Source organism: Streptomyces sp. SID13031 (genome assembly GCF_010548305.1).
GTDB lineage: Bacteria > Actinomycetota > Actinomycetes > Propionibacteriales > Kribbellaceae > Kribbella.
Map to the genome: position 1 here is coordinate 342,519 of NZ_JAAGLV010000001.1, position 115,343 is coordinate 457,861.

Below are 115,343 nucleotides of genomic sequence, written 5' to 3' on the forward strand. Positions count from 1 at the left end.
AAGATCCGGGCGACGACCGGGCAGCTCGCGGTACTGCTGGAGAAAGCTGGTTCGGAGGCGGAGGTACGGCTGGTGGACGAACGTTTCACCACGGTGACCGCCGAGCGGATGCTGCGGGAACGGGGTAAGAAGGGCTCCAAGCGGCGGGCCGTGGTCGACCAGGCCGCGGCGGTCGTGATTCTGCAACACGCGCTCGACTTCGAGCGTGAGACCGGCAACCCACCCGGGAGGCCCCTGTGAACGGAACATCGGTGAACGAAGACCTCGACAATCAAAGCGACGAGCAAACCGACGACTTCAGGGACGACCTCGGCCTGCGCACGGAGAGCCGGGTGGAACGCCGGGCGCACCGGCGCAAGACCCGCGTCCGGCGCGGCTTCGGCTGCTTCGCCGGCCTGATCTCGCTGCTCGTCGTCGGCGCGCTGGTCGGCGGGCTGATGGTCGGTTTCGGCAAGGGCCGCGACGCGGTGGAGAAGATCTTCGCCGCGCCCGACTACGAGGGATCCGGCAGCAGCAAGACCGTCACGGTCGAGATCACCTCCGGCCAGAGCTCGCAGTCGATCGCGGACACGCTGGAGAAGAAGGGCGTGGTGAAGAGCGCCAAGGCGTTCGAGCGGGTCGCCCGCGACGATCCACGGTCGAAGAAGATCCAGGCGAACACCTTCACGCTGAAGACCGAGATGTCGGCCAAGGCCGCGCTGGAGCTGATGCTCGACACGGCGAAGTCGGTGCTCGTCACTCGGTTCACGATCCCGCCGGCCCGGACGAAGGCCGAGATCGTCAACCTGCTGCAGAAGAGCAAGGCGGCCAAGCTGCCGGCCGGCGCCGCGCTGGCCGCGATGAACCGGCCGCAGACGCTCAAGCTGCCGTACTACGCGAAGAACAACCCGGAGGGCTTCCTGTTCCCCGGCAGCTACGACATCCCGAAGGAAGCGACCGCGAACACCGTCCTGCGGATGGCGACCGCCGGATTCATCAAGGCGTCGGCCGAGCTGAAGCTGACGGAGACCGCGAAGCGCAAGAAGATCGACCCGTACCAGGCGGTGATCGTGGCGAGCATCATCGGCGCCGAGACGAACCGGCCGGAGGACTACGCCAAGGTCGCCCGGGTCATCTACAACCGGCTGCAGCAGGGCCGCAAGCTGCAGATGGACTCCACCATCCACTACATCGTCGGGCGCGACGGCAAGATCTTTACCTCCGACGAGCAGCGCAACACGGAGTCGCCGTACAACACCTATCTCAACAAGGGGTTGCCGCCGACGCCGATCAACTCGCCGACCAAGGAGACCCTGCGGGCCGCGCTGAACGCGGCTCCGGGTAGCTGGCTGTACTTCACCCTGGTCAACCTCGACACCGGCGAGACCGCTTTCGCGAGCACCGGGGAGGAGCACCAGAAGAACGTGCAGAAGCTGCAGGCCTGGTGCGCGGCCCACACTGGCAGATGCTGATCTGGCAGGTGCTGAGCCGATGACCCGCTGTGCGGTGCTCGGGCAGCCGATCGCGCACTCACTGTCGCCGGCCATGCACCGGGCGGCGTACGCCGAGCTCGGGCTCGACTGGCGGTACGACGCGTTCGAGGTGGCCGAGGACGAGTTGCGTTCGTTCCTGAGCACGCTGGGTGACGACGTCCGCGGGCTGTCCCTGACGATGCCGTTGAAGCGCGTCGCGCTGGAGCTCGTCGACGTCGTCGATCCGGTCGCGGAGCTGATCGGCGCGGCGAACACGATGCTGTTCGAGTCCGACGGCTCACGCTCGGCGCACAACACCGACGTACCGGGGTTGGTGGCGGCCTTTGCGGAGCGGGGGATCACGGGCGCGGACACTGCCGTAGTACTGGGTGGGGGAGCGACTGCGGCTTCGACTCTTGCTGCGCTGCGGGGGTTGAAGGTCAGCGAGGTGACGCTGGTCGTGCGCGACCTGGCGAAGGCCGAGCGGTTGCTGGATCTCGCGGCCGAGCTGGGCTTCAGGACCTCGGTGACCGACTTCGGTCAGGTCGAGCAGATCGGCGGCTTCGACCTGTGCGTCTCGACCCTGCCCGGCGGCGCCGTCGACCAGTGGGCGGAGCACTTCGCCCAGGTGGCGCCGGTGGTCTTCGACGTGGCCTACCACCCGTGGCCGACGCAGCTGGCGATCGTGGCCCACCGGATCGGTACAGAGCTGTTGAACGGCCTTGATCTCCTCGTGCATCAGGCGACCCTTCAGGTCGAGATGATGACAGGAAGGCCGCACGCCCCCCTGGCGGCCATGAGAGCCGCTGCACGTGAGGAGTTGGATGAGCGTGACCCGAGTTGACCGCCGAACCGTACTGAAGGCAGGCGGAGCGCTGGCCGCGGCCGCGCTGACCAGCTCCCAGGTGCCGGCCGCCTTCGCCTCATCGAGGCTGGCCGCTGCGCCCAACTGGGCCGCGTTCCAGAAGAGCATCAAGGGCACCTTGTACCTCGCCGGGAAACCCGGATATCCGACCGTGCGCCAGCTCTTCAACCCGCGCTGGGACGCCACCAAGCCGGCCGCCGTGGTGCGTACCGCCAACGCGACCGACGTACAGACGGCGATCAACTTCGCCCGCAAGAACAAGGTCGTCTCGGTGCCGAAGAGCGGCGGGCACTCGTATGTCGGCGGTTCGACGGTCGGCAACGGCCTCGTCATCGACACCAGCGCGATGCGCTCGATGAGCTACTCGGGCAACGTGCTCACCGTCGGCGCCGGCGCCAAGCTGTACGACGTCCACGCGTTCCTCGACAAGTACGGCAAGTCCTTGCCGACCGGGACGTGTCCGACGGTCGGGATCGCGGGTCTCACCCTCGGCGGCGGCATGGGGGTGCACACGCGCGCCTTCGGCCTGACCTGCGACCGGATCCAGTCGTTGGGCGTGATCACCGCCGACGGCACGGCCCGCAACGTCAGCGCGACGGTCGATCCCGACCTGTTCTGGGCGCTGCGCGGCGGTGGTGGCGGCAACCTCGGCATCGTCACGTCGTTCAAGCTGATCACCATCCCGGCGACCAAGCTCGGCTTCTTCCGGCTCACCTGGCCGGAGTCGAAGGCCGCGGACGTCGTCCGTGGCTGGCAGAAGTTCGCCGTGGCGGCGCCGATCACCGCCTGGGGCAACCTGCACATCGATGCCAAGAGCAACGGAACGCTGCAGGTCCACGTACTCGGCTGCTCGACCACCGGCAACGGCGCGGCAGCTGCCGCGGAGCTGGAGTCGTACGTCGGGTCCAAGGCAACCACCCGCACCTTCGCGGTTCGCACGCACATGGAGTCGGTGAAGTACCTCGGAGGCGGCACGACGAGCCCGCGCCAGGGCTTCCTGGCGGGCTCCGACGTACTGAAGCCGATGACCGCCCCGACCATCACCGCCCTCCTGGGTGCGGTGAAGGCGGCAGCCCGCGTGAAGCTCCCCGCAGCAGCGATCCTCGATCCGCTGGGCGGCCAGGCGGCGAAGATCCCGTCAGGCGGATCGTCGTGGGGCTGGCGCTCCGCTGTCGGAGTTGTTCAGTGGTACACAGGGATGGCCGCGCACCCGACCTCGGCGCAGCTCAAGGCCGCCCAGACCTTCATCACCAACGGGCACCGCGCGGTCCGGCCGTCGACGCTCGGCGGGTATGTGAACTACGTGGAGACCGGGCGGTCGGTGAGCTCGTACTACGGCGCCAACTACGCCCGCCTGCAGACGGTCAAGAAGAAGTACGACCCGGCAAACTTCTTCCATACCGCGTACACGATCGCCTGATTCGCACCCGTGGCCGACTAGCCTTCGGCGATGAAGCTGTCGCGGTTGGTCGCGGGTGTGCTGGTGTTCGCCTTCCTGGGGGCCGGTATGGCGCCTGCCTGGGCTTGTGCCTGTGGTGGGTACCTGCCGGACGCGGAGTCACGCGCGCGGGTGTTCGGTGAGACCGCGCTGGTCCGCTACGACAGCGGCCAGGAGGAGATCGTGCTGTCGATGTCCGTCCAGGGCCAGTCGCGGAAGGCTGCCTGGATCATGCCCGTCCCGGCCGCCGCGACGGTCGAACTGGGGGACAGCGACCTGTTCTGGCGTTTGCGGTCGATCACCAGCCCGAAGACCGTGACCCGCAAGACGTACTGGCCGTTCCGCGATCTGGGGATCAGGGGCGGCCGCGGCGACAGTGCTGGTGCGCCCACGGCCGGCGGTGGTGTGGATGTGCGCCAGGAGATGCGACTCGGTCCGTTCCAGGTAGCGCGCCTCGGCGGTTCGAGTGGTGCCGCGGTGACCGACTGGCTGCGCGCCAACGGGTACGTCGCACCGGCGAGTCTGGCCGGCAACCTGACGCCGTACCTGACCGAGAAGTGGGAGATCGTCGCGGTCAAGCTCGCGCCGAAGGACGACGGCACCCCGATGACGGGCTCGACCCCGCCGCTGCGGTTGCGGTTCGCCTCACCGCGGATCGTCTATCCGATGCGGCTGAGCAAAGGGGCGACGACGGCTCAGACGGTCACCGTGTACGTCGCGGCGCCGTACCGGGTGGATGTGTCGAAGCTGCCCGACCCCGAGGTGAAGCCGGAGTTGCTGTACGCCGGACGGGTGGCCGGCGAGAGTGCGCCGCAACTGGCCGGGCCGACGACGTTCCTGACGGCGTACTCGGTGACGTACCGCGAACCGGGCCGGATCACCGACGACTTCGGCTTCACCCGGGCGGCCAACGACGACGCGTTCCAGCGGGTTCACTACGTCACCGAGAACGACGGTCTCTGGAGCACCGTCGCGGTGGTGCTCGGTGGCCTGCTGCTGATCGGCTGTGCCGCTGCTCTGGTCGTGCGCAGGGCGGTGAAGCGCTCGTGAGATCCCGGTGAGATGCGGCCCGGTCATGGTTGGTCCGAAGGATCCCGTGTTGGGGCAACAGGACCGAAATTCTCTTGGGGGAAGACCAGAATGAAGACCAGGGCAACTCTCGCTGTGCTGATTCTCGGCGGACTGACGCTGCTGAGCGGTTGCGGCGACAAGGACACCTCGAACGCACCGGCACCGGCGCCGACCACCAAGGCGACCAGCCAGCCGGAGACCACCACCGACCCGGAGTCCGAGGACACGTCGACGCCGACGCCGGAGCCGGAGTCGGAGGAGACCACCAAGGCGACCGGCTCGGACCAGGAGTTCTGCGCGACGCTGCTGGACAAGGCGCAGGCCCTGAACCCCGGCAAGGACATCAACGAGCTCACGGACGACCAGAAGGAGACGATGGTCTCCACGCTCAAGGATCTGGCCGACAGTGCTCCCGCCGGGGTCAAGGCGCCGCTGACGACGATGGCGTCGATCTACGCGGGCGTGGCCGACGGCAAGACCAAGATCACCGACGAGGCCGAGATGAAGAAGGTCGCCGAGGCGACGATGAAGTACACCGAGTGGACCGTCACGCACTGCGCGCCGCCGGGCTCGTAACCAGGTTGGTATCCACAGGCAGGCTCGACCGGGAGACCTGGACATCGAGAGATCGTCTAGGCTCCTGGATCGTGCCGGCTGACAACGCGTTGCTCGCCGCAGGGGCCGGGGTGGTGCTCTGCGGCACCGCCGCGTTCACGCTCGGCCCGCTGGTGATGCGACGGATCCCGGAGCCCGTGCTCGAAGAGGGCGACAGCAAGATCCGGTACGCCGAGATCGCCGGGCAAGGCGTCGGCACCAGGGCGGCGTACTGGTGTGGCGCGACGGGGGCGGTCGCGGGCGGGCTGCTCGGGTGGGCGCTGGGGACGTCGGCCGGGCTGGCCGCGTGGCTGATCCTGGCGGTCGTGGGATCGGTGCTGGGGTACATCGACGCCCGGACGAAGTACCTGCCGTCAGCGATCATCTGGCCGTCGTACCTGCTCGTCGGGCTGGCGTTGGTGGCCGGTGCCTTGCAGACGGCGGAATGGGGGTCGCTGCTGCGGGCCGCGATCGCGGGCGTGGTCGGGTTCGGGGTGTTCGACCTGCTCTATCGGGTGTTCCCGCGAGGCGTCGGCTACGGTGACGTCCGGCTGTCCGGGTTGCTGAGCATCGCCTTGGGATGGCTCGGCTGGGGTGAGCTCGTGGTCGGGCTGTACGGCGGGTTCTTCCTCGGCGCGGTGATCGGGATCGTGCTGACGGCGGTGAAGGTGTTCAAACGCAAGCAGCTGTTCCCGTTCGGGCCGTTCATGCTCGTCGGCGCGCTGATCGGCGCACTGGCGGGTCAGCCGTTGGAGCGCCTCTACCTAGGCTGATCGGTGGACCAGCCTGACCGGCTGCCAATGACCCGGCCGGGACGCCGGGCCTGACCCTCGGGGGACGGGCCGGACGTCCCGGCCGTACGGCCCGGATCAGCCCTTCGACGGTGAACAACGTCATCTGGGTGTCGTCGGTGACGTCCCGGCCGGCCACCCGGGGCCGCCGGCAACGAACTCCCGAACCCGTTCGGGGTGCGCGGCAACGATCGACGGACCATCGGTGAACTCCACCGGCCCACCCAGCGCATCCCCGAGCATAACCGTGGTGGCGCTAGCACTACCCATAGACGGGTCCCAAGGCCAGTTCGTTCCGCCTCGCCGGCTCATAGCGTCGTACCTACCGAATACGGACCTACGAGGAGGACGACATGACCACCAAGCTGCGCCGCACCATCGCCAGGGCGGCCGCCGCGGGCCTGGCCACCGTCGTACTGGCTGGTGCCGCCGCCGCGGGTGCCGCCGCGGCAGTACCGCAAGACGAGAACGCCTGCCACGCAAACCCGGTGGCAAAGGCCCTGGACGTCGCCCTCTCCGTCCGCAGCGCTCTCGACCCCGACCGCGCCACTACCTGCCAGTCGTAGAGCCCGGCCGGCCAGGAGTTGTTGGAGGGCTGGGCGGTCGCCACCTGGCAGGAGGCGGTCACCGACGGATGGCGAGACTGCTTCCGGGCCGGCAGTGGCGGCATGGGAGGATTGCGGCATGCTGCGCTGGCTCACCGCCGGCGAGTCGCACGGACAAGCGCTCGTCGCCGTACTCGAAGGTCTCCCCGCAGGCGTCCAGGTCACCACGGATGACGTGGCCGACGCCTTGGCTCGTCGTCGTCTCGGTTACGGCCGTGGCGCCCGGATGAAGTTCGAGCGGGACGAGGTGACGTTCCTCGGTGGCTTCCGGCACGGGCTCTCGCTCGGCAGCCCGGTCGCGATCCAGGTCGGCAACACCGAGTGGCCGAAGTGGGAGCAGGTGATGGCCGCCGATCCCGTCGACCCCGAGATCCTGGCCGACCTCGCCCGGAACGCGCCACTGACCCGCCCGAGGCCCGGCCACGCCGACCTCGCCGGCATGCAGAAGTACGGCTTCGACGAGGCCCGTCCGGTGCTGGAGCGGGCGAGTGCGCGCGAGACCGCTGCCCGGGTCGCGCTCGGCGAGGTCGCGGCCAGGTTCCTGAAGCAGGCGTACGGCGTGACGATCGTCAGCCACGTCGTCGAGCTGGGCACCGTCAAGGCGCCGTACGGCGTGGTCCCGTCGGCCGACGACGTCGCCCGGCTGGACGCAGACCCGGTCCGCTGTCTGGACCCGGACGCGAGCAAGCAGATGGTCGCCGAGATCGACCAGGCGCAGAAGGCCGGTGACACCCTCGGCGGCGTCGTCGAGGTGATCGTCAACGGACTCCCGCCGGGCCTCGGCAGCTACGTGCACTGGGACCGCCGGCTCGACTCCAAGCTGGCCGGCGCGCTGATGGGCATCCAGGCGATCAAGGGCGTCGAGCTCGGCGACGGCTTCGAGCTGGCTCGCACGCCGGGGTCGAAGGCGCACGACGAGATCGTCGCGGAGAACGGCGAGGTACGTCGTACCAGCGGCCGCTCGGGTGGGACAGAGGGCGGCATGAGCACCGGCGAGACGCTGCGCGTGCGGGCGGCGATGAAGCCGATCGCGACCGTGCCGCGCGCGTTGCGGACGATCGACACCGCCACCGGTGAGGCGGCGGCCGCACACCACCAGCGCTCCGACGTCTGCGCCGTACCGGCCGCGGGGATCGTCGCCGAGGCGATGGTCGCGCTCGTGCTGGCCGACGTGTCGGTGGAGAAGTTCGGTGGCGACTCGGTGGGCGAGACCTCGCGCAACCACAAGAGCTACCTGGCGAGCCTGCCGAGCACGATCGCCCCGCGCGAGTGGGGTGACGAGTGAGCGACCCCACGCCTGACACCAGCCCAGTACCTGGCACCGACCCGGCCGGTACGGACGCAGCCGGCATCGGTTCGCGAGGACCGTTCGTCGTGCTGATCGGGCCGCCGGGTTCGGGCAAGTCGACGGTCGCCGAGCTGCTCGCCGCGAAGCTCGGCAAGCCCCATCGCGACACCGACACGGACGTCGAGAACGCAGCGGGCAAGCCGATCTCGGACATCTTCGTCGACTCCGGCGAGCCCGCGTTCCGGGCGCTGGAGCGGGCCGCGATCGTGGCCGCGCTGCGCGCCGACGACGTTGTGCTGTCGCTGGGCGGCGGCGCCATCGTCGACGCCGACACGCGCGCCGACCTGGCCGGTCACAACGTCGTCTTCCTCGACGTGTCGGTCGGTGAAGCGGCCAAGCGCGTCGGTCTCGGCGTCGCCCGGCCGCTGCTCCTCGGCAACGTCCGGACCCAGCTGAAGAACCTGATGGACGCGCGCCGGCCGCTGTACGCCGAGGCCGCCAAGCACACGGTGATCACCGACGGCCGGGCGCCGCAGGAGATCGCCGACGAGATCCTGGAGCAGCTCGGATGACTGCCCGGCCCGAGCAAGGCCAGCCCGAGCAGACCTTGGCCGAGCAGACCCAGCCCGAGCAGACCCTGGCTGGGCAGGCGCGCCGGATCCAGGTCGCCGCGGCGGCGCCGTACGACGTTGTCATCGGCAACAATCTGCTCGGCGAACTGCCCGGCCTGCTGGGAGCCGACGTCCGCCGGGTCGCCGTGATCCACCCGCGCGCGTTGCGTACCAGCGGCGACGCGATCCGTGACGACCTGGTCGCGGGCGGCTTCACCGCGCACGCGATCGAGATCCCGGACGCCGAAGAGGCCAAGTCCGCCGAGGTGCTCGCGTACTGCTGGTCGGTGCTCGGCCAAGCGGGCTTCACCCGGTCCGACGCGATCGTGTCGATCGGTGGCGGGACGACGACCGACCTGGCCGGCTTCGTCGCCGCGACCTGGTTGCGCGGCGTCAAGGTGGTGCACATCCCGACGACGCTGCTCGGCATGGTCGACGCCGCCGTCGGTGGCAAGACCGGGATCAACACGGCCGAGGGCAAGAACCTCGTCGGTGCGTTCTGGGAGCCGGCCGGTGTCCTGTGCGATCTGGCCGCGCTGGAAACCCTGCCCCGCAACGATTACGTGAGCGGCTTGGCCGAGGTCGTGAAGTGCGGATTCATCGCCGACCCGACGATCCTCGAGCTGGTGGAGGCGGATCCGGAGGGCTCCGCGTCACCGGCGTACAAGCACACCGAGGAGCTGATCGCCCGCTCCATCCAGGTCAAGGCCGATACGGTCGGCGCGGATCTGCGGGAGAAGACGACGGTCGCCGGTGGGCAGATCGGGCGCGAGGCGCTCAACTACGGGCACACGCTCGGGCACGCGATCGAGCGGGTCGAGCGCTACAAGTGGCGTCACGGCGCCGCTATCAGCATCGGGATGGTGTTCGTCGCTGAGCTCGCCCGGGCAGCGGGCAAGCTCGACGACGCGACGGCCGACCGGCACCGCGCAGTACTGGAATCACTGGGGCTGCCAGTGAAGTACCGCGCGGACGCCTGGCCGCATCTGCAGGACGCGATGAAACTGGACAAGAAGACCCGCGCCGACCGGCTCCGCTTCGTGATCCTCGACGCCCTCGCCAAGCCCACGATCCTCGAAGCCCCCGACCCGGGCCTCCTCGTCGCGGCCTACGCCGAGGTCAGCTGACGAAGCAGTCGCTCGGTTGGTCAGTTGACTGCACTAACAACCGTTCCAGGTTGGTTGGTCGACTGTGCGTTCGTGTTGATCTGCGGCGTGGTCGCTGGAGAGTTTCGTTCGTACGGTGAGCTGCTGGAGGGTCGGGTCGCGCTGCCGCGGGTCGGTGCTGTGGTCGCGAGTGGTCTGGCGTCGCTGCCGTGGGTGGTGGTCGACGCGGCCGGACGGGAGGTTGATCCGGCGAGCCGATATCTGCGGGATCTCGCGTTGGGGGATGCGAGCCCGTCGACGGGGCGAAGCTACGCGCACGACCTGCTGCGTTGGTTCCGGCTGTTGTGGCTGGTCGACGTCGGTTGGGAGCAGGCGACCGAGGCGGAGGCGGCCGCGATGGTGGGCTGGCTGCGGGCGGCACCAAACCCACAGCGCAAGCGTGCCGACTCGGGCGTGGTGAACGCCCTCACAGGGAAGCCGACGCTGGCGGCGGGATATGCGCCGTCGACGATCGCGCACGCGCTGACGGTGGTGCACGGGTTCTATGAGTACCACCGTCACTACGGGCGGGGTCCGTTGGTGATTCCGGTGCCGCAGAGCCCAGATCGCCGTACGCGGCTAGCGCACCGGTCTCCGCTTGAGGAGCCGCTCCCGGTTCGTCGGAGCCGGCTGCGCCCGAAGCTGCGGAGCCGGACGCCTCGGGCTGCGCCTGGAGGACGTCGACTGGGCAGCGGGCAAGATCTGGGTGATCAGCAAGGGCACCCGAGCGCACGAGCCGGTGCCGGTGTCACCGGAGGCGCTGGCCTATCTGGCGGCGTATCTGGGCGAAGCGGGTCTGCCGGTGCCTGGGCAGCCGTTGTGGCGCACGCGCCGCGGACCGTCGCGGCCGTTGACGTACTGGGCGCTGCGGCAGGTGATGGCCCGGGCGAACGAGGTGCTGGGGACGAACTGGACGCTGCACGACCTGCGGCATACCGCCGCGACCCGGATGGCGAGGGATCCGCAGCTGACCTTGGTGGAGGTGCAGACGATCCTGCGGCATGCACATGTGACGACGACAGCGCAGTACACGGTGGTGGCCTTGGAGGACCTGATGGATCGGCTTGCCGAGCACTACGCGCGGCCGCGGGTGGAGCCGCGCTGGGACCTGCTGAGCGAGCTGGAGAAGGCGCCGGGCGAGACCTGGCAGCAGCGGTGGGAAGCGCTCGGCTTCAACGACGGCATGCTGGTGCCGGCCGACCTAGTCGACGGGAAGAAGGAACGGGGCCGGTTGACGTCGGGCACCCGGATGTTGTTCTGTCTGCGGGTCGTCCAGCCTTCTCTCAAGGCACTTCGTGCGGCGAAGTATCCGTACCTTGCCGAGCACCTGCGCCGAGCGGCCAACGATCCGCTGCTGGACAGGTTCTTCGTCTACGTCCGTGAGTCCGGCGCCCGCGACTTCATGCAGCGGGCCGCGCTGATCGACGTCTCCCAATGCCTGATCGCGTTCGGCCTGAGCCTGGGCGATCTGACGCCCGGGATCTTGCTGCACTACGCGCTGGCCCACCGGGAGGCCAACGGCTACCGGCACACCCCGGTCGCGGGCGCGACCTGGCAACTGCTGCGGGCGATGGGCGTCTTCCCGCCCTCGGCGCCGCACTCGCTGAAGGCCGCGCTGCGGCAAGGGCAGCTCACCATCGAGCAGCTGGTCGACCGGGACCGTCCTACGACGCCCGGCGTCCGCGAGGTGTTCATCGAATACCTGCGCCGGCGCGCTGTCGGCCTGGATTACAACACTCTCAGCCAGCTGGCCCACCTGCTCACGCAGTTGTTCTGGAGCAACGTCGAGAAGGTCAATCCGGGGCAGGTCGGGCTGCATCTGAGCGAGGAGACCTACCAGCAGTGGAAACAGTCGATCAGCCTGCTGCCCAGCGGCGGGCGGCGGCTGAACATGCTCAACGTCTTACTGCGGATCCGCTCGTTCTACCTCGACCTGCAGTCCTGGGCCTACGACGACCCGGCGTTATGGGGCCAGTGGGTCGCGCCGTGTCCCGTCCGAGAGGCAGAGGTCCGGCGGACGCACGTCGCCCGGCGCCGGATCAACGAGCGGATGGCCGACCGCACCCGGATCCGGCAACCACTACTGCCACTTCTGGTCGACCACGTCGCCAACCAGTGGTTGCACTACCGCGACCTTCTCGCCGCGACCCAAGCCGTCGGCTTGGGGGAGCACTTCACCTACGCCGGCGCCCAGTGGCAGCGCACCGCCAGCGAGAACGACCGCCGCTACGTTCAGCGCGGTGAGGCCTACAGGCTCCGGGCGGTGAACCGCCACACCGGCGAACTCGTCAACGTCTCACTAGAGGAGGAGGGCGCGTTCTTCGACTGGGCGATGGTCGAGATCATGCGCCACGCCGGCCTGCGGATCGAAGAGCTGCTGGAGCTGACCCACCTCAGCGTCCGCAACTACCAGCGCACCAACGGCGAGGTGATCGCGCTCCTGGTCATCGCCCCGTCGAAAGCCGACCGCGAGCGCGTCATTCCGATGTCGGCCGAGCTATTCCACGCGATCGCCCAGGTCATCAAGCGGCACCGCACTCAGCACGGCACCGTCCCCCTGGCCCACAGCTACGACCCCTACGAACTAGTCTGGAAGGCCTCGCTGCCCTACCTGTTCCAGCGGATCAACGGCCTGCACCGCTCGGCAATGACGCCCACGACGATCCGGCGTCGCCTGCAGTGGTGTTGCGCCGAGCTCGCGAAGACCCACCCAGAGTTCGAGGGGGTGAGCTTCGCGCCGCACGACTTCCGTCGGCTGTTCGCGACCGAGCTGGTCAACTCCGGCCTCCCGATCCACATCGGCGCCGCGCTGCTCGGTCACCTCAGCATCGAAACCACCCGCGGCTACGTCGCGGTCTTCGACGACACCGTCGTTCTGCACTACCAGCAGTTCCTCGAACGGCGCCGCGAGCTCGAAGGCATCGACCTCACGCTCACCTTCCTACGCAGCAAACGCACCCAGACCCGCCGAGCCGTCAGCCTCGGCATGCCCACGCTGCCGGACAAGGTGCGCTGACCGGCCTAAGGTTGTCCGATACGTCAAACAATCAGGCAGGAAGGCCATCCAGTGACTGTGCTACGGACAGGCCGCGGTCAGCCCCTATGTCCCCGGGGAGGGGTCGCGGTTCGTCGGCGTCATCGGCAATGGTCGCCGCAATGCGATGTCCAGGGCACTCGGCTGTCGTTCTACTACGAGGAGTCGGGTTACTTCGACCGTCTCCCACCGCTGAGTCGCCAGGTCCGACGGCCCCGCACAGAGCACGATGACTAGATGGCTGGACGCAATGACACCGCCAGCCGGCGATCCTCGAACGCGACCGCATTGGAAAGGCCGGGACCTTCGAGCTCGCTGAGGACAGCCACGCAGAGTACGAACAGCCTCAGGGGCCCTCAGCGTCGGCCAGTAGCAAGCGGCCGGAGTTGGGCGTTCAGAGCGGCGCGGGTAAACGAACGCAGCAGCACCGTCTGATCCGAGTATTCGAGGAATCTCGGGCAGGTGTCCTGGCCAACAGACGTGCCTGGGAGGGTGAAGGTGGCGACTTTCTGGCCGGTGAGAGCGGTGCGGACCACCACCTGGTAGGTCGTTTCGCGAACCGGGAAGACCAGCGGGTCGGAGTGATCGCTGCAGTTCACTCGCCCGACGGTTGCGCCTGGGACAGCCGTGAGGCACGCAACCAGCTGGACGCGCTTCTTGTCGACCTGATCGTTTGGTGCAGCGTCCCACTCCTGCGGCACGAAAGGTTCGACCGTTGCTATGTTCGGCGGAAACGACCGGAAGAGCGCGATCGGATGGGGCGCGTGACCGCGGTACTGCGGGGCCGCCGGGCTGACCACATAGCGTTGGGGTTTCTCGCACGCCAGCTGGAGAGACGGCGCTTCGAGACCGCTCCTTGGAGCGGCGAGAGGTATGGCCGCTGCGCCTGGCCGCGCGGTGCAGGGTGACGTGAAGGTCAAATCGACCTGGTCCCCGAAGCGCCGGGTCAGTACGGCCGTGAACCCGTCCGCGGTCCGACCCTGGACAGTTCGTACATCGTCAGCGGTCTGTTCAGTGACGCTGAAGCCATTGCCGCTCAGCCAGTTCCGGATCGGCTCGAACTGCGGAAGAGCAGTCTCGGTGTTGGTTGTGAGCGATGCTTGCCAAGTCCGGCCGCCGCCCGGGCAAGTTGTTGCCTCCCAAGGTCCGACCGTCCGCGCCGCCGGGGCCACCTCGTCGGTCACTCGCTCGAGATCGGCCTTCAGTCGTGCGACGGCGTCCTGCTGCCGAAATTGGGGAGCGGTATCGCTGCCGTCCTTGTCCGGTGCGCAGGAAGGCACCAGCACCACGGCCGTGAGGAGCGCAGCAGCCGCTCGAAGACCCGTCACTCAACCATCCTCGCACCCCAGGGCAGCAGGTCCTCGGAACGGCCTGAACCGGCCAGGTTTGCAGTGTTACCCCAGTCGGCACCCCGCTGACGCGCTCCGTAGCCCGCGGTCAATCGGGGTCATTGCTCACTCGTGCCGCCGAGCTAGTGCAGAGAAGGTCAGTTAACTGCACTAACGAGTGTGCTGGGTTGGTTGGACGGGGCGCCGTTCGTGATGATCTGCGGCGTGATTGCTGGGGAGCTTCGTCCGTACGGTGAACTGTTGGAGGGGCGTGTAGTTCTGCCTCGGATCGGTGCTGTGGTCGCTGGTGCACACGAACTCCAAGCCGAACGTGCCGTCAGGACACCATCCCTGGCTTATATAAGTGGAAGCCGGTATGATTCCGGTTCATGCACGCGTTCGACATCCTCGGCGACCCTCGACGCCGGCGCATTCTGGAGCTGCTCGCCGACGGTGAACAGACCTCTGGCGCGATCACGGACGTGATCCGGGCCGAGTTCGCAATCTCCCAGCCGGCTGTCTCACAGCATCTGCGCGTGCTGCGTGACAGTGGGTTCGCATCGGTGCGGGCTGAGGGCGCTCGCCGGCTCTACTCCGTCGAGCCCGCGCCGCTGAGCGAGGTCGACGCATGGCTGGACCGGTTTGGCCGGTTTTGGGAACAACGCCTCGACGCCCTGGAAACCGAGCTGGCCCGGGGCGGGCGCGCAGCTCGGACCCCGGCCGGTGGGGAGCCCACCCCACCAGCCGAGTCCGGCATCGATGCGGACAAGGCCGATCCATCAGCGAAGGGAACATGACATGAAAGACGTATTGGACGAACTGGCCGCCGCACGCCGGGCAATGGGCAAGGGCAGCGTGCCCGCCGGCGACGCGTACACCATCGAGGTGCGGCGGCGATACGTTGCGCAGATCGACGACGTCTGGGATGCCCTTACCAGCCCCGAGCGGCTGCAACGCTGGTTGAAACCGGTCACCGGGGATCTGCGGCTAGGCGGGAAGTTCGAGTTGGACGGTGGCGAGCACGGCGAGATCCTCCGGTGCGAGCCGCCGCGTCTGCTCAAGGTGTCCTGGCTCTACGGGCCGGACGCCGACGCTTGGCCCGGCACGAGCGAGGTGGAAGTGCGCCTGGCCCCGGGCCCGACCGGCGACACCGAATTCGAGCTGATTCACGCAGCGGTCGTCGGGGAGCCCCTCTTCCCGACCTACGGCCCCGGTGCCGGCGGCGTTGGCTGGGATCTGGCTCTCCTCGCCCTGGCCCGGCTGTTGTCCGATGGCGAGACCGCCAACCACGAGGGGGTCCAGAAGTCGCCCGAAGGACGCGAGTTCATCCGGCGCAGCGCCGCGGCCTGGGGAAAGGCTCACCTGGCCGCCGGTGGTGAACCGGAGCACGTCGCGGCCGCAGTCGAGGCCACCACCAAGTTCTACGCACCCGACCCGACCTGACGAGCGGCGCAACCGCATGTTGTCCCACTCCTAGAAGGAATCCGCGCCATGAAGTACACCAACTCGATCGAGATCGCCCTGCCGCGGGAGAGGGTGGCCCAGCTGCTCGCCGACCCGGCACACCTACCGAAGTGGCTGCGGGGCCTGGTACTGCACGAGCCGCTGAGTGGGATACACGGGCAGCTCGGTACCAAGTCGCGGGTCGTGATGCAGTCTGGGCAGCGGAAGATCGAACTCACCGAAACGATCACCCGCCGGGAGCCGGCAGACCTGCACGGGATCCCCAAGGGATCGTCGTTCACTTCGACCGCGAGATCGTCGGCGCAGGCATCTGGAGCGTCGCCCGCGATCGGCTGACCGAAGCCAATCCGGACACGACGCTTTGGGAGACCGAGAGCGAGTACCGGTTCAGCGGTCTGCTGATGCGACTTGTGGGGCTACTCATGCCCAGCACCTTCCACAAGCAGTCGCAACAGCACATGCAGGATTTCAAGGCGTTCGCCGAACAGGGGAAGGACGTCCGCGAAGGGAAAAACTGATCTGCAATCAGCAACGAAATCTCCGACGGACGCGATCGCGGGCTCCCCTTCCGGGCGCCTTCACGACACAGGTCGGAGCTGATCCTCGGGTCTCTACGTCCGCCCCAGCCTCTACGTCCGCAGCTCCACCACGATGGTTGCCAACTGCCATCCAGTGCTGCTCACGAAGTGTAACTAGGACGCAGAAGGTGTCCTCAGAGGTCCACGCATACCCTACTGGATCGCCTTGAGAGTAAGAGAGTTCGGACTACTGCGCGATTTGCAACCCGTGCCAACTCAGCGTAATGTCGAACACATGTTCGAGTCGCTTGATGTCAGTGAGTACACGGCCCGGGAGACGCTGTCCTCGGTCGGCGAACTGCACGTCCAGCGCAACTGGATCGATGTCGAGATCCTGCGCCATGCCCTGCACTTCGCCGACCTCCACCCGGGCACGGCCACTGTCTCCGATCACGAACTGGTTCCCGGCGGCGAACAGAGCCGGGTCTACGGCGGCTCCGGCTGCCCGAGCGTCGCCGAATTCGCCGTCGCCGAGTTCGGTGTGATGATCGGCCGCTCCACCGCCTCGGCCGCCAAATACATGGGCCAGGCCCTCGCGTTGCGCCACCGGCTCCCGAGGATCTGGGCCCAGGTCGATTCAGGCCACGCCACTGCGTGGAAGGCGTGCAATATCGCGACGGCCTGCATGGACCTGTCCGAAGAAGCCGCCGGTCTGGTCGACCGCCGCGTCGCGGACATCGTCGACACGCTGAGCCCGCTGCGCCTGCACAACATCGTCAAGGCCGCCCTGTGGGAAGCAGACCCGGTCACCGCCCGCGCCCAGGCGGAGGAGAAGGCCCGCGAACGCGGAGTCTGGGTCGGCCGCACCGACAACCACGGCACCACCACGCTATTCATCAAAGCTCCCACCGGCACTGTCGTCCGCATTGAAGCCACCATCAACCAGATCGCCAACGCCCTCGCCGCGCTCGGCGACACCTCCCCGATCCACGAACGCCGAGTCCGAGCCCTCGACATCCTCGCCGATCCCGCCCTAGCCACCGAACTCCTCCACCTCACCCACCACCTCACCACTCACGAACCCACCACCCCTTCCACCGCCAACGAGCCGACCGCTCCCGCGACGCCCGTCTCGCCGGTTGTTGTCGAGCCGACCGCTCCCGCGATCTCCACCCCGCCCGCTGGGCCTGCCTCACCCACCGCACCTGCTACTGCCTCGCCCGACGCCAACGCCGACGCGGATGTCGATGCGTCCGGCCCACCTGCTACGCCTGGCCCGCCCGACGCGCCCGACGCGCCCGACGCGCCCGACGCGCCCGCGCCGAATGCGCTCGCGCCTCCCGCGGCCTCGCCCGGTGAACCAGTCGACGTGCCGTCTGCGACGCCTTCAGCAGCTACAGCGACGCAGGAGCTGCAGCCAGACTCGCAAGCGGATTCGCCGGTGGAGCGCTGGCCGTGGGACGCGGCGACTGATACCAGCGAGCCTCACGCATCCAGCGAGTCCGACCTGTCCGGCGAGCCCGGCGAGCCCAGCGAGCCCGGCGAGTCTGGGGCGTCCGGTCTGGACAGTGCGGCGCGGCGGGAGTTGATCGGGAAGCTGGCCGGCCTCAAGTCGGCAGGGCGGCGGCAGGGCAACGGCACGATGCTCTATCTGCACCTCACCGACGAGACGCTGTTCTCCGGTGAGGGTGTCGCCCGTATCGAGGGATTCGGTCCGGTGCTGGTGACCCGGCTGGAAGAACTGATCGGCCACGGCCAGGTGATCGTGAAGCCGGTCATCGACCTCAAGGAACGGCTGGCCGTTGACGCCTATGAGATCCCGCAGCGGATCCGGGAACGCATCAAGCTCCGGTACCCCGCCGAACAGTTCGTCTACGGCACCGGTGACAGCAGCCGCGCCGTCGATCTCGACCACATCGAACCGTTCAGACCGGACGGTCCACGAGAACAATCGAATACCGACAACCTCATTCCGCTGCGGCGATTCAGCCACCGGATGAAGACGCACGGCGGCTGGCGGGTACGCCGCCTGAACGACGACGCCCTCGAATGGACCACCCGCTACGGCTTCAAGTTCATCGTCGACCACCGCGGAACCCGCCCAGCCGACCGGCCGTGAACGGACAGCCGGGGAGCCGGACAGCCGGGGAGCTTCTTCCCCTCCACCGAGACCAGCGAGCGAGCAGTGTTCAGTGCTGTTTGGTCGAGTGGACGGGGACGCGAAGAAGGCCCGTCAGCTGATCCTGGTCGACTGGCGGCAACTGTGCCGATGAAAGTTCTCGGTCAGAGCGGACTTCTCGGCGGACCGCAGTCGCTCCCGCAAGTCCCGGTCCGAGCTGCCCCGCTGCCCCGCTGCCCCGCTGCCCCGCTGACCCGCGCAGTCTCGGGACCTCAGGTGCCGGTTCTGTCCAGTTCGGGCGGCAGGTCGCGGGAGTGCAGGACTTCCAGCCGGGACACCGCCCGGGTCAGCACGACATAGAGCCGGTTGAGGCCACGGGACTCGGCCTCGACGATCGCGGCGGGCTCGATCACGATCACGTGGTCGTACTCCAGACCCTTCGCGATCGTCGCCGGCACGACCGCGACCCGGCCGTCGCCATCCGCCTCGATCGTGTCGATGCCGTCCAGGTGCAGCGCGCGGCGGAGATCGTCGGTCGCGTCGTCGGCAGCGATGACGCCGATCGAGCCTTCCTCCTTCAAAGCAGCCCGTACCGCGTCCGTGCACGCTCTGGCGAGATCGGCCGTCCGCTGGACCGTCAACCGGCCGTCGGAGCGGAACGATCTGGTCGGGGGGACGTCGACGCCGAGCCCGTCGAGGAGGCGGTTGGCCAGCTCGACGACGGCGGCGGGGACCCGGTAGCCGGTGGTCAGGGCGATCACCTGGCTGTCGGGCTTGCCGAGATGGCCGAGTTGCTCCGGCCAGTCGCGCGCGGCCCAGGGCGTCGTACCTTGTGCGAGGTCGCCGAGCACGGTGATCGAGCCGTGTTCGCTGCGGCGGGCGATCGCTCGGCATTGCATGGGGGAGAGGTCCTGGGCTTCGTCGATGATCACGTGGCCGTAGGTCTGACCGCGCTCGAGGAGAGCGCTCGCTTCGTCCAGCAGGACTGCGTCGGCGGCTGTCCAGAGAGCGCTCTTCGCCCGCGGTTTGTGATGGGGCCTGGCCCGTTTCCAGCTGATGGCTGCTTGTTCGTCCTCGGTGAGGAGTTGGTCGGCGGCTGCGGCGAGCGCGGTGCGGTCGCTCAGGAGTTCGGCGAGCAGTTCGTCGACTTTGACGGCCGGCCAGACCGCGTCGACTGCTGGGCTCACCGCGCGGCCCATCTTGCGGAGCCAGTTGCCGTTGCAGTTCTGCCCGCGGGCCTCGGCTTGTCGCTGCAGGGCGGCGACCAGGCGGGAGATCACGCGCTCCCGGCCGAGCAGATACGCCGTCGCCTCCTGCTGTGCGTCGTCGACCATCTGCTCGAACCCGCACTGGTTCACCCGCCACCGATACGACGAGTCCGGTACGACGACCGCGTCGGCGGGCGGGCGAATCCGGTCGTAGAGCGCTCTCCGGAGCACCTCGGCCATCCGCGCATCGTGCTTCACCCGCGCCGCCGCAGGCTCGTCCGTACTGCGAATCGGGTGCTGCTCGCCGGTCAGCAGCTCTTCGATCGTCGTCTGCTCGACGTCCACCTCGCCGAGCGTGGGAAGTACTGCGGAGATGTAGTGCAGGAAGGCCCGGTTGGGCCCGAGCACCAGGACCCCGTTGCGCTGCAGCCGCGCACGATGCACATACAACAGATGCGCCGCCCGATGCAGCCCGACCGCGGTCTTCCCGGTCCCCGGAGCCCCTTGCACACAAAGCGATTCGTCCAGCTCGGCCCTGACCAGCAGGTCCTGCTCCGGCTGAATCGTCGCCACGATATCCCGCATCGGCCCCACCCGAGGCCGCTCGATCTCCGCCCGCAAAATCCCCACGAGCCCCCCACCCACCCCACCTTCCGTACCCACACGGTGGTCCGCGCCCGGCGTTCCCACTCCACCGTTCGAGCCCACTCCACCGTCCGCGCTAGGCGCGCCCACCCCGCCTTCCGTGGCCGCAGGGTGTGGGGGGTGGGTGAGGTGTTCGTCTTCGTAGCCGGTGAGGGTTTCTGTGGACCAGCCGAAGCGGCGGCGGGTGGTGATACCGCGGGGGTCTGTCGGGCTCGCGCGGTAGAAGGAGGTCGAGACCGGGGCTCGCCAGTCGATGACCAGGGGTGGGCGGCCGATGGCATCTGAGATGTGTCGTCGGCCCAGGTAGTAGGTCTGGTTGCTGTGCTCGCCGGCGGTTTCGTCCGTGCCGTAGCCGATCAGACCGAAGAACGGCGGTCCGGTGCCTTCGTCGCCGAGCTCCTGGGCGAGGCTCTTCAGGTAGTAGCCGAGGCGCTCGGCCGTGTACCGGTCGCCCCAGGTCAGCTCACCGACGACCACGTTCTCACGGGCGCCCGTGATCATCGCCTGCAGCGCGACGCGGCAGCGCTCGGCGTACTCGCGTTCCTCGTCCAGTCCTCGCATCCACCCCACCGATTCAGAAAAGTTAACTCGGTTAATTGTTTGACCAGGTTAACACTTTGCTATCGTCGGTGCATGGCCGGACTGCGGGACCGTAAGAAGCGGCAGACCCACGACGCGCTCTCCCAGGCGGCGATCGAGTTGTTCCTGGAGCGTGGGTTCGACGAGGTGTCGGTGGCGGACATCGCGGCGGCCGCGGACGTCTCCAAGCCGACGCTGTTCAAGTACTTCGCCACCAAGCAGGACCTCGCGGTGCACCGCTTCGCCGACCACGCCGGCGAAGCCGCCCGCGTCGCCTCCGCGGCCCGCGCCGCGGCGGCCGGCCCAGCCAGCCTGGCCGGCCCGGTTGACGTGGCTGGTGCGGTGGCGGCGTTGCGGGAGCACTTTGTCGATGGGCTTAGGCGCCGGGACCCGGTTACCGGGCTCAACGACACCCCAGGTGTGCTCGCCTACCACCGCCTCGTCTTCACCACTCCGGCTCTGGCGACCCGGGTGCACCAATTCATCGCGGCCGACCAGGCAGCCCTGGCGGATGTATTGGGCAACGGCCTCGCCGGGGAGCTGGCCGCCGCCGACCTGATCTCGACCCAGCAGGTGCTGTCCCGCCGCAACTGGGCCGCTCTGAGCGCTGGGATCACCGCCGACACGCAGTACCGGACGGCGGTCGCCGAGGCCAAGCAGGCCTACGGCCGCCTGATCCGTCCTTGACCCACACGAGGACCCACGCGAGCAGCACCCGGCTCGCGGTCGGCCTGTCCGGGTCGTTGCCGAGCTGGGCCGGCACTAGTCTGAGGGTGTGAACGATGGTGTCGGCGGGCGACGAGTACTGGTGTTGAACGGCCCCAATCTCGGGCGGCTCGGGTCGCGGGAGCCTGACGTGTACGGCGCCACGACGTTCGCGGATCTGATCGCCGAGTGCGAGAAGACCGGCGCCGAGCTCGGGCTCGAGGTCGAGGTGCGGCAGACCGACGACGAGGCCGAGCTGGTCGGCTGGCTGCACGAGGCCGCCGACCGGAAGATCCCGGTGGTCCTCAACCCGGCGGCCTTCACCCATTACTCGTACGCCCTGCGTGATGCCTGTGCGCAGCGCACCGCCCCGCTGATCGAGATCCACATCAGCAACCCGGCCGCCCGCGAGGAGTTCCGCCACACCAGCGTCGTCGCCGCCGTGTCCACGGGCACCATCGCCGGCTTCGGCATGGACTCCTACCGCCTGGCCCTCCGCGCGATCACCACCCTGCCCTGAGCCGCGGCGTCAGGACCTAACACAGCCCCGAGGAACCCTCGGGGTTGCTCATTTCGGTGTCACGGCGGTCAGCCCGGGCAGTCTGGCGAGGCAGCCGACGAGGGCAGCAGGCTGGGGCAGCAGGCGGGGGTCGAAGGCGACGTTTCACGGTGCCGGAGGGACAAGAGATCGGCATGAGACGCCGGTGAAATGCCGTCGGGTCACCCTTGGATTGAGTCGAGATACCGGCTATGGCCGAAATTGAAGGCTGGCTGAAGATCGGGCATCACGATCGGGATTGACGATTTTGGGGGTTCGACGTGACTGCGGATTCGATCCGTTCCGTTCCACACCGCTCTGGGGGAGTGACGTACATGACGCAACAACGCATACCTGTCTGGGTGAAAGCTCTCGACCCGCTGTCGCAGGTCGGGCTGGTGCACGCACTCAGGCAGCGTCCGGAGATCCTGCTCATCGGTGACGCCGAACTGGCCGAGTCGCAGCAGGCACAGTCGCAGCAGGTCAAGGCCGACCAGCGCACCACCCCGCCAGTGGTGGCTCTGATCGCGGTCGACTCGCTGGACGCGGGCGCAGTGCAGGTACTGCGCTCGGCAACGCAACGCGGCTGTCGCCGGACCGTGCTGATCGGCAGCACGATCGACGACGAGGCGCTGATGACCGCGGTCGAGCTGGGGGTGTCGGGTGTGCTTCGGCGTACCGACGCGACTGCCGACCGGATCGTGCATCTGCTCCAGGCCGCCGCTGCCGGCGACGGTAGTTTGCCGCCCGATCTGCTGGGCCGGTTGCTCGGGCAGGTGTCGCGCATGCAGCGGCACGTGCTGGCACCGCGGGGTCTGTCCCACACCGGGCTGTCCGACCGGGAGACGCAGGTACTGCGCCTCGTGGCCGACGGCAAGGACACCCAGGAGATCGCTCGTGAGCTGTCCTACTCGGAGCGGACGGTGAAGAACGTCTTGCACGATGTGACGAGCCGCCTGCAACTCAAGAACCGTTCGCACGCCGTCGCCTACGCACTGCGCGAGGGCCTGATCTAACAGCTCCATCCACCACCACCGCCGGACCGGGCTCAACCCGGTCCGGCGCTTTGCTGTTGTGGAGGTCGGGCTCTTCACGAGCGGGTCCTGCGACGTCGGCCGGAACAAGATCGACCCGACCCGCGTCCCGGCCCGCCGGGCCACGAAGGAGACGGGATAGTGACCGGGCGGTTGCCGCGGACCAGTACTCCGAACGCGACATCGCCCGCCTCGATCACGGCCTCGCGGGGCACCGTGATGGTGATCGTCGCCGTGCCCTCCGCGTCCGGGTAGAGGGAGAGCGTGGCGGGTTCGATCACGGCGTAGCCGGCCAGATCCGCGACGGGCGTCAGGGTGTAGGCCTCCACGATCGAACCGCGGTTGGCCACCTGGACCTGACACTGCGCCGGGGAACCGGGCACGATGACGAGTTCTTCGACATCCAGTCGCGCTGAAGTGGACACAGCATCAAGAATCGGGTGCGGGCGGTGATCGCACATCGAGCCCGAGTACAGCCGATCGGGCAACCCCGCTGCCCATCAGGTCAGTCAGTACCCGACGGTGAACCGCGTCCTGTGGTGCTTCGGCCGCTCGGCCTCGTCGAGCAGCGCGACGGCGAAGTCCTCCATCGAAATGTACGACTCCCCGTCGTCTCCGACGAGCAACTCGTCCCGCCCCACCCGATACTCCCCGGTCCGGGTCCCTGGCTCAAGCACCGCAGGCGGACTCACATAAGCCCAATCCACCCCACTACTCCCTCGTACCACCTGGAGCTGCTCATTACAGGCAAGAGCAATCGGCCGCAGCTCAGCTGGAAACCCCGGCGCATCAACAACCATCGTCCCCGCATCCCCCGGCACCGTAAGGCTGGCGGCCCCTCCAACGATCACCAGCCGGGTATCGCTCCCAGCCAAGCCGGACACCAACCCCTTGGCAGCAATCGCCAACTCATCTTCCTGCCCGGCCACGGGTCGAGTGGCACTGATCAAAACATCCTGCCCCCGACTCAGCCGGGCGACATCACCCGAATCGGAGGCATCCCCTCGCTCAAGCCACAGCCCACCCGACCCGGCGGGTGCTTCTGTAGCCAGGCTGAGTGCGAGGGACTGTAGGCGTTCCTTGGTTCTGCCTACTGCGGTGACCTGGTGGCCCCGGGTGAGGGCTTCCTTTACTGCTCGGGTGCCGACGGCGCCGGTGGCTCCGAAGATGGTGATTCGCATGGTCAGACCTTTTCCGGGACGGGGACGGGGATGGGGGCGGTGGGGGTGAGTTCGGGGGCGGGCTTCCGCTTCAGTTGGGCGGTGATCAAGGCGGCTAGGACGATGAGGCCGCCGAGTAGCTGCAGTGGGGTCAGGCGTTGGTCGGCTACCAGCCAGCCGAGGGTGGTGGCGACGACTGGGCTGAGTAGGCCCAGGAAAGTGACGTTGGTGGGGGAGAGGGCCCGGAGGCCGCGGAACCAGAGGGCATAGGCGACGGCCGAGCCGAAGATCGTCAGGTAGGTGTAGCCGGCGAGGTTCGCGAAGGTGAAGGAAGCGGGGAGGGCGCCCTCGACGATCCAGGCGACTGGCAGAAGCAACAGTCCACCGGCGACCAACTGCCAGCCGGTGGTGGCTAGCAGGGGAGCAGGGGAAGTCCAGCGCTTGCTGAGTACTACGCCTGTGGCCATCACGACGGCACCACCCAGCGCCGCGACGACACCCCACGCGTCCAGCCGCGCATCTGCGCGTAGTACGAGCAGACTCACGCCCGCCACCCCGGCGATCGCCGTCAGCATCGTCTTGAGCTTCAGTCGCTCGCCGAGCAGACCTGTCGACAGCAGAGCGACCAGCAACGGCTGCAGCGCACCCACGGTCGCCGCGACTCCGCCCGGCAGCCGGTAGGCGCCGATGAAGAGCAATGCGTTGAAGGCTCCGATGTTCAGCGCACCGAGTACTAGTGCGCGCCACCACCAGATCCCCTGCGGCAGCCGCCGGGTGAGCGCGACGAGCAGCAGACCGGCCGGAAGCGCCCGGATGAAGGCGGCAAGGAGCGGACGCTGCGGTGGCAGCAGTTCCGTCGTGACCAGATAGGTGGTTCCCCACAGCGCCGGCGCGATCGCTGTGGTGAGGATCAGGGAGGCTCGATTGCTTAGCACTAAGACAATATACCTCAGCGCTAAGCAACTTTCCACTCTTTTATCTCACCACTAAGAGATCTAGTACGCTGGCCGGATGGCGGATCATGTCGACCTGGTGCTCGGTCAGTGGCGCGAGCGGCGCCCGGATCTGGACGCGTCCCCGATGGCCGTGATGGGCCGGGTGAAGCGGCTGTCCCAGCTCATCGACGGCGAACTGCGCCGCAATTTCGCCGCCCACGACCTCGACCGCGCCTCCTTCGACGTACTCGCCACGCTCCGCCGCAGCAACGCGGAGCACAGCCTGACCCCGGCCGGGCTGATGCGCTCGTCGATGGTCACCTCCGGTGCGATCACCCAGCGGCTCGACAAGCTGGAGGAGCGCGGCCTGGTCAAGCGCAGCCCCAGCGAGACGGACGGCCGCGGTGTCCTGGTGGAGCTCACCCCCGCCGGCCTGGAGCTGATCGACAAGGTCCTGCCGACCCACATCGACACCGAGAACCGTCTGCTGGCCGGTCTGTCGGCGACCGAACGCGAGTCTCTCGCCGACACCCTGCGCAAGCTGCTCGAATCGCTCGGCGACCGGACAGACTGACCTAATGGATGCCGAGAGCAACGATTCCCCGTACGCCGGAACGTTGCGCGCGGCACTGACCGACCTGCTCGTCTCCCAGGACGCGATCCACGACGAGCGGATCGCGGCCGCCTTCCGGGTGGTCCCGCGGCACCTCTTCGTCCCCTTGGTGCCACTGGAGCTCGCGTACACCGACGATGTCGTCCTGATGAAACGCAACGAGTCCGGGATCGCCATCAGCTCGGTCTCCCAGCCGACCGTGGTCGCGCTGATGCTCGAGCAGGCCGACATCCAGGCCGGTCATCGCGTGCTCGAGATCGGCTCGGGCGGCTACAACGCTGCTCTGTTGCGCGAACTCGTCGGCCCGACCGGTGAGGTCACCACGATCGACATCGACCCCGACGTGACGACGCGCGCACGCCAAGGCCTGGATGCGGCCGGCTATCCGGACGTCCGTGTACTACGAACCGACGGCGAGTTCGGCGTACCGGAGAGCGCTCCCTACGATCGCGTCCTCGTCACGGTCACCGCCTGGGACATCCCCACCGCCTGGCTGAACCAGCTCGCGCCGGGTGGGCGGATCGTCGTACCGCTGAGATTCCGGTCGCAGACGCGATCGATCGCGTTCGACCTGCTGGACGCCGGAAGCCCGGAGGTCAGGCTGGAAAGCCGGTCGATGACCGTCTGCGGATTCGTCGACATGCAAGGCGCCGGCGCGAACGAAGAACGCTACGTCTCGCTGCACCGCGGCCTGGTCAGCCTGAGCTTCGACGAGGATCAGCAATCGGAGCCGATCCCGCCCGAGCGAGTGCTGGACCAGCCGAAAGCCACCGTATGGTCCGGCGTCCTGATGAACCGCGAGGAACCGCTCTCCGACCTCGACCTCTGGCTCGCCACAACCCTTCCCGGGTACTGCGTCCTCAGCGCCGAGCCGCGCGCGTTGAAGAAGGGCATCGTCGCACCGGTCCCGCGCTGGGGAGCCTCCGCGATGGCCTCCGCTGACTCGCTCGGCTACCTGACCGCCCGCCCCGCCCCGGACCCGGACTTCGTCGAGCTCGGCGCCAACGCCCACGGCCCGGCGGCGCAAGACTTCGCCCGGCTGCTCGCCGATCAGGTGAGCAGCTGGAACGCGAACCTCCGTGGCGGTCCCGGTCCGAGCGTGCAGATCCATCCGGGGGACTACCCGACCGAACAGCTACCGCCCGGCCTCCACCTCCGAAAGCGGCACAACCAACTGACCCTCAGCTGGCCGGCTGGCTGAGTTGGCCGGGCCGACGGGCGGTTAGCCGGCGGGGTTGGCCGGCCGGCCGCTGTTGCGGACGGTCTGCCAGAGCTCGTCCATGTCGGTGCGGTCCTCGGGCTCGGGCTTCTCGACCCAGCCGCTGGCCCAGACGGTCTCGTCGCGATCGAGATCGAAGAGCGACTCGGCGAACGCCGCCGAACCGACGTACCGGTTCTCCTCCTCGGCCTGCCCAGTCTCGACCTGGTCCGAACGATCGCCGGTCTTGGTGGCCGGGGCGATCAGGCTGCGCGCGTACTTCTGTGCCTCGATGATCCCGAGATCCTGCTCGTCGCAGAGCAGCCGGATCGCCGGCACCTCGTGGCCCGACTTCATCAGCTCGCGGACGCGGATCTCCAGCGGGCTGTTCGGCGCAGGCAGGGTGTGGTGCGGGGCGTGCTGCTGGTACTGCGGCTGCCAATGCGGCTGGAACTGTCCGGGCGGCGCGTACTGGCTCGGCGCAGGCTGGTACTGCCCAGGGCTCGCGTACTGACCAGGTGCGGGCTGGAACTGAACAGGCGGCTGCGCGTACTGCTGAGCAGGCGGCGCGCCCTGTGGCTGGCCGCCCTGCTGGCCGGCCTGGAGTAGCGCCGTCAGCATGCCGGCGAGCTGGGCGCTGCTCTGGGCGCGGCCGGTCTGCTGGACCTGGGTGCCCGGCAGCGGCTGGCCCGACGTCGGCTGGGTGTACTGCCCCTGGAGCTGCGGGGGCTGGTTGCGAGCCTGCTGGGCCTGGATCCTCTCGAGCAGCTTCTGCGCCCGCGCGTTCGGGTTGCTCCCCTTGTTCTTGGCCGCTGCACGGCTGCCCCAGAAGATGATCATGATGACGACGAAGACGATGAGACCCGTCATGGGATTGCCTTCCGGGCGCGGTGAGGGAACTACCTGAAGGCCAGCGTAGAGCCCGCCGGGACCACGAGTCGGGAGAACCCGGGACCGACCGCTACAATCTTGCGTACCGCTGATCACTTCACTGTGACTTTTCACTGAACGCTTTCTTAAGGGGATTTCCCGCGTGGCATCGACGAACGACCTCAAGAACGGCATGGTGCTCAACCTGGATGGGCAGCTGTGGTCCGTCGTCTGGTTCCAGCACCACAAGCCCGGTAAGGGCGGGGCCGTCATGCGGACCAAGCTGAAGAACGTGCTGAGTGGCAAGGTCGTCGACAAGACCTTCAACGCCGACGTCAAGGTCGAGGTGGCCAACGTCGACAAGCGCGACATGACCTACCTCTACAACGACGGCGGCTCCTACGTCTTCATGGACAGCGCCACCTACGAGCAGGTGAGCATCACCCCCGAGGTCGTCGGCGACGCCTCGCACTTCCTGCTCGAGAACCAGGACGCCATCGTCGCGGTGCACGAAGAGCTGCCGCTGTACGTCGAGCTCCCGGCCTCGGTCGAGCTGACCGTCGAGTACACCGAGCCCGGCCTGCAGGGTGACCGCTCCACCGGCGGCACCAAGCCGGCCAAGCTGGAGACCGGCTACACGATCAACGTCCCGCTGTTCCTGACCACCGGTGAAAAGGTCAAGGTGGATACCCGGACCGGGGACTACCTCGGCCGCGTCACCTCCTGACACCCGAGAGTCTGGACAACAGAACATGTCTGCCCGTAGCAAGGCCCGCAAGCGCGCTCTGGACGTGCTCTACGAGTCGGAGCTCCGGGGGCTGCCCGTCGGCGGCACCCTGGCCGACCGGGTGGCTGACAACGACCCGCCGGTGAACGAGTTCACCGTGGCGCTGGTCGAGGGTGTTTCGGAACACATCGAGGCGATCGACGAGCTGCTCAGCGCTCACTCGGTCGGCTGGACGCTCGACCGGATGCCGGCCGTCGACCGCAACATCCTCCGGATCGGCGCCTACGAGCTGCTCTTCGACGAGCAGGTGCCGGACGTGGTGGCGGTCAGCGAGGCCGTCTCGATGGCGCGCGACCTGTCCACCGACGAGTCGCCGGCCTTCGTCAACGGGCTGCTCGCCCGGCTGTTGCAGCTCAAACCCACGCTGGGCGTCTGACAGACCCCCTCTGGCAGGCCTGCAGAGCACATCAGGCCCGGTACCGCCACGGTGCGGTGCCGGGCCTTCTCAGCGTCCCCGTTCGTCGGCGCGGGGGGAACGGCCCCGGCCAGATACTGCGACTACTCGTACTGAAAAAGCCTGCACTTCCTACTGCTGGTGGCCCGTCTCCGTGTGGGGAGGCGGGCAGGCGGCCGTGGGCAAGCTGCTACGAGCCCCGACCGTCTTGTCACGCCGTCGCGAGTCTGACGCCGCTCAGGCGCCGGCTGCCTCGGACTCCTCGACGTCACCCTTCGCCTCCGGGTTCAGCACACCCCAGGAGATGAAACGCTCGGTCAGAGTCGTCGGCGACTCGTCGTAGATCACGGCCAGAGTGCGCATGTCGTCCTGACGGATCGACAGCACCTTGCCGTTGTAGTCCCCGCGCTGAGCCTGGATCGTGGCCGCGTACCGCGTGAGCGGACCGGCCTCGCTCGCGTCGAGGTGCTGCAGGGCCTCCAGATCGAGGATCAACCTGGGCGGAGCAGCAGCCGCTGCAGCCGCACTGGCGGATCCAGGAAGCAACTCACGGATCGGCACGCCATAGAAATCGGCGAGCTCCGCGAGCTTCTGGACGGTGACGGCCCGATCGCCACGCTCGTAAGAGCCGACGACGACCGCCTTCCAGCGACCCTTGGACTTCTCTTCCACGCCATGCAGCGACAAACCTTGCTGCTGGCGGATGGCGCGCAACTTGCCGCCTAGTGTCTTCGCGTATTCGCTAGGCACGCTGGTTCTTCCCTCCGACTTTTGGTCGTTACTTCGGGTGGCCCGGTAGTGGGCCGTTTGGTAAACCCCCCACGGTTACACAGAGTAACAATATTCTGCTCGCGAGGCCAGCGTCAAGACGGCGTGTCACATCCGATACCATGTCAAGCGGTCCGAACGTCCTTTAAAGACCCGTCCAGAGAGGCGGGAAAGGAGGAACGGTAGCGATGAGCCCTGCCTCGGTACCGCAGTCCCAGGCCGATGGTGCAGAAGTTTCTGCCCCCGCGGTCAAGGCTGTACCCCGCACAGTGCTGGATGCTTCCGACATTTCCCGGGCACTGACCCGGATCGCGCACGAGATCCTCGAGCGCAACCGGGGTGCCGACCCCGTCGTCCTGCTCGGCATTCCTACCAGAGGCGTGGGTCTGGCGACCCGCATCTCGGAGCGGATCGCCGCCGTCGAAGGACGGAGCGTGCCAACGGGATCACTCGACGTGACGATGTACCGCGACGACATCGGCCTCAAGCCGGCCCGTGCCCTCGAGCACACCGACATTCCGCCGGGCGGGATCGACGGCAAGGTCGTCGTCCTGATCGACGACGTGCTCTTCTCCGGCCGGACGATCCGCGCCGCGCTGGACGCGATCGGCGACATCGGCCGGCCCAAGGCGGTCCAGCTCGCCGTCCTGGTCGACCGCGGCCACCGCGAGCTGCCGATCCGCGCGGACTACGTCGGCAAGAACCTGCCCACCTCACTGGTCGAGCGGGTCACCGTCCACCTGACCGAGTACGACGGCACCGACGCGGTCTTGATCGCCGACAAGACGGGAGCCTCCGCGTGATGCGGCATCTGCTCAGCGCGGGCGACCTCAGCCGCGACGACGCCAACCTGATCCTGGACACCGCCGAGGAGATGCGCGCGCTCGCGGACCGGCCGATCAAGAAACTGCCCGCGCTGCGCGGCCGTACGGTGGTCAACCTCTTCTTCGAGGACTCCACCCGGACCAGGATCTCGTTCGAGGCGGCCGCCAAGCGGTTGTCGGCCGACGTCATCAACTTCTCCGCCAAGGGCTCCAGCGTGAGCAAGGGGGAGAGCCTCAAGGACACCGCGCTCACCCTGCAGGCGATGGGCGCCGACGGCGTCGTCTGCCGGCACGGCTCGTCGGGCGCACCGCACCTGCTGGCGACCTCGGGCTGGCTGAACGGCTCGGTGGTCAACGCCGGCGACGGCACCCACGAGCACCCCACCCAGGCACTGCTGGACGCCTTCACCATGCGCCGGCACCTCGGCTCGCTCGACGGCCGCCGGATCACCATCGTCGGCGACGTCCTGCACAGCCGGGTGGCCCGGTCGAACGTGCTGCTGCTCTCGACGCTCGGCGCCGAGGTCACCGTGGTGGCACCGCCGACGCTGCTCCCGGTCGACATGACCAACTGGCCGTGCGCCACGTCGTACGACCTGGACGGGGCCCTCGGCAAGAGCGACGCGGTGATGATGCTGCGCGTGCAGCGCGAGCGGATGGGCGACGCGTTCTTCCCCAGCGCCCGCGAGTACACCCGCCGCTACGGCCTCGACGTGCACCGGATGGCGCAGCTGCCCGACGAGGCGATCGTGCTGCACCCCGGCCCGATGAACCGCGGTATGGAGATCAGCGCCGAGGTCGCCGACTCGACCCGCTCGGTGATCGTCGAACAGGTCACGAACGGCGTGGCGATCCGGATGGCGGTGCTTTACCTGCTGCTCTCGGGCAGTAACGACGCGAGTACCGACAGCACTACCGACACCAACCCCGCAGAGGAGCCCACGGCATGACCGCGTACCTGATCACTGGAGCCAGCATCATCGGTGGCGAGGTGGCGGACCTGCTGATCGACGGCGGCGAGATCGTGGCCGTCGGCAACGGCCTGGCCAGGCCGGACGGCGCCGAGGTGATCGACGCGACCGGTCAGATCGCGCTCCCCGGGCTGGTCGACCTGCACACCCACCTGCGCGAGCCCGGCCGCGAGGACGCCGAGACGGTACTGACCGGCACCCGGTCCGCGGCGATGGGCGGGTTCACCGCCGTGTTCGCGATGGCCAACACCGACCCGGTCGCCGATACAGCCGGCGTCGTCGAGCAGGTCTGGCGTCTCGGCCGCGAAGCCGGATACGCCGATGTCTACCCGATCGGCGCCGTCACGGTCGGGCGGCAGGGCACACAGCTCGCAGAGCTCGGCGCGATGGCCGACTCGGCAGCCCGGGTGCGGGTGTTCTCCGACGACGGCGACTGCGTCTGGGATGCCGCCCTGATGCGGCGCGCCCTCGAGTACGTGAAGGCCTTCGGCGGCACGATCGCCCAGCACGCGCAGGAGCCGCGGCTGACCAAGGGCGCGCAGATGAACGAGGGAGCGCTCTCTGGGGTGCTCGGGCTGACCGGGTGGCCGAGCGTCGCCGAGGAGTCGATCATCGCGCGGGACATCATGCTCAACGCGCTCGTCGGCTCGAAGCTGCACATCTGCCACCTGTCCACCAAGGGTTCGGTCGAGATCGTCCGGGCGGCCAAGAAGCGCGGCCTCGAGGTCACCGCCGAGGTGACGCCGCACCACCTGCTGCTCACCGAGGACCTGGCGGCGTCGTACAACCCGGTCTACAAGGTGAACCCGCCGCTGCGCACCCAGGCCGACGTCGAGGCGGTCCGCGAGGGCCTGGCCGACGGCACGATCGACATCGTCGCCACCGACCACGCGCCGCACCCGCTGGAGGACAAGGACTGCGAGTGGAGCGCGGCCGCATTCGGGATGACCGGGCTGGAGACCGCTCTCTCGGTCGTCCAGCACGCGATGATCGACACCAAGCTGCTGACCTGGGCCGAGGTCGCCGACCGGATGAGCTACCGCCCGGCCGCGATCGGCCAGATCACCGAGCACGGCCAGCCGCTGGCCGTCGGTGCGCCCGCCAACCTGGTCCTGGTCGACCCGGCCGCCGAGCGCACCGTAGTACCGGCTGAGACTGCTTCGCTGTCACGGAACACGCCGTTCGTCGGGATGACGCTCCCGGGCCGCGTGACGACGACGTTCCTTCGAGGCAACCCGACCGTCCTGGACGGGAAGCTCACGAAGTGAAAACTGTGCTAGGCATTCTCGGCACGCTGCTGATCATCGGCGCGGCCTGGTTCGGTATGTACCGCGGCTGGCGCAACCGCCAGGCGCGGCAGGCCGAGCTGGCCCCGCTGCCGGCCGTGCCCGAGGGCAAGGTGTCGGGCGTCGAGGGCGTGTACGTCGCCACGACGACCGCCGGCGACTGGATGGACCGGATCGCCGTGCACGAACTCGGAGTCCGCAGCAACGCGGACCTGGCCGTCGGCGCGGCCGGCCTGATCTTCCATCGGCAAGGAGCGGCGGACGTCTTCATCCCGGTCGGCCACCTGACCGGCGTCCGGACCGACCGCGGTATCGCCGGCAAGGTCACCGCCGAGGCGTCCGGGCTGGTCGTGGTCACCTGGACGCACGACGGCCACGAGCTCGACACCGGCTTCCGGCCCCGCCGCAAGGCCGACACCGCCCCGCTGACCGAATCCATCTCGACCCTGATCGGAGCCGAGCAATGAGCCAGGCTGCCCTCCAACCGACGCTGAACCACGCGCCGCAACCCGCGCTGCTGGTCCTCGAGGACGGCCGCGCGTTCGCCGGTACGTCGTACGGGGCCACCGGCGAGACCTTCGGCGAGGCGGTGTTCACCACCGGCATGACCGGCTACCAGGAGACGCTGACCGACCCTTCGTACCACCGCCAGATCGTCACCCAGACCGCGCCGCACATCGGCAACACCGGCGTCAACGACGAGGACGACGAGTCGTCCCGGATCTGGGTCGCCGGTTACGTCGTCCGCGACCCCGCCCGGGTGCCGTCGAACTGGCGCGCCACCCGCACCCTCGACGACCAGCTCAAGGGCCAGGGCATCGTCGGCATCTCCGGGATCGACACCCGCGCGCTGACCCGGCACCTGCGCGAGCGCGGCGCGATGCGGGCCGGGATCTCCACCGAGATCCTCGACCCCGAGGCGCTGCTGCGGAAGGTGCTCGAGCAGAAGCCGATGGCCGGCTCCGACCTGGCCGCCGACGTCACCACGGCCGAGGCGTACGTCGTACCGGCTGAAGGCGAGAAGCGTTTCACCGTCGTCGCGCTCGACCTCGGGATCAAGTCGATGACGCCGAAGCGGATGGCCGAGCGCGGTATCGAGGTGCACGTGCTGCCCGCCACCGCCTCTCTGGAGGAGGTGCTGGCGGTCGACCCCGACGGCATCTTCATGAGCAACGGCCCGGGCGACCCGGAGACCACCGAGCACCCGACCGAGCTGCTCAAGGAGTTGCTGCAGCGGGGCAAGCCGTACTTCGGCATCTGCTTCGGCAACCAGGTCTTCGGCCGCGCGCTCGGGCTGGGCACTTTCAAGCTCAAGTACGGGCACCGCGGCATGAACCAGCCGGTGCTCGACCGGGCCACCGGCAAGGTCGAGATCACCGCGCAGAACCACGGCTTCGCAGTGGACGCGCCGCTCGAGGGCAGCTTCGAAACGCCGTTCGGGCCGGCCGAAGTGAGTCACGTGTCGCTCAACGACAACGTCGTCGAGGGGCTCAAGCTGACCGGCAAGGACGGCAAACCGCTGGCTTTCTCGGTCCAGTACCACCCCGAGGCAGCAGCCGGACCGCACGACTCGGCGTACTTGTTCGATCGCTTTGTAGAACTGATGGAAGGTCGTAACTGATGCCACGCCGTACAGATATCGAGTCGGTGCTGGTGATCGGCTCCGGCCCGATCGTGATCGGTCAGGCCTGCGAGTTCGACTACTCCGGTACCCAGGCCTGCCGGGTGCTGAAGGAAGAGGGTTTCCGGGTCATCCTGGTGAACTCCAACCCGGCCACGATCATGACGGACCCGGAGTTCGCCGACGCGACCTACGTCGAGCCGATCACGCCGGAGTTCGTCGAGAAGGTGATCGAGAAGGAGCGCCCGAACGTCCTGCTCGCCACCCTGGGCGGCCAGACCGCGCTGAACGCGGCGATCGCGCTGCACGAGAACGGCGTCCTGGCCAAGTACGGCGTCGAGCTGATCGGCGCCTCCGTGGACGCGATCCAGCGCGGCGAGAACCGGGAGTCGTTCAAGCAGATCGTCGAGAAGCTCGGCGCCTCGACGGCGACTTCGCGAATCTGCCACTCCATCGACGACGTGCTCGGTGCCGCCGGTGAGCTGGGCTACCCGCTGGTCGTCCGGCCGTCCTTCACGATGGGCGGCGTCGGCTCCGGGATGGCCTACGACGAGCAAGACCTGCGCCGGATCGCCGGCGCGGGCCTGACCGCCAGCCCGACCACCGAGGTGCTGATCGAGGAGTCGATCGTCGGCTGGAAGGAGTACGAGCTGGAGGTGATGCGCGACAAGGCGGACAACGTCGTGATCATCTGCTCGATCGAGAATGTCGACCCGATGGGCGTGCACACCGGCGACTCGGTCACCGTCGCGCCGGCGATGACGCTGACCGACCGCGAGTACCAGACCATGCGCGACCTGTCGATCGGCATCATCCGCGAGGTCGGCGTCGACACCGGCGGCTGCAACATCCAGTTCGCGGTGAACCCGGCCGACGGCCGGCTGATCGTGATCGAGATGAACCCGCGGGTATCGCGCTCGTCCGCGCTGGCCTCCAAGGCGACCGGCTTCCCGATCGCCAAGATCGCCGCCAAGGTTGCGATCGGCTACACCCTGGACGAGATCCCGAACGACATCACCCAGCAGACCCCGGCCAGCTTCGAGCCGGTGCTGGACTACGTCGTGGTCAAGGTGCCGCGGTTCGCGTTCGAGAAGTTCCCGGCCGCCGACGCGACGCTGACCACGCACATGAAGAGCGTCGGCGAGGCGATGGCGATCGGCCGCAACTACACCGAGGCGCTGCAGAAGGCGCTGCGGTCGCTGGAGAAGCCGGAGGCCCGGTTCTCCTGGCTCGGCGCTCCGTCGACCGACCTGGAGTCGTTGCTGGAGGCAATCAAGACGCCGCACGACGGCCGGCTGCGCACCGTGATGGACGCGATCCGGGCCGGCGCCACGCCCGAGCAGATCTTCGACGCCACCAAGATCGACCCGTGGTTCGTGGACCAGATGTACCTGATCCACGAGACCGCTCTCCAGGTCGCGGCCGCGCCGCGGCTGACGCCCGAGATCATCAAGCTCGCGAAGCGGCACGGGTTCTCCGACCTGCAGCTGGGCGAGATCCGCGATCTGCCCGAGGACGTCGTCCGCGGCGTCCGGCAGGCGCTCGGGATCCGCCCGGTCTACAAGACGGTCGACACCTGCGCGGCCGAGTTCGCGGCCACGACGCCGTATCACTACTCCTCGTACGACGAGGAGACCGAGGTCGCGCCGCGATCCGAGCCCGCGGTGCTGATCCTGGGCTCAGGACCGAACCGGATCGGCCAGGGCATCGAGTTCGACTACTCCTGTGTGCACGCGTCGATGGCGCTGCGCGACGCCGGCTACTGCACGATCATGGTCAACTGCAACCCCGAGACCGTCTCGACCGACTACGACACCTCCGACCGGCTGTACTTCGAGCCGCTCACAGCCGAGGACGTACTGGAGATCGTGTACGCCGAGATGCAGGCCGGCCCGATCGCCGGGGTGATCGTCCAGCTCGGTGGCCAGACGCCGCTCGGCCTGGCGCAGCGGCTCGCCGACGCCGGCGTACCGATCGTCGGTACGTCGCCCGAGGCGATCCACCTGGCCGAGGAGCGGGGAGCCTTCGGCAAGGTGCTCTCCGACGCGAACCTGCCGGCCCCCAAGCACGGCACCGCGATGTCGTTCGAGCAAGCCCAGGAGATCGCCGCCGAGATCGGCTTCCCGGTGCTCGTCCGCCCGTCGTACGTCCTCGGCGGCCGCGGGATGGAGATCGTGTACTCCGCGGCCGAGCTGACCGCCGCGCTCGAACGGCTGAGCGGTGGCGCGCTGGCGGCGAACTGGGAGCACCCGGTACTGATCGACCGGTTCCTGGACGACGCGGTGGAGATCGACGTCGACGGGCTGTTCGACGGCAACGAGCTGTTCCTCGGTGGCGTGATGGAACACATCGAGGAGGCCGGGGTGCACTCGGGCGACTCGTCCTGCGCGCTGCCGCCGATCACGCTGGGCAGTGCGGACATCCAGAAGATCCGCGAGTCGACCGAGGCGATCGCCCGCGGCATCGGCGTACGGGGCCTGCTGAACATCCAGTACGCGCTGGCCGGTGACGTGCTCTACGTGCTGGAGGCGAACCCGCGCGCGTCGCGGACCGTCCCGTTCGTGTCGAAGGCGACCGCGACGCCGCTGGCCAAGGCGGCCGCCCGGGTGATGCTCGGGGCAACCATCGCCGAGCTGCGCGCCGAGGGCATGCTGCCGGCCGAGGGTGACGGCGGCACGCTGCCGGCCTCGACGCCGATCGCGGTGAAGGAAGCCGTGATGCCGTTCAACCGGTTCCGGACCATCGACGGCGCCTCGGTCGACACCGTGCTCGGGCCGGAGATGCGCTCGACCGGCGAGGTGATGGGCATCGACACGACCTTCGGTACGGCGTTCGCCAAATCGCAGGCCGGGGCGTCCCAGCCGTTGCCCGCGACCGGCAAGGTGTTCGTCTCGGTCGCGAACCGGGACAAGCGGCACATGATCTTCCCGGTCAAGCGGCTGGCCGATCTGGGCTTCCAGATCTACGCGACCGAAGGCACCGCCGACGTCCTGCGCCGCAACGGCGTCGAGGCCGTCACGGTCCGCAAGAGCAGCCAGGGCCCGGGCCCGAACGGTGAGCCGACGATCGTCCAGATGGTCCAGGACGGCGAGCTCAACCTGATCGTCAACACCCCGATCGGGATCACCAAGGACGGTTCACCCCGGCTCGACGGCTACGAGATCCGCAGCGCGGCGGTCGCCCGCAACATCCCCTGCATCACCACCGTGCAGGGCCTGGGTGCGGCCGTCCAGGGCATCGAAGCTCAACAGGCAGGCGATATCGGCGTCCGGAGCCTCCAGGACTGGGCGAGCCGCATTCGCGGCGAGGTCGCCGCCCCGGCTTCCCCCGCCACACCGCCGCAGGCGGAGAGCTGATGTATCGGCGGCTCATCCGGCCTGTCCTCTATCGCCTCGGTCGAGGCGACGCCGAGGTGGCGCACGAGCAGACGCTCCACGGGTTGCGGCGGCTGAGCCGCATCCCGGGGGCGGTGCCCGCGCTCAACCGCTTGTACGGCTCCTTGCCTGCCGGGTTGGAGCGCACTGTGTTCGGTGTGCGCTTTCCCAGCCCGGTCGGGCTGGCCGCCGGGATGGACAAGAACGGGCTGGCGCTGCCGGCCTGGCGGGCCCTCGGCTTCGGCTTCGTCGAGGTCGGCACGGTCACCGCGCACCCGCAGCCGGGCAATGAGAAGCCCCGGTTGTTCCGGCTGGTCGAGAGCGAAGCCGTGATCAACCGGATGGGGTTCAACAACGAAGGCTCCGAGGCGCTCGCGCGGCGCCTGGAGGCATACGGGGACTTCGGCTACCCGCTCGGCATCAGCATCGGCAAGTCGAAGGTGACGCCGCTGGAGGACGCGGTGGGGGACTACGTGACCTCGCTGCAGCGGCTCTACCGCTTCGGTGACTACTTCGCCGTCAACGTCAGCTCGCCGAACACACCGGGCCTGCGCTCCCTGCAGGACTCGGGGCACCTGCGCGAGTTGCTGACCGCGTTGCACACCGAGGCGAAGACCTTGACCCCCGGCGGGCGCGCTCCGAAGCCGATCCTGGTGAAGATCGCGCCGGACCTGACCGAGCCCGCGATCGACGAGCTGCTCGGTGTCTGCACCGACGTCGGCGTGGCAGGCATCATCGCCACCAACACGACGATCGGCCGGTCCGGTCTCGCTCCTGCCGACGAGTGGCAGGCGGAGGAGACCGGCGGCCTGTCCGGCCGGCCACTCACCGAGATCTCCGCCAAGACAGTTGCCCAGATCAACGCAAGTACCAACGGAGCGCTCCCGATCATCGGTGTCGGGGGCATCCTCGACCCCGACGACGCGCTCCGGCTGTTCGACGCCGGCGCCAGCCTCGTCCAGCTCTACTCCGGCTTGATCTACCGCGGCCCAGGCCTCGTACGTCGTACCAACCGCGCCCTAACCCGAATGGGAACCAGATGAGAGAGCGAGAACGCCCCATGAGCAGCCAGCCCTTCGGAACCAGGTTGCGCGCGGCCATGAACGACCGTGGCCCGCTTTGTGTCGGCATCGACCCGCACTCGCACCTGCTGGAGCAGTGGGGGCTGCCCGACACCGCCGAGGGCCTGGCCTCCTTCACCTACGGCGTCGTCGACGCACTGGCCGACCAGGTGGCGGTCTTCAAGCCGCAGTCGGCCTTCTTCGAGCGATTCGGCTCGGCCGGGATCGCCGTCCTGGAGCAGGCGACGATCAGGCTTCGCGAAGCCGGTGCCCTGGTGATCATCGATGCCAAGCGCGGTGACATCGGCTCGACCATGGCTGGTTACGCCTCGGCGTACCTGGCGGAGAAGGGTCCGCTGGCCTGTGACGCGTTGACTGTCAGCCCGTACCTGGGCTTCGGCTCGCTGCAACCGGCCATCGACGAGGCTCGGGAGGCCGGCGCCGGGCTGTTCGTGCTGGCCCTCACCTCGAACCCGGAGGGTCCGCAGTTCCAGTCCGCGCGGACCGCCGACGGGCCGACCGTCGCGGGTGCTGTGCTCGACGGCTTGCGTGAACTCAACGCCGGGGCCGACGACCTGGGCTCGTTCGGCGCGGTGGTCGGCGCGACGATCAAGTCGACGGGGGAGGACCTGGACATCCGCGGTCCGCTGCTCGCGCCGGGGCTCGGTGCCCAGGGCGGTACGGCCGAAGGGCTCGCGAAGGTCTTCGGGTCGGCGGTGCGCAACGTCGTACCGTCGAGCTCTCGTGAGATCCTCGGGGCCGGCCCGGATGCCGCTTCGCTGCGGGACGCCGCCGCTCGCGCCAACGACGCGTTCCGGGCAGTACTGGGTTACTGACACACGTTGACGAAAGCTAGGTCTGGAATGCGTAAGGGTGCTGCCCTGGTGGCGGTAATGACATTGAGCGCCGGGACTTTGACGGCGTGCTCGGGCGGCAGCTACTGCAGCGAGTTGCAGAACTACGGCGAAGCGGTCAAGAACTTCAAGGACCTGACGGATCCCGAGACCGTCGACAAGATCGGGACCGAGGTCAAGAAACTGTCGAAGTCGTCGCCGGACGACCTGAAGGATGACTGGTCGGTCATGAGCGACTATCTGGCCGGACTCGAGGATGCCAAGGGCGACCCGGCCAAGGTCGCGCAGCTGGCGAAGGACTCCGGGCCGAAGGTGGCGACCGCCGGCGAGGCGATCGCCCAACAGGGCAAAGACACCTGCAATGTCATGATCGCGAGTTGAGGATGAGGAAACAGATGCGCCGTACCGCTGGGCTGACCGCGACGATCGTGATCGCGACCGCCGGACTGACCGCTTGCACGGAAGAGCAGGCCTACTGTGTCGATCTGGCCGGGTACGCCGCGGCGGCGGCAGGAGTCGATCCGCAGAAGCCGGCCGACTACGCGAAGATCCTGGACGACGCGAAGAAGCTGCAGGACAGTGCGCCGGACGAGGTCAAGGACGACTGGAAGGTAGTTGCCGGGTTCGCCGAAAAAGCCCGGAAGGCTGGGACGAACGAGGTCGAGCTCGCGCGGCTGGGCAGGCAACTCGGTGCGGTCACGACGGCGTACAAGGCGATCGCGACCCAGGCCAAGGACTCCTGCAAGGTCGACATCCCCAAGCTCAACTGAGCTAGACCGCACACCCTGCGGAGTCACCCGCAAGCGGATCGTCCTGTCGTATCCGAAATGGTTCCCAAGTGCTAGCCTCGACCGCGGGGGGACGGTTGGGGCCAATACCTGGCTGTCCTGGGTTGGATTCATTGCGGATACCAGGGGGGCCTCGGTGTCGTTTTCAGGTGTGCTCAAATCACGGGTCGTGCGGATAGGTGCGGCACTCGCCGTCGCCATCTCACTAGGCCAGTTAACGTTCGTCACTCAGGCTCAGGCCGTGGGGGAGACAGCCGTCTCGCTGACGTTCAACGACGGACTCAGATCGCAGTACCAATATGCAGGGCCGGTACTGAAGTCCCACAACGTCAACGGCACGTTCTACGTGTCCAGTCGGATCATCGACGCGAACGCGCCGGGCTACTTCGCGACCTGGGACGCCGACTCCCTCTACCGGGACGGGAACGAGATCGGTGGTCTGAGCAAGGACCACATCGATCTCACCGATCCGAGCACGACGCAGGCCTACAAGCAGGACCAGGTTTGTAGCGACAAGCAACGACTGACGAATCTCGGGTACGACCCGGTGAGCTTCAGTTATCCGTTCGCGGCGGTCGACGCGAATGCCGGCAGCATCGTCCAGGGCTGCGGCTATCTGTCCGGCCGGACCGTGGGCGGGCTGGCGCCGACGAGCGCCCCGTTCGCCGAGAGCCGTCCGCCGGTCAACCCGTTCTGGGTCAGTACCGCGAACTTCGGTAGCGGTCCGCTGCAACTGGCCGATCTGCAGAACGCCGTCAACGTTGCCTCAAGCAACGGTGGTGGCTGGGTGCCGCTCGCCTTCAACTACGTCTGCCAGCCCGGCTCGCCGGAGTACGCGGACTGCATGGGCACCTACCAGGCCCTGGACACGACCGTGCTCGGCCAGTTCATCGACTGGCTGCAGAGCACCGGCGCGCCGGCCGGTACCACGATCGAGAAGGTTCGTGACGTGATGGGGGCCGGGCCGCAGCCCGTGCTGCCGCCGCGGCCGACGCAGATCTCGCTGACCTTCGACGACGGTCTGCTCAGCCACTACGGGCTGCGGTCGATGCTGGCCTCGCACGGCGTGCACGGCACCTTCTACATCAACTCCGGGAATGTCGAGAACCCCGACGAAGACAGCATCATGACGTGGGCCGAGATCACCAACCTGAAGAACGACGGCAACGACATCGGTGGTCACACCAAGGACCACATGATCATCACTGATCCGGCCACGACGTTCGACTACAAGTGGCACCAGGTCTGCGACGACCGGGCGAAGCTGCAGCAGCAGGGCTTCTCGCCGACCAGCTTCGCGTACCCGGAGGCCGCCTTCAACCCGGAGGCGATCAGCATCGTCAAGGGCTGCGGATACCAGACCGGGCGTAGTGGCGGCACCATCCTGGTGGGCGGGCCGGTCTACACCGAGACGGTGCCGCCGCGCGATCCGTTCGCGCTGTACGCGCTCGGCACGACGTTCGACGGTCCGGTCTCGCTGCAGTCGCTGATCGACGCCACGAACGGTGCGGCTGACCACGCCGGTGGCTGGGTGCCGATGCTCTTCCACGAGATCTGCTACCAGGGCACCACCAACTACGCCGCCTGTATGGCCGACTACCGGCCGGTCGACTCCGTCGTCATCAGCCAGTTCCTCGACTGGGCAGCCACCCAGACGAGTCGCGGCATCTCGATCAAGAGTGTCGCCGAGGTGATGAACGGCACCCAGGCGGTCCCGAACCCGATCATCAGCACGCCGACGGCCAACCAGACCGTCAACGTGGCGCCGACCGTGACCGGCACCGGATCGGCCACCGGCGGCGACGTCACCGTCTCGGTGTATTCGGGCTCGTACAGCACCGGTAACCCGATCCAGACCGCGAACGCGACGAACACCGCGGGCACCTGGTCCGTCGCACTGACGGGCCCGCTCGCGAACGGCATCTACACCCTGCAGGCCCAGCAGACGGGGGCCGGTCTGACCGGGTACAGCTCCCCACGGACCTTCGTGGTGAACGACGCCGCCGACGTGACCGCGCCGGTCATCCAGATCACCGCGCCGGTGAACGGCTCCAGCCGGAACACGACGCAACCGGTGATCAGCGGTACGGGTGGCAAGCTGGCCGGTGACGCCGCGACGACGGCGGTCAGCATCTTCAACGGCGCGACGGCCACCGGTACGCCGAGGTCGACGACGAGTGTCGCGATCTCCGCCACCGGGACCTGGACGCTCACCCCGGCAGCGCTGCCGCAGGGGACGTACACGGCGCAGGCGACCCAGTCCGACACGGCCGGCAACGTCGGGACCAGTACGTCGACGTTCACGGTCGACACCGTCAAGCCGATCGTCCGGATCACCAGTCCGGTCAACAACGCGGCGGTGACCACGACGTCGTTCACCGTCGCGGGCACGACCGGGGTTCTGGCGGGCGACAGCCCGACGGTCACCTTGAAGGTCTACGCGGGCAGCAACACCTCGGGCGCGGTGGTCAGCACCTTGACCAGCACGGCGACCGCTGGTGCCTGGAACGCCACTGTGGCGGGCCTGGCGACGGGCACGTACACGTTGAGCGCGTCAACCACTGATGCGGCCGGCAACATCGGTCTCAGCCCGAATGTGATCATTCAGCTGCGCAGTGCCATGACGGTGACCTCGCTGTCTCCGAACGCGTTCTCCCAAGGCCTGACGGGCCGGGCGGTGGCGATCAACGGAACCGGGTTCACCGCGGCCTCGGTACCGTCGTTCCCCGGCGCCGGGGTGACCATGACGTCGTACACCTTCGTCAGCGCCACCCGGATCAACGTGGTGCTGAACACCGCCGCGAACGCCACGGTGGCCCGGAGCAACGTCGTGGTCAGCAGGGCCGGCACGGTCGACGCGGTCTGTGCCAACTGCCTGATCCTGAACGCTGCGCCGAAGGTGACCGGCGCCTCGCCGTCCACCGTCGCCAGAGGACTGTTCAAGGCGTTCGCGATCAACGGCAGTGGCTTCACCGCGGCCAGCCAGGTGACCTTCTCCGGGGGGTCGGGGATCAACATCTTGGTGATCAGCCGGTCGGCGAACCTGATCAACATCACGACGTCGTCGATCTCCGGATCGCCGGGTGTCCGCAATATCACGGTGACCAACCCCGACGGTGGCGTCAGCACCTGTGTCGGGTGCCTCACCATCACGTAACCATCGCGCTCTATCCATCACGCAAGGCCACGGCCTCGGCCGAATCGGCGACGGCGGTGCCCGGTAGCGAAACCGGACGCCGTCGTCGCCGCTTGGTGTGTTGTTTGCTGTCGGAGGGCGTGTTTGGCTAGGTTCACCTGCGAAGACATACAACGGGACAGGTGAGACGGTGCCACTTCCATCTTTGACTCCGGAGCAACGCGCGGCTGCTCTGGACAAGGCTGCGGCCGCACGGCGTGAGCGTGCGGAGATCAAGAACCGGATCAGGCACTCGGGGGCGTCTCCTACGGAGGTGCTGCACGAGGGGCAGACCAACGACGTGATCGGCAAGATGCGGGTCACCGCGCTGCTGCAGTGCGTCCCGGGGGTCGGCAAGGTGCGCGCGCAACAGATCATGGAGCGGGCCGGTATCTCCGAGACCCGCCGGGTGCGCGGTCTGGGGACCAACCAGATCGCCGCGCTGATGCGAGAGTTCGCGGAGTGACGCCGATGACGCAGACTGAGCTGATGCCGACTGAGCTGGAGACAGGCGTGGACACGGGGAAAGGTTCCACCGACGGTGGTCAGGCCGGGGCCGGTGGAGCCCGGCTGACCGTGCTGGCGGGCCCGACGGCCGTTGGCAAGGGCACGGTCGCGGCCGATATCCGGGAGCGCTTCCCGGAGATCTGGATCTCGGTCTCGGCGACCACCCGCAAGGCCCGTCCGGGCGAGGTGCACGGCGTGCACTACCTGTTCGTCTCCGACGAGGAGTTCGACCGGATGATCGCCGCCGACGAGCTGCTCGAGTGGGCCGTGGTGCACAAGGCGGCCCGCTACGGGACGCCCCGGCAGCAGGTGCTGGACAAGCTGGCCGAGGGCCGGCCCGCGCTGCTGGAGATCGATCTGCAGGGTGCCCGGCAGGTCCGCGAGACGATGCCGGAGGCGCATTTCGTCTTCCTGGCCCCGCCGAGCTGGGACGAATTGGTCCGCCGGCTGGTCGGCCGGGGCACCGAGACGCCCGAGGAGCGGGAGCGCCGGCTGGAGACCGCGACCCTCGAACTGGCCTCCGAGAAGGAGTTCGACGTGACGATCGTGAACGCGTCGGTTCGGGAAGCGGCCGATCAGTTGGTAAAGTTGATTCGATCACCCAACATCTCTGGAAAGAGCTGACATTTTGTCTGGCAACCAGCCCGTCGCCATCGGCATCACCTCACCGCCGATCGACGACCTGCTCACCCACACCGATTCGAAGTACAAGCTGGTGCTGTACTCGGCCAAGCGGGCGCGGCAGATCAACGCCTACTACTCCCAGCTCGGCGAAGGCCTGCTGGAGTACGTCGGACCGCTGGTCGAGACCCACGTCCAGGAGAAGCCGCTCTCGATCGCCATGCGCGAGATCAACGACGGCGTGCTGACCTGCACGGATATCGACCCCGAGGCCGAGGCGGAAGCCGCTGCTGCCGCCGCGGAGAAGTCCTAGTACCTTCGCTTGATGACGAAAACCGGGCAGCGGCCGTCGGTAGTACTCGGCGTCGGCGGCGGGATCGCGGCGTACAAGGTCTGTGATCTGCTCCGTCGGCTGACCGAGTCCGGGCACAGTGTCCGGGTGGTGCCGACCGCGGCCGCTCTGGAGTTCGTCGGCGCCGCCACCTGGGCGGCGCTGTCGGGTCAGCCGGTGACGGCCGACCCGTTCGACGACGTCCACGAGGTTCCGCACGTCCGGATCGGCAAGGGCGCGGACCTCGTCGTCGTCGCGCCCGCGACCGCGAATCTGATCGCGAAGGCCGCCCACGGGCTGGCCGACGACCTGCTCACCAACACCTTGCTGACGGCGCGCTGCCCGATCCTGTTCGCGGCCGCGATGCATACCGAGATGTGGGAGCACCCGGCCACCCAGGCCAACGTCGCCACCCTGCGCTCACGCGGTATCACCGTGCTCGACCCCGCTGTCGGCCGGCTGACCGGCGCCGATACCGGGCGCGGCCGGCTGCCCGAGCCGTCCGAGATCTTCGCGATCAGCCAGTTGATGCTCGCCGACGAGGCCGCGCGCGCCGCCGGCCAGTCGGTGGCCGATCTGACCGGCAAGAACGTCTTGATCAGCGCCGGCGGCACTCGCGAGCACCTCGACCCAGTGCGGTACCTGGGCAACTCCTCGTCCGGCAAGCAGGGCTACGCGCTCGCCCGGATCGCGGCCGCCCGCGGTGCCAAGGTCACCCTGGTCGCCGCCAACTCCGAGCTCGCTGACCCGGCCGGCGTCCAGGTCGTCCAGGTCACCAGCACCCGCGACCTGTACAACGAGATCACCGGGCGCGCCGGGGACGCCGACGCCATCGTGATGGCCGCCGCGCCTGCTGACTTCCGCCCGGCCGACGTCTCCGAGCACAAGATCAAGAAGACCGGCGACGGCTCGGTGCCCGCCGTGAGCCTGATCGAGAACCCGGACATCCTGGCCACCATCTCGCACGAGCGCCGCCGCACCGACCAGGTGATCGTCGGCTTCGCCGCCGAGACGGGCGACGCCGATCACGGCGTACTGGAGCTCGGCCGGGCCAAGCTCGAACGCAAGGGCTGCGACCTGCTGGTCGTGAACGACGTCTCCGGTGGCAAGGTCTTCGGCAGCGACCTCAACGAGGCAGTCATCCTCGACCGCGACGGCGGCGCCCTCCCGGTCCCGTCCGGCAGCAAGGACGCCCTGGCCGGCGTCATCTGGAACCTCGTCGCCACCCACTGGCACTGAGGGGTCCCCAGCTGACTGAGAGATTGCTCAGATAAGGCTGACCTAACTTGGTGTGGTGAGAATTACTTCGGCCCGTTCACGCGGGGATGTCCAGGATGTGATGAGACAGTCTCATCAGCTGGGCAAATCGGCTCGTCGTCCGGTTGACTGGGCGGATCTGCTGGCATACTTCCAACAGCACCGCGTGAGGCGGTGCGCGGACGGGGGACGACCTTCCCCGTCGGGTGGCAGACGAGGAATTCCAGGGAGAATCCGTGGCACGGCGCCTTTTCACGTCCGAGTCGGTGACCGAGGGTCATCCGGACAAGATCGCTGACCAGATCAGTGACTCGATCCTCGACGCACTACTGGCCGAGGACCCGAAGAGCCGCGTCGCGGTGGAGACCCTGGTGACCACCGGGCTGGTGGTGGTGGCCGGCGAGGTCACCACGACGGCGTACGTGGACATCCCCGGGATCGTCCGCGAGCGGATCCTGGAGATCGGCTACGACTCGTCGCTGAAGGGCTTCGACGGCGCGTCCTGCGGCGTCACGGTCGCGATCGGCAGCCAGTCGCCCGATATCGCCCAGGGTGTCGACACGGCGTACGAGAACCGCTCGGAGTCGTCCTCGGACGCGCTCGACCTGCAGGGCGCCGGCGACCAGGGGCTGATGTTCGGCTACGCGTCGAACGAGACGCCCGAGCTGATGCCGCTCCCGATCACCATCGCGCACCGGTTGTCCGCGCGGCTGTCGGAGGTCCGCAAGGACGGCACGATGGCCTACCTGCGCCCCGACGGCAAGACCCAGGTCACGGTCGAGTACGACGGTGACAAGGCGGTCCGGATCCACACCGTCGTGGTGTCGAGCCAGCACGCCGCCGACATCAGCCTCGACTCGATGCTGACGCCGGACGTGAAGAAGCACGTCGTCGACCCGGTGCTCGAGCAGTTCGACATCGACTCGACCGACTACCTGCTGCTGGTCAACCCGACCGGCCGGTTCGAGATCGGCGGCCCGATGGGCGACGCCGGGCTGACCGGCCGCAAGATCATCATCGACACCTACGGCGGGATGGCCCGGCACGGTGGCGGCGCCTTCTCGGGCAAGGACCCGTCGAAGGTCGACCGCTCCGCGGCGTACGCGATGCGCTGGGTGGCCAAGAACATCGTCGCCGCCGGTCTGGCCGCGCGGGCCGAGTGCCAGGTCGCGTACGCGATCGGCAAGGCGGCGCCGGTCGGCTTCTACGTCGACACCTTCGGCACCGAGACGGTGCCGGTGGACAAGATCAGCGACGCGGTGCTCGAGGTGTTCGACCTGCGCCCGGCCGCGATCATCCGCGACCTCGACCTGCTCCGGCCGATCTACGCGCAGACCGCGCGCAACGGCCACTTCGGCCGTACCGGTGCGGACTTCACCTGGGAGCGCACCGACCGGGTCGAAGAACTGAAGGCTGCGGTCAACAAGTAGTAGCTCGCCACGAACCGCCCGTGACCCTGTGGATGGTCGCGGGCGGTTTGTCGTCCCGCCCGACTAGAGTTCCCGAGTGGCACAGAACGGGGACTCACCTGAGCAGTTGACGCTGCTCCGCGAGACCGTTCGGCGTTCCCGCACCAAGGAGCCCGCGGGGATCACCGCGTCATTGCCGGTTGCCCGGGTCGCGGTCGACATGCCGTTGCCGCACCTGGACCGGCCGTTCGACTACCTGGTGCCCGATGACCTCGCCGACGGCGCTCAGCCGGGTGCGCGGGTGAAGGTGCGGTTCGCGGGCAAGGACCTGGACGGGTTCGTCCTGGAGCGGCTGGAGTCGTCCGAGCACGAGGGCAAGCTGGCGAGGATCCGCAAGGTCATCTCGCCCGAGCAGGTGCTGACCCCCGAGGTCGCCGACCTCTGCCGTGCCGTGGCCGACCGGTACGCCGGGGTCCTCGCCGACGTGACCCGCCTCGCGGTGCCACCCCGCCTCGCGAAGGTCGAGGCCGAGGCGCTCAAATGCAGCCAGCCCGTCCGCCCGGCGACGTCGACCTCGCGCTCCGAGTGGGCGCCGTACCCGCTGGCCGGTGGCTTCCTCGACGCGCTGACCCGTTCCGAGGCGCCGCGCGCGATCTGGACCGCAGTACCGGGGGCCGATTGGGCGTTGGCCTTCGCCCAGGCCGCAGCCGTTTGTGCGTCGTCAGGTCGCGGCGCCTTGCTGCTCGCGCCGGACGCCCGCGATCTCGAGCGGCTGGCAGCGGCCTGTACTGCGGTGCTCGGGCCGGACGGGTTCGTCACGCTCTCCGCCGACCTCGGGCCGACCGCGCGGTACAGGGCGTTCCTTGCGGCTCTGCGGGGTTGCACGCGGGTGGTGATCGGCACTCGAGCGGCTGCCTTCGCGCCTGTGGCCGACCTGGGCCTCGTTGCGCTGTGGGACGACGGCGACGACTCGTACGCCGAGCCGCGCGCGCCCTACCCGCATGCGCGTGAAGTGTTGCTGCTGCGCGCGTATCGGCAGAAGTGCGCCGCGCTCCTGGGCGGCTTCGCGCGTTCCGCGGAGACGGCCGCGTTGATCGAGTCCGGTTGGGCCGGCGAGTTGATCGCCGACCGCAAGGTGATCCGGGCGGCCGCGCCTTCGGTGCACATCACGGGGGAGTCGGACACCGACCTCAAGCGGGACCCGATGGCTCGGGTGGCGCGGCTGCCACACCGGGCTTTCGAGGTGGCGCGCGAGGGGCTGAAGACGGGACCGGTGCTGGTCCAGGTTCCGCGGGCCGGGTATCTGCCGAGCCTCGTTTGCCAGACGTGCCGAGCGCCTTCGCGTTGCTCCACCTGCGGCGGATCCCTCCGTCGTACAGGTGGGTCAGGGCCGCCGAGCTGCAGCGTGTGCGGTCGGCCGGCGGCGGATCACCGCTGCCCGGAGTGCGGCGACACCCGCATGCGCGCCGCGATCGTCGGTGCCCGCCGTACTGCGGAGGAGCTTGGCCGCGCCTTCCCGGGGGTACTCGTCCGTACTTCGGGTGGCGACAACATGCTCGACACCATCTCGGATGAGCCGGCCTTGGTCGTCACCACGCCAGGCGCCGAGCCTGTCGCCTCAGGTGGCTACAGCGCGGCTCTGCTGCTGGACACGTGGCTGTTGCTCGCGCGTCCCGACCTGCGAGCGCCGGAAGAGGCAGTGCGCCGATGGTTCAACGCGGCCGCCATGGTGCGCTCCGCGAGTGAGGGCGGCATGGTGATCATGGTCGGGGAGCCGTCGGCGACGCCGTTGCAGGCCCTGGTCCGGTGGAGTCCGGAGGGTTTCGCGATGCGGGAGTTGGAGGAGCGCCGTACTGCGCGGCTTGCGCCGGCGGCGAAGCTGGCCGAGTTGACCGGCCCGACCGACGCGGTCTCCGACCTCGTGGCGCGGGTGCAACAGTTTGTGGATCCCCAAGCAGGGTTGGAGGTCCTCGGCCCGGTGGCCCTCGATGACGAGACTTCACGAGCCGTCGTGCGAACACCGCGCGCGGCCGGCGCCAGCCTCGCGCGGGCGCTCAAGGAGGGCCAGGCGGCCCGTAGTACCAAGAAGCTGTTGGGATCCGTACGCGTCCAGGTGGACCCAGTCGCCTTCGGATAACCGGCGGTTGTTGCAGGGCCATGGTCAGGCGGAGGCGAGGGCGGCTGGGCGGGAGGCGGCCAGGAGGTGGTTGCCGAGGGAGGTTCGGGAGTAGAGGACCGCGCGGCCGTCGCGGCGGGAGCCGACGACGCCGGAGGAGCGCAGGATGCTCAGGTGCACGCTCAGGGTCGGTGCGGAGACGCCGAGCTGGTGGGCGAGATGCGTGGTCGACATCGGCAGGTCGAGGTGGCTCACGATCGCGGCGCGGGTTCTCCCGACGAGCTCGGCGAGTGGTGATTCGCTGACGTCTTCCTGACTCTCCCAGAGCCGGCCGAGGCCGCGCGGCGGGTAGGTGATCGTCGGGACGTGGGGCGCGGCAGTGACCGGGAGTGCGGCCGGCCAGGTGAAGACGCAGGGCACGAGTAGCAGGCCTTGGCCGGGGAGCGGCTCGCCGTCGCAGCAGTACGGCCGGTCGATCTCGATCCGGTCGCCGCGGAAGTGCACGGATGGGTGCAGATTGCGGAGTACGCGCTCTACGCCGCCGCTGGCCAGCTCCTCCAGCCGGAAGGCGAGGTCCTCCTGCAGCAGCGAGCGCATCCGGCGCCAGTCGGGCTCGATGGTGAGGCGCCAGTAGCTGTCGAGCGCTGAGGTGATCCGGTCGAGCGCTTTGGCCGGCTTGGCGATCAGCTCGGGCAGGAGTGGGTTCGGCGTCTCGCGGTGGAGCTTTGCCAGCTCGTTGACGACGAGATGCCGGGGCGTTGCGGCGATCGCGGCGAGGCCCGACTCGAAGCTGGTCGAGCGGCGCGGCGGTGCCGGGGTGATGAAGTCGGGGATGTAGCTGACCGGCGGAATGAGGGCCTTCAGCAACGAAAGGTCCTCGGCCGCCAGCAACGGAGCGACCTTGCGCAGCCACGGTCCGTGCACGCTGCTCGCCGTACTGTTGCTCAGCGCCCGGATGCTCGTCACCGTCTCCCAGACCGGCGAGAACGCGAACCTGATCCGGCTCACGTCGTCGGTACTGAGCCTGAGGGTGATCACGCTGCCAACCCTAATCCGGTCGCTCGTCCGGCGGAAGGATTAGTCCTGGCCCTAATGCTCGACAGCCCTGAACGGTCGCGGCAACAGTTGGAGTCATGAACGACGCTCCCCGCCTGCCACGCGCCTTCTGGGCTCTGTGGGTCTGCCAGCTGGTCAACCGGCTCGGCAGTTTCGTCCAGCCCTTCCTGGTGCTGTACCTCACCCAGGACCGCCATCTCTCGGCCGGTACTGCGGGTGCGGTGGCGGCCGCGGTCGGTGCCGGCTCCGTGGTCTCGCAGCTCGTCGGCGGCTGGCTGTCCGACCGGTTCGGCCGTCGCCGTACGATGCTGATCGGCTTCTTCGGTACTGCGGCCGCGCTGATCCTGCTCGGATCGGCGCGCTCGATCACGACGATCTGGATCGCGGCGTTCGTGGTCGGCCTGATGGGCGACCTGTTCCGCCCGGCCGTGCAGGCGACCGTGGCCGACCTGCTCCAGCCGAGAGAGCGCGTTCGCGCGTACGGGCTGCTGTTCTGGGCGATCAACCTCGGCTTCTCCGTCTCTACGGTCAGCGCGGGTGTGCTCGCGAGCGTCGGCTACAACTGGCTGTTCTGGATCAACGCCGGTACGTCGATCGCCGCCGCGCTGGTGATCTGGCGGATGGTGCCCGAGACCCGGCCGGTGCTCGACGACGGACCGCGCCGGCCGCTACTGCCGGTCGTCTTGCGGGACACCACCTTCCTGTTGATGATCCTGCTCCAGATCGGCTACGCGACGATCTACTTCCAGGGCTACTCGACGTTGCCGCTGGCGATGGCCGGCGACGGGTTGCCGAGTTCGACGTACGGGCTGGTGATCGCGCTGAACGGCGTTGTGATCGTCGTGGTGCAGCCGTTCGTGAACGGGCGACTGGCCGCGCTCGACCGGCCGAAGCTATTGGCCGGGTCGATGCTGATCGTCGGGCTGGGCTTCGGGCTCGGCGCGGTCGTGCACAACTGGTGGGGGTACGGGCTCTCGGTGGTGGTCTGGACCGTCGGAGAGATCGGTTTCGCGGCGGTGATCGGAGCGGTCTTCGCCGATCTGGCGCCGGTCGACCTCCGCGGTGGCTACCTGGGCCTGGCCGGGAGCATGTCGTTCGGACTGGGCAGCGTGATCGGCCCCTTACTCGGGACCAACACGCTGGAACACGCCGGGCGAGTGACTGTCTGGCTCGGCTGCGCGGCCCTCGGCGGAATCCTCTTCGTCGGCCAACTGGCTCTCGCCCCGGCGCTGCACGCTCGTGCCAACGCGAACAACCTCCCGGACTCGCTGCCTTCGGGGGTTTCGTAGGGTGATGGCATGAGCGAGCGCAGCGTTGACGATGTGGTGTTCGATATCGGTGGGGTGCTGCTGGACTGGAGCCCCGACTACCTCTACCGCGACCTGATCCCGGACGACGGGCAGCGCGAGCACTTCCTGACCAACATCACCAGCCCCGAGTGGAACCTGCAACAGGACGCCGGCCGCCCCTGGGCCGAGGCGATCGCCGAGCTGACCTCCCTGCACCCGGAGCACGCCGAGTGGATCGACGCGTACGACACCGGCTGGCTCAAGATGGTCGGCGGCCTGATCGAGGGCACCGCCGACGTCATCACCGAACTGCGCGAGCAGGGCATCCCGACGTACGCGCTGACGAACTTCTCGACGGAGAAGTGGGAGGTCGCCAAGGAGGCGTTCCCGATCCTGGCCGGCTTCAGCGGCGAGGTCGTCTCGGGCACCGAGCAGACGCTCAAGCCCGGCGAGAAGCTCTACCGCATCCTCCTCGACCGCTACCGCCTCGACCCCGCACGCACCTTCTACACCGACGACAAGAACGACAACGTCATCGCCGCCCGAGCAACCGGCATGGACGCCGAAACCTTCATCAACGCCCCCACCCTCCGCACCCACCTCCGAATCCGCGGCCTCCCGGTCTAGCCCGCCCCGCCCGCCCCCGCACCGCGCTCGCCCGACCCGGCCCCGCCCGACCCGCACTGCCCCGCGCCCGGCCCGCCCCCCGGTCGACCCCCGCCCGCCCGCCCCAGCCCCAAGCCCTCTCCGCGCATTTCGGCGGTCAACCGCCGAAATGGTGGGTTGTCACCCCGGAGTATGAGGTGACAACCCACAAGGCGAGGGGTTAACCGCCGAAATGCGGGGCGGGAGGGGAGGTGGCGGGGCGGTGGCGGCGGGAGCGGGAGGGGAGGAAGGGGTGGGGCAGGCAGTGGTGAGGGTTAGGCAGTGGTGAGGGTTAGGGCTTCGGTGTACTTCGTGCCCGCGCCGAGGTGGGCTACCTCGATGATGAGGTTGCCGTCCTGGCAGGTGGGCGGGGTGATGGCGGCGTCCGGGGGAGTGGCGTAGATGCGCTGGGGCCGGGCGATCCCCGGCTGCCAGCGCTGCACCTGGAAGCGCTCCACGCCCTCGGTCACCGTGCGCACCTCCCAGTGGATCCAATTGCCGCAGGCAACGATGGTGTCGGTGACGATCGACCCGATCGAGCGGGCCGGTCCACCAGCTTTCTCCCGGACGTACCCGGCGCTCTGGTACTGGTCCGGATCCGAGGCGCCGATCTCCGACCAGACGGTTGCCCCGCGCAACGAGGCGCCACTCCACTGGATGCAGTTCTTGGCGGCCGCGACCGGCTGCGCGGCGCCGCCGGCCAGCGGCGCGGTCAGCAACCGCTTGCACCGGCGGGTCGTCTGCGGTGAGGTGATCTCGCTGAACGTCACCGAGTCGCCCGAGACGACCGGATCGGCGACATAACCCGGATCGGCCACACAGCTGACCGTGCGCGCCTTCAGCGTCGCGAGCTCGGCGATCACCAGGCACGACCTGCGTTTCGCGTCGGTACTGCTGTAGGCGAAGATCCCGTCGGCCGCGCCGATCTCCGGCTCGGAGATCCGGGGGAGCGCTTTCTGGGAGGCCAGATCGACCGCCTTACCGGTCGTCAGGTCGTACCGGTAGGTGCGGATCTCCGGATCCGGCCCGTCGTCCCGGATGTCCTCGACCAGCGCCCACCGGTCGTCGATCACCACCGGCGACTGAGCGACGAACCCCGCGGGTGGCACGTGCTTGGCGACCACCCGTTTGCTCGCCCGATCCGTCACCGTCGTGGTGCCGGCGTCATCGCTGCTCCGGGTGACGAGGTACTTCCGCTGCTGGGTCACGACGTGCTGACCGTCGACCGGCTGCTGCAGGATCTTGGTCCAGGTCGGCGGCCCGGCCGGAGTCGGCGGGACACTCGGGGTGGGAGAGCTCGGGGTGCTGTCGGGGCTCGCCGGGGTCTGGCTGTTGCCCGGCGTACCGGAACTCCCCGGAGAGCCTGGGGGAGCGCTCTCCGGGGAGCCTGACGAGCAGGCGCTGATGAGCAGGGTCAGTCCGGCCACCATGACTAACGGGGCGACCGGACCGAGGAGCTGTGGACGACGCATCCGCCTACAGACCGATGTTCTTGAACGAGTTGGCCAGCGTCGCGTTGAACATCGCCGACGCCGGGATGTTCTTCGGCCCGTCGGTCACGTTGCCGCGGCTATTGAAGCGGCGCTCGTTGAACACCTCGAAGATGCCGATGGTGCCCTTCTTCGCGTCGTACCCGCGACCGACCTGGTAGTGCCCGCTGTGGTTGAAGGCGAGGTACGGGAAGTACCGCTTCAGTAGCTGCACGTGCTCGATCACCGGCGCCGGCTTGCCGTCGCCGAGGTGGTTCTGGTGCACGGCGAAGAACTTCTGCGTGTTCCAGTGGCCGACGCTCTGGACGATGTAACTGCCCGCGGCGAGGTCCCAGTCCGTCTTCAGGTTGGTCTGCTTGACCATCGCCGAGATCCCCGTACCGGAGGTGCTCGAGCCGAGGTCCTTGGCCCAGGACGCCTGGGTGTCCTTCTGCTTGTCATCGGCCCAGTCGATCGACTGGAAGGTCGCCGGGCCACACCAGTAGCCCTTGTCCTGCGAGACCTGGAAGCCCTTCATGATGTACGACGAGGACGGCAGCTTCACCGGCTTCACGGGCGTCGACGGCTTCGGTACGCCAGGTGAGGCCGGCGTGGTCCGCTCAGGCGTGGTCGGGGTGGCAGTCGGCGCCACGGTCGCAGTCGAGGTCGGGGTCGGGGCCGTGGTGGCAGGCTCCTCCGAAGTACCGGCCGGCTCTTCCGAAGTACCGGCCGGAGCGTCGAGCTCACGCAGCGCGCGGGCCTTGTCGCGGCCGTCCCACGCGGCCTGCATCTCGTCGAGCTCGGCGTCGAGCCGCGCGCTGTCCGACAGCGACGACCGCTCGGTCACGAACTCCGCGGGCGTCAGCGCCCCGGTCGCGATGTCCTGCTCGGTGTCGTCATCGGTACTCCGGGTGCCGACGGCCGCCTCGGGTGCGGCAGTCATCCCGCTCAGCTGCGCACCGCTGGGGAGCTGATCGACGAAGCCGAGCCCGAGACAGTAGTTCTCGGTCTCGAGCCTGAAACAGCGCATCAGCTGCTTGCTCTGATCCGCGAGCGCGGTTGCCCGCAGCATCGAGGACTCCGCCGAGGTGCGGATCACCTCCTGCACGACCTCGGTCCACGACTTCGCCGTCGGCGGCTCACCGACCGGCCAGGTGTCGTCCGGAGCGGTCGGGTCCGGCTCCGGCGCGATCGTCGGGTCACCGGTCGGCGCGACGGTCGGAGTAGCCGTCGGCGTCGTACTGGGTTCGGTAGTGGGGTCTGTGCTGGGGCCTGCCGGCGACGCGACGGCGTGTGCGTCCGGCTCCCGCGGTGTGTAGGCGGCGGCCAGTGGAGCTTGGGCGAGCAGGGCACCGAGCAGGATCAGTCCGGCTGCCCCCCGTGTCGCTGTGGGCATTGTGGTCTCCCGTTGGGCGTGTGACGGTAGTGACTGTTGGTACGCCTGAGACCACAGTACGTGCTTGTGGCAACAATGTGGAGGGGGGTGGTCGCTGACAGCGACGATAGGCGGGCTGCGGAGCGCCTCCGCTGGGACCACTAGACTTGCCCGGTCCCCCTTCGGTGAGTGCTGTGGAGTTTGCGTGCCGGTCCAACCCATCCGCCTGTTCGGCGATCCCGTTCTGAACACCAAGGCCGACCCCGTCGTCGACTTCGACGCCGAGCTGCGCCGGCTGGTGGCGGACCTGACCGAGACCATGCAGACCGCTCCCGGCTCAGGCCTGGCCGCGCCGCAGATCGGCGTCGGCCTGCGCGTTTTCACCTACTTCGTCGAAGGTGAGCTCGGCCACCTGGTCAACCCGGAGCTGAGCCTGTCGGCCGACGAGCAGTTCGGCCCCGAGGGCTGTCTGTCGCTCCCCGGCCTGACCTTCGACTGCCGCCGCGCGATGAGCGTGATCGCGAGCGGGTTCAACATGTACGGCGACCCGGTGGTGATCGAAGGCTCGGACCTGCTCTCGCGCTGCATTCAGCACGAGACCGACCACCTCGACGGCATCATGTTCGTCGACCGGCTGGACACCGTGACCCGCAAGGCCGCGATGAAGGCGATCCGCGAGGCCGAGTGGTCCGGGCTGTCCGGCCCGCCGCAGATCAAGGTCTCCCCGCACCCGATGAACGGATTCGGCCTGTGAGAGTAGTTTTCGCCGGCACCCCCGAGGTGTCCGTCACCGCGCTCCGCGCGATCGTTGCCAGCAGCCATGACCTGGTCGCCGTCGTCACCCGCCCGGACGCACCGGCCGGCCGCGGCCGCAAGCTGGTCGCCTCCCCGGTCGCCCGGTACGCCGAGGAGCTCGGCGTCGAGGTGCTCAAGCCGGTCAAGCCGAGCGATCCCGACTTCCTCGCCAGGCTGACCGAGATCGCGCCGGACTGCTGCCCAGTGGTCGCGTACGGCGGGCTCCTGCCGCAGGCCGCGTTGGACATCCCGCCGCACGGCTGGATCAACCTGCACTTCTCCGTACTACCGGCCTGGCGCGGCGCCGCGCCGGTGCAGCACTCGCTCATCTCCGGAGACGACGTCACCGGCGCGAGCACGTTCCGGATCGTCAAGGCGCTCGACGCGGGTCCCGTGTACGGCGTACTGACGGAGCGCATCGGCCCGAAGGACACGTCCGGTGACCTGCTGACCAGGCTGTCGGTGTCCGGCGCCAAGCTGCTCGTCGACACCCTCGACGGCATCGAGGCAGGCGCACTGGTGGCCGTTGAGCAGCCGGCGGACGGGGTCACGCTCGCGCCGAAGATCAACGTCGAGGACGCCGAGCTCGACCTCACCGCACCGGCCCAGCGCGTCGACCGGCTGGTCCGTGGCTGCAACCCGGCTCCGGGCGCGTGGACGACGTTCCGCGGCGAGCGGTTGAAGGTGCTCGACGTCGATCTGACCGAAACCGACGACCTCAAGCCCGGCGAGCTACGCGCGACCAAGTCGAGCGTCGAGGTCGGTACCGGAAGCAAGGTGCTGAAGCTCGTGACGGTTCAGCCGCAAGGCAAGAAGCCGATGGCCGCCCCAGATTGGGCCCGCGGCGTACGGATCACCCCCGAAGACCGTGTCGGTCCGGAATCGAAGGCAGAGTGAGCGACCGCAGTCCACGCAACACGGCACCGCAGCGCCGTCCTGACAAGGTCCGCCAGGTCGCCTACCAGGTGATCCGGCAGGTCTCGTCCCAGGACGGCTACGCGAACCTCGCCCTCAACAAGGCGCTGCGCGACCAGCGGCTGAGCGGCCGCGACGCCGCCTTCTGCACGGAGCTCGTGCACGGCACGCTGCGCTGGCAGGGCACGTACGACGCGATCCTCGCGCGCAGCGTCTCGCGCCCACTCGGCGAGCTGGATCCGGAGCTGCTCGACCTGCTCCGCCTCGGTGCGCACCAGCTGCTCAGGATGCGCGTCGACTCCTATGCCGCCGTCAACGAGATGGTCACGCTGACTCGCGTGGTGTCCGGTCAGAGCCGCAGCGGTCTGGTCAACGCAGTACTGCGTAAGGTCAGCCAGCGCACGTTCGACCAGTGGATCGTCGACGTCGCACCGCACTCCGACGACGACCTGTTCGGATTCCTGTCGATCGCGAAGGCGCATCCCCGCTGGATCGTCGAGGCCTTCGCCGACGCGCTCCACACCGAGGGCTATGAGCTGGACAACCTCCTCGATGCCGACAATGAGCCGCCGCGGGTGACGTTGGTGGCAAGGCCCGGACTGGCCGACCTCGACGAGCTGATCGTGGCCGGAGCAACCAGGGCGCACTACTCGCCGTACGCCGCTGTACTGCAAGGTGGAGGCGATCCCGGCAAGATTTCGGCCGTCTCCGCCGGGCGGGCCGGAGTGCAGGACGAGGGCTCGCAGTTGGTCGCCACTGCGCTCGCCATGGCGCCGCTAGAGGGCAGGGACGCCAAGTGGCTGGACCTGTGCGCCGGGCCGGGCGGTAAGGCCGCTCTGCTCGCGGCCATCGGTCGCCAGCGGGGCGCAGCGATCACAGCGATAGAGCCGCTGCCACACCGTGCGGAGCTGGTGCGATCCAACCTGCGGGCTGTGCCTGGGAACCACCAGGTGCTCGTCGGCGACGGTACCAAGCCGACCTGGCCGGAGGGCTCGTACGACCGAGTGCTCGCCGACGTGCCATGCAGTGGGCTCGGTGCGCTGCGACGGCGCCCGGAGGCACGCTGGCGTCGTACTGCGGAAAACGTGGCCGAGTTGCGCCCGTTGCAGGAGCAACTGCTCGACTCGGCGATCACCTCCGTCCGCAAGGGCGGAGTAGTCGCCTACGTGACGTGCACCCCGCACCCGATGGAGACGCGCGAGGTGGTGGACGCAGTACTGGCACAGCGCAGCGACGCCGTGCTCGAGGACGCTCGCGCGCTCCTGCCGGACGTGCCGTCGCTGGGAGAGGGCCCTGACGTGCAGTTGTGGCCCCACGTGCACGGCACCGACGCGATGTATCTGGCGCTCATCAGACGGACCTGATGTCAGGTGCATGAGGTCGGACGGTCATGATGGAGTAGTGACTGCGACCGAAATCCGCCCTGCCCGAAGTGCCCAGCAGTACCAGCTCATCGGGCTGACGGCGGCGTTCGGTATCGGCATGCTGGTCGCGATCCAGTCCCGCCTGAACGGCGAACTCGGCCAGGAGCTCGGGGACGGCATTCCGGCCGCCCTGATCTCCTTCGGCACCGGGCTCGTCGTCCTGCTGGTCGGCTGTGCGGTGATCCCGCCGGTCCGCCGGTCGGTGGGCCGGGTTTGGTGGACCATCAGGTCGCCCTCCGACGGCGGTGGCCTGCTCCGGTGGTGGCAGTGCATCGGTGGAGTCGCCGGTGCGTTCCTGGTCGCCACCCAATCGATCACGGTGTCAGTGATCGGTGTTGCCATCTTCACAGTCGCCGGCGTGGCGGGGCAGGCCGCCAGCAGCTTGGTGGTCGACCGCCTGGGCTTCGGGCCGGCCGGGCCTCAGGCCTACACGCCACTACGGGTGGCCGGCGCGGTTGTCGCGATGGTGGCCGTAGTACTGGCTGTGTCTGATCGGTTGGACCATCCGTCCGGCCTACTGCTCGCAGTACTCCCTGCACTGGCTGGAATCGGTACTGCGGTACAGCAGGCCATCAACGGGCGAGTGGCCCAGACTGCGGCGATCGATGCCTCCGGAGCTGTAGCGGCCGGCGTCATCAACTTCCTGGTCGGCTTCAGTGCGCTACTGGTCGTCTTCATCGTCGACCTGATCGTGCGGGGCGCACCGAAGAGCCTGCCGTCCAACCCCTGGCTGTACTTCGGCGGCCTGTGCGGCGTCATCTTCATCAGTTCGGCGGCAGCCGTCGTCCGGGTGGTCGGCGTCTTCGTCCTCGGACTGGGCACGATCGCCGGTCAGCTGATCGCCAGCCTCGTCATCGACCTGTTCGCCCCGGCCTCCGACCAGGCGGTCACCTTCCCGGTCGTCGCCGGAACACTGCTCGCTCTGGTCGCCGTGGTCGTGGCAGCCGTGCCCAACCTCAGAAAAGCTAACGCCTGATCAGCCGTACATAACCGTCGTACGAACGGCGGCCTATCAGTCTCCAGAGCACTCGCACCGGTGCCGGCATCCTCTTCAGGAAATCCCGCTCCTCCGCCGGCGAGCAGTCTTCGAGGATCATCCCCAGGAACAGCAGTCGCTTGCGCTTGTCGTCGATCGACTTGGCGCCGCGCTCACCGAGCTTGTTCCACTGCTCGGCCGTCAGGTGCTCGCGGACCAGTGGCAGGATCTCCTGCTCCTCCTCGCCCATGTGCTCTTCGAGCACGACCGCCGCGTCGCGCACCGCGGTCGCGAGGGCGTCGCGATCGGCCTGGTTCGCCGTCGCGGCCCACGCCGGGGTGAGCTTGTCGACCTGGTCGAGCGCGGTCGACAGCGAGGCGTGCTGGCTCTCCATCCGGTGGATGAGGTCGGCCTCCAGCGTGGCCTGCTTCAGCAGCGGCGGCCAGAGCAGGTCGTCCTCACCCTCGTGGTGGTGATGCAGCGAGCTCACGATGTCGGTCAGGTGCTCGCCCACCAGCGCGGCGCGCTCGGTGTCGCCCACGGCCACGTGGCCGATCAGGTCGGGCAGCAGCCGGAACTCGCGCCGGAACACGCGATGGATGATCACCATCTCGTGGGTGTTGGGCACTGCGGTCGTACTCATGGTCTTCCTCCCCGTTACGGGCCCTGACGCCGGACGATCTGTCCCCACGACCGGCGTAGGCCGCGATTTCACGGTACTGGGGCAGGGGCCGGCTCGACAGCGGATTTCGGCCGGCTGCCCGATCGGACCGACCTGACGACCCCTTGGGACACCGCGACCCCGGTCAGCACGATCGCGGCGCCGACCGGCTGGTACCAGGTGAGGCGCTCGTGCAGCACGATCACACCGGCCACGATCGCGAAGATCGGCATGATGTACGTGACCATCGCCGTCATACTCGCGCCGATCAGCCGGATCTGCCGGAGGTTGAGCACGAACGCGACGCCGCTGCCGAGCGCGCCCAGGGCGATCACACTGCCGATCACCTCGATCGACAGCGACGACGGCGCCGGCGGCGCCTGCCCGGTCAGGAGCGGGGCGGCGATCGCGAGCTGAACCGTTGCGCAGAGCAACAGGCTCGCCGACAGCGACGTCCCGGACAGGTTGCTGCCGGCAATGAACCTCTTCTGGTACGGGATGGCGATGCCGTAGGCCACCGCGGCGGCCATGCAGAACAGCTGGCCGGTCAGGTCCGAGCCGCCGTGCAGCTGCCAGGCGCCGAGCACGACCAGCATGCCGAGGAAGCCGATCAGCAGCCCGAGAACGCGCTGCAGGGTGAACTTCTCGGTCCGGAGCACCCAGACGGCGATCGGCAGCACGACCAGCGGGGTGATCCCGTTCCAGATGCCCGCGAGCAGCGAGGGGACGCGCTGCTCGCCGTACCCGAACAAGGTCCACGGGATGGCCGAGCCGATCGCGGCGGCGACGAAGTTGTGTGCCCAGACCCGTCGTGACCGGGGCAACGACTCGCGCTTGATCGCCAGGATCGTGAGCAGCACGAGCGAGCCCGCGATCACCCGGCCGAGCGCGAGGTACGCCGGGTGCAACTCGCGCACCCCGACGGAGATGAACAGGAAGCTGCAGCCCCAGATCGCGCCGAGGGCAAGCATGGTCGGCAGCCAGGACCGGACGGGCGGCATGTCAGGAGTCGATGGGGTGCTCACTCCTGACATCTTGCAGCATGGCACCGACAATTTCCGCTTTCTGCCCGCAATTGGGCAACCGCGAGCAATGCCGCACAAATTGGGTCGCCGATGACCCTCCGTTGCACTAGCGTTGCTCCTTCGCGGCGGACTCGAAGTACGCCGGGAACAGCGTGTAGCTCAGCAGCTAGAGCACAGGGCTTGGACCCTGAGGGCGCGGGGGCAGAACCCGCCACGCTGGCAATGAACGACATCACCGCGGGATATCCAGAAGGACAGCTGGCCAAGGCGTTCACGACAGCGCTGAGCCATGAGGATGCTGCGACGCGCCGCCGGGCGGACAAGCGGGTGAAGAGCTGGCGCCGGGTGCTCGAGGGCATGGGCAGCGGCAAGTTGGCGATCGGCAGCCGGCGGCCGGTGCGGCGCTTCCCGATCTGGGTGACGCTCGAGGTCGTCAAGGGCGGCTTCGCGACCGGTGTGGCCAAGTCGGAAGGACCGCTGCAGCCGCACGAGGCCGCTATCGCTCCTGACCGCGCACGAGTCTTCGCTCACTATCTGACCGACGCCGGCCTCGCCGAGCTCCAAGCCCGCCTGGACAGCGGCCAGTACTCCGTGAACGTCCCCGAAGAAGCCGCGCTACTGACGGTTGCCTGGCTGATCCGCGCCGGCGATCGAGCAGCCGCGCTCGACGTGCTCGAAACCATCCGCCCGTACGCCGACCGCCTCCGTTTCGCCCCAGTCCCCGGTACTGCGGACGTCGACCCCTCGATCGTCTCGCGGCGCACGGTCGGCGAAGTACGGGAGTCCCTCCAGACGGTCCCGCGCAACCTCCGGGTCGAGACGCAGCGCGAAGCACTCACCATCTGGAACCCGTTTGCCGACGAGCTCCTCACCCATTGGCTCACCACCTGCGTCGACGGCCAGGTAGCTGCCACCGAACCGCCCGGCTGGCGGAAACGCGGCCAGGAACTCCTCGACCGGTACGCCGTACTCGCAGCCGAGCACCCGCTGTGCACCAAACACCAACGTCCCAAGGAGAACCAGGCAATCCTCCGCCTGGCCCTGGAAGACGCCCTGGCCAAGGGCTTGAAAGCCCGGCGCCGAGGCCTCCTCCAGCATGCGGTCGACTCGATGCTCACCCGCCGGGGCACTCCTGGTACCCCCGAGTTCGAGGCCTGTCGCAGCTCCCAGCACACCGAAGCCAGCCGCCCCCTCCATCACGAACTCGCCACCACCCTGGCGACCCAGCTGGCCTCACTCGACCAGTCGATCGGCTGGACCGCGGGCGAGGTCGGGGACAGGGTTCCGGAGGGTTTGTGGCGGAAGGTGATGTTGGGGCGGCGGGGGACCGTTGGGGAGTTGATCGAGCTGGGGGTGGTGCCTTCGGCCGAGGTGCTGGCCGAGTTGGTCCCTCAGCTCACTGGCGTAACGACCGCGCTGGCCTATCAGGACGAGCCGCTGCGACGGCTGATGGCGGCGACCTATCGGGCGTTCCAGCGCCGGCGGTCGGTGTTGCTGTTCGATCTTCAGCGCCAGGTGCGGATGGACGAACTGCCGTGGGTGCGGGCGGTCAAGCGCGTCCAGACGCCGAGCGACACCAGCCGGGCGGCCGCGCGGACGATGCTGAAGGAGCTCTCCGGGACAGCGATCTCCGGCTTCCCCGCGACGATCCTGCCCAACCCGCTCGTCGAGCAGTTCCGGTCGCTGGTCAAGAGCGCGGGGATCGTCCTGCCACTCACGGAGGAGCTCGCCGCCGACATCTTCGAGGGCAAGTTCTCCCCGAAGTACGCCGAGTCCGCCGATCTGGTTGCCGCGCTGCTGCAGGACACACCGTACGAGCGGTACTACGCCCTCGACTACGCCGGCTGGCTCGGCCTGCCGCACCCCGCCCAGCGGCAGGACGCCTTCGTCCAACAGGCATATGCGGCGGCCGGTGAGAAGCCCGCGAGATCGGTCGCCGGCAACGGCAAGATCATCGAACAGGCGCAGATCCTCACCACGCACAACCTCGCCGCCCTCGTCATCGCGCTCGACCTGGAGCTCGACTGGCCAGACCTGTCCCGCCGCGCTTTCGCCGGCGTCATCGCGAAGCTCAAAGCCGTGGAGAAGAACCCGCGCCCGCTCCGTACGATCAAGGATGCTGCCTACGCCTGGCGTCAGCTGATGTTCTTCCTTTCCCTCTGCGCACCGCAGGAACGGCTGGATTTCCTCGGCTGGACCTGGACCGTGGACAAGCCGGCCTCGGTCTCCCGCCGCCTCGATCCGGTGCTCGCCGACCTTCACCAGGTCCTGCTTGGCCAACCCGCCGCCCGCCGCTTCCTCGGCTGGACCACCAACCGGCACTGGATGCTCTACCCCTGACGGGGGCGCACCGCGACACACGATCGTCAACGCCCGGCAGGTCCTCGGGGCAGGATGGGCGCCATGGGCTTTGACGTGGAGGCTGTCCGCAAGCAATTCCCGGCGTTGACCGAGGGAGCCGCGCACTTCGACGGACCAGGTGGGTCGCAGACGCCACAAGTGGTGGCCGATGCGGTCGCCGCCACGATGGTCTCGGCGCTCGCCAACCGTGGACAGCTGACGCCCGCCGAGCGAAGAGCGGACGGGATCGTCCTCGACGCCCGCCAGGCGATGGCCGACCTGCTGGGCACCGACCCGGGCGGCATCGTCTTCGGTCGGAGCATGACGCAGCTGACCTATGACTTCGCCCGTACGCTCGCCAAGAACTGGGGACCCGGCGACGAGGTGATCGTGACCCGCCTCGACCACGACGCGAACATCCGCCCGTGGGTGCAGGCGGCCGAGGCGGTTGGTGCGACCGTTCGGTGGCTGGAGTTCGATCCGGGGACCTCCGAACTCGACGACATTTCACCCCTCCTGTCATCGAGGACCAGGCTGGTCGCGGTGACGGCTGCCTCCAACCTGCTCGGTACCAGGCCTGACGTCGAGGCCATCGCAACGCTCGTCCACGAGGCCGGCGCGCTGGTGTACGTCGATGGCGTGCACCTCACCGCGCACACCCCGATCGACGCGTCCTTCGCCGACTTCTACGCCTGCTCGCCGTACAAGTTCTTCGGACCGCACTGCGGCGTGCTCTCGGCGGCGCCCGCTTTGCTGGACGGGCTACGGCCGGACAAGTTGCTTCCGGCAAGTGATGTGGTGCCGGAGCGATTCGAGTTCGGCACGCTCCCGTACGAGCTGCTCGCCGGGACGACCGCCGCGGTGGATTTCCTCGCGGATCTCTCCGGAACGGGCTCCGGAGATCGCAGAGAACGGTTGCTGAGTTCTCTGGCGGTGCTGGAAACGCACGAGGACGGGTTGCATTCCGATCTGGAGACCCGGCTGGCCGCGATCGACGGGATCACGCTTTACGGGCATGCGCAGCGGCGTACGCCGACGCTGTTGTTCTCCGTCGACGGCTGGGAGTCGCGAGCCGTTGCCGCCAAGCTGGCCGAGTCGGGCGTCAACGCACCGGCTGGTTCCTTCTATGCGCTGGAGGCGTCGCGGCACATCGGACTGGGCGACTCGGGCGCAGTCCGCGCAGGCCTGGCGCCGTACACGAATCAATCCGACGTCGACCGACTGGTCGAGGCGATCGAATCCCTGGGGGCCTGACATGCGTACCACCCGCCTACTGCTCGCAGCTCTCGCACTGACCGCCATCGCAACGCCCGCGACCCTGGCCACCGCCGGTACCACCGCTGTCTCCGATCCGGCGCGGGCCGAGCTGCGCGGGATCGTCGAGGACGTGGTCGGCGCCACCGGCAAGCGGTACGGCGTGAAGGACGACGCCGGCCACGTGATGGACACCGTGAAGATCATCCAGGACACCACCGGCGGCTACCTCGCCGTCTCGCACCACCTGGCGAGCGACGGCCACTTCCGGGTGAACCTCGCCACCTCGACCGACCTGCTCAACTGGCACTGGGTCCGCGAACTCGCCGGCAGCAACACCGGCCCCGCCTCCCAACCGACCATCGCCCAGGCCTCCAACGGCGGCTTCGTGATGGCCTGGGAACAGGAGCAGGCCGGCGGTGGCAACAACCATCTCGCCTTCCGGTACTACGCCAACCGCGCCGACCTGCTCGCCGGCCGGGTGACGCGATCCTTCGACGCGCCCCGGCGGCTCTCGTCCTGCGCCGAGGGGACGCCGAACATCTACGGGATCACGCTCTCTCCCGACATCGACCACTCGACGATCGACCTCGGCGGCCACTACTGGTGGAACTGCGACCGCGACCGCCAGCAACGCGGCCGGCTGACCAACTTCAACTCCTGGACCACCTCGGCCCAGCCGAACTTCGACAACGCCCTGCTGCACTGGGGCGTCGGCGGCAACATCGGCGACCGCGACCAGGTGAGCTTCCGCGGCTACAGCTTCGGCCTGATCGAGGGCCAGTACACGAAGGGCGACTTCGGCTCCTGGCGCACCTTCGTCTTCGACTACCAGACCGGCAATGCCGACCGGACGACGATCCACACCAACGCCGGCAGCACCGCCTTCGCCAACCCGACCGTCACCTCACTACGAGCCCCCAACGGTCAACCCGCCTTGGTGATGACCCTCTTCATCCCGAGCGAAGGCGCGGGCTCCGGTGAGTCCGGCGAGCTGATCTATTACAAGACGTACTAAATCAACTCTCTGGATTAAATCCGGGTAGGCTCTTTCCCGTGAATGAGCCCACCCAGGTCTTCATCCAGCCCGACCCCACCGGCGACCTGCTCACCGCCACGCTGTCCGTCGGCCGCTGGACGGCCGGCGGAGCGGAGGTCACCGCCAGCGGCGGCGCCGTGCTCGTCTCCGCCGCGGGCGGCATTTCGCGCGTAGCGCTGCGCTGGGACGAGCCCGTTCCGGTCGGCGCTCTCGTTCTCGGCGACGCCTGGGAGCGCTCGTACGGCGATCTCCAGTGGCGCCATCTCCAGCCCGACCGGTTCCTGCCGTGGTACTGGCTCGGTCACGACGAGAAGACCGGCAAGACCTTCGGCGCCGGCGTCGACGTCCATCCCGGCGCCTTCTGCTCCTGGACCGTCGACCAGACCGGCTTCACGCTCTGGCTCGACCTCCGCAACGGCGGCGGCCCCACCCAACTCAACGGCCGCCAACTGACCGCAGCCGTCGTCCGCCGCTTCGAAGACGCCGCTACTCCGTGGCGCACCCTCCACGCCGCTGTCGAAGCGATGAGCGCGAGCATCACCCCAAGAGACCTCGGCCCAGTCGTCGGCGCCAACAACTGGTACTACGCCTATGGCGAAGGCTTCGACGAGAAGGCCGTCCTGCAAGACGCCGCGACCGTGGTCGAGCTGGCCGACGGCCACCCGGTCAAACCGTTCAGCGTCGTCGACGACGGCTGGAACCCCGGTGGCAACGGCTCCGGCGGCCCCTGGGAGAGCGGTATCTCAGGCCTCTTCGACGACATGGCAAGGACGGCGGCGGCGGTGAAAGAGATCGGCGCTCGCCCAGGCCTCTGGTTCCGTCCGCTGCTGTCCCGCGAGCAGGGCCCGTGGGGTCGCACCGGCCAGTCCGACGGTTTCGGGCGCGCCCTCGACCCGTCGTACCCGGAAGTGCTCGACCTCGTCCGAGCAGACCTGCGGCGCTTCAAGGACTGGGGGTTCGAGCTGGTCAAGCACGACTTCAGCACCTACGACCTGTTCGGCCGCTTCGGCCCGGCGATGGGCGCTCGCCTGACCGACGAGGGCTGGCAGTTCCACGACCCCACCCGTACGACCGCCGAGATCATCCTCGACCTGTACCGCGAGATCCGGGCAGCCGCCGAGGGCGTAGTACTGATCGGCTGCAACACCGTCGGCCATCTCGCCGCCGGCCTCGTCGACGTCCAGCGCACCGGTGACGACACGTCCGGCCGCGACTGGGAGCGGACCCGGAAGATGGGTGTCAACTCGCTCGCCTTCCGGCTGCCGCAACACGGCCGCTTCTTCACCGTCGACGCCGACTGCGTGCCGTGCACGCCGCAGACGCCGTGGGAGCTGAACCGGCAGTTCCTCGATCTCGTGGCGAGGTCGGGAAGCGCTCTCTTCGTCTCCGTCGACCCGTCCGCACGGACCGCGCAGACCGACCACGATCTTGGCGACGGTATACGGTTGGCGCTCAGTGGAGGCAACGCCGCGGATGGTGGGATCGAGCCGCTCGACTGGCTGGTGAACACGACGCCCGCCGTCTGGCGTGCCAGCACCGGCACGGTTCGCTACACCTGGTCGCGACCGTGGGGCGCGGACCCGGCTGCAGGCTGAGGAGCGTGCCCTGGCAGCGAGGACTGTGCAGCGACACCGTGCAGCGAAAGACAGGGGGAGTGGTGAGTAGTGACCAACCGCCGGCCGTGGTCCGCCGGGGTACCAATCTCGATCGCGTGGGTGGATTCAACGACACGGTGGTGCTGGACGCGATCCGGCGGGCCGACGAACGGCTGAGCCGGGTCGAGATCGCGGCCGCCACCGGACTGTCCGGGCAGGCCATCTCCAACATCACCCGCCGGCTGCTCGACGCGGGCCTGGTCCGCGAGGCCGGCCGCCAGAAAAGTACCGGCCTCGGCAAGCCACGCACGCTGCTCGAGCTGGAGCCCACCGGCCAGTACGCCGTGGGCGTGCACCTCGACCCGGCCGTGGTCACGACAGTCGTCCTCGATCTGACCGGGCAGGTCGTGGTCCGCAAGCGGGCCGAGACTCCGGCCTCTGACGACCCTGACGTCCTGATCGCGGGAATCGCTGCCACAGTCGAGCAGGTGATCGCCGAAGCCGGCGCACCACGCGACCGCGTGGTGGGCGTCGGTATCGCGGCGCCCGGTCCGATCGACGTCGAGCGCGGCGTTGTCATCGACCCGCCGAACCTGAGCGCCTGGCACCTGGTCCCGCTGCGCGATGCCCTGCGCGAGCGGACCGGCCTGCCAGTCCTGCTGGACAAGGACGTCACCGCCGCTGCCTCGGCCGAGAAGTGGGCCGGCGGGCCGAACGGTCGTGGCAGCTTCCTCTTCTTCTACCTCGGTACGGGCGTCGGAGCAGGCCTGGTGATCGGCGACGAGGTGGTCCGCGGTTCGAGCAGCAACGTCGGCGAGATCGGCCACGTGATCGTCGATCCCGACGGCCCGCTCTGCTACTGCGGCCGCCGCGGCTGCGTCGGCGAGTCGAGCCAGCCGCGCTATCTGGTCCAGCAGGCCGTCCAGGCCGGAGTGCTTGCCAAAGGCATCGATCTCGACGATCGGCACGCCGTCGACCTCGGTTTCGCCGAGCTGTGCGACCAGGCCGCCGCAGGCCCCGGGGTGGCGCGCGAGCTGATCACCGCACTCGCGAACCGGATCGCCAAGGTGGTCGAGGACATCGCGAACCTGCTCGACCTCGAGCGGGTGGTGTTCGGCGGCCCACACTGGGACCAGCTCGCGCCCTTCTTCGTCGACGTGGTCCGGGCGGCGCTGGAAGAGCGCTTCCTGGTCCGCTCGGTACACCCCTTCGTCGTCACCGGCACTGCGCTCGGCGCGGACGTCGGCGCGGTGGGTGCGGCCAGCCTGGTGCTGGACCATACATTCTCTCCCAACCCTTCAGTGCTCCTGCTCGGACCCGCAGAGAGCGCTCCACCTGTCGTAGTCGGGTCCGCTGAAAGGTGATGCTTTGATGACCGGTATCGATCCCGAGGTTCTCGCCCGTGCCACCGAGGAGGTCCGTCAGGCGACCGGCGACCAGGTGATCGCGGACATGTTCCACCGGTCGATGGCGGAGAACCTGCCAGCCGTCGCGGAACGGCTGCCGGACGGTACGACATTTGTGCTGACCGGTGACATCCCGGCGATGTGGCTGCGCGACTCCGCCGCCCAGTTGCGGCCGTACCTGGTGCTCTGCGCCGACGACCCGGCGTTGCAGGACGTGCTGATCGGCGTCCTGCACCGTCAGCTCGAGTACATCGCGATCGACCCGTACGCCAACGCCTTCAACCGGGAGGCGAACGGCGCCGGCCACACCACCGACGAGACCGAGATGTCGCCGTGGGTGTGGGAGCGCAAGTACGAGATCGACTCGTTGTGCTACCCGATCGAGCTGGCCTATCGGCTGTGGCGGATCACTGGTCGGGCCGACGTGATCGACGACCGGTTCCGGGTCGCAGCGGATGCGATCCTCGAGTTGTGGACGACGGAGCAGGACCACGAAGGCAAGTCGCAGTACCGGTTCCAGCGGCACGACGATCGGCCGAGCGACTCGCTGATCCGCGCGGGGCTGGGGCAGTTGACCCGGCCGACCGGGATGTCGTGGAGCGCTTTCCGGCCGAGCGACGACGCCACCGAGCACGGCTTCAACGTGCCCGGCAACATGTTCGCCTCGGTCGTGCTCGGCTACCTGGAGGCGATCGCCGGCGAGGTGCTCGGTGACGCCACGCTCGGCGACCGGGCCAAGGAGCTGAAGTTCTCCATCGACGAGGGCATCGCCCGGTTCGGTACCGTCGACCACCCGACGCTCGGGCGGGTCTACGCCTACGAGGCGGACGGTTCGGGGGAGCGGTTGCTGATGGACGACGCGAACATGCCGAGCCTGCTGTCGGCGCCGATGACCGGCTTCGCCGCGCCCGACGACCCGACCTACCTGGCGACCCGTTCGCTGCTGCTCAGCCCGGAGAACCCGTACTACTACAGCGGTACTCACGGTGCCGGGATCGGCAGCCCGCACACCCCGCCGGACCACATCTGGCCGATCGCGCTGGCCGTTCAGGGCCTGACCAGCACGTCGGCGCAGGAGCGGCAGCAGTTGCTCGAGCTGCTCCGCGACACCACCGGTGGTACCGGCCAGATGCACGAGTCGTTCCACACCGACGACCCGGCGAACTTCACCCGCGACTGGTTCTCCTGGGCCAACGCGATGTTCTGCGAGCTCTGCCTCAGCCACGCCGGCCGCATGCTCAGCTGACCCCCTCCCAGCTGACCGTCAGCTGACATCGCGGCGGCGGGTGGTGACGACGGCCAGCACGACGAAGACGGCGACATAGCCGAGCGTCGTCAGGAGAGCGCGATCTCCCGACACGACCTCCCATACTCCGGGAGGCGCGTCGGCAGCGCAACGTTGCGGAAGGCAACGGCCAGCGCAGCACCGGCGAGACACCACAGGGTGAGGACGAGCCAGCCGCCCGCGAGTCCTGTCAGCAGGGTGAGCGGGCCTGGCCAGTCCATCGGCGCGTTCTCCGCCGCGGCGATCCCGATGCTGCACAGCGCGCAGGTGGTGAAGATACCGAGCACCCAGACGGCCAGCAGGGTGAGCCGCCCGAGCACAGAGCGAGCGCTCCCGCGAAGACCGGGAAGCCGCCGATCGTGTTGTCCATAACGCGTTCTGGCAAGACACCTCGCAGTACCTCCGAGGGCGACTCGATCATCGAACCGGTCCGGGCCAGTACCTGCGAGTGGCCCGGCGCGCCGCCGAGGACGCGGACCGTACCGCTGGTCGGAGTGATCAGCCCGGTGAGAATCCGCAACGTGGTGGTCTTGCCGGCACCGTTCGGCCCGAGGAAGCCATAGACCTCCCCGGGCAGAACCGTCAGATCGACACCGTCGACGGCCAAGGTGTCGCCATAGCGTTTGGTCAGGCCCGAGACCTCGACCAGTGGAGCAGCGGTTGCGTTCATGCCTCGACAGTGCCGGTCAGGACCCCGTCAGCGCGTCGCCCGCCGGGAGCGACCGGACCTACCGCCACGGGAGTACCGGCCGCTTGCCGGCCTACCTCGCAACGACTGGCCGGAGGGCCAGGGTGATCAGGAAGCCGATCACCATCACTCCGGCGGACAGCAGGACGACCAGGAATCCCCCGTCCGCGATCGCGACGCGGAGAGTCTCGGCGGACTTACCCTCGATGCCGAGATCGGCGACGACGGTGAAGACCGCCAGCCCGATCGCGTTTCCGAGGTTGAGGGTGGTGGAGGCGATTCCATTGGCGACCCCCTGCTCCTCAGCTGCTGTACCGGTGGAGGCCGCGATCCACATCGCCGTCCAGATGATGCCCTGCCCGACCCCCGACACGATCAGACCGGGCACCAGTGCTGCGTAACTCGTTCCTGCGTCGAAGCCGAACGCCAGGCCGGCAGTGCCGATCACCCCACCGGCGAAGCCGATCAGAAGGGTCGAGCGAGTACCGCTCCGGGTCGTGAGCCGCTCGCCGAGCTGCGTCCCGAAGGCGATGGCCAGTGACGGAATCAGGAAGGCGAGCCCGGTCTGCAGGGCGCTGAAGTCATGCACCGTCTGGAGCAGCACCGTCAGGAAGTAGGGCAGCACCCCGAACGTCCCCATGAAGAGGAAGGTGATGGTCATCCCGACGGTCAGGCTGCGATTGCGGAACAACCTGAACGGCATCAACGGATCCGCCGATCGGGACTCGACCAGCGCGAAAAGGGCCTGCAGCGCGATCGCCAGCAGCAGAGCCACCACGACCAGCGGATCATCCCAACCGAGCTCGGGCCCCTCGACCAGACCGAAGACGAGCAGAGTGGCTCCGGCGGTGACGCTGAATGCCCCCCACTCGCGCCGACCCGGAGCGCCTCGAAGACGTACTCGTCCAGGTCGAAGGTCGTCAGGATCACCACGTGGACGTCGGAGAGGGGGCTACTCGCCGAACAGGTCCTCGGTCTCGCCGACGACGCCGTGGTGGGTGGTGCCTGGGAAGGGGGTGGGGATCTTGCCCAGGTTCTGGATGGGGGTTGTGGGGCCGGTGGCGTGGCCTACGGCGTAGAGGTAGGCGGCGTCGGTGTCGTGGTCTACCGCGGTGAGCAGCGTGCTCTGCTTGCCGCACCTGACGGCGACCAGCGAGTCGAAGCTCCCCCAGCCCTGGGCCCGGACCTGCTTCACGATGGGCTTCATCGGTGACGTCGCCGGAATCCGGATGGTGTAGAGCGCGCCCCCGCGGGTCGTGGCGAGGAGCGTGTCATAGGTGGCTGTCGTGCTGATCATCGTCATCGTCTTGACCGAGCCGAAGCCCAGGTACGAGCCGAGCGCCTTGAAACCGTTGAGGTCCCAGCGGAACAGCACGCCGTCGTCGCGCAGGCCGTAGAAATAGCTGGCCCGCTTGAGATACGCGGTTCTGGACTCCTCGATCTGCGTGAACCGGTCCCAGCCGCCACCCATCCGGCGCGACGTGACCTTCGGGTCCGGCTCGCCAGAGTCCCAGAGGATGTTCACGTAGTACAGGCCGCTTCCGCTGATCACCATGCCGTACTTCCAGTACTGGCTGGTGAGCGCGCTGACGTACCAGGTCGAGCTCTCCTTGAGCGGGAACACCTTGACCTTGCCGGACGACGGATCCGCCGTCGGCGGCTTGGTCGCCACCACGGACGCCCCACCGGTGTTTCCCTCCGCGTCAAACGCCCCGACCGCCATACTGCACGGGTCGGCCGTCGTCCCGGTCGCGACCGTCGGGGTCGCGCTCGCCGGAATCGCGGTCGTACCGGCGACCAAGGCCGCCACGATCAGTGCGGAGACTCGTTTCAAGCTCATATGAGTTGTCCTTTTCGCTCCTGGCGTTTCCTCATGAGCTTGATGCGGTCTCCGCCGCAAAAGTTGCGCGCTACCTCGTGATCTGAATCGGCCGGTCAGGCGAGGCCGGCGTCGTGGGCCAGGAGGGCGATCTGGGTGCGGTTGCCTAGTTCGAGTTTGCCGAGGATGTGCGAGATGTGCGCCTTTACTGTCGCCACGCTCATGTACAGCTCGGTCGCGATATCCGCGTTCGCCTTGCCACGCGCGACCGCCAGCATCACGTCGTACTCGCGGGGAGACAACCGCGAGAGCGCTTCCTGAGCCTGCGTATGCGCGCCGGCCTGAGTCGCCGCCTGATCCATCAGCCGCCGCGTGATCGCCGGCGACAGGATCGGGTCACCCGCCGCGACCCGGCGTACCGCCTCGACGATCTGCGCTGGTGGCGTGTCCTTCAGCAGGAAGCCGCTCGCCCCGGCGCGCAACGCATGCAGCACGTTCTCGTCGGTGTCGAAGGTGGTCAGCACGATCACCTCCGGCGGGTTCTTCCGGGCCCGCAGCCGCCGGGTCGCGACGATCCCGTCGACGCGTGGCATCCGCAGATCCATCAGCACCAGGTCCGGAAAGTGCGCGTCGATCGCTGCCGGTACCTCGTCCCCGTCGGCCGCCTGGGCGACCACCGCGATCCCGTTCGCGCCGTCCAGCATCATCTCCAGGCTCGCCCGCACCAACGCGTCGTCGTCCACCACCAGCACCCGGATCGTCTCGCTCATAACGGCCACGGTAGCGAGGCCTGCAGCCGGAACCGGCCATCGGCTGCTCGCCCGTGGTCCAGCGTGCCGCCGGCCAGGTGCACCCGCTCGGTCAATCCGATCAGCCCGGTACCGCTCCCCGGCGTCAGTGACAGGCCGTTCCCGCTCGGATTGGTCAGCTCGATCCGCAGCGACTCACCGGGCTCGCCGTCGATGACGAGCGTGACGGGATGGCCGGCCGCATGCTTGCGCGCGTTCGTCAGCCCTTCCTGCACGACCCGGTACGCCGTCCGCCCGGTTGCCGGTGGCAACGATTCTGCCGCGACGACGGATTCGGCGTACCGGATCTCGGTGCCGGCGTCACGCGACTCGGCGACGAGGCCGGCCAGGTCGCCGAAGGTCGGTTGGGGGCGCCCGCCGGGGAGTTCGTCGATCTCGCTGTCGCGGAGCACGCTGATCACCTCGCGCAACTCCTCCAGCGCCTGATGGACGCCCGCACGGATCACGCCCGCCGCCTTGGCCAGCTTCTCGGGCGAGGAATCCGGACGGTACTCGAGCGCTCCGGCGTACGTGGCGAGCAAGGACAGTCGGTGCGCAAGCACATCGTGCATTTCGCGCGCCATCTTGGTGCGCTCCAGCGTTCGGGCCTCGGCGACTCGGCGGCCTTGCTCGTTCTCGGCTCGGAGAGCGCGTTCTCGCAGCGAGTTGAGCAGGGCCTGGCGAGCTTGGACCCATTGGCCCCAGCCGAGTAGGGCAGCGTGCACGGCGACGTCCAGGACGGCGTACCAGAGCAGGTCGAGCCCGTCGATCTGGCGCCAGATGCCTTGCACGAAGTGCCCGGCGACTCCTGCGAAGGCGACCAGAGTGGCCGTCTTGAGCGGACGGCGTAGCGCGACGGTCAGGGTGGCGGCCGTCGACTGCGGGGTAGCGGCGGGGGAGAGCATTGCCAGCGTGGCCTGCGCCAGCGCGCCTTGGACCGGGTAGCGGGACAGTACGGGAATGAGGCCGCAGGCAACGATCGCGACGGTGGCGTCGAGGATCAGCCAGCGGGGCTGGAAGTCGCTGGACTGCCGGCCATAGATCGTCAGCGCAGACAGCAGCCCGAGGGCACCCACCGCGGCAACGTTCGCCCAGCGGGTGCGGTTCGACCGGCTACAGATCTCGTCCATGCCGCCGAGACTAGGCCGCCCGGACACTCGCCACCACCGACCAAAGTCGGTGCCGCGCCGACTTGAGGCGGGGTCTGTCCAACCCTGCGGCCGATGCGGACAGAGCGCGCTCTCTCTGATTCTTGCCCCATGACCAGGACATCGAGTACCACCGCCCACAATCCCATCCGCGTCGCCGGCCGCAGCAGGCTGGCAATCGTCGGTATCACCGCCCTCGAGGCCCTGGCCTGGTGGGCCATGCTCGCCCAGGTGTTCGGCATCACCCTGGAGGCGAAACAAGGCTCAGTTGTCCGGATCGGCGCCGTGTCGGTGTTCGTCGCCTCGGTGGCGATGGCCTTCGCCGGCTGGGGCCTGCTCGCCCTCCTGGAACGCAGGACGCTCGCCGCCCGCGAGACCTGGACGAGCGTCGCGCTGATCGCCTGCATCCTCTCCCTCGGCGGCCCGCTCACCAGCGGCATCGGCATCGGCGCAAAACTGGGCCTTGCGTCCCTGCACCTGCTCGTAGGTAGCGTGGTGATCCTCGGCCTCCGCCGCACAGCGCTCTCCGCCGCAGACCGCCGCAGACCCGCCTTTTGGGGCCGGCGCGCAGACCGTTAACGCAGTTGAGTCGCCCGATAGAAGCCCTCGATATGCGCCGTGATCAGCGCCGCGGCTTCCTCTCCCCGCCCGGCCCGGATCGCCGCCACGATCGACCGGTGCTCGGCCCGCAACCCGATCGCCGTCGCATCCCAGTCCGCCAGATTCGGTACTGCGGCCAGCACGTACCCGTGAATCGCAGTACGCAACGACGACATCACCGCCGCGATCAGCACATTGCCCGCCAGCGCCGACAACGCGACGTGGAACTCCGCATCCAGCAGATGGAACTCCTCCGGCGTCAGCCCCGCGTCGTCCATCCGATCCAGCAACTCCTCGGCAGCGACCAGATCCCCGACGCCCGCATGATGAGCCGCCTCGCGAGCCGTCCACGATTCCAGCAGGACACGCGTCTGCACGATGTCGCCCATCGGCAGGTGATTGGTCGCGAGGTGCAGCCGCAGCAACGCGGTCAACGGCGACGCCGGCTCCGCAACGATCACCGCGCCGGCCTCGGGTCCGGACCCGGTCGCCGTCCGGACGACCCCCATCGCCTCGAGCACCCGGACCGCCTCCCGCACCGACGGCCGGCTGATCCCGAGCTGCTCCGCCAGTGAGCGCTCTCCCGGAAGCCGCTCGCCGAGTCGCAGACGCCCGGCGGCGAGATCGGCTTCGACCCGGCTCAGCACCAGCTCGTAGTTCTTCACAGGCGTGAGTGTAGCCCTGTGGTCGGACCACAGACTATGCTGTGGTCCGACCACACAGTTCACCTGCCGAGGGAAGCCCCGATGACCGATCGCCAGATACCCCGCTGGTCCGAGCTCAAGCCGCTGCTGCGGGCCAAGCCGGTCACGCTGAACGCGACCGACCGCCGGCTGGAGAAGGCGCTCACGATCGCCGACCTGCGCGCGGTAGCCAAGCGCCGGACGCCGCGCTCGGTCTTCGACTACACCGACGGCGCCGCGGAGTCCGAGATCAGCCTGGCCCGCGCCCGCCGGCTGTTCTCCGAGATGGAGCTGCAGCCCTCGATCCTGCGCAACGTCTCCGATATCGACCTCGGTACGTCGATCCTCGGCCGGCGCTCGGAGTTGCCGTTCGCCTTCGCGCCGACGGGCTTCACCCGGATGATGAACCACGAGGGCGAGAGCGCGGTGGTCAAGGTCGCGCAGGACATCGGTATCCCGTACGCGCTCTCCACGATGGGCACGACCTCGATCGAGGACGTCGCCCTCGCCGCTCCGGACGCGCGCAAGTGGTTCCAGCTCTACGTGTGGAACGACCGGGCGGCCGGCGAGGATCTCGTGAAGCGGTCAGCCGCCGCCGGGTACGAGGCCCTGATGCTGACCGTCGACGTACCGGTCGCCGGCGCCCGCCTCCGCGACGTGCGCAACGGCTTCACCATCCCGCCGTCGCTGACGGTCAAGACGGTCCTGGACGCCTCGATGCACCCGGCCTGGTGGGCCAACCTGCTGACCACCCGCCCGCTGACCTTCGCGTCGCTGTCGAGCTGGGGCGGCACCGTCGCCGACCTGCTGAACCAGCTGTTCGACCCGACGATGACCATCGAGGATCTCAACTGGCTGCGCTCGATCTGGGACGGCCCGCTCATCATCAAGGGCATCCAGACCGTCGAGGACGCTCGCCGGGTCGTCGATGCCGGCGCCGACGCGATCGTCCTGTCCAACCACGGCGGCCGCCAACTGGACCGCGCACCCACACCGCTGCGCATCCTCCCGGACGTCCGCAAAGCCATCGGTGCTGACGCCGAGATCTACCTGGACACCGGAATCATGAGCGGTGCCGACATCGTCGCCGCCCTGGCCCTCGGCGCCGACGCCTGCCTGGTCGGCCGCGCGTACCTCTACGGCCTGATGGCCGGCGGCGAACGCGGAGTGGCCCGAGCGGCCCAGATCCTCACCACCGAGGTCCGCCGAACGATGGCCCTGCTCGGCGTGGACAAGGTCGCCGACCTCAACCCCGGCCACGTCCGCCTGCCCTGACGCCTCTGCAAGTCAGATCGGCAGGTTGGCGACGATCCTGAGACCGCCAGTCGGAGTACGGCTGGCGGTCAGGGTGCCGCCGAGGGCGGTGACTCGCTCGCGCATGCCGACGATGCGGAAAGGCCGCCCGATCCAGGCTGGTCGGCCGCGGGTCCCCGTGGACGATCGCGTGTACTTCCAGCCCGGCCATGGACGTCCGGCTGATCAGGTGATCGAGTCTGTCCAACCCGGCGACCGGCTGGCGTGGCGCTGACTCGTCCGACTGCCGTAGTACTCCGACTATCGACCGCAGCTCGACAAGTGCTTCCTTGCCGGCCTGCCGCAGCTCTGCCTCGCGCCGGGTCTTGCTGGCCGCCATCACGCGCTCACGATGGCCACGGAACAGCTCCGCAATGAACCCCAGTACTACGAAGCACGCACCAACCAGGAGCACCTGGTAGACGCCCTGCTCGTTGATGCCGAGCACGACCCGGCCGAGCACGTGCCCGGCGTACAGGGCGACGATGCCGCTCCAGCCGGCTAGCCGGTGGCCGGTCCGGATCACGGTGAAGACGGCGATGACGAAGCTGAAGATGACCGGGCCGTACCCGTACTGCATCAGCATGTACACGAGCGTCGAGACGATCGTTGCCCACAGCACCAGCACCGGCTGGCTGCGGAGCCAGTAGAGCGCCACCGAGCCGAGCAGGACGAGCACCACCATGAACCAGTCGCCCGTGCGCCGACCCTCCTGGTTGTTGGACGCACCGAACGAACCGATCACCGCGACGACCGTGACGATCGCAGGCAGCGCCACCCGCCTCACGCGGGAACCGGGCATCGGCTCAGTAGCACTCACCCTCGAACCGTAGAGGCCCGGCTCACCCGGTGTCATCGTCGCCACGGAGTACTTCGCACTGCGCCGTCCGCAGTACAGGCGTCAGTACTTGACGTTGTAGATGCCCTCTTCGTAGGTCGGGCCGTAGTACTCCTTCAGCTCGGCCAGGTCGGCGTCCTTGCGGTCGGTCGCCTTGGCGATCTCGGCGCGGCTCGGGACGGCATCGGGGTTCCAGGTCTCGGGCTTCCAGATCTTCGAGCGCAGGAACGCCTTCGAGCAGTGGTGGAAGATCTCCTCGATCTCGACCAGCAGGGCCAGCTGTGGCCGGTTGCCCTTCACGATCATGTCGTCGAAGAACGGCGCGTCCTTGATGATCCGCGCGCGGCCGTTGATCCGGAGCGTCTCGCCGCGACCCGGGATCAGGAAGATCAGGCCGACGTGCGGGTTGGTGACGATGTTGAGGAAGCCGTCGATCCGCCGGTTCCCGGCCCGCTCCGGGATCGCGATCGTGCAGTCGTCCAGCACCTTGGTGAAGCCGGCCGGGTCGCCCTTGGGGGAGACGTCGCAGCTGCCGTCGGCGGCGGCGGTCGCGATCAGGCAGAACGGCGACTCGGCCAGCCACTGCTTGTCGAGCTCGTGGAGCTCCTTGCGGACCTTGTCGGCAGTCGCCTGCAAAGGTGCGGGGACCAGCTCGCGCAGTTCGTCGGACGAGGTGATCTCGACCATCCCGGCGATATCCATCAGGCGGCGCACTCCTCTGGCAGCGACGGCTCGGTCACCTGGCCGGCGGACCGCGTCCGTGCTGCCCATCGTACGGCGGGACCAGTTGCCACACTGGTCCCAAGGAACAGTGCACCGACCACCAGCCACCCGATCGGACCCCATCCCAGGACCAGCGTGGTGAGCAGTACGGGGCCGAGCATGCGGGCCACTGCGGGGCCGGTTCCGAAGAAGCCCTGGTACTGCCCCTGCTTGTCTGCAGGGGCCAGCCCGAAGCTGATCTCCCACGCACCGGACGCCAGCTTCATCTCGCCCAGGGTCAGTAGAGCAGCAGCGACAGCTAGTACTGCGGCTGCGCCGGCGGGGGCCATACCGATCGCGGAGAGGGCGAAGACCGCGCAGGCGGCCAGCATGGCGACTCCTGCGAAGCGGACCGAGCGGGCCGCAGTACGGAGGCTGGTGACGCTCCGGGCGATCCGCACCTGGAAGAAGGTGACGCCGAGGGTGTTGATGATCAGCAGCGAGGCGACGACCCAGCCAGGGGCGTTGGTGCGCTCGACGATCCACAGCGGGGCGACCAGGCTGAGCAGCGGCATGAACATCAGCATCACTGCGTTCAGCAGCGCCAGCAGGGCGTACGGGCGATCGTGTAGCACGGCCAGGCGGGGCTCACCGGCGACGCGGAGCGTCACTGCCTTGACGGCGGGGACCCGGTGGATGAGCACTGCGGCGATCAGGAAGCTCGCGGCGTCGATGGCGAAGACCGTCAGGTACGCCGGTGCGGTGTCGAACCGCAATGCCACGCCGCCCATCGTGGCGCCCACGGCCAGACCTGCGTTGACCGTCGCCTGCAGGAAGGCGCGGATGCGGGTGCGCTCAGCCGGCTGGACCAAGCCGGCCAGCAGGGCCTGCCGGGCTGCGGTCAGCCCGGTCTGGCTGCTCGCGTACGCGATAGCCGCGATCAGGAAGAGCGGGAAGCTGCGAACGAAGAGGAACGATCCGACCGAGACCGCGGTGGACAGGGCCAGCAGGATCGCGATGCCGCGAGGGCCTTTGCGATCGGCGAGGTTGCCGAGCGGTACGCCGGTCAGGAAGCCCACCAGCCAGGCGATGGTGAGGCCGAGCCCAACCTGCGCCGTGGAGAGGCCGACGACGCGGGTGAAGAAGAGCGCGGAGGTGACGATGAAGGCGCCGTCACCCACCGAGTTCGCGAGCTGCGCGAACGCGAGATTACGAGCGGCTCCGGCCGGCGGCAACAACGAACAGGCCTTGGTGCTGCGGGTGGTGGTGGTCATCTCAGGTCTCCCTCGGCTCTCGATACCTAGAGCCTAGAAGCCCAGCGGCCCACAAGTCAGATCCACTTACCGGGCGATCCGATGGGCCAATTCACCTCAGAGCGCGGCTGCCCAGGAGTGCCTCTATGTTCGGTGATCAGCTGGATCAACCAGGACATCCACCTCCACCCCGGCCGCGCCTTCCTTCCCCTCCGCCCCCGGCCAACCGGCCGGCGCCCGTCGCCACTCCCGCGACTTTGTGCACCAGCTGAGCATCTGCCACCCGACAGAACGCTCACGTGGTGCACAAGGTCGGGGTTGGCGGTGTGGGGCTGGGTGCTTTTGGGTGAGTTTGGCGGTGGCTGAGGTGCTCGGGTGGACCGCGAGGTGGCCGGGGTGGAAGCCGGTTGCGAGGACGGCTGAGCTGGTCGGGATTGGTCTGTGGACAACTGCGGATCTGGCCGGAAACGACGGCACATTCTTGGTATGACCTTCACCGACCTCCCCGCGAACTGGCCCGACCTTCCGCTCACCGATCCCGCCCTGGCCGCCGACGTCGTCGACCTCTTCGTCTCCCAAGGCGACCGCCGCCGAGGCGTCCTGTCCGCGTTGCTCTGCAACGCCGAGGCCCGTTTCCTGGCAGCCATCCACCTGGACCTGCCGGAGAACGCCCCGTTCATCTCACCCAAGGCCTGCGCAAAGGCGCTCGCCCCACTGATCCCCGCCCTGCGAATCCGCTCCGACGGCGCGCTAATCCTCGCCCTGGGGCGACCCACGCCCGACCCGAGCTCGGACCACGCCTGGAATCAAACGGCAATCCAGACCTGCCAATCCGCCTCGATCCGCCTCCTGGGCTTTTACATAGCGACCCCGGGCCACCTCTACGCCCCACCCCTGTCTGCCAGCCCGACCCTCACACCCGCCTAGCGCACGCCCCTTGGGCGGAACTGGATGCTGATGCGGGGGCCGATGTGCCCGGACGACTTCGGAATAGCGTGCTCCCAGGTGCGTTGGCAACTGCCGCCCATCACGATGAGGTCGCCGTGGCCGAGCGGGTAGCGGATGGCCGAGCCGACCGGTCCGCTGGTGCCACCCGGTTTCGGCCGCAACGCGAGAACCCGTGGCTCACCGACCGACAGGATCGCCACCATCGTGTCCTCCCGGCTCCCGCGACCGATCTTGTCCCCGTGCCAGGCGACGCTGTCGCGCCCGTCCCGGTAGAAACACAGGCCGGCCGTCCGGAACGGCTCACCGAGCTCATCGGCATAGTGCTCACTGAGGCGGTCGCGGGCCTCGTCGAGAATCGGTACCGGCAGATCCTCGCTCTCGCCGTAGAAGCACAGCAGCCGAGGCACGTCGACCACCCGGTCGTACATCTGCCGCCGCTCGTCGCGCCACGGCACGTCGACGGCGAGTCGCTCGTACACCTGATCCGCCCCGGTCAACCACCGCGGCAGCACGTCGATCCACGCGCCCTGGCTCAGCTCCGTCCGCCGAATCCCGTCCAACGATCCCAACGCAGGATCCTCGAACGCATCCAGCAAGGAAGCCTGAAGGTCAGCACCCATACCAACACCATACCCGACATTCGAACAAGTGTTCCCATCGGTCCGGCCAGTTGGGAGAGGGCGGCCAACCGGCGGGGTCAGGATGGTCAGCTCACGCAGAACTCGTTGCCTTCGGGTCTTGGAGGACCAGGTAGTACTCGGGGGGTGCGGTGTTTGATGACCGCGCCCAGGGCTATGAGTTCGGCGGCTTTGGTGTCGACCAGTTCGATCCGGCGCTCCTGGGTCAGGGGAGTTGTCGCGGGCCGTCGGGTAGAGGTCGAGGTGGAGGCGGTTCTTGCCGGCCTTGCCCTCCGGTACCTGCTGGAACCAGATCGCCGGACCGAGGCCTGCTGCCAGAAGCGTGCCAGCTGCTCCGGGTCGTTCGCGTCGATGGTGAGTTGCCAGAAGACCATCCCCAGAAGCTGGTTCTACCCGCGCGGGAGATGATCGTCAGGTGGCGGACATGGCGATGGCGCGGTTGGTGATCCGGAACTGTTCGGTGCTCGTGGTGCCGGCAGTGGGGGAGTGCCGGGTTGATGAGTATCAGGACATCGTGATCGAGGACGGTGTGATCGATGAGGTGATGCCGGCCGGGGCGTTCCAGGCCGGCGCCGGGATCGAGGAGCTCGATGCCACCGGGTTGATCGCCGTGCCGGGGCTGGTCAATGCGCATACGCACAGTCCGATGGTGATGATGCGGGGTGCGGCCGAGGATGTCTCGATCGATGACTGGTTCAATCGCAAGATCTGGCCGATGGAGCTGAATCTGACGGCCGAGCGGGTCAAGGTGGGGGCCCGGTTGGCGTGTGCGGAGATGTTGCTGGCGGGCGTGACCACCTTCGTCGATCACTACTTCCACGCCGACCAGATCGCCGCAGCTGCACTTGAGCTCGGGATCCGTGCCGATCTGGCGCCCACCTTCTTCTCGTCCACCGGCACCGACGGTCGCGATGCGGCGTTCGAGGCAGCGCGGGAGATTCGCGCCCTCGGGGAGAACGCGACCTCCGGACCGCCACGCGTCACCGCAAGCCTCGGACCGCATGCGACGTACACGGTGACAGAGGAAGACCTGCGCCGTACTGCGGAAGTCGCGCGCGCCGAGGGATTCCGCATCCACCTGCACGCCGCGGAAACCGCCGACCAGACCCAATCCTCCAAGGACCGCCTCGGCGCAACCCCGATCGAGGTGCTCGAGCGCACCGGCGTACTCGAAGCAGGAGCCCTGATCGCCCACGGCTGCGGCATCACAGAATCGGACCTGGCCATCCTGGCGACCCACGCAGCCCGTACGTCGGTCGCCGCGTGCCCGAAGGCCTACCTGAAGCTCGCGATGGGCTCGACCACTCCCGTCAGACAACTGTGGTCGGCCGGAGTCACCGTCGGCGTCGGCACCGATGGAGCGGCCGTCCACAACACCCTCGACGTCTGGGAATCCCTGCGTCTATTGGCGTTGACGCAGAAACAACGCGAGCAGACCGCCGAATGGATGACCATCTCGGACACCCTCCGCCTAGCCACCCGAGGCGGCGCAGCAGCGGCCGGCCTGCCGCACGACATCGGCGCACTCGAACCAGGCCGCCGCGCCGACATCGCCCTCATCGACCTCTCCGCCCCCCACTGCCAACCCCTCCACGACCCCCGAGCCGCCCTCGTCTACTCGGTCCGCGCCTCGGACGTCGTGACAGTAGTTGTCGACGGCAACATAGTCGTCCGCGACCGCCGCCTGCTGACAGCGGATCTCGGTGAGATCTTGAAGGATGCGAAGGCGGTGGCGCACACGCTGGTCGATCTGTCACAGGGTGGAGCGGTCCAGCACTACGCGCCGTGATCAGCCGACTGAAGCACAGCGCGTCGTCGGGGGAGCGCTCTCTGGGGTTCTAGGCTGGAAGCCCGACTCCCGAGGAGATCCCGCGGATGACTGACTCTGCTCCGACGTCCACCCTGGCCGGCTGGACCAAGGCGCCGTTCACCGGTGCCGGACTCACCTACGACTGCTACGAGAAGGGCGAAGGCCCGGGAGTCGTCCTGATTCCAGAGATCCCCGGCATCACGCCGCAGGTGCTCGGGCTCGCGGATCACCTGGTCGACGAGGGGTTCACCGTCGTGATCCCGTCGCCCTTCGGCAAGCCGGGCAAGCCGGAGTCGATCGGCTATGTGCTCGGCGTCGTCGCCCGGCTGTGTGTATCGGCGGAGTTCCGTGCCTTCGCGCTGGATGCCAAGCGCCCGATCACGGCGTACCTGCGAGCAGTCGCCGCCGACCTCGCAGCCCGTACGCCGGGTCGCGGCGTCGGTGTCATCGGGATGTGCTTCACCGGCGGATTCGCGCTGGCCACCGCCGTGGAGTCGAGCGTGCTGGCACCGGTCCTGAGTCAGCCGGCCACGCCGTTCCCGGTCTCTGCCAGCAGACGGCGTGATCCCGGCCTGTCGCAGGAGGAGTTGGAGCAGGTGGTCGAGCGAACCCGCACCGACGGACTGTGTGCGCTCGGCCTGCGCTTCAGCGGCGACCGGGCAGCACCGGGAGAGCGCTTCGCGACTCTCCGCGAGCACCTCGGTGAAGCCTTCGAGGTGATCGAACTCGATTCCGGCCCGGGCAACCCCGGAGGTTTCGCCAAGGGCGCCCACAGCGTCCTCACCGGCGAGGTCCGCGATACCCCGGGCAACCTCGCGCTCGATGCCCGAACGCGCACAGTCACCTTCCTGCACGAGCACCTCGACGCGACGGAGGCGGGAGGTCACCCGTAGTACCGGAAGTGTTAAGGGAGTGTGTGGAATTCGCCCGATGTGATTAGCCGCCACCCGTGCGGGAAGGGTGACAACGCAGACTGCAAGGGAAGTTGAAGTTCGCGGTGGGCTGGGGGTGGGATTCCGGTACCCGGAGGGGTCGAATCGTTGCTGTGCGCAAGGCGTGTTCAGCCGTGCGTGATGCTCGGTGATCTGCTCTGGCCGCAGCCCCTTCCGGCATGGCACGATCGGCCACCGGGGGAGACACATCATCAGGGGGCGAACGAATGGCGAAGGCCAAGCGGGCGAGTGACCGGAGTGCGAATGACATGGTGGCTGACGGACCAGTACGTACCGCTCAGAACGGCCGTGCACCACTGACCGTCCAGAACGGCCAGCGACCCAACGGCACCGCACCCAACGCGCCCAACGCCGGCGACCCGGCGCCACAGGCTGTACCGAGCCCCGAGCCGCCCCGTACGTCGGGCTTCGGCACGCCGGTCAAGGTCGACGAGATCGCCCTGGCCGCGATCGCCCTGTCCGAAGGCCTGATCGCGGCAACGCGCGGCCTGCCGGAGTCGGTCGCGTCGCGCCAGCTCCGCCGCGATCTCGATCAGGCGGCCGACACCTTCCGTGCCGTCGCCAGCGAGCTGGAAACCACCGCAGGCAACCTGATCCGGCTGGCCGCGACCGAGGGTGAGACGTGTGGCGTCACCTGGGGGATGTGCGAGGACCACGGCCTGACCCTGATGGCCGTCGGCGAGGTCGTCACCTGTCACGTCCTCGGCTGCTACCGCGAACAGCAGGCAGTCGTCGACCGCTGCACCCAGCCGGTCGCCTACCGGGTGGTCGACGTGGCCGGCCCTGCCCTTCTCACCTGCGCCGGCCACGCCATTGCTTGCCGTCTGCATCTGGATGGCGCGGTCATCATGCTCGCCACCGACAGCCTCGAACTCCTTTAGGGCAACGGACTCACTGGATCCGGCAGGACGTCAACTGGTCGTTGGCGTTCGGGGACAGGATCACGAAGTTGGCCGTGTCCGCGGTCCGCGTCCAGGTCTGTCCGGTGAAGTTGTCCTCGGAGTAGATGGTGACCGACCAGCCGGCCGGGATCTTCACCGACGACGCCCAGTTGTCCTGGACGCCCGCCGCCACCAGCTGCGCGCGGGTGTAGTTGCCCTTGGCAAGCGTCTGGCCGGCCGCGCCGCCGTAGTCGATGTGCTGGTAGAAGATCACGCCACCCGTGCCCTGGCTGGGCACCGGCTGGGTCGGCCGGGTCGCGGTCAGCGGGATCTGTCCCTTGAGCATCCGCCCGCCGTCGTTGGTGAGCCGCAGGTAGTAGTCCGCGGAGCACGCTGTGCCATCCTCGTTCAGCGCGCGAATCCCTGACCCGGTGGGGATCCAGGCCGAGGTCTCCGCCGTCTTGGCGATCTGGTTGCCCTCGTTGTACTCGTCGAACATCGAGATGTAGTAGCCCTGCACGCCGACCCGCGTCAGGTTGTAGAACTGCCGCCACATCAGGTCGCCGTGACGGCGGTGTCCGGACTGCAGATCGCCCGGGATCACGCACGGCTGATAGTCGATTCCGTGCGCGTTGCAGTCGGCCTGGTCCTGCTGGTTCACGTTGTTGTAGTAGTGATCCGCGCCGGCGACGTCCGAGATCCGCCCGACCATCCAGGGCGAGATCATGTTGAATGCGTGGTAGACGTCGAGATAGCCGGCGCGCGAGTCCTCGTTGCCCGGTAGCCAGTGCGTCGGCACGCCGCCGATCACGTAGCAGCCCTGGCCCTTGAACCAGTTGATGACGTCGAGACAGGCCGAAGCAGGGAAGGCCTTGTTGGCCTCGTTGAAGCCGAAGCCCCAGATGCAGACGACCGGCTTGCCGTTCTGTTTCGCGTACGCCGATGAGCTGGTGTACGCCTTCATCTTGTTGGTCCAGTCGGCCTTCATCTCCGGCTGCATGTTCGTCCAGGCGGTGGCGTCGTACATGATGTAGAACTTCCGCCCGTACTGCTCGGCGGCCTGGCGGACCTTGGCGGCCATCGCGTCCCTGGTCGGGCCTTCGTCGCCGGTCGGGTTGAACCGTTGCAGCGCAGCGGTGTCGCAACCGTGCTGCTGCATCCAGAGGAAGTGGGTGTTGACGGTCTGCTGGGTGTACGACGAGAACAGCTTGGCCGGCTGACCGTTGCCGAGGTTCGCGTACGCCGTCTGGAAGCTGGTCGTGTATTCACTCATCTCCGGCCAGCTGGCGATGGTGGTGTTGCTGGGCGACGGCGGCTGGCTGCTGTCCCTGCTCCAGTGCCACCACCTGTTGATCGGGGAACCGTCGCCGGGGCAGGCGAACCAGCCCTGGTAGCCGACGGTGACCTTGCCGACCACGTCACCAGGCGGGCTGGCGACCGGCGTGGCGGTGGTCGCGGAACTGGGCAGAGCGGTGCCGATAGTGGTCCCGGCGGCTGCGGCGGTGGCCGTGGAAGCGGCCAGGAAGGTACGACGTGTCAGAGACATTTGCAGACTCCTGAAGGGGGGCGGACAGGACTGCGGAGAGTGGCGCGAGCGTACAAACGGGCGCTGCGGTGCGCAAGGCCCGATGCAAGATTTGAATCAGAACTTGCAAATCTGCGACGGACACTTCCCGGACTTCCTGCAGAAACTTCGCCGCAACATCTTGACGCGCAGAGCCCCCGTACTTAGTTTGTTGGCTCAACAGACAAAGTCTGTGAGCGGCGTCACAACTGCCGCGGTTTCTCCTGTCGGGGGAGAAGGGGTGGGGCTCATGACGCTGTCCGAAAGCAGCCGACCAGGCAGCGGCGTGGTCGCTGCCGATCACGTCTCGCTCCGGCGGAACAACCTGTCCGTCGTCCTGCGGCACGTCCGCGAAGCGGGATCGCGCTCTCGCGCCCGGATCGCCGCCGACACGGGTCTCAACAAGGCCACCGTGAGCAGCCTGGTCGCCGAGCTCGTCGACCGCGGCCTGCTCCGCGAAGGCCAGGCCGAGGCCGGCGCACTCGGCCGCCCGGGCCAGCTCGTCGAACTCGACGGCAGCGGCGTCTGCGGAGTCGGCGCCGAGATCAACGTCGACTACCTCGCCGTCACTGCCCTCGACCTGAGCGGCGACGCCGTCACCGAACGCCGCGTCCCGCTCGACGTCGCCCACCTCGACCCCGGTACGACGCTGGACCAGCTCGCCGAGCTGATCCGCGAATCGGTGGCAGCAGTCGTGGCCCGGGGTGGCCAGATCGCCGGCGTCACCCTGGCCGTGCCCGGTCTCGTCCAGAGCGCGACGGGTCTGCTCAAGCTCGCCCCGAACCTGGGCTGGGCAGAGGTTCCCGTGGTCGACGAGATGCGCGAGCGCCTCGGCAGCCCGGCGTACCCGGTGCGGGTGGACAACGAGGCCAACCTCGCCGCGCTGGCGGCGTACTCGGAGATGAAGGCGGCCACGGAGCCGGACGCCGACCAGGTGCAGGACATCGTGTTGCTGACCGGTGCTGTGGGCGTCGGTGGCGGCATGGTCACCGGCGGGCATCTGCTCCGCGGCGGGCGCGGGTTCAGCGGCGAGGTCGGGCACATGCCGGTCGCTCCCGCCGGTGGGACCTGTGGCTGTGGCCGGACGGGTTGCTGGGAGACGGTCGTCGGCCTGACCGCTTTGTTGAACAAGGCAACTGATTCTGACGACCCGGTCCGCGACCCGTCGCTCGACGTCGAGCAGCGGCTGGCCGAGATCACCCGGCGGGCCGAGGCCGGGAGCACCAGGACGCTGAACGCGTTGGCAGAGGTCGGTACCTGGCTGGGAGTCGGTGGAGCGATCTTGGTGAACATCCTGAACCCGGACGTACTCGTGCTCGGCGGTTACTTCGCCGTCCTCGGGCCGTGGCTGAAAGAACCGCTGGAGAGAGCGATCTCCGAGCGGGTGATCGCGCCCGACGGCGGTGGCTGCCGGGTCGTCCAGTCCGAGCTCGGCTTCACCGCCGCTGTCCGGGGCGGCGCGCAGATCTCGCTGGACCAGGTCTTCCTCGATCCGACACTCGTCGGTCGCGACGCAGCAGGAGTAGCGCAATGACCGAGTACGACGTACCCGCCGCCGGCGACGATCTGCTCCGGATGACCGGCATCGTCAAAGAGTTCCCCGGTGTCCGGGCGCTCGACGGCGTCGACCTCGACATCCGCCGCGGCGAGGTGCACTGCCTGCTCGGCCAGAACGGCGCCGGCAAGTCGACCCTGATCCGCGTTCTCACCGGTGCGCACAAACCCGACGCCGGCACGATCCACGTCAACGGCAGCCTGGTCTCGCTGAACACCCCGGCCGACTCGATGCAGCTCGGCATCGCGGCCATCTACCAGGAACTCGACCTCGTCCCCGACCTGACCGTTGCCGAGAACATCTTCCTCGGCCACGAACCGGCCCGGTTCGGGCTGACCCGCCGGCACGAGGCGAACACGAAAGCGCGCGAGCTGCTGCAAGGTCTCGGCCACGGCGAGATCCCGGCCGGCCGTACCGTCGGCCTGCTGTCGGCGGCCGGTCAGCAGGTGGTCAGCATGGCAAGAGCGCTCTCCCGGCAGGCCCGGCTGATCGTGATGGACGAGCCGTCCGCGGTGCTCGACTCCGAAGAGGTCGACAACCTGTTCCGGGTGATCCGCGACCTCACCTCGCAGGGCGTCGCGATCGTCTACATCTCGCACCGGCTCGAGGAGATCCGCGAGATCGGCGATCGGGTCACCGTGCTGAAGGACGGCGCCACCGTCGCGACCGGCCTGGACGCCCGGGAGACCCCGACCTCCGAGCTGATCCGGCTGATGACCGGCCGCTCGATCGAGTATGTCTTCCCGCCGCGCGCCGAGCTCGCGGACACCGCTCCGGTCGTTCTCGAGGTGGAGAACCTGTCCCGGCCGAGAGAGTTCGCCGACATCCACTTCTCGGTCCGCGCCGGCGAGATCCTCGGCCTCGCCGGGCTCGTCGGGTCGGGCCGCTCCGAAGTACTGGAGACCGTGTACGGCGCGCGCAAGGCGGCGACCGGGGTTGTCCGGGTGGACGGCAAGGTACTGAGGGCCGGTCAGGTCCAGCAAGCCGTCAAGGCGGGTGTCGGCCTGGCGCCGGAGGAGCGCAAGAGTCAGGCGCTGCTGCTGGACGAGGCCGTGTTCAAGAACATCACCGTGTCGAGCCTGGGCCGCTTCGCCAGCGCCGGATTCCTCAACAGCCACGCCGAACGGCAGGCCGCCGAGGAGTTGACCAAGGCGCTGGACGTTCGTCCGGCCGGAGTGGACCATCCCGTCCGCAACCTGTCGGGCGGCAACCAGCAGAAGGTCGTCCTGGCCCGCTGGCTGATGAGGGACTGCCGGGTACTGCTGCTGGACGAGCCGACCCGGGGTGTGGACGTGGGAGCGCGCTCCGAGATCTACGCGCTCGTTCGCAAACTGGCCGCCAACGGGGTCGCGATCGTGCTGGTCTCCAGCGAGGTCGAGGAAGTGCTCGGTCTGGCCGACCGGGTCGTGGTGATGCGGGAGGGGCGGGCCGTGCACACGGGCCCCGCGCAGGACATCGACGAACACCAGGTTCTCGATCTGGTGATGGAAGGAAGTGCCGTGTGATGAGTGAGGAAGTCGCACGACCGGAGGGAACCTTGCAGGACGACCCGGTCCAGCCCGCAATAACTCAGGCGATGGTCGAGGTCGATCCGACGGCGCCGCGCAACGGCCGGGCAGCGGCAGCGGCCGGTACTACGATCGGCAACCTGCTCAAGAGCGGGGCCGGGCGCAACGTCGGGCTGGTGATCGCGCTGGTACTGCTCTGCATCGTCGGCGTCGCGACCGCGGGGGACCGGTTCGCGAGTACCGCCAACCTGCTCACGATCCTGCGGCTGGCCGCGGTGATCGGCGTGGTCAGCATCGGGATGACGTTCGTGATCACCGGTGGCGGCATCGACCTGTCCGTCGGCGCGCTGGTCGCACTGTCGAGCGTCTGGGCCACCACACTGGCGACCCAGCAGATGGCCGCCGATTTCCACTGGATCTTCATGGTCACCACCGCCCTCCTGGTCGGCGCGGCGTGTGGCCTGGTCAACGGGTTACTGGTCGCCTACGGCAAGATAGTTCCGTTCATAGCCACCCTCGCGATGCTCGCCGGAGCGCGCGGGCTGGCCGAGATCCTGTCCGACCGCAAGACCCAGATCATCAGCGTGAACTCGTTCGTCGACTTCTTCGGCGGTTCGCTGATCGGCGTCCCGGTGCTGGTCTGGATGTTCGTGCTGGTCGCCGCGGCCGGCTGGGTGCTGCTCAACCGGACCACCTTCGGCCGTCGCACCTTCGCGGTCGGCGGCAACGCCGAGGCGGCCCGGCTGGCCGGGATCAAGGTCCAGCGGCACACCGTCGCCCTGTACGTCCTGGGCGGGCTGTGCTGTGGCATCGCCGCGGTGATGCTGATGGCCCGGACAACGACCGGTAGCGCCACCCATGGTCAGCTCTACGAACTCGACGCGATCGCGGCGGTGGTGATCGGCGGCACGCTGCTGTCCGGTGGCCGCGGCACGATCGTCGGCACCGTGTTCGGCGTACTGATCTTCACCACCCTGAACAACGTCTTCACCCTGAACAACCTGAGCATCTCCGCCCAGTCGGTGGCGAAGGGCCTGATCATCGTGATCGCCGTCCTCCTCCAGCAACGCCTGGCCGCCCGCGCCACCGCGCCCTAACTGTCAGCACCACAACCCCTGTTGAAGCACCATCTTTTGGAGGACAAGATGTCTGTACGTTCCGCCCGACTACTGCTCACCACCGGTCTGGTCGGGCTCAGCGCGATGGCGTTGGTCGCCTGCACCGGCAACACCCCCGAGGCCGAGAAGACCACGGACACCGGCACCCAGCAGGTCGCCGCCAAGGGCAACGACGAGCCCGGCAAGAAGGTCAAGATCGGCTTCTCCGCACCGGCCGCCGACCACGGCTGGATGGGTGCGATCACCAAGGCCACCCAGGCCGAGGCGAAGAAGTATTCCGACGTCGAACTGGTCGTTGCTGAAGGCACCAACGATGTGAACCTGCAGATCAGCCAGGTCGAGACCTTCATCAACGACAAGGTCGACGCGATCGTGCTGCTGCCGTTCGACGGCGCCGCGCTGACCGCGGTGGCGACCAAGGCGATGCAGGCCGGGATCACCGTGGTGAACGTGGACCGCGAGTTCGGCAGCACCTTCGCGGCCCGGACCACCGTGCTCGGCGACAACAAGGGGATGGGCGTCTCGGCCGGCACCTATATCTGCCAGCAGCTCAAGGGCAAGAAGGACGCCGTCGTCGCCGAGATCGCCGGCATCGACTCGCTGCCGCTCACCCAGGCGCGCAGTACCGGCTTCAAGGAGGCGCTGGCCGACTGTGGGGTGAAGGTGAGCAACCGCGTCGCGGCCGAGTTCACCGTCGAGTCCGGGGAGAAGGCAGCCGCCAACCTGTTGCAGGCGGCACCGAAGATCGACGCGATCTGGAACCACGACGACGACCAGGGGGTCGGCGTGATGGCCGCGATCAAGAACTCCGGCCGCAAGGAGTTCTTCGTCGTCGGTGGCGCCGGTTCGGCGAACGTGATGCGCGAGATCAAGGCCGACAACACGCTGGTGAAGGCCACTGTCATCTACCCGTCCACCCAGGGTGCGGACGGCGTCCGGCTGGCCCGGCTGCTGGTCCAGAAGAAGGCCCTCGGCGACCTGGTGGAGGTCGAGGTGCCGCGCACGATCCAGCTGTACGCCCCGGTCGTCACCAAGGACAACGTCGACCAGTACCTGCCGACCGCCTTTGAAAGCTGACAGAGCGAAAGCTGACAGGAGTACACCGAGAATGACGAACCTGGGCATCGGCCTGGTCGGTTACGCCTTCATGGGTGCCGCCCACTCACAGGCTTGGCGCAGCGCGCCGCGCTTCTTCGACCTGCCACTGCAGCCGGACATGACCGTCGTCTGTGGCCGGAACGCGGAAGCCGTCACCAAGGCTGCGGCCAAACTCGGCTGGAGCCAGACGGAGACCGACTGGCGCAAACTGCTCACCCGCGACGACGTACAGCTGATCGACATCTGTACGCCGGGGGACAGCCACGCCGAGATCGCGATCGCCGCGCTGCAGGCGGGCAAGCACGTGCTCTGTGAGAAGCCGCTGGCCAACACCGTCGCGGAGGCCGAGCAGATGGCTGCCGCGGCGGCCGTGGCGGCGGCCAACGGGATCAGGTCGATGGTCGGGTTCACCTACCGCCGCGTGCCGGCCATCGGGCTGGCCCGGCAATTGGTTGCCGAGGGCAAGATCGGCATCATCCGGCACGTCCGGGCGCAGTACCTGCAGGACTGGATCGCCGACCCCGAGGCGCCGCTGTCGTGGCGGCTCGACAAGGAGAAGGCCGGTTCGGGCGCGCTCGGTGACATCGGCGCGCACATCGTCGACCTGACGCAGTACATCACCGGCGACCGGATCACCGAGGTGAGCGGGCAGCTGGAGACCTTCGTCAAGGAACGGCCGGTCGCTCAAGAACATGCCGGCCTGGCCGGGAGCGCAGGCACCGAGCGCGGTCCGGTCACGGTCGACGACGCCGCCATCTTCCTGGCCCGCTTCAAGGAAGGCGCGCTCGGCGTCTTCGAGGCGACCAGGTTCGCGACCGGTCGCAAGAACGCGATCCGGCTCGAGATCAACGGCAGCAAAGGCAGTCTGGCCTTCGACTTCGAGGACCTGAACGAACTGCACTTCTACGACGCGACCGAGCCGGCCGAGACGGCCGGCTTCCGCCGGATCCTCGTCACCGAGGCCGTGCACCCGTACGTCGCGGCCTGGTGGCCGCCGGGTCACCTGCTCGGCTACGAGCACGGCTTCACCCACCAAGTGGTCGATCTGATCACCGCGATCGCCGACGGCACGGACCCCGCGCCCTCGTTCGCGGACGGCCTGCAGGTCCAGCGCGTGCTGGCCGCGGTCGAGGACAGCTCGGCCTCCCGACAATGGCAGGAGATCCCCTCATGACCTCATATACCCCGACCAAGGACGACAAGTTCTCCTTCGGGCTCTGGACCGTCGGCTGGGAAGGCGTCGACGTCTTCGGTACCGCCGTCCGCGCGCCGCTCGACCCGGTACTCGCGGTCGAGAAGCTCGCCGAGCTGGGCGCGGCCGCCGTGTCCTTCCACGACGACGACCTGGTGCCCGACGACAGCACCCGTCAGCAGGTGCTCGAGCGCTTCGGCAAGGCACTGGCCGACAACGACATGGTCGTCGAGATGGCGACCACGAACCTGTTCAGCCACCCGGTCTTCAAGGACGGCGGACTCACCGCCAACGACCGCGACGTACGCCGGTACGCGCTGGCCAAGGTGCTCCGCAACGTGGACCTCGCGGCCGAGCTGGGCGCGAAGACCTACGTGCTGTGGGGTGGCCGCGAAGGCGCCGAGTCGGGCGGCTCCAAGGATGTGCATGCTGCCCTCGACCGGTACAAGGAGTCGATGGACCTGCTGACGACGTACGTCCAGGAGCAGGGCTACGACATGCGGTTCGCGATCGAGCCGAAGCCGAACGAGCCGCGCGGCGACATCCTGCTGCCGAGTATCGGGCATGCGATTGCCTTCATCAACGATCTCGAGCACCCCGAGCTGGTCGGCATCAACCCCGAGGTGGGGCACGAGCAGATGGCCGGGCTCAACTACGCGCACGGCATCGCGCAGGCGCTCTGGCACGGCAAGCTCTACCACATCGACCTCAACGGACAGCACGGTCCGCGGTTCGACCAGGACCTGCGTTTCGGCGCCGGCAACCTGCGCGAGGCGTTCTGGACGGTCGATGTGCTGCAGGGGTCGTCCGGCGGCCCGGGGTACGACGGCTACGTGCACTTCGACTACAAGCCGCCGCGCACCGAGGACCTCGAAGGTGTCTGGGAGACCGCGCGCGGCTGTATGCGCAACTACCTGATCCTGCGGGAGAAGGTGCAGGCGTTCCGCGCCGACCCCGAAGTACAGGAAGCCGTCGCGGCAGCCCGCATTGCCGAGCTCGCCCAGCCGACGCTCGGCGCCGGCGAGACGCTCGACGAGTTGCGCAAGGCAACGTATGACCCCGACGCGCTGGCTCAGCGTGGCCTCGGGTTCGAGCGGCTCGACCAGCTCGCGATGGACCATCTGCTCGGCGTCCGCCAGCAGTAGCTGAACTTCGCAGTACCAGGGCCGAAAAATCCAGGGACCCGCCCTGGAACTCGTATGGAGCGCGCACCTTATCCGACCCATGAGGAGCACCCCCATGATCCAGCTACGCAGGCTCGGGACACTAATGCTAGCCCTGATCGCCGCGCTGGCGATCCCGTTGTCGGCGACCACCGCCCAGGCCCATCCGGGGCACGGCGACGACACCTTCAACGCGTTGATCTTCAGCAAGACGGCCGGCTTCCGGCACGACTCGATCCCGGCCGGGATCCAGGCGATCAAGGAGCTTGCCACCGAGAACAACTTCACCGTCACCGCGACCGAGGACGCGGCGATGTTCAACGACACCGAGCTGGCGAAGTACGAGGTCGTCATCTGGCTGTCCACGACGGGTGACGTTCTCAACGCGGACCAGCAGGCCGCCTTCGAGCGGTACATCCGCAACGGCGGTGGCTATGCCGGCGTGCACGCGGCGTCGGACACGGAGTACGACTGGCCCTGGTACGGCAAGCTCGTCGGCAGCTACTTCGACAGCCACCCGGCCGGTACGCCGAACGCGACGGTGAAGGTGGAGGACCACGCGCACCCGTCGACCGCCGACGCGCCGACCCTCTGGCCGCGGACGGACGAGTGGTACAACTACCGGACCAACCCGCGTGGCGCTGTGCACGTGCTCGCGTCGCTCGACGAGACGTCGTACACCGGCGGCAACATGGGCGCCGAGCACCCGATCGTGTGGTGCCAGGACTATGACGGCGGCCGCTCCTGGTACACCGGGATGGGGCACACGATCGAGTCGTACGCCGACCCGATCTTCCGCAAGGAGCTGCTCGGCGGGATCAAGACCGCGGCGGGCGTCGAGCCGGCCGACTGTGGCGCGTCGCTGAGCGAGAGCTACGAGAAGGTCACGCTGGACGACGACACCGCGAACCCGATGGAGCTGTCGATCGCCAAGGACGGCCGGGTCTTCTACATCGACCGCAACGGCGCGGTGAAGATCATCAAGACTGACGGCACGGTGGTGACCGCCGGCACCCTCAGCGTCTATACCGGTCAGGAGTTCGGGCTGCTCGGCATCGCACTCGACCCGGCCTTCGACCAGAACGGCTTCATCTATCTGTACAACTCACCGGCCGGCAGTGGGTCCTTCGACCAGGTCTCGCGCTACAAGGTCACCGGGGACACGCTCGACATGGCGAGTGCCATACAGGTACTCCAGATAGACACTCAACGCAATGAGTGTTGCCATGCGGGTGGAGCACTCGAGTTCGATGGCGACGGCAACCTTTATGTCGCCACTGGTGACAACAGCAACCCGTTCGACTCCGACGGCTACTCGCCGCTGGACGAGCGCGCCGGCCGCGCCGCCTGGGACTCCCAGCGCAGCGCTGCCAACAGCAACAACCTGAACGGCAAGGTGCTGAAGATCCACCCCGAGGCCGACGGCACGTACACGGTCCCCGCGGGCAACATGTTCCCGGCCGGAACGGCGAAGACGCGGCCGGAGATCTTCGCGATGGGTTTCCGGAACCCGTTCCGGATCGGCATCGACCCGACCACCAACCACCTGTTCGTCGCCGACTACGGTCCGGATGCCGGCCAGGTCTCGCCGACCCGCGGCCCGGACGGCCGGGTCGAGTGGAACATCCTCGACAAGCCCGGCTTCTACGGCTGGCCGTACTGCGTCGGCAACAACACGCCGTACAACGACTTCGACTTCGCCACCAGTACTTCCGGGGCGACCTTCAACTGCGCGGCACCGGTCAACAGCTCGCCGAACAACACCGGTATCAACCAGTTGCCGGCGGCGATTCCGGCCACGCTGTGGATGGGCAAGTCGACGAGCGGTGTGCCCGAGATCGGTGGCAGCGGTGCGCCGATGACCAGTGGCGCGTACAAGTTCGACCCGGACAGCGACTCGGATCGCAAGTGGCCCAAGTACTTCGACGGCAAGGCCGTGTTCGCCGACTGGAACGACAGCCGGCTGTTCTCGGTCCAGCTGAAGGACGACCGGGCCGGCGTCGCGGACGTCTCGCGGATGCTGCAGAAGCTGAACTTCATCCGCCCGCACGCGCTGCAGTTCGGACCGGACGGCGCGCTTTACGTGATCGAGTGGGGAAGCGGGTTCGGTGGCAACAACGCCGACTCGGGGATCTACCGGATCGACTACGTACAAGGGAATCGGGCGCCGCTGGCCCAGTTCACGACGGACAAGACATCCGGGCCGGTACCACTGACGGTCGCCTTCGACTCGACCGGCTCGCGTGATCCGGATGGTCAGCAGGTCACCTTCGCCTGGGACTTCGACGGCAACGGGACGACGGACAGTACCGAGGCCAAGCCCTCGTACACCTACACGGCCGCCGGGGTGTTCAGCGCCCGGTTGACCGTGACGGACAGCGATGGCCGGACGGCGGTCTCCAACAAGACGATCACCGCCGGCAACACCGCGCCGACGATCACCGTGGAAGGCCCGGCCGACGGTGGGTTCTTCGACTTCGGCGACACGATCAAGTACAAGGTCACCGTCACCGACCCCGAGGACGGCACGGTCGACTGCAACGACGTGATCACGCAGCCCGCGCTCGGCCATGACGAGCACGCGCACCCGTACGAGCAGTACCACGGCTGCACCGGGACCTTCCCGTTGCCGGGTGACGACGGCCACGTCGGCGCGAACATCTTCGGCATCGTGACGGTCACCTACACCGACAAGGGCGCCCCGGGCTCGGGCCGGATCACCACGCAGAAGGTGGTCCAGCTCCAGCCGAAGACGCGCGAGGCGGAGTACTTCAACGAGACCGGCGGCCCGGGCGCGACGCCCGGCGTACAGGTCGAGGACACCGGTGACGTCGCCGGTGGTGGCAAGAACATCGGGTTCATCGAAGACGGCGACTGGTGGGGCTGGAAGCCGACGAACCTGACCGGGATCAACCAGCTCCAGTTGCGCGCCGCCTCGCCTGAGACGGGTGCGACGGTGCAGGTGCGCCAAGGTTCGCCGACCGACGGACCGATCGTTGCCACCATCAACGTCACGCCGACAGGTGCTTGGCAGACCTACGGCAACTTCACCGCGGACGTGTCCGGCGCTTCGCTGACCAGCGGACCGCTGTACTTCGTCAAGACGACCGGGCAGCTCAATGTCAACTGGGTGAAGTTCATCGGCAAGGGCGTGACGGAGAACCAGCGCCCGAACGTGGCGATCACCGCGACACCGCTGCAGGGCAAGGCGCCGTTGAAGGTCGACTTCACCGCGACGGCGACCGACCCCGAAGGCGATCTGCCGCTGTCCTACGAGTGGAGCTTCGGTGACGGCGCCACCGCCACCGGCGCCACGGTCAGCCACACCTACACGACCGCCGGCACTCACGACGCGACCGTCACAGTGACGGACGCGAAGGGTGCAGCCGGTACGTCGCATGTGCAGGTGAAGGTGGATGCGTCAGCTCCGCCGACCTGCCTGACTGGTCGCTCGGACGGCTTCGAGGGCACGACTCTCGACACCGGCCGCTGGAACTCGATTGTCAGAGGCAACCAGGAGCTTGCCGTCAGCAACGGCAACCTCACGCTGCCGTTGACGGCGACCGACATCTACGGCACGGGCAACACCGGTACGCCGAACATCGTGCTCCAGCCGCTCCCGGCCGGGGCATGGCAGGCGACGGCGAAGCTGACGTTGCCAGCTCGGCTGGCGTATCAGCAGGCTGGGTTGATCGTCTACGGAGACGACGACAACTACGCGAAGATGGTGATCCAGGGGCGCTCGACGGGTGCCGCCTCGGCCAACGACCGGATCTTCCAGTTCATCCGCGAAGAGGCCGGTACGCCGAACGAGGTGGCTGCGTCCAACACGGCCAACCTGGGCGCGGCGTACCCGGACACCGTCTGGGTCCGCTTCACCAGCAACGGCCAGAACCTGCGGGCGTCGTACAGCGCTGACGGCGCGACGTTCGTGGAGATGTCGGAGACCAAGCAGCTGGCCGGGATCAGCAACCCGAAGATCGGGCTGTTCGGGCTGGCCAACCGCACCGAGGCGCTGCCGATCACGGCGCAGTTCGACTACTTCACCATCACGCCGGACGACACCGCCGAGGCACCCACCCCGGACGACCAGTTCGACGGTACTTCGCTGGACGCCTGCCGCTGGTCGGCGAGCGTGCGGCCGGACGCCGCGGCGTACCGGGTGACCGGTGGTGGCCTCGAGATCGACACGAGCAAGGGCGACATCTACCAGGGCACGGCCACGAACCCGAAGAACCTGCTGCTGCAGCCGGCTCCCGACGGTGACTGGACGATCGAGACCAAGGTGGACGGGTCTGCGTTCAACGAGGCGTACCAGCAGGGCGGTCTGATGGTCTACGGCGACGACGCGAACTACGTGAAGCTCGACTTCATCACCACGAACGCCTCCGGCGGCACGGTGACCCGAGGGATCGAGCTGCGCAGCGAGGTCAACAACGTGGTCCTCGATCCTCAGCCGAACGCATCGCCGGCACCCACCCAAGGTGTCTGGTACCTGCGACTTGCGAAGACCGGTACGACGTACACGGGCTCGTACAGCGCGGACGGGTTGGCGTGGACGGCGCTACCGGCCGTCACCAACACCGCGTTGAGCTCGGCGAGCTTCGGGATCTATGCCTTCGGTGTCGACCAGGTCGCGTCGAAGACGGCGAAGTTCGACTACTTCAAGCTGATCAAGGACACGGTGGCGCCGCAGGTGAACCTGTCGGTCAACCCATCGGCGCCCTCCGGCACGAACGGCTGGTGGAACGACGCGGTCGTCGCGACGGCGATGGCGACCGACAACCAGCCGGGTCAGCTGTACATCGAGCAGAAGGTCGATGGCGGCGACTGGGCCGAGTACACCCACGCGGTCAGCCTCACGGCGGATGGCACCCACACCGTCCAGGTGCGGGCCAGCGACACCGCGGGCAATGTGTCCGAGGTGAAGTCGGCGACGGTCAAGATCGACAAGACCGCACCGGCCGCCACGGTGACCGGTCTGACAGCCGGTGGTGACCTCGGGGTGGCGAGTCTGGCAACGGTCGCGGCGACTGCTACGGACGCGCTCTCCGGACTGGCCGGCGTCACGCTCACCATCGACGGGAAAGCCTTCCCGGCGACCGGCAAACTCGATGGCATGGTGCTCGGTCTGGGTGCGCACGAGGTGATCGCCCGGGCATCGGACAAGGCCGGCAACACCTCGGTGACGAAGGTGCCGTTCACCGTCATCGCGACGTACGCCGAGGCCATCGAGGTGGTCAAGCGCTACCGGGACGTCCGGACGCTGCCTCTGGATCCCACCGTGGTGATGAAGGTGCAGCTCCGCGCGGCCGAGCGCGAGCACGGCAAGGGTCGTCTGGCGGCGGCACGTACCGCGATGGACGTGTACCTGGCCGAGGCGGCCAAGGTCACCGACGTACCGGCGCGGACGCTGCTCACAGCTGTGGGCCAGGACCTCAGAGCGAGGATCTGACCCGATGATCGTCGCCGTGCGAGACCGCACCCTGTCCGACGCGGAGAGGCGGACAGGAGCTGTCGTGACCCGAGGTGGTTCGGCCCCGCCCCGGGAAACGAGAGAGCGGTTTCGCGCGGTCGACGGGGGACCGGCCAGTCCGGTCCCGGTCCCCGGCGCCGTGACCAGCGCTCCGGCCACGGCGCCGTGGGACACCCCTTTGTTCTCTGGAAAAGGAGTAGATGGAGATGGCACGACCGATCACCTTGTTCACCGGCCAGTGGGCCGATCTGCCGTTCGAGGAGGTGGCCCGGCTCGCGTCCGACTGGGGCTACGAAGGACTCGAGATCGCCTGCTGGGGTGATCACCTCGACGTCCGCAAGGCCGCGGAGGACGACGGGTACGTCCGCAACCGGCTGGACATCCTGGAGAAGTACAACCTGAAGGTCTGGACGATCTCCAACCACCTGCTCGGCCAGGCGATCTGCGACGACCCGATCGACCAGCGGCACCAGGCGATCCTGCCCGCGCACATCTGGGGCGACGGTGACCCCGAGGGCGTGCGGCAGCGGGCGGCCGAGGAGATGGCCACCACCGCGCGCGCCGCTCGCCGGCTGGGCGTCGACGTGGTGGTCGGCTTCACCGGATCGTCGATCTGGAAGACCGTCGCCATGTTCCCGCCGGTACCGCAGTCGATGGTCGACGCCGGGTACCGGGACTTCGCGGACCGGTGGAACCCGATCCTGGACGTCTTCGACGAGGTGGGCGTGCGGTTCGCGCACGAGGTGCACCCGTCGGAGATCGCCTACGACTACTGGTCGACGACGGCGACGCTGGAGGCGATCGGGCACCGCGCGGCGTTCGGGCTGAACTGGGACCCGAGCCACTTCGTCTGGCAGGACCTCGACCCGGTCGGCTTCCTGTGGGACTTCAAGGACCGGATCTACCACGTCGACTGCAAGGACGCGAAACGCCAGGTCGGCAACGGCCGCAACGGCCGGATGGGCTCCCACCTGGCCTGGGGCGACCCGCGCCGCGGCTGGGACTTCGTCTCCACCGGCCACGGTGACGTCCCCTGGGAAGCATGCTTCCGAATGCTCAACACGATCGGCTACACCGGCCCGATCTCGGTCGAATGGGAAGACGCCGGCATGGACCGCCTGGTCGGCGCCCCCGAAGCTCTCCAGTTCATCAAGTCCCTAGCCTTCGACCCGCCGACCGCATCCTTCGACGCCGCCTTCTCCTCATAGCGGCAAGTCCCTGCGGTGCTGGTCCCTTTCCCCGGTTCCAGCACCGCAGGGGGTTCTTCGGTTAGATGGTTGGAATGGTCGGTCGGCCAGGGAGGCGGTAGTTGTCGCCCAGGATCTGACCGCGGTTGGGCTTGTAGAGGTCGAAGCCCTTGCCGTTGCACTGCAGGCCACCGTTGATGCAGTGGCTCACCAGGGCAGCCAGTGTGGGCGGGTCCCACGCGTTGAAGAAGTCGTAGTGCCAGGTGTAGCCACGACCGCTGGCGAACCTGGTCCCCGCCATGTCACCACTGGCCTCGAACGAGATCTTGAACTCGAGCATCGGTACGGCGACGGGGTGGTCACCCGGGCAGACGTAGTTGACCGGGTAGGCCATGTGGCTCTTGTGGTCGGGGGAGTCCAGGTTCACGCCGTCCCAGCAGCTCGGGGCCTGGTAGCGGACGTTGACCTGGGTGCCAGGCGTGCAGTACGCCGGGATGTCCCAGCTCTTGGAGATGTCCCCGCACTCGAAGCCCTCGACCGCGCCGGGGGCGGTGCGGAACTGGTCGAGCGTCGCGCTCGGGCTGCCGACCACGAACTTGATGCCGGCCGGGAACGGACGGACGTCCTGGTACCGCAGGATGCCCGACTTGTAGTAGATGGTCTGGCGCCAGGTCTGCGGAACCGGGTCGTTGTTGCGGAACATCGTCGGCCACCAGTACGCCGACAGGTCGTCGGGGTTCTGGCAGGTCGTCGCGCCCGGGCCGGCCGCGTTGAGGCTGTTGAGGGTGGTGGCGGCGTTCGTCGTGGGGTTGCCGACGAAGCTGTGCTCGTGCGACGCACCCGGCATGTTCGGGAACACGATCGGGTCGTTGGTGGCGCGGTGGTGCAGGTTGCAGTTGACCTGGAACTCGTGGTGCGTGACGAGCTCGTCGGCCTGCGCCGAGGAGCCGGTCACGACGGCGAGTGCCGAGGCGACGATGACGGCGGCGATGCCGCCTGCGGACAGGGCTTTGTTCCTTCTCTTGAACACGGATCTCCTCCTGGTCGGGGGATTCCGCGGGGGCGGTAGCCATGCTGTTGCAACTACGGGGCAACCCGCGGTGGACGTCGCGGGAGAGCGCTCTCTGAAACAGCCTGTTCCGGGGCGCTTCAACTGTCAAGTGCTTGTTGGTTCCGGAACCGGCTGAGCGTGACGAGCCGTTGACAAGCAGGTAACACGGCCGCAACTATCAGAGCGCGAGAGAGCGCTCTCTGCCCTTCTTGCTCGCACCGCCCCGCCCCGCTCTCGCACCCCAGCGAAGGAGTACCCGATGGACTTCGCGACCCGTCGCGTCCGTCTGCAGCCCGCCCGGCGCAGATATCGCGGCCGATCGGCGATCGCCGCCGCCGTCGCAGCAGCCGTTGTGCTGCTCGGCAATGTCGTACTACTGGCTCAACCCGCGCAAGCGGCCACCCTGCTGTCCCAAGGGCGCCCGGTGACGGCCTCGTCATCGGAAGGCGCCAGTACTGCGCCCGCTGCCGCCGTGGACGGCGACCTGAACACCCGATGGTCCAGCCTGTGGCAGGACAACCAGTGGCTCCAGATCGACCTCGGCGCGACCTCCACGGTCGAGCAGGTCGTCCTGCGCTGGGAGGCGGCCTACGCCAAGGAGTACCGGATCGAGGTCTCCGCCAACGGCCAGACCTGGACCCCGATCTACACCACGGTCGCCGGCCCCGGCGGCAACGAGACTCTCAACGTGAACGGCACCGGCCGCTACGTCCGGATGTTCGGCGTCAAGCGGGCCAACGGCTACGGCATGTCCCTGTACGAGTTCCAGGTGCTCGGTACCGGCGGTGACACCGGCCCGCCGCAAGGCACTGGCACCGTTCGTGTCGCCGGCAGCCAAGGGAACTGGCAGCTGCTCGTCAACAACGCGCCATGGCAGGTCAAGGGCCTCACGTGGGGGCCGCCGGCAACGGAAGGCGCCCAGCGGCTGCCCGGGCTGAAGGCGATCGGCGTCAACACCGTCCGTACGTGGGGCACCGACGCCAGCTCCAAGCCGCTGTTCGACGCCGCGGCCGCCAATGGCATGCGCGTGATCGCCGGTTTCTGGCTCCAACCTGGTGGTGGGCCTGGCAGCGGCGGTTGCGTCAACTACGTGACCGATGGGACGTACAAGGCGAACATGCTCGCCGAGATCCGTCGCTGGACCACGGAGTACAAGGACAACCAGGGCGTGCTGATGTGGAACGTCGGCAACGAGTCCGTGCTCGGCATGCAGAACTGCTACTCCGGTAATGAGCTGGAGAACCAGCGGATCGCGTACGCGCGGTTCGTGAACGAGGCGACCGTGGCGATCCACGCGATCGACGCCAACCACCCGGTCACCTCGACCGACGCGTGGACAGGCGCCTGGCCGTATTACAAGCAGTACACGCCCGCCCTCGACCTGCTCGCGGTCAACTCGTACGGGAACGTGTGCCAGGTGAAGCAGGACTGGATCAACGGTGGCTACAACAAGCCGTACATCCTGACCGAGGCCGGACCCGCTGGTGAGTGGGAGGTGCCGAACGACGTCAACGGCGTACCGACCGAGCCGACTGACCTCCAGAAGCGCGACGGCTACCTGCAGGCCTGGAACTGCATCATCGGGCACACAGGGGTCGCACTGGGCGCCACCTTGTTCCACTACGGCGTCGAGGACGACTTCGGCGCGGTGTGGTTCAACCTGACACCCGCTGGCTTGAAGCGGCCTTCGTACTACGCCGTCCGGCAGGCCTTCGGCGGCGCCGGTGGCGGCAACACTGCTCCTCTGATCACCAGCATGACGCTGAGCCGTACCACCGACGTCCCGGCCGGTGGCACGATCACCGTCAACGTCAACGTGTCCGACCCTGATGGGGACGCGCTGACGCACGAGTTCAGGGTCGGCGGCAAGTACATCGACGGCTCCGGCGCACTCGTCGGTACGCCGTCCAGCGGGAACGGTCCGTTCACCGTGACCGTGCCCGAGCGGCTCGGGGTGTGGAAGCTGTACGACTACGTCCGCGACGGCAAGGGCAACGTCGGGATCGAGACCAAGTCCTTCCGGGTGGTGGCGCCGCCACAGCAGGGCGCCAACATCGCTCGCGGCAAGCCGGCGACGGCCTCGTCGTACCAGCAGGTCGGCAACGGAGCGCCGTACCCGCCGTCGAACGTGACGGACGGGAACAACACGACCCGGTGGGCGAGCGACTGGGCGGATCCGCAGTGGGTGCAGGTGGATCTCGGCTCGGTGCAGTCGTTCGACCGGATCCAGCTGATCTGGGAGGGGGCGTTCGCCCGGCAGTACCGGATCGAGGCCTCTGACGACGGCAACAACTGGCGGCCGGTCTTCAGTACCACGGACGGCAACGGTGACGTCGACACCGTGGCTTCCGGTGGCACTGGCCGGTACGTCCGGCTGACCGGCACCCAGCGTGGTACCGGCTTCGGCTACTCGCTCTACGAGTTCGGCATCTACCGCAACTGACAACGCCCGGGTACGGCGGCTCGTGGGCAGCGGGCCGCCGTACCCGCAACTCCGCGCCTGTGGATGAATGATCGAGGGGGAGAGCTTGACGCAGCTACGATCCGGTGCCATGAACAGCAATCGGCCGCCGACCCTGGAGGACGTCGCGAAGGCGGCGGGCGTCTCCCGTGCCACCGCGTCGCGGGTGATCAACGGCGTGCTGACCGTCGACCCCAGGATGCAGTCGAAGGTCGAGGCGGCGGTGCGGTCGACCGGGTACATCCCGAACACCGTGGCCCGGTCGCTCGTCACCCGCAAGGCGGGCGCGATCGCACTGGTGATCTCGGGCTCGGACGGCTCCGCGGAGCAGGTGCTGGGGGACCCGTTCTTCGGTCGGATCACGTCCGGCGTCATCAAGAGCCTGCTGCCGCAGAAGGTGCACCCGACGCTGGTACTGGCTGACTCCGAGGCCGCGCGGGCGGATGCGGTGAGCTATGTCCGCCAGGGCAAGGCGGATGGGGCGCTGCTCGTCTCCACCCATTCCGATGACACGCTGCCCGGTCTGTTCGTCGCTGCGGGGATCCCGGCCGTGCTGTTTGCGCGCCCAGGCCAGGACATCCCGATCAGCTACGTCGACCTCGCCCACGAACGCGGCGCCGCACTAGCCGCCGACCGCCTGGTCTCCCGCGGCTGCCGCCGAGTCGTCACCATCGCCGGCCCCAGCGACGTACCAGCAGCCCAAGACCGCCTGACCGGCTTCCGCCACGCGATGGCAAGACACGGCCAGGCCTACATCCCCGTTGCCAAGGGCAACTTCACCCGCGAGAGCGGCGAACAAGCGATGACCGAGCTGCTGGCAGCCCACCCCGACCTCGACGGAGTCTTCGCCGCCAACGACCTGATGGCCGCAGGCGCCCTCAAGGTCCTCCAATCCCACCACCGCACCGTCCCCGACGAGGTAGCAGTAGTCGGCTTCGACGACAGCGGACCAGCCCACTCGACCCGCCCCCAACTAACCACAGTCGCCCAGCCAGTAGAAGAAATGGCCGCCGAAATGGCCCGAATCCTCCTGGCCCACATCGAAGACCCCACCCTCCCCCCCACCTCAGTAATCTTCGACCCCCACCTGGTCCCCCGAGAATCAGCCTGACTCCAACCCCACGCGCCTAGTCATCCACCGATCATTCCGTGCGCAGGCTCACCGTAGAAAGTCCCGTACTGCGTTCAGCCAGGCGGTTGGCTGGTCGATGTGGGTCATGTGGCCCGCCTCGTCGAGGACGACGGCTTCGGCGGTGGGGATGAGGGTGGCGGCTTCGGTTGCCAGATGTGCTGGGAAGGTCATGTCTTGGCGGCCGTGGAGTAGGAGGATCGGCACGGCGCTGGTGGTGAAGCGCTCTAGGGCGTCTGGGTAGCGGGGGGACGGGAGGATGCCGGCCAGGTAGGGGGCGTCCCAGTCGTTGGTGAAGTGGATCTTGTTGATGCGGGTCAGGTAGTCGGGGAGGGAATCGGCGCGCCAGACGTTCGCGCGGGCACCGGTGATGGCGTTGTGGCGGTTGCGTTCTGGGCCTTCGAGGTCGGTGGGGGTTTCCTCGGCCTGGCGGGCGGTGCGTTCGGGCCAGTTGCCGAAGGCATCGGGTGCTACGGGCGGGATGCTGCTGGAGGCGACGATCAAGCGGCGGACCCGGTTGGTGCGCAGAGCCAGGCGTTGCGCGATCAGGCCGCCGTACGAGAAGCCCAGTACGTCCGCCTGCTCGACCTCCAGGTGATCAAGCAGGCCGACGAGGTCGTCGATGACGAGGTCTGGGGTGTAGCGATCGGCCGGGAGTCCACCGGTCGAGCGGCCGCAGCCGCGGAGGTCTGGGAAGACGAGGCGGTGGGCGGGCGCTAGTTGGATCAGAGGCTCGCGGAGGTAAGTGTGATCCCAGCAAGGTCCGCCGTGGATGACCAGCAACGTGTTGTCGGCCGGGCCGGGGGAGTGGGCAACGAAGAGCTCGACTTCGGGGGATACCTGGATGCGTTCTTCGATCACCTAGGCGATTCTTTCATGTCATGAGGTCGGCGGATTGGGCTTGTAGGAAAGGGATGTTGACTTGGTGGGACCACCGGTTGACCTCGGTGGCGAGGGCGATCGACGCCGCTGGGTTGCCTTCGTCTCGAGCCAGCATTGCGAGGAGCGTCTGCTGGGCCAAGGCGCCCAGGAGATGCCCGATCTTCTGGCGTAGTTCGGTAGAGCGCTCCCAGTGGAGGCGCGCCAAGGCGAGGTCGCCGGCGGTGTGGGCATGGTCGCCGAGGTGGCGTAGGGCCAAGGAGATGAGGAGGTCGTCGTCGGAGTGTTCGCCGAGATCGAGCGCGGTCTTGTAGGCGGCGAAGGCGTCGGCGGGGCTGTCCAGCAGGTTGTCAGCGATCACGCCGGCGTAGAACCAGGCGTGGCCGGAGCGGCTCTCGTCGGGTGCGGACTCGCTGAGCTGGCGAGCTCGCCCAGCCAACTCGGCACCTGAGTCTCGCGCGCCGGTGACGAGCGCGGTGCCGTAGTCCTTCCGGAGTCGGAGGAAGGTGAAATCCCAACCGGTACAGGCATCCGGCGTTTCAGAGAGCGCTTCCGCTAGTACTACGAGCGCTGGGTCGGCGTTGTCGGTTTGCTGGGCGAAATCCTGGTCGACGGCGACCTCGGCCAGGGCGGCGGCGAGAGCGAGGCGTTCGTCCGGCGTGTCCGGCCGGGCGGCCGCGAGGAGTTCGGTGGCGTCGTTCCAGCGGCCCGCTCGCATCAGGGTGAGACCGGACCGGATGAGTGGAGAGAGCGCGATCTGAGTCATGAGCGCGAGGGTATTTCGATGTCGAAAGGTTTGACAACAAAGCTTCAGTCGCTGAATCATTCGCCGGGTGAAGGATTCGATCGATGCGCACGTGGAGTTGTGGAGCCGGGAGTTGCCGGTGATGGATCTGCGGGTCGAGGGGATCGCGACCCGGTTGCAGGTACTGGGGCGCTATCTGGATCGCCGGCGGGACGCAGTACTGGCCGAGCATGGCCTGCAATGGTGGGGTTTCAAGACGCTCCACATGCTGCGCCGGGGCGGGGCGCCGTACCAGTCGACGCCGGGCCGGCTGGCGACTCAACTCGGGTTGTCTCCGGCCGCGATGACGAACCGGCTGGATGCACTCGAGAAGAAGAGGTACGTCGCCCGCCACCACGATCGCGACGACCGGCGCAAGGTCGTCGCCACGCTCACCCACGCCGGCCTGCTGATCTGGGAGCAGGCGCTCGGTGACATCACCAAGGTCGAGGTCGACCTGGTCAACCAGTTGCCGCCGGCCGAGCAGGATCAGCTGACCGTCCTTCTTCGCACCCTCGTCCACTCGACCGAGCAGCAGTGAATGCGGCTCAGCCGCTGGCATCTCACACCTCACATCTCACTGCCGGTCGGCTGGGCGGGTTCCGCGGTGGTCGACGATGAATTTGAAGCCGTGGCGGGTGGTCCATTCGAGGGCGTCGTCGGTTAGGCGGTGTACTTGCCAGCCGCCGTGGGTTTTGACCCGGTGGCTGAATCGCCTTAGCGGGATGAGGTTGTCGGTGTTTGTTTGTTTTGGTGGGCCGTCCGGTCTGAACGGTTCGATGTGGTCGAGGTCGGTGGCGCGGCTGCTTTCGCCGGTGCCGTAGATGAATTGTTCTGCTGGGTAGCGGAGTTTGATGTGTTCGCGGATGCGCTGGGGGATCTCGTAGGAGTCGGCGGAGAGCTTGTCGTGGAGGTCGATGACGGGGCGGATGGTGACGTGGTTGTGGCCGATGAGTTCTTCCAGTCGGGTGACGAGTACGGGGCCGAATCCTTCGACGCGCGCGACGCCTTCACCGGCGAGGAGTGTTTCGTCGGTGATGTGGAGGTAGAGCGTCGTTCCGTTGTTTTGCCGTCGTGTGGTCTGTTTGAGGTTGGCGAGTTTCCCGATGAGTTCCCTGCGTGCCGCGGCGTCGAAGTCGGGCACGTCCGCTGAGGAAGCGACGGAGTCATCGGATCCGGGAGTTTCGCTGTACGCGTCAGGCACGGCGGGAGTTGCCTGCGTGTCGGTGTCGGTGTCGGTGTCGGTGTCGGTGTCGGTGTCGTCGTCCCACGGCCAGCGCACCGCGTGCGAGTCCGCCTGGGTGTCCGTCGGAGCGGGAGAACCAGGAGCAGATGCAGCCTCGGGCGGAGCGTCGGTAGACGCCGCCGCGGATGGACTGTCGGTGGCCGCGGTGGCCGCGGTGGCCGCGGTGGGCATTGCGGCGGCTGGCTCCTCAGGCTCAGTAGGCAGCGCGGGCTCATTGGCAGTCGCGGGAGTTGCAGGCGACAAGGAGCCGGTGCGCGGCGCAGGTCCAGCGGTCGCTTTGGGCTCAGCGGATGGCGTGGGTTCCTTGGGGGACGCAGGTTCAGGCCGGGCAGGGGTATCGCCGGAGGCGGGAGCCGCGGTCGCAGGCCGGGCAGGGGTGCCGGGGGCGGTGGTGGGTTGTGCGGGCTCGGTGGGTGCTTCGGAGTCGATGGGTGGCTCGGGGGCGGAGGGGGTGGTGGTGAGGTGGCGGGCTACTTGGAGGAGTTCGGCGGCTAGGGCGGGGTCGGCGATGATGTCGAGGGCTCGGACTCGGCGTTCGTTCAGGGAGGTGGTATCGCCGAGCGCGGCGAGGGTGTTGGCGATCTGGTTGATGGTGGCTTCGATGCGGATGACGGTGCAGGTGGGGGCTTTGATGAACAAGGTGGTGGTGCCGTGGTCGTCGGTGCGGCCGGCCCAGACTCCGCGTTCGCGGGCCTTCTCCTCCGCCTGGGCGCGGGCGGTGACGGGGTCTGCTTCCCACAGGGCGGCCTTGACGATGTTGTGCAGGCGCAGTGGGCTCAGCGTGTCGACGATGTCTGCGACGCGGCGGTCGACGATGCCGGCGGCTTCTTCGGACAGGTCCCTGCAGGCCGTCGCGATGTTGCAGGCCTTCCACGCGGTGGCGTGCCCCGACAAGACCTGAGCCCAGGTCCTGGGCAGGCGATGACGCAACGCCAGGGCCTGACCCATGTACTTGGCCGCCGAGGTGGTACTGCGGCCGATCATCACCCCGAACTCGGCCACCGCGAACTCGGCAACACTCGGGCAGCCGGTACCGCCGTAGACCCTGCTCTGCTCGCCGCCGGGAACCAATTCGTGGTCGGAGACAGTGGCTGTGCCGGGATGGAGGTCGGCGAAGTGCAGGCCGTGGCGCAGGATCTCGACATCGATCCAGTTGCGCTGGACGTGCAGTTCGCCGACCGAGGAGAGCGTCTCCCGGGCCGTGTACTCACTGACATCAAGTGACTCGAACATGCATTCGATTCTATGTCATATATGAATGCCCGCCAAATCGACTCCGGCTCGAATCACCTTGTGTGCAAGGTGATTGCGTCAGCAACAAACATGAGAAGCGAGGTTCCTTCGAATGTACAGATCCGGTGATCAGCTCCGACCTAGCTGTGAAGGCCCCCGGCAGCGGCGTCCCGAGCAGGAGCGTGGATCGATGGAAGCGTTGAGTTTGATCCTGAGCGTCAAGATCGTCGCCGACGACGTGCGGCACTCCTCGAGCGGTTACGGCGAAGTACGCCGTACTGCGGACGAAGTGCGAGCCCAGCTGCAAGCCGAGCGCCGGTACCGTCCGTGGAGCGCTCTCCGGCGGAGGGTCATGGCACTGCGAAGTCGTCGTTCGGCTGGTACTGAACAGGTCGTTACCGGCCTCCGTCTCGTGGCACAGTCCTCGGGTGAGCGAAGAGACCAATACTGACCGGGCCGCAGTGCTGCTGGCGGCGTACGACGATCAGCTGCGCGGCGGCGCCGAGGCGGCCGATGTGCCGACGAGCAGCGACGGACCCGTTATCCGGGTGGAATACCTGACGCGCGGGTTCGTCAGCTACCGCTCTCTTGAGGGGCTCGACGGTGCCGAGTTGGACGCGCTGATCGCTCGCCAGCGCGACTGCTTCGCAACGAAGAACCAGCCCGTCGAGTGGAAGACCCGCGGACACGACCTACCGGCCGACCTGCCTGAGCGACTGATTGCGGCCGGGTTCGTGCCCGAGGAGCGGGAGACCGTCGTCATCGGCGAGAGTGCCGAGATCGTCGAGCGGCTGGCTGGTCGCGATTCCGTCGAGGGTGTGACGATTCGGCGTACCGAGGAGAAGGCCGACTTCGAGCGGATCGCCGCGATGGAGTCGACTGTCTGGGCTCAGGACTGGTCCTGGCTGACCGACGACCTGGTGAGCCGGCAGGCGACCGGCCTCACCGACATCTTCGTGGCGGAGGCGGGTGGCGAAGTGGTCTCGGCCGCTTGGGCGGTTTACAAGAAGAACACCGACTTCACCGGACTATGGGGTGGCTCGACGCTCGCAGCGTGGCGGGGCAACGGCATCTACAAGGCGCTGGTCGCCGTCCGCGCCGCCCGTGCGGTCGAGCTCGGCTACCGCTACCTGCAGGTCGATGCCTCGGGCGACAGTCGCCCGATCCTCCAGCGACTCGGATTCCTCGCGATCACTACGACCACTCCGTACGTCTACACGCCCGGGAACTGATACACAGGAGGGATGCACCAACTCCGCGCGCTGGGCATCTCCGCCGAGGCCGAGGCGATCTACCTCGACCTGATGGCCCGCGGTACGTTGAGTGTCGAGGAACTCACGGCGAGTGGCGATATCGCAGTACTGGAAGGGCCGTTGGGGGAGTTGGCCGCGATCGGGCTGGTGGAGCGGGCCGATGGCAAGGTACTTCCGCAGCCGCCGCATCTGGCGATGGAAGCGCTCGCCCAGCGGCACACGAGAGAAGCCGATCTCGCCCGGGAGAGCGCTGCCTTGCTCTCCGATCTCTGGACGGCGGGGATCGGTCAGCAGACGTACGTCGAGTTGCTGCCGTCGGCCGAGACGGCGCGGGCGGTGCTCAACCAGGTACAGGTTGACGTGCAGCACCAGGTGCGGGCGATGACGGTGGGCAATCTCGCGTCCCCGGATCACCAGATCGTCGACGGGCTCTTCGACGCGCTCGGCCGTGGAGTGAGCTACGAGGTGATCTACGGGACGCGGGTGCTGCAGGATCCGGCTGCGCTCCGGATGGTCCAGCTCTGCGTCGACGCCGGTGAGCAGGCGCGGGTGTTCCCGCAGGTGCCGCTCAATCTGACCATCGTCGACGACCGCTGGGCGTTGCTCTCCGCGCGGACCACGGCCGGCGAGATCACGAGTACGGCGGCGATGGTCGTGCACCACTCGCCGTTCCTGACCGGCCTGGTCGGCGTGTTCGACGCGTTCTGGCGGATGGCCGTGCCGATCACCAGCGGGACCGACACGAGCGACGCGGTCGGAGCGCCGTCCCTGGAGACGAAACGGTTGCTCACGTACCTCAGCGCCGGCCTGACGGACGAGTCGATCGCGCGCGAGTTCGGCGTCAGCGAGCGGACGATCGCCCGCCGGATCAGCCGCCTGCAAGAAACGCTGGGAGCCCAGACCCGCTTCCAGCTCGGAGTACAGGCCAGTCGTCAGAAACTGCTCTAGACCAGAGCCCTGTCGAGAACGCGAGATCGGCTCCGACGTTGCTGCTGAGCGACCCCGGTAGGGGACGAACGAGAAGGAGTGGGACCGATGAAATACATGCTGCTGATGCACTCGAACAAGCAGGGCTGGGACGAGATGCCGAACGTGTGGTCGCCGGAGGACATCGGGGTGATGGTCAAGTACATGCAGCAACTGGACGACGACCTGCAGAAAGCCGGAGAGCTGGTCGAGACGCGCGGTCTGTCCGGCCCCGACGCGATGCGGACCTACCAGGCGCAGGACAACGGCGAGCCGATCATCACCGACGGACCCTTCGGTGAAACCAAAGAGGTCCTGGCCGGCTACTGGGTAGTCGACGTCCCCTCCGAAGAGCGCCTCCTGGAGATCGTCCACCACATCTCCATCACCCCGGGCCCCGGCGGCCGGCCCCTAAACCAGGCAGTAGAAATCCACCCCGAAGGCGTCGCCCCGGCCTGAGCGGCACCCTGCTGACTGAAGCGCGGAGGTCGATAGACCTAGTTGGGAAGGGCGGGGGCGCGGAGTTTCGCGATGATCAGGTTGGCGACGGCGGCCATGCCGGCTGGGGTTGGGTGGTACGGGACGCCTCGGCCGGGGCCGAAGTGGAAGCCTGAGGTCCATGGCTCGGCTGAGCCCACCGCGTGTGACAGGCCGGCGGCCGAGGCTTCGATGAGCTCGGTGCCGGTCTTCTCGGCGGCTGTGGCGTAGGCCCTGGCCAGGCCGTCGGCCATCATCACGACGCTCGGCAGTTGTTCCTCGTTCAGCGGTACGTCGAGACGCGGGCGGGTGCCCGGGCCGGCGACGGTCAGGTAGTCGACGAGCAGGATCCGGCTCTGGGGAGCGCGATCCCGGATCGCGGTGACGATCTCGGTGAGGGAGGCGGCGACCGCGTCGTACTCGGCTGGGGCCTTGAGGTAGCTGACCCGGGCCCTGATCCGGTTGGCGACGCGCTTGCCGAGCAGGGTGGCCGGCTTGGCCAGGGTGTTCATCAGGCTGCCCCGGATGAAGGTGCCGATGTACTCCAGGTCGTTGCCTCCGGCAGTGATCGTGACGAGGGCCGTATCGGGGCCGACAGCATCGATCTGCGGGGCTGCCTCGTCCTGGCGTTCGCGCAGGATATTGGCCGTCGTCGCGCCGCTGTACGTGACGTCGGTCAGCTCCAGGCCGAGCGCTTCGGCGACGAGATGCGGATAGTTCCGGGCGGAGCGGCCGGCGGCCTTGTCGACGATCGGCTTGATGCCGGGGCCGGCGGCGAAGGAACTGCCCAAAGCGACATAGCGACTGCCTGCGGTGATCACGCGATGACGATACCTGGCACGATGAATCGTCACAGCCCACCTGGCTGTCCTGTCTCAGCTGTGTCCAAACCCTGCAAGGAAAGGAATCAACCCCATGCGTGGAGCAACTCGGGGAATCCGCCGGGCCGCCCTGGCCGGCGTCGCCGCGGCCGGCCTGGCCCTGGTGCCCGCCGTCGCGGACGCCACCCCCGCCGCCGGCGTCACGGGCCGGATCATCAGCCAGCACACGGTCGGCGGCAAGGACTACATCCTGCGGGAGATCACCATCGCGCCTGGTGGCAAGACGGGCTGGCACTTCCACGACGGCACCCTCTACGCCTTCGTTGCCCAGGGCACGTTGACGCACTCGGACTCGTCCTGCCAGACCGACGGCATCTACCGGACCGGTGCCGCCTTCACCGAACCCAGTGGCGCGAACCACGTTCACATCGGACGCAACCTCGGCAAGAAGGCCGTCGTTCTGGACGTTCTGTACGTCCTCCCGGCCGGCGCTCCGCTCTCGGAGGACGCGCCCAACCCGGGCTGCGACTTCGAGTGATGCTGCCCCGGAAGGGCGGGTGATCCCTGCCCTTCCGGGACGCTCGGCCGGGCCGCCGGGCAGTCCTCGACCCGGCTGTATAGTTGCCAATAGTTCACTGGTTAACGATGAGGTGGGGTCGTGGCGGCTGATCCGCATGCGGAGATCCGGGAGCGCTGGCTGCGCGCGCGGCCGGAGCTGGACTTCGGGCCCGCCGAGTTGTTCGGGCTGGTCAAGCACACGCAGGCGATGCTCGACCTGCTGCTCGAGCCGGTGTTCGAGGCGGCGTCGTTGAGCTCCGCGGAGTTCGACGTGCTCTTCCAGCTCAGGCACGCCGGCGAGCCGACCATCGCGCGCCGGCTGGCACTGTCGATGGGCCGCTCGCCGGCCGCGCTGAGCAAGTCGCTGGCGAAGCTGGAGCAGCGCGGAATGGTCCGCCGCGAGGCGAACCCGTCGGACCGCCGGGCTGCCCTGGTCGCGATCACCGAGGCGGGCGAGGCCGCGGTCGACGAGATCTTCCCACGCCGCCTGACCCTCGAAGGAGAGGCCGTCGCGAGCCTCACGCCCGGCGAGCGAGCCGATGTCGCCGCGGCCCTCCAACTCCTCAGCCAAGCCGTCGAATCCCATGCCCGCCGCTGACCAGCGGTCGACGTACTGACGGCTCCGCTTTCCTCAGCCGAGCCGTCGAATCGCGCGCCCGCGGCTAGCCGGCGGGCGATGTGCTGCGTCGGGTGCCGGCCGCTCAACGGTGTACCGGACGCTTGGAATTCACGTCGATCGGCTCCCGCTGAAGCGGTGAGTTCGGCGGGCGGCATACTCACCCGGGTGAGCGACGAGTTCGGGGTTGGCGGGATCAGAGAGCGCGTGCTGGCTGCGTGGGCGGCGGCACCGGTTCGGTTCAGGGAGGATGCCAACGCCGAGGAGGATCTGGCGCTCGGCGGATACCTCGATCGGGTCGTGGTCGAGCTCGCCCAGAACGCGGCGGATGCGGCCGCTCGGGCAGGCGTGCCGGGCCGGGTGCAGTTCTCGCTGCGGAGCGGGACGCTGGTGGTCTCGAACACCGGTACGCCGCTGACCGCCGAGGGCGTCGAGTCGCTGGCGACCCTTCGCGCGTCGGCCAAGC

Annotated in this window: 101 protein-coding genes, 1 tRNA gene and 4 pseudogenes (2 of these 106 cut by a window edge); 76 read left to right on the forward strand and 30 right to left on the reverse strand. The window is 68.2% G+C overall.

Features of this window, described 5'->3' with window-relative positions; translation table 11 throughout:
* The 12 genes from ruvX to G3I17_RS40310 form a co-directional block, all read left to right on the forward strand.
* A protein-coding gene (gene ruvX, locus G3I17_RS01535) for a Holliday junction resolvase RuvX (protein ID WP_164594132.1) crosses the window boundary here: on the forward strand, positions 1-240 show its 3' portion. Its footprint begins 237 nt before the window's first position; the window shows 240 of its 477 coding nt (coding positions 238-477); its start codon lies off the left edge, out of view; its stop codon occupies positions 238-240.
* A complete protein-coding gene (gene mltG, locus G3I17_RS01540) occupies positions 237-1,451 on the forward strand; it encodes an endolytic transglycosylase MltG (protein WP_164593157.1) in 1,215 nt (404 codons plus the stop codon). The genes ruvX and mltG overlap by 4 nt, the downstream gene beginning before the upstream one ends.
* A gap of 19 nt (positions 1,452-1,470) precedes the next feature.
* Positions 1,471-2,295, forward strand: coding sequence for a shikimate dehydrogenase (locus tag G3I17_RS01545; protein ID WP_164593159.1), 825 nt, complete (start codon positions 1,471-1,473; stop codon positions 2,293-2,295).
* On the forward strand, positions 2,276-3,736 hold the full coding sequence (locus G3I17_RS01550) for an FAD-binding oxidoreductase (RefSeq protein WP_164593161.1): 1,461 nt from the start codon (positions 2,276-2,278) through the stop codon (positions 3,734-3,736). Before G3I17_RS01545 ends, G3I17_RS01550 begins: the two co-directional genes overlap by 20 nt.
* A gap of 30 nt (positions 3,737-3,766) precedes the next feature.
* Positions 3,767-4,804 (forward strand): DUF2330 domain-containing protein, encoded by a 1,038-nt coding sequence (locus G3I17_RS01555; protein ID WP_164593163.1) that lies wholly within the window; start codon positions 3,767-3,769, stop codon positions 4,802-4,804.
* A gap of 90 nt (positions 4,805-4,894) precedes the next feature.
* The gene (locus tag G3I17_RS01560) at positions 4,895-5,401 is read left to right on the forward strand and encodes a hypothetical protein (RefSeq protein ID WP_164593165.1); all 507 of its coding nucleotides are present in this window, start codon (positions 4,895-4,897) and stop codon (positions 5,399-5,401) included.
* Positions 5,402-5,472: 71 nt separating this feature from the next.
* Positions 5,473-6,192: an A24 family peptidase gene (locus tag G3I17_RS01565; protein ID WP_203589592.1), complete on the forward strand. Its 720-nt coding sequence runs from the start codon at positions 5,473-5,475 to the stop codon at positions 6,190-6,192.
* Positions 6,193-6,563: 371 nt separating this feature from the next.
* Positions 6,564-6,776 carry a hypothetical protein gene (locus G3I17_RS01570; RefSeq protein ID WP_164593169.1) on the forward strand — a complete coding sequence of 71 codons (213 nt, stop codon included), beginning with the start codon at positions 6,564-6,566 and terminating at the stop codon, positions 6,774-6,776.
* Between the two features lie 118 nt (positions 6,777-6,894).
* Positions 6,895-8,100 (forward strand): chorismate synthase, encoded by a 1,206-nt coding sequence (gene aroC / locus G3I17_RS01575; protein ID WP_164593171.1) that lies wholly within the window; start codon positions 6,895-6,897, stop codon positions 8,098-8,100.
* A 65-nt stretch (positions 8,101-8,165) separates the two neighbouring features.
* Complete coding sequence (locus G3I17_RS01580) at positions 8,166-8,675, forward strand: shikimate kinase (RefSeq protein ID WP_343238197.1); 510 nt, start codon at positions 8,166-8,168, stop codon at positions 8,673-8,675.
* 65 nt (positions 8,676-8,740) lie between these two features.
* On the forward strand, positions 8,741-9,841 hold the full coding sequence (gene aroB, locus G3I17_RS01585; RefSeq protein ID WP_164594135.1) for a 3-dehydroquinate synthase: 1,101 nt from the start codon (positions 8,741-8,743) through the stop codon (positions 9,839-9,841).
* 616 nt (positions 9,842-10,457) lie between these two features.
* Positions 10,458-12,875 carry a site-specific integrase gene (locus G3I17_RS40310; protein WP_239062088.1) on the forward strand — a complete coding sequence of 806 codons (2,418 nt, stop codon included), beginning with the start codon at positions 10,458-10,460 and terminating at the stop codon, positions 12,873-12,875.
* Between the two features lie 374 nt (positions 12,876-13,249).
* Here G3I17_RS40310 and G3I17_RS01595 read toward each other — a convergent pair whose 3' ends face one another.
* Positions 13,250-14,221 (reverse strand): hypothetical protein, encoded by a 972-nt coding sequence (locus tag G3I17_RS01595; protein ID WP_164593175.1) that lies wholly within the window; start codon positions 14,219-14,221, stop codon positions 13,250-13,252.
* 389 nt (positions 14,222-14,610) lie between these two features.
* Here G3I17_RS01595 and G3I17_RS01600 point away from each other — a divergent pair, with 389 nt between their 5' ends.
* The 4 genes from G3I17_RS01600 to G3I17_RS01615 all read left to right on the forward strand — a co-directional run bounded on the left by G3I17_RS01600 (position 14,611) and on the right by G3I17_RS01615 (position 18,322).
* On the forward strand, positions 14,611-15,018 hold the full coding sequence (locus G3I17_RS01600; RefSeq protein WP_164593178.1) for a metalloregulator ArsR/SmtB family transcription factor: 408 nt from the start codon (positions 14,611-14,613) through the stop codon (positions 15,016-15,018).
* Position 15,019: 1 nt separating this feature from the next.
* Positions 15,020-15,664, forward strand: coding sequence for an SRPBCC domain-containing protein (locus G3I17_RS01605; RefSeq protein WP_203589593.1), 645 nt, complete (start codon positions 15,020-15,022; stop codon positions 15,662-15,664).
* 48 nt (positions 15,665-15,712) lie between these two features.
* Positions 15,713-16,021, forward strand: a complete 309-nt coding sequence (locus G3I17_RS39635; RefSeq protein WP_203589594.1) for an SRPBCC family protein — start codon at positions 15,713-15,715, stop codon at positions 16,019-16,021.
* A gap of 477 nt (positions 16,022-16,498) precedes the next feature.
* A complete protein-coding gene (locus G3I17_RS01615) occupies positions 16,499-18,322 on the forward strand; it encodes a DUF222 domain-containing protein (protein WP_164593180.1) in 1,824 nt (607 codons plus the stop codon).
* A gap of 272 nt (positions 18,323-18,594) precedes the next feature.
* Here the strand turns inward: G3I17_RS01615 and G3I17_RS01620 are convergent, their stop codons facing one another.
* Positions 18,595-20,736, reverse strand: coding sequence for an AAA family ATPase (locus G3I17_RS01620; RefSeq protein WP_164593184.1), 2,142 nt, complete (start codon positions 20,734-20,736; stop codon positions 18,595-18,597).
* Between the two features lie 72 nt (positions 20,737-20,808).
* Here G3I17_RS01620 and G3I17_RS01625 point away from each other — a divergent pair, with 72 nt between their 5' ends.
* The 3 genes from G3I17_RS01625 to G3I17_RS01635 all read left to right on the forward strand — a co-directional run bounded on the left by G3I17_RS01625 (position 20,809) and on the right by G3I17_RS01635 (position 23,013).
* On the forward strand, positions 20,809-21,441 hold the full coding sequence (locus G3I17_RS01625; protein ID WP_164593186.1) for a TetR family transcriptional regulator: 633 nt from the start codon (positions 20,809-20,811) through the stop codon (positions 21,439-21,441).
* An 88-nt stretch (positions 21,442-21,529) separates the two neighbouring features.
* Positions 21,530-21,979, forward strand: a complete 450-nt coding sequence (gene aroQ / locus G3I17_RS01630) for a type II 3-dehydroquinate dehydratase (protein ID WP_164593188.1) — start codon at positions 21,530-21,532, stop codon at positions 21,977-21,979.
* 353 nt (positions 21,980-22,332) lie between these two features.
* Positions 22,333-23,013, forward strand: coding sequence for a response regulator transcription factor (locus G3I17_RS01635; RefSeq protein ID WP_164593190.1), 681 nt, complete (start codon positions 22,333-22,335; stop codon positions 23,011-23,013).
* Positions 23,014-23,087: 74 nt separating this feature from the next.
* On the opposite strand, the gene G3I17_RS01640 is transcribed toward G3I17_RS01635, so the two are convergent.
* From G3I17_RS01640 to G3I17_RS01650, 3 genes are all read right to left on the reverse strand, one after another.
* Positions 23,088-23,456: a hypothetical protein gene (locus G3I17_RS01640; protein ID WP_164593192.1), complete on the reverse strand. Its 369-nt coding sequence runs from the start codon at positions 23,454-23,456 to the stop codon at positions 23,088-23,090.
* Positions 23,457-23,540: 84 nt separating this feature from the next.
* Positions 23,541-24,212, reverse strand: coding sequence for an NAD(P)H-binding protein (locus tag G3I17_RS01645; protein ID WP_164593195.1), 672 nt, complete (start codon positions 24,210-24,212; stop codon positions 23,541-23,543).
* A 2-nt stretch (positions 24,213-24,214) separates the two neighbouring features.
* Positions 24,215-25,126: an EamA family transporter gene (locus tag G3I17_RS01650; RefSeq protein WP_164593197.1), complete on the reverse strand. Its 912-nt coding sequence runs from the start codon at positions 25,124-25,126 to the stop codon at positions 24,215-24,217.
* Between the two features lie 76 nt (positions 25,127-25,202).
* Here G3I17_RS01650 and G3I17_RS01655 point away from each other — a divergent pair, with 76 nt between their 5' ends.
* Positions 25,203-25,700: a MarR family transcriptional regulator gene (locus G3I17_RS01655; protein WP_164593199.1), complete on the forward strand. Its 498-nt coding sequence runs from the start codon at positions 25,203-25,205 to the stop codon at positions 25,698-25,700.
* Positions 25,701-25,704: 4 nt separating this feature from the next.
* Positions 25,705-26,940, forward strand: a complete 1,236-nt coding sequence (fxlM, locus tag G3I17_RS01660; protein WP_164593201.1) for a methyltransferase, FxLD system — start codon at positions 25,705-25,707, stop codon at positions 26,938-26,940.
* Positions 26,941-26,961: 21 nt separating this feature from the next.
* On the opposite strand, the gene G3I17_RS01665 is transcribed toward fxlM, so the two are convergent.
* Positions 26,962-27,807 carry a hypothetical protein gene (locus tag G3I17_RS01665; protein WP_164593203.1) on the reverse strand — a complete coding sequence of 282 codons (846 nt, stop codon included), beginning with the start codon at positions 27,805-27,807 and terminating at the stop codon, positions 26,962-26,964.
* Positions 27,808-27,970: 163 nt separating this feature from the next.
* Between G3I17_RS01665 and efp the strand changes: the two genes are divergently transcribed.
* The gene (efp, locus tag G3I17_RS01670; RefSeq protein ID WP_164593205.1) at positions 27,971-28,534 is read left to right on the forward strand and encodes an elongation factor P; all 564 of its coding nucleotides are present in this window, start codon (positions 27,971-27,973) and stop codon (positions 28,532-28,534) included.
* 25 nt (positions 28,535-28,559) lie between these two features.
* The gene (nusB, locus tag G3I17_RS01675) at positions 28,560-28,970 is read left to right on the forward strand and encodes a transcription antitermination factor NusB (RefSeq protein WP_164593207.1); all 411 of its coding nucleotides are present in this window, start codon (positions 28,560-28,562) and stop codon (positions 28,968-28,970) included.
* Positions 28,971-29,225: 255 nt separating this feature from the next.
* On the opposite strand, the gene G3I17_RS01680 is transcribed toward nusB, so the two are convergent.
* The gene (locus G3I17_RS01680; protein WP_026163359.1) at positions 29,226-29,738 is read right to left on the reverse strand and encodes a transcriptional regulator; all 513 of its coding nucleotides are present in this window, start codon (positions 29,736-29,738) and stop codon (positions 29,226-29,228) included.
* A gap of 206 nt (positions 29,739-29,944) precedes the next feature.
* On the opposite strand from G3I17_RS01680, the gene pyrR reads away from it, so the two are divergent.
* The 17 genes from pyrR to G3I17_RS01765 all read left to right on the forward strand — a co-directional run bounded on the left by pyrR (position 29,945) and on the right by G3I17_RS01765 (position 49,972).
* Positions 29,945-30,559, forward strand: coding sequence for a bifunctional pyr operon transcriptional regulator/uracil phosphoribosyltransferase PyrR (pyrR, locus tag G3I17_RS01685; protein WP_164593209.1), 615 nt, complete (start codon positions 29,945-29,947; stop codon positions 30,557-30,559).
* Positions 30,556-31,530, forward strand: coding sequence for an aspartate carbamoyltransferase catalytic subunit (locus G3I17_RS01690; RefSeq protein WP_343238181.1), 975 nt, complete (start codon positions 30,556-30,558; stop codon positions 31,528-31,530). Before pyrR ends, G3I17_RS01690 begins: the two co-directional genes overlap by 4 nt.
* Positions 31,527-32,819, forward strand: a complete 1,293-nt coding sequence (locus G3I17_RS01695; protein WP_164593213.1) for a dihydroorotase — start codon at positions 31,527-31,529, stop codon at positions 32,817-32,819. Before G3I17_RS01690 ends, G3I17_RS01695 begins: the two co-directional genes overlap by 4 nt.
* Complete coding sequence (locus tag G3I17_RS01700) at positions 32,816-33,304, forward strand: hypothetical protein (RefSeq protein ID WP_164593216.1); 489 nt, start codon at positions 32,816-32,818, stop codon at positions 33,302-33,304. The genes G3I17_RS01695 and G3I17_RS01700 overlap by 4 nt, the downstream gene beginning before the upstream one ends.
* Entirely contained in the window at positions 33,301-34,458 is a 1,158-nt protein-coding gene (gene carA / locus G3I17_RS01705) for a glutamine-hydrolyzing carbamoyl-phosphate synthase small subunit (RefSeq protein WP_164593218.1), read from the forward strand. Before G3I17_RS01700 ends, carA begins: the two co-directional genes overlap by 4 nt.
* Positions 34,458-37,814 (forward strand): carbamoyl-phosphate synthase large subunit, encoded by a 3,357-nt coding sequence (gene carB, locus G3I17_RS01710; protein ID WP_164593220.1) that lies wholly within the window; start codon positions 34,458-34,460, stop codon positions 37,812-37,814. Before carA ends, carB begins: the two co-directional genes overlap by 1 nt.
* A complete protein-coding gene (locus tag G3I17_RS01715) occupies positions 37,814-38,875 on the forward strand; it encodes a quinone-dependent dihydroorotate dehydrogenase (protein WP_203589595.1) in 1,062 nt (353 codons plus the stop codon). Before carB ends, G3I17_RS01715 begins: the two co-directional genes overlap by 1 nt.
* Before the next feature lie 17 nt (positions 38,876-38,892).
* Entirely contained in the window at positions 38,893-39,729 is an 837-nt protein-coding gene (pyrF, locus tag G3I17_RS01720) for an orotidine-5'-phosphate decarboxylase (protein WP_164593222.1), read from the forward strand.
* Positions 39,730-39,786: 57 nt separating this feature from the next.
* Complete coding sequence (locus tag G3I17_RS01725; protein ID WP_203589596.1) at positions 39,787-40,128, forward strand: hypothetical protein; 342 nt, start codon at positions 39,787-39,789, stop codon at positions 40,126-40,128.
* 14 nt (positions 40,129-40,142) lie between these two features.
* Positions 40,143-40,517 carry a hypothetical protein gene (locus tag G3I17_RS01730; protein WP_203589597.1) on the forward strand — a complete coding sequence of 125 codons (375 nt, stop codon included), beginning with the start codon at positions 40,143-40,145 and terminating at the stop codon, positions 40,515-40,517.
* A gap of 259 nt (positions 40,518-40,776) precedes the next feature.
* Entirely contained in the window at positions 40,777-43,692 is a 2,916-nt protein-coding gene (locus tag G3I17_RS01735) for a polysaccharide deacetylase family protein (RefSeq protein WP_164593227.1), read from the forward strand.
* A 169-nt stretch (positions 43,693-43,861) separates the two neighbouring features.
* On the forward strand, positions 43,862-44,176 hold the full coding sequence (gene mihF, locus G3I17_RS01740; RefSeq protein WP_164593229.1) for an integration host factor, actinobacterial type: 315 nt from the start codon (positions 43,862-43,864) through the stop codon (positions 44,174-44,176).
* A gap of 110 nt (positions 44,177-44,286) precedes the next feature.
* Positions 44,287-44,841: a guanylate kinase gene (gmk, locus tag G3I17_RS01745; protein WP_343238198.1), complete on the forward strand. Its 555-nt coding sequence runs from the start codon at positions 44,287-44,289 to the stop codon at positions 44,839-44,841.
* Positions 44,842-44,845: 4 nt separating this feature from the next.
* Positions 44,846-45,151 carry a DNA-directed RNA polymerase subunit omega gene (rpoZ, locus tag G3I17_RS01750; protein WP_164593232.1) on the forward strand — a complete coding sequence of 102 codons (306 nt, stop codon included), beginning with the start codon at positions 44,846-44,848 and terminating at the stop codon, positions 45,149-45,151.
* 12 nt (positions 45,152-45,163) lie between these two features.
* Positions 45,164-46,408 carry a bifunctional phosphopantothenoylcysteine decarboxylase/phosphopantothenate--cysteine ligase CoaBC gene (coaBC, locus tag G3I17_RS01755; RefSeq protein ID WP_164593234.1) on the forward strand — a complete coding sequence of 415 codons (1,245 nt, stop codon included), beginning with the start codon at positions 45,164-45,166 and terminating at the stop codon, positions 46,406-46,408.
* Between the two features lie 254 nt (positions 46,409-46,662).
* Complete coding sequence (gene metK / locus G3I17_RS01760) at positions 46,663-47,856, forward strand: methionine adenosyltransferase (RefSeq protein ID WP_164593236.1); 1,194 nt, start codon at positions 46,663-46,665, stop codon at positions 47,854-47,856.
* A 76-nt stretch (positions 47,857-47,932) separates the two neighbouring features.
* Positions 47,933-49,972: a primosomal protein N' gene (locus G3I17_RS01765; RefSeq protein WP_164593238.1), complete on the forward strand. Its 2,040-nt coding sequence runs from the start codon at positions 47,933-47,935 to the stop codon at positions 49,970-49,972.
* Positions 49,973-49,996: 24 nt separating this feature from the next.
* On the opposite strand, the gene G3I17_RS01770 is transcribed toward G3I17_RS01765, so the two are convergent.
* Entirely contained in the window at positions 49,997-50,989 is a 993-nt protein-coding gene (locus G3I17_RS01770; RefSeq protein ID WP_164593240.1) for a DUF5937 family protein, read from the reverse strand.
* A gap of 95 nt (positions 50,990-51,084) precedes the next feature.
* Here G3I17_RS01770 and G3I17_RS01775 point away from each other — a divergent pair, with 95 nt between their 5' ends.
* Entirely contained in the window at positions 51,085-52,296 is a 1,212-nt protein-coding gene (locus tag G3I17_RS01775) for an MFS transporter (RefSeq protein WP_164593242.1), read from the forward strand.
* 9 nt (positions 52,297-52,305) lie between these two features.
* Positions 52,306-52,923 carry an HAD family hydrolase gene (locus G3I17_RS01780; RefSeq protein WP_164593244.1) on the forward strand — a complete coding sequence of 206 codons (618 nt, stop codon included), beginning with the start codon at positions 52,306-52,308 and terminating at the stop codon, positions 52,921-52,923.
* A gap of 293 nt (positions 52,924-53,216) precedes the next feature.
* On the opposite strand, the gene G3I17_RS01785 is transcribed toward G3I17_RS01780, so the two are convergent.
* A complete protein-coding gene (locus G3I17_RS01785) occupies positions 53,217-54,371 on the reverse strand; it encodes a hypothetical protein (RefSeq protein ID WP_203589598.1) in 1,155 nt (384 codons plus the stop codon).
* A gap of 46 nt (positions 54,372-54,417) precedes the next feature.
* Positions 54,418-55,806 (reverse strand): C39 family peptidase, encoded by a 1,389-nt coding sequence (locus G3I17_RS01790; protein ID WP_203589599.1) that lies wholly within the window; start codon positions 55,804-55,806, stop codon positions 54,418-54,420.
* 184 nt (positions 55,807-55,990) lie between these two features.
* Here G3I17_RS01790 and def point away from each other — a divergent pair, with 184 nt between their 5' ends.
* Genes def through G3I17_RS01810 form a run of 4 tightly spaced genes read left to right on the forward strand, consistent with a single transcriptional unit; the run spans position 55,991 to position 59,895 of the window.
* Positions 55,991-56,539, forward strand: a complete 549-nt coding sequence (def, locus tag G3I17_RS01795; RefSeq protein ID WP_164593248.1) for a peptide deformylase — start codon at positions 55,991-55,993, stop codon at positions 56,537-56,539.
* Positions 56,536-57,477, forward strand: coding sequence for a methionyl-tRNA formyltransferase (gene fmt / locus G3I17_RS01800; protein WP_164593250.1), 942 nt, complete (start codon positions 56,536-56,538; stop codon positions 57,475-57,477). Before def ends, fmt begins: the two co-directional genes overlap by 4 nt.
* A complete protein-coding gene (locus G3I17_RS01805; RefSeq protein ID WP_164593252.1) occupies positions 57,474-58,859 on the forward strand; it encodes a transcription antitermination factor NusB in 1,386 nt (461 codons plus the stop codon). Before fmt ends, G3I17_RS01805 begins: the two co-directional genes overlap by 4 nt.
* A gap of 37 nt (positions 58,860-58,896) precedes the next feature.
* Positions 58,897-59,895 carry a DMT family transporter gene (locus tag G3I17_RS01810; RefSeq protein ID WP_203589601.1) on the forward strand — a complete coding sequence of 333 codons (999 nt, stop codon included), beginning with the start codon at positions 58,897-58,899 and terminating at the stop codon, positions 59,893-59,895.
* On the opposite strand, the gene G3I17_RS01815 is transcribed toward G3I17_RS01810, so the two are convergent.
* Together G3I17_RS01815 and G3I17_RS01820 are read right to left on the reverse strand one after the other, a co-directional pair.
* Positions 59,885-60,538 (reverse strand): hemerythrin domain-containing protein, encoded by a 654-nt coding sequence (locus G3I17_RS01815; protein ID WP_164593256.1) that lies wholly within the window; start codon positions 60,536-60,538, stop codon positions 59,885-59,887. The genes G3I17_RS01810 and G3I17_RS01815 overlap by 11 nt on opposite strands.
* 68 nt (positions 60,539-60,606) lie before the next feature.
* Positions 60,607-61,557 (reverse strand): DMT family transporter, encoded by a 951-nt coding sequence (locus G3I17_RS01820; RefSeq protein WP_203589602.1) that lies wholly within the window; start codon positions 61,555-61,557, stop codon positions 60,607-60,609.
* Positions 61,558-61,729: 172 nt separating this feature from the next.
* Between G3I17_RS01820 and G3I17_RS01825 the strand changes: the two genes are divergently transcribed.
* From G3I17_RS01825 to G3I17_RS01855, 7 genes are all read left to right on the forward strand, one after another.
* Positions 61,730-61,801: transfer RNA gene (locus tag G3I17_RS01825), tRNA-OTHER, on the forward strand.
* 2 nt (positions 61,802-61,803) lie between these two features.
* Positions 61,804-63,921 (forward strand): hypothetical protein, encoded by a 2,118-nt coding sequence (locus G3I17_RS01830; protein WP_164593260.1) that lies wholly within the window; start codon positions 61,804-61,806, stop codon positions 63,919-63,921.
* 63 nt (positions 63,922-63,984) lie between these two features.
* Entirely contained in the window at positions 63,985-65,175 is a 1,191-nt protein-coding gene (locus G3I17_RS01835; protein ID WP_164593262.1) for a cysteine desulfurase-like protein, read from the forward strand.
* Between the two features lies 1 nt (position 65,176).
* Positions 65,177-66,193, forward strand: a complete 1,017-nt coding sequence (locus G3I17_RS01840; RefSeq protein ID WP_203589603.1) for a hypothetical protein — start codon at positions 65,177-65,179, stop codon at positions 66,191-66,193.
* A 38-nt stretch (positions 66,194-66,231) separates the two neighbouring features.
* Positions 66,232-67,809 carry a hypothetical protein gene (locus G3I17_RS01845; protein ID WP_164593264.1) on the forward strand — a complete coding sequence of 526 codons (1,578 nt, stop codon included), beginning with the start codon at positions 66,232-66,234 and terminating at the stop codon, positions 67,807-67,809.
* A gap of 116 nt (positions 67,810-67,925) precedes the next feature.
* On the forward strand, positions 67,926-69,173 hold the full coding sequence (locus G3I17_RS01850) for an ROK family transcriptional regulator (protein ID WP_343238182.1): 1,248 nt from the start codon (positions 67,926-67,928) through the stop codon (positions 69,171-69,173).
* A 7-nt stretch (positions 69,174-69,180) separates the two neighbouring features.
* Entirely contained in the window at positions 69,181-70,461 is a 1,281-nt protein-coding gene (locus tag G3I17_RS01855; protein ID WP_164593268.1) for a glycoside hydrolase family 125 protein, read from the forward strand.
* 442 nt (positions 70,462-70,903) lie between these two features.
* Here G3I17_RS01855 and G3I17_RS40315 read toward each other — a convergent pair.
* The 5 genes and pseudogenes from G3I17_RS40315 to G3I17_RS01885 all read right to left on the reverse strand — a co-directional run.
* Positions 70,904-71,170 (reverse strand): annotated as a pseudogene (locus tag G3I17_RS40315) (ATP-binding cassette domain-containing protein); the annotation flags it as partial.
* A 91-nt stretch (positions 71,171-71,261) separates the two neighbouring features.
* Complete coding sequence (locus G3I17_RS01865) at positions 71,262-72,023, reverse strand: MFS transporter (RefSeq protein WP_203589702.1); 762 nt, start codon at positions 72,021-72,023, stop codon at positions 71,262-71,264.
* A 117-nt stretch (positions 72,024-72,140) separates the two neighbouring features.
* Positions 72,141-73,028, reverse strand: coding sequence for a hypothetical protein (locus G3I17_RS01875; RefSeq protein WP_164593270.1), 888 nt, complete (start codon positions 73,026-73,028; stop codon positions 72,141-72,143).
* A 95-nt stretch (positions 73,029-73,123) separates the two neighbouring features.
* Positions 73,124-73,777, reverse strand: a complete 654-nt coding sequence (locus G3I17_RS01880) for a response regulator transcription factor (RefSeq protein WP_203589605.1) — start codon at positions 73,775-73,777, stop codon at positions 73,124-73,126.
* Positions 73,774-74,925 carry a histidine kinase gene (locus tag G3I17_RS01885; protein WP_164593275.1) on the reverse strand — a complete coding sequence of 384 codons (1,152 nt, stop codon included), beginning with the start codon at positions 74,923-74,925 and terminating at the stop codon, positions 73,774-73,776. Before G3I17_RS01885 ends, G3I17_RS01880 begins: the two co-directional genes overlap by 4 nt.
* Positions 74,926-75,054: 129 nt before the next feature.
* On the opposite strand from G3I17_RS01885, the gene G3I17_RS01890 reads away from it, so the two are divergent.
* On the forward strand, positions 75,055-75,522 hold the full coding sequence (locus tag G3I17_RS01890) for a DUF6069 family protein (protein WP_164593277.1): 468 nt from the start codon (positions 75,055-75,057) through the stop codon (positions 75,520-75,522).
* Here G3I17_RS01890 and G3I17_RS01895 read toward each other — a convergent pair.
* Entirely contained in the window at positions 75,519-76,208 is a 690-nt protein-coding gene (locus tag G3I17_RS01895) for an FCD domain-containing protein (RefSeq protein WP_343238183.1), read from the reverse strand. The two genes, G3I17_RS01890 and G3I17_RS01895, sit on opposite strands and share 4 nt — an antisense overlap.
* An 81-nt stretch (positions 76,209-76,289) precedes the next feature.
* Here G3I17_RS01895 and G3I17_RS01900 point away from each other — a divergent pair, with 81 nt between their 5' ends.
* Positions 76,290-77,501 (forward strand): alpha-hydroxy acid oxidase, encoded by a 1,212-nt coding sequence (locus G3I17_RS01900; protein ID WP_164593280.1) that lies wholly within the window; start codon positions 76,290-76,292, stop codon positions 77,499-77,501.
* Here the strand turns inward: G3I17_RS01900 and G3I17_RS01905 are convergent.
* The 3 genes from G3I17_RS01905 to G3I17_RS01915 all read right to left on the reverse strand — a co-directional run bounded on the left by G3I17_RS01905 (position 77,473) and on the right by G3I17_RS01915 (position 80,333).
* Complete coding sequence (locus G3I17_RS01905; RefSeq protein WP_203589606.1) at positions 77,473-78,339, reverse strand: hypothetical protein; 867 nt, start codon at positions 78,337-78,339, stop codon at positions 77,473-77,475. The two genes, G3I17_RS01900 and G3I17_RS01905, sit on opposite strands and share 29 nt — an antisense overlap.
* Before the next feature lie 81 nt (positions 78,340-78,420).
* The gene (locus G3I17_RS01910) at positions 78,421-79,059 is read right to left on the reverse strand and encodes a pyridoxamine 5'-phosphate oxidase family protein (protein ID WP_164593282.1); all 639 of its coding nucleotides are present in this window, start codon (positions 79,057-79,059) and stop codon (positions 78,421-78,423) included.
* Positions 79,059-80,333, reverse strand: coding sequence for an MFS transporter (locus G3I17_RS01915; RefSeq protein WP_164593284.1), 1,275 nt, complete (start codon positions 80,331-80,333; stop codon positions 79,059-79,061). Before G3I17_RS01915 ends, G3I17_RS01910 begins: the two co-directional genes overlap by 1 nt.
* Before the next feature lie 465 nt (positions 80,334-80,798).
* Here G3I17_RS01915 and G3I17_RS01920 point away from each other — a divergent pair, with 465 nt between their 5' ends.
* Positions 80,799-81,239, forward strand: a complete 441-nt coding sequence (locus tag G3I17_RS01920; protein WP_164593285.1) for a hypothetical protein — start codon at positions 80,799-80,801, stop codon at positions 81,237-81,239.
* Here G3I17_RS01920 and G3I17_RS01925 read toward each other — a convergent pair.
* From G3I17_RS01925 to G3I17_RS41955, 3 genes and pseudogenes are all read right to left on the reverse strand, one after another.
* Entirely contained in the window at positions 81,236-81,880 is a 645-nt protein-coding gene (locus tag G3I17_RS01925; RefSeq protein ID WP_164593287.1) for an alpha-ketoglutarate-dependent dioxygenase AlkB, read from the reverse strand. The two genes, G3I17_RS01920 and G3I17_RS01925, sit on opposite strands and share 4 nt — an antisense overlap.
* Before the next feature lie 86 nt (positions 81,881-81,966).
* Positions 81,967-82,200 (reverse strand): annotated as a pseudogene (locus G3I17_RS01930) (hypothetical protein); the annotation flags it as partial.
* Positions 82,175-82,264 (reverse strand): annotated as a pseudogene (locus G3I17_RS41955) (hypothetical protein); the annotation flags it as partial. The pseudogenes G3I17_RS01930 and G3I17_RS41955, both read right to left, overlap by 26 nt.
* A gap of 58 nt (positions 82,265-82,322) precedes the next feature.
* Here G3I17_RS41955 and G3I17_RS01935 point away from each other — a divergent pair.
* The 3 genes from G3I17_RS01935 to G3I17_RS01945 all read left to right on the forward strand — a co-directional run bounded on the left by G3I17_RS01935 (position 82,323) and on the right by G3I17_RS01945 (position 85,542).
* Positions 82,323-83,687, forward strand: a complete 1,365-nt coding sequence (locus G3I17_RS01935; protein ID WP_239062148.1) for an amidohydrolase — start codon at positions 82,323-82,325, stop codon at positions 83,685-83,687.
* Between the two features lie 86 nt (positions 83,688-83,773).
* Positions 83,774-84,601, forward strand: coding sequence for a dienelactone hydrolase family protein (locus G3I17_RS01940; protein ID WP_164593291.1), 828 nt, complete (start codon positions 83,774-83,776; stop codon positions 84,599-84,601).
* 266 nt (positions 84,602-84,867) lie between these two features.
* Complete coding sequence (locus G3I17_RS01945; protein ID WP_164593293.1) at positions 84,868-85,542, forward strand: hypothetical protein; 675 nt, start codon at positions 84,868-84,870, stop codon at positions 85,540-85,542.
* A gap of 304 nt (positions 85,543-85,846) precedes the next feature.
* Here the strand turns inward: G3I17_RS01945 and G3I17_RS01950 are convergent.
* Positions 85,847-87,088: pseudogene (locus G3I17_RS01950) on the reverse strand (glycoside hydrolase family 71/99-like protein); the annotation flags it as partial.
* 268 nt (positions 87,089-87,356) lie between these two features.
* On the opposite strand from G3I17_RS01950, the gene G3I17_RS01955 reads away from it, so the two are divergent.
* From G3I17_RS01955 to G3I17_RS01990, 8 genes are all read left to right on the forward strand, one after another.
* Entirely contained in the window at positions 87,357-88,640 is a 1,284-nt protein-coding gene (locus G3I17_RS01955; protein WP_203589607.1) for an ROK family transcriptional regulator, read from the forward strand.
* Positions 88,641-88,681: 41 nt separating this feature from the next.
* Positions 88,682-90,166, forward strand: a complete 1,485-nt coding sequence (locus G3I17_RS01960; protein WP_203589703.1) for a sugar ABC transporter ATP-binding protein — start codon at positions 88,682-88,684, stop codon at positions 90,164-90,166.
* Complete coding sequence (locus G3I17_RS01965) at positions 90,166-91,266, forward strand: ABC transporter permease (protein WP_164593299.1); 1,101 nt, start codon at positions 90,166-90,168, stop codon at positions 91,264-91,266. The genes G3I17_RS01960 and G3I17_RS01965 overlap by 1 nt, the downstream gene beginning before the upstream one ends.
* A gap of 48 nt (positions 91,267-91,314) precedes the next feature.
* Entirely contained in the window at positions 91,315-92,364 is a 1,050-nt protein-coding gene (locus G3I17_RS01970; RefSeq protein ID WP_164593301.1) for a substrate-binding domain-containing protein, read from the forward strand.
* A gap of 31 nt (positions 92,365-92,395) precedes the next feature.
* Positions 92,396-93,559, forward strand: coding sequence for a Gfo/Idh/MocA family oxidoreductase (locus tag G3I17_RS01975; protein WP_164593303.1), 1,164 nt, complete (start codon positions 92,396-92,398; stop codon positions 93,557-93,559).
* Positions 93,556-94,722 (forward strand): xylose isomerase, encoded by a 1,167-nt coding sequence (gene xylA / locus G3I17_RS01980; RefSeq protein ID WP_164593305.1) that lies wholly within the window; start codon positions 93,556-93,558, stop codon positions 94,720-94,722. The genes G3I17_RS01975 and xylA overlap by 4 nt, the downstream gene beginning before the upstream one ends.
* Positions 94,723-94,816: 94 nt before the next feature.
* A complete protein-coding gene (locus G3I17_RS01985) occupies positions 94,817-100,195 on the forward strand; it encodes a ThuA domain-containing protein (protein ID WP_164593307.1) in 5,379 nt (1,792 codons plus the stop codon).
* 227 nt (positions 100,196-100,422) lie between these two features.
* Complete coding sequence (locus G3I17_RS01990; RefSeq protein WP_164593309.1) at positions 100,423-101,424, forward strand: sugar phosphate isomerase/epimerase family protein; 1,002 nt, start codon at positions 100,423-100,425, stop codon at positions 101,422-101,424.
* Positions 101,425-101,485: 61 nt separating this feature from the next.
* Here the strand turns inward: G3I17_RS01990 and G3I17_RS01995 are convergent, their stop codons facing one another.
* Positions 101,486-102,433 carry a DUF1996 domain-containing protein gene (locus tag G3I17_RS01995; RefSeq protein WP_164593311.1) on the reverse strand — a complete coding sequence of 316 codons (948 nt, stop codon included), beginning with the start codon at positions 102,431-102,433 and terminating at the stop codon, positions 101,486-101,488.
* 280 nt (positions 102,434-102,713) lie between these two features.
* On the opposite strand from G3I17_RS01995, the gene G3I17_RS02000 reads away from it, so the two are divergent.
* Positions 102,714-104,897 (forward strand): discoidin domain-containing protein, encoded by a 2,184-nt coding sequence (locus tag G3I17_RS02000; protein WP_164593313.1) that lies wholly within the window; start codon positions 102,714-102,716, stop codon positions 104,895-104,897.
* Positions 104,898-105,006: 109 nt separating this feature from the next.
* Positions 105,007-106,026 (forward strand): LacI family DNA-binding transcriptional regulator, encoded by a 1,020-nt coding sequence (locus G3I17_RS02005; RefSeq protein WP_164593315.1) that lies wholly within the window; start codon positions 105,007-105,009, stop codon positions 106,024-106,026.
* A 48-nt stretch (positions 106,027-106,074) separates the two neighbouring features.
* Here G3I17_RS02005 and G3I17_RS02010 read toward each other — a convergent pair whose 3' ends face one another.
* The gene (locus G3I17_RS02010) at positions 106,075-106,905 is read right to left on the reverse strand and encodes an alpha/beta hydrolase (protein ID WP_164593317.1); all 831 of its coding nucleotides are present in this window, start codon (positions 106,903-106,905) and stop codon (positions 106,075-106,077) included.
* Positions 106,906-106,918: 13 nt separating this feature from the next.
* Positions 106,919-107,689 carry a hypothetical protein gene (locus G3I17_RS02015; protein WP_164593319.1) on the reverse strand — a complete coding sequence of 257 codons (771 nt, stop codon included), beginning with the start codon at positions 107,687-107,689 and terminating at the stop codon, positions 106,919-106,921.
* A gap of 67 nt (positions 107,690-107,756) precedes the next feature.
* Between G3I17_RS02015 and G3I17_RS40320 the strand changes: the two genes are divergently transcribed.
* A complete protein-coding gene (locus G3I17_RS40320; protein ID WP_164593321.1) occupies positions 107,757-108,248 on the forward strand; it encodes a MarR family transcriptional regulator in 492 nt (163 codons plus the stop codon).
* A 36-nt stretch (positions 108,249-108,284) separates the two neighbouring features.
* Here the strand turns inward: G3I17_RS40320 and G3I17_RS02025 are convergent, their stop codons facing one another.
* On the reverse strand, positions 108,285-110,186 hold the full coding sequence (locus G3I17_RS02025) for a hypothetical protein (protein ID WP_164593323.1): 1,902 nt from the start codon (positions 110,184-110,186) through the stop codon (positions 108,285-108,287).
* A 428-nt stretch (positions 110,187-110,614) separates the two neighbouring features.
* Here G3I17_RS02025 and G3I17_RS02030 point away from each other — a divergent pair, with 428 nt between their 5' ends.
* The 3 genes from G3I17_RS02030 (at position 110,615) to G3I17_RS02040 (ending at position 112,864) form a co-directional block, all read left to right on the forward strand.
* Positions 110,615-111,418 (forward strand): GNAT family N-acetyltransferase, encoded by an 804-nt coding sequence (locus G3I17_RS02030; protein WP_343238184.1) that lies wholly within the window; start codon positions 110,615-110,617, stop codon positions 111,416-111,418.
* 12 nt (positions 111,419-111,430) lie between these two features.
* Positions 111,431-112,387 carry a LuxR C-terminal-related transcriptional regulator gene (locus G3I17_RS02035; RefSeq protein ID WP_164593325.1) on the forward strand — a complete coding sequence of 319 codons (957 nt, stop codon included), beginning with the start codon at positions 111,431-111,433 and terminating at the stop codon, positions 112,385-112,387.
* A gap of 87 nt (positions 112,388-112,474) precedes the next feature.
* The gene (locus G3I17_RS02040) at positions 112,475-112,864 is read left to right on the forward strand and encodes a YciI family protein (RefSeq protein WP_164593326.1); all 390 of its coding nucleotides are present in this window, start codon (positions 112,475-112,477) and stop codon (positions 112,862-112,864) included.
* 38 nt (positions 112,865-112,902) lie between these two features.
* Here the strand turns inward: G3I17_RS02040 and G3I17_RS02045 are convergent, their stop codons facing one another.
* Positions 112,903-113,703: an SGNH/GDSL hydrolase family protein gene (locus G3I17_RS02045; protein WP_203589609.1), complete on the reverse strand. Its 801-nt coding sequence runs from the start codon at positions 113,701-113,703 to the stop codon at positions 112,903-112,905.
* Between the two features lie 94 nt (positions 113,704-113,797).
* On the opposite strand from G3I17_RS02045, the gene G3I17_RS02050 reads away from it, so the two are divergent.
* From G3I17_RS02050 to G3I17_RS02060, 3 genes are all read left to right on the forward strand, one after another.
* On the forward strand, positions 113,798-114,241 hold the full coding sequence (locus G3I17_RS02050) for a cupin domain-containing protein (RefSeq protein ID WP_164593328.1): 444 nt from the start codon (positions 113,798-113,800) through the stop codon (positions 114,239-114,241).
* Between the two features lie 120 nt (positions 114,242-114,361).
* The gene (locus G3I17_RS02055; protein ID WP_164593330.1) at positions 114,362-114,859 is read left to right on the forward strand and encodes a MarR family transcriptional regulator; all 498 of its coding nucleotides are present in this window, start codon (positions 114,362-114,364) and stop codon (positions 114,857-114,859) included.
* A gap of 186 nt (positions 114,860-115,045) precedes the next feature.
* Positions 115,046-115,343, forward strand: partial view of a molecular chaperone Hsp90 gene (locus G3I17_RS02060; protein ID WP_343238185.1) — the beginning only. Its footprint extends 2,687 nt past the window's final position; the window shows 298 of its 2,985 coding nt (coding positions 1-298); its start codon is at positions 115,046-115,048; the stop codon falls past the right edge of the window.

What these genes read in the sequence shown, in the direction of transcription:
- G3I17_RS01545 (WP_164593159.1), top strand. Translation starts at nt 1,471, where the DNA reads ATGACCCGCTGTGCGGTGCTCGGGCAGCCGATCGCGCACTCACTGTCG.
- G3I17_RS01550 (WP_164593161.1), top strand. Translation starts at nt 2,276, where the DNA reads ATGAGCGTGACCCGAGTTGACCGCCGAACCGTACTGAAGGCAGGCGGA.
- G3I17_RS01555 (WP_164593163.1), top strand. Translation starts at nt 3,767, where the DNA reads ATGAAGCTGTCGCGGTTGGTCGCGGGTGTGCTGGTGTTCGCCTTCCTG.
- G3I17_RS01560 (WP_164593165.1), top strand. Translation starts at nt 4,895, where the DNA reads ATGAAGACCAGGGCAACTCTCGCTGTGCTGATTCTCGGCGGACTGACG.
- G3I17_RS01570 (WP_164593169.1), top strand. Translation starts at nt 6,564, where the DNA reads ATGACCACCAAGCTGCGCCGCACCATCGCCAGGGCGGCCGCCGCGGGC.
- aroC (WP_164593171.1), top strand. Translation starts at nt 6,895, where the DNA reads ATGCTGCGCTGGCTCACCGCCGGCGAGTCGCACGGACAAGCGCTCGTC.
- G3I17_RS01600 (WP_164593178.1), top strand. Translation starts at nt 14,611, where the DNA reads ATGCACGCGTTCGACATCCTCGGCGACCCTCGACGCCGGCGCATTCTG.
- G3I17_RS01605 (WP_203589593.1), top strand. Translation starts at nt 15,020, where the DNA reads ATGAAAGACGTATTGGACGAACTGGCCGCCGCACGCCGGGCAATGGGC.
- G3I17_RS39635 (WP_203589594.1), top strand. Translation starts at nt 15,713, where the DNA reads ATGAAGTACACCAACTCGATCGAGATCGCCCTGCCGCGGGAGAGGGTG.
- G3I17_RS01615 (WP_164593180.1), top strand. Translation starts at nt 16,499, where the DNA reads ATGTTCGAGTCGCTTGATGTCAGTGAGTACACGGCCCGGGAGACGCTG.
- G3I17_RS01620 (WP_164593184.1), bottom strand. Translation starts at nt 20,736, where the DNA reads ATGCGAGGACTGGACGAGGAACGCGAGTACGCCGAGCGCTGCCGCGTC.
- G3I17_RS01625 (WP_164593186.1), top strand. Translation starts at nt 20,809, where the DNA reads ATGGCCGGACTGCGGGACCGTAAGAAGCGGCAGACCCACGACGCGCTC.
- G3I17_RS01635 (WP_164593190.1), top strand. Translation starts at nt 22,333, where the DNA reads ATGACGCAACAACGCATACCTGTCTGGGTGAAAGCTCTCGACCCGCTG.
- G3I17_RS01645 (WP_164593195.1), bottom strand. Translation starts at nt 24,212, where the DNA reads ATGCGAATCACCATCTTCGGAGCCACCGGCGCCGTCGGCACCCGAGCA.
- G3I17_RS01655 (WP_164593199.1), top strand. Translation starts at nt 25,203, where the DNA reads ATGGCGGATCATGTCGACCTGGTGCTCGGTCAGTGGCGCGAGCGGCGC.
- fxlM (WP_164593201.1), top strand. Translation starts at nt 25,705, where the DNA reads ATGGATGCCGAGAGCAACGATTCCCCGTACGCCGGAACGTTGCGCGCG.
- G3I17_RS01665 (WP_164593203.1), bottom strand. Translation starts at nt 27,807, where the DNA reads ATGACGGGTCTCATCGTCTTCGTCGTCATCATGATCATCTTCTGGGGC.
- nusB (WP_164593207.1), top strand. Translation starts at nt 28,560, where the DNA reads ATGTCTGCCCGTAGCAAGGCCCGCAAGCGCGCTCTGGACGTGCTCTAC.
- pyrR (WP_164593209.1), top strand. Translation starts at nt 29,945, where the DNA reads ATGAGCCCTGCCTCGGTACCGCAGTCCCAGGCCGATGGTGCAGAAGTT.
- G3I17_RS01695 (WP_164593213.1), top strand. Translation starts at nt 31,527, where the DNA reads ATGACCGCGTACCTGATCACTGGAGCCAGCATCATCGGTGGCGAGGTG.
- carA (WP_164593218.1), top strand. Translation starts at nt 33,301, where the DNA reads ATGAGCCAGGCTGCCCTCCAACCGACGCTGAACCACGCGCCGCAACCC.
- carB (WP_164593220.1), top strand. Translation starts at nt 34,458, where the DNA reads ATGCCACGCCGTACAGATATCGAGTCGGTGCTGGTGATCGGCTCCGGC.
- G3I17_RS01715 (WP_203589595.1), top strand. Translation starts at nt 37,814, where the DNA reads ATGTATCGGCGGCTCATCCGGCCTGTCCTCTATCGCCTCGGTCGAGGC.
- pyrF (WP_164593222.1), top strand. Translation starts at nt 38,893, where the DNA reads ATGAGCAGCCAGCCCTTCGGAACCAGGTTGCGCGCGGCCATGAACGAC.
- G3I17_RS01725 (WP_203589596.1), top strand. Translation starts at nt 39,787, where the DNA reads ATGACATTGAGCGCCGGGACTTTGACGGCGTGCTCGGGCGGCAGCTAC.
- G3I17_RS01730 (WP_203589597.1), top strand. Translation starts at nt 40,143, where the DNA reads ATGCGCCGTACCGCTGGGCTGACCGCGACGATCGTGATCGCGACCGCC.
- coaBC (WP_164593234.1), top strand. Translation starts at nt 45,164, where the DNA reads ATGACGAAAACCGGGCAGCGGCCGTCGGTAGTACTCGGCGTCGGCGGC.
- G3I17_RS01775 (WP_164593242.1), top strand. Translation starts at nt 51,085, where the DNA reads ATGAACGACGCTCCCCGCCTGCCACGCGCCTTCTGGGCTCTGTGGGTC.
- G3I17_RS01780 (WP_164593244.1), top strand. Translation starts at nt 52,306, where the DNA reads ATGAGCGAGCGCAGCGTTGACGATGTGGTGTTCGATATCGGTGGGGTG.
- G3I17_RS01785 (WP_203589598.1), bottom strand. Translation starts at nt 54,371, where the DNA reads ATGGTGGCCGGACTGACCCTGCTCATCAGCGCCTGCTCGTCAGGCTCC.
- G3I17_RS01790 (WP_203589599.1), bottom strand. Translation starts at nt 55,806, where the DNA reads ATGCCCACAGCGACACGGGGGGCAGCCGGACTGATCCTGCTCGGTGCC.
- G3I17_RS01815 (WP_164593256.1), bottom strand. Translation starts at nt 60,538, where the DNA reads ATGAGTACGACCGCAGTGCCCAACACCCACGAGATGGTGATCATCCAT.
- G3I17_RS01820 (WP_203589602.1), bottom strand. Translation starts at nt 61,557, where the DNA reads ATGCCGCCCGTCCGGTCCTGGCTGCCGACCATGCTTGCCCTCGGCGCG.
- G3I17_RS01830 (WP_164593260.1), top strand. Translation starts at nt 61,804, where the DNA reads ATGAACGACATCACCGCGGGATATCCAGAAGGACAGCTGGCCAAGGCG.
- G3I17_RS01835 (WP_164593262.1), top strand. Translation starts at nt 63,985, where the DNA reads ATGGGCTTTGACGTGGAGGCTGTCCGCAAGCAATTCCCGGCGTTGACC.
- G3I17_RS01840 (WP_203589603.1), top strand. Translation starts at nt 65,177, where the DNA reads ATGCGTACCACCCGCCTACTGCTCGCAGCTCTCGCACTGACCGCCATC.
- G3I17_RS01855 (WP_164593268.1), top strand. Translation starts at nt 69,181, where the DNA reads ATGACCGGTATCGATCCCGAGGTTCTCGCCCGTGCCACCGAGGAGGTC.
- G3I17_RS01875 (WP_164593270.1), bottom strand. Translation starts at nt 73,028, where the DNA reads ATGAGCTTGAAACGAGTCTCCGCACTGATCGTGGCGGCCTTGGTCGCC.
- G3I17_RS01880 (WP_203589605.1), bottom strand. Translation starts at nt 73,777, where the DNA reads ATGAGCGAGACGATCCGGGTGCTGGTGGTGGACGACGACGCGTTGGTG.
- G3I17_RS01885 (WP_164593275.1), bottom strand. Translation starts at nt 74,925, where the DNA reads ATGGACGAGATCTGTAGCCGGTCGAACCGCACCCGCTGGGCGAACGTT.
- G3I17_RS01890 (WP_164593277.1), top strand. Translation starts at nt 75,055, where the DNA reads ATGACCAGGACATCGAGTACCACCGCCCACAATCCCATCCGCGTCGCC.
- G3I17_RS01900 (WP_164593280.1), top strand. Translation starts at nt 76,290, where the DNA reads ATGACCGATCGCCAGATACCCCGCTGGTCCGAGCTCAAGCCGCTGCTG.
- G3I17_RS01910 (WP_164593282.1), bottom strand. Translation starts at nt 79,059, where the DNA reads ATGGATATCGCCGGGATGGTCGAGATCACCTCGTCCGACGAACTGCGC.
- G3I17_RS01915 (WP_164593284.1), bottom strand. Translation starts at nt 80,333, where the DNA reads ATGACCACCACCACCCGCAGCACCAAGGCCTGTTCGTTGTTGCCGCCG.
- G3I17_RS01920 (WP_164593285.1), top strand. Translation starts at nt 80,799, where the DNA reads ATGACCTTCACCGACCTCCCCGCGAACTGGCCCGACCTTCCGCTCACC.
- G3I17_RS01925 (WP_164593287.1), bottom strand. Translation starts at nt 81,880, where the DNA reads ATGGGTGCTGACCTTCAGGCTTCCTTGCTGGATGCGTTCGAGGATCCT.
- G3I17_RS01935 (WP_239062148.1), top strand. Translation starts at nt 82,323, where the DNA reads ATGGCGATGGCGCGGTTGGTGATCCGGAACTGTTCGGTGCTCGTGGTG.
- G3I17_RS01940 (WP_164593291.1), top strand. Translation starts at nt 83,774, where the DNA reads ATGACTGACTCTGCTCCGACGTCCACCCTGGCCGGCTGGACCAAGGCG.
- G3I17_RS01945 (WP_164593293.1), top strand. Translation starts at nt 84,868, where the DNA reads ATGGCGAAGGCCAAGCGGGCGAGTGACCGGAGTGCGAATGACATGGTG.
- G3I17_RS01955 (WP_203589607.1), top strand. Translation starts at nt 87,357, where the DNA reads ATGACGCTGTCCGAAAGCAGCCGACCAGGCAGCGGCGTGGTCGCTGCC.
- G3I17_RS01960 (WP_203589703.1), top strand. Translation starts at nt 88,682, where the DNA reads ATGACCGGCATCGTCAAAGAGTTCCCCGGTGTCCGGGCGCTCGACGGC.
- G3I17_RS01965 (WP_164593299.1), top strand. Translation starts at nt 90,166, where the DNA reads ATGAGTGAGGAAGTCGCACGACCGGAGGGAACCTTGCAGGACGACCCG.
- G3I17_RS01970 (WP_164593301.1), top strand. Translation starts at nt 91,315, where the DNA reads ATGTCTGTACGTTCCGCCCGACTACTGCTCACCACCGGTCTGGTCGGG.
- G3I17_RS01975 (WP_164593303.1), top strand. Translation starts at nt 92,396, where the DNA reads ATGACGAACCTGGGCATCGGCCTGGTCGGTTACGCCTTCATGGGTGCC.
- xylA (WP_164593305.1), top strand. Translation starts at nt 93,556, where the DNA reads ATGACCTCATATACCCCGACCAAGGACGACAAGTTCTCCTTCGGGCTC.
- G3I17_RS01985 (WP_164593307.1), top strand. Translation starts at nt 94,817, where the DNA reads ATGATCCAGCTACGCAGGCTCGGGACACTAATGCTAGCCCTGATCGCC.
- G3I17_RS01990 (WP_164593309.1), top strand. Translation starts at nt 100,423, where the DNA reads ATGGCACGACCGATCACCTTGTTCACCGGCCAGTGGGCCGATCTGCCG.
- G3I17_RS02000 (WP_164593313.1), top strand. Translation starts at nt 102,714, where the DNA reads ATGGACTTCGCGACCCGTCGCGTCCGTCTGCAGCCCGCCCGGCGCAGA.
- G3I17_RS02005 (WP_164593315.1), top strand. Translation starts at nt 105,007, where the DNA reads ATGAACAGCAATCGGCCGCCGACCCTGGAGGACGTCGCGAAGGCGGCG.
- G3I17_RS02015 (WP_164593319.1), bottom strand. Translation starts at nt 107,689, where the DNA reads ATGACTCAGATCGCGCTCTCTCCACTCATCCGGTCCGGTCTCACCCTG.
- G3I17_RS02025 (WP_164593323.1), bottom strand. Translation starts at nt 110,186, where the DNA reads ATGTTCGAGTCACTTGATGTCAGTGAGTACACGGCCCGGGAGACGCTC.
- G3I17_RS02035 (WP_164593325.1), top strand. Translation starts at nt 111,431, where the DNA reads ATGCACCAACTCCGCGCGCTGGGCATCTCCGCCGAGGCCGAGGCGATC.
- G3I17_RS02040 (WP_164593326.1), top strand. Translation starts at nt 112,475, where the DNA reads ATGAAATACATGCTGCTGATGCACTCGAACAAGCAGGGCTGGGACGAG.
- G3I17_RS02050 (WP_164593328.1), top strand. Translation starts at nt 113,798, where the DNA reads ATGCGTGGAGCAACTCGGGGAATCCGCCGGGCCGCCCTGGCCGGCGTC.